This is a genomic window from Gardnerella swidsinskii (assembly GCF_003397705.1).
In the GTDB taxonomy this organism is placed as follows: Bacteria; Actinomycetota; Actinomycetes; order Actinomycetales; family Bifidobacteriaceae; genus Bifidobacterium; species Bifidobacterium swidsinskii.
Genome location: NZ_QJVB01000003.1, coordinates 115,344 through 230,686, shown reverse-complemented (window position 1 = coordinate 230,686; position 115,343 = coordinate 115,344). Strand labels below are relative to the sequence as shown.

The window sequence follows — 115,343 nt, the reverse complement described above, 5'->3', positions numbered from 1 at the left end:
ATACTTCAACGAAATTAGAGCAAGTTATTGCAACAACTCCAGAAATAGTTAGAACAAATAAAGATACAGTGCGCGGAGATATCGTTGCACGCTATAACGAATTATTGCAATCCACTTCTGCTCAAGCTTCTATTATTGTTTCTAGTGACGCAAACCCAGCATATGATCCAGAACTGTTTTCTTTCGACGCAACTGTTGCAGCTGACTTGGCATCACCTGTTTTTCTCACAGTTTCAGCTCAAGGCAGAAACTCACAACAAATTTTACAAACTATAGATTCTGCTAATGCTTGCGTTCTTAAATCATGCACACAGGTTTTAGGAGTATTTGTTACAAACTGCGATCCAGAACTTGGAGCTGAGTTGATGCGTGACTATAGCTCTAGGAATTATGCAAACTCAGACGACGAAGCATCCCGAGTAAGCCAAACTCCATTATGGGTTTTGCCACCAATAGATGAAGAAACTAAAAATTCTTCATTAGAAACATTCGTAAATTGCGTTCGAGAAAATGATGTTCTTAATGCTCTCCACCAACCATTTAAAGCTCCAACTACACCTTATGCTTTCCAATACAGTTTATTAGGAAAAGCAAAAGAAAATAAGAAAACTATAGTTCTTCCAGAAGGAGAAGAAGATCGCATTCTTAAAGCAGCAAACTATTTGCTAGAACGTGATATTGTAAATCTAATTATCATTGGAGAACGCGAATCTATTCTTGCTCGAGCAGAAGAACTAAACCTCAATTCTCTTTGCAAAGCTAGTTTCCAATCTATGCACGATGAAGCAATGCTAAGCCATATGATTACAAAACTTTGCGAATTAAGAGCAAAGAAAGGAATGACAGAAAAGCAAGCGCGTGAACAATTAACAGATGCAAGCTACTTCGGCACCATGCTAGTAGTACTAGGTCAAGCAGACGGTCTTGTTTCTGGTTCAGTTAATTCAACCGCTAACACTGTACGTCCTGCTCTTCAAGTTATCAAAACTAAGCCTGGTTCTAAGCTGGTTTCTGGAGCATTCCTTATGTGCTTCAAAGATCACGTATCTGTATTTGCAGATTGTGCAATCAACCCAAATCCTAGTGCAGAACAGCTTGCTGATATTGCTATTCAGTCTGCACACACTGCTGAGACTTTCGGGCTCAACCCTAAAGTTGGAATGCTATCCTACTCAACGCTTGGTTCCGGCAAAGGACCAGATGTTGATACTGTAGAAGAAGCAACACGCATTGCGAAAGAAAAGGCACCTGATTTAGCAATTGTTGGATCTATACAGTTTGATGCAGCATGGTCTCCTACAGTTGCTGCAGCAAAAGCAAAAAATAATAGTATTGCTGGTCATGTGAATGTATTTGTATTCCCTGATTTATGCGCAGGAAATATCGCTTATAAAGCCGTGCAACGCTCTAGCGGAGCACTGGCTGTTGGTCCAATTTTGCAAGGATTAAATAAGCCTGTAAATGATTTGTCTAGAGGAGCTTTAGTACAAGATATTATTAATACCGTTGCTTTAACCGCGTTAGAAGCACAATCAGAATAAACATAATAAAGCTCCTAAAACAGCACCACAGTGTATACATTATCTTTAGATATTACATTGCACTCAATATCTTTAAGTTTGTAGGAACTTAACGCTAAACTAGAGCGTGGCAATTTATAAGCCTTATCAATACTTATGGAGGATGCCCACATGGCAAAAACCGTTCTTGTTATCAATTCTGGTTCCAGTTCGATTAAGTATCAACTCGTTGACTTGGAAAGCGGTGAAGGTATCGCTTCCGGCATCGTTGAGAAGATTGGCGAGCCAGTTGACGGTCACTACAAGCACGTATTCAATGGCGAAAAGCATGAGTTCAATGAGCCAGTTCACGACCACGAGCAGGGCTTGAAGCGCGTACTTGGATTCTTCGAAGAATATGGTCCAAAGCTTTCAGAGTCTGGCATTGTTGCTGTCGGTCACCGCGTTGTTCAGGGTGGCTTAACATTCCCTAAGCCTGCATTAGTCAATGAAAAGACAATCAATAAGGTTAAGGATTTGGCAGTTTTGGCTCCACTTCACAACGGCCCAGAAGCTGTTGGCGCTGAAGTCATGACTGAACTTTTGCCAGATGTTCCACAAATTATGGTATTCGATTCTTCATTCTTCCATGCTTTGCCACAGGTTGCAGCAACTTATGCTTTGAACAAGGAAATCGCAGATCGCTATCATATTCGTCGTTATGGTGCTCACGGCACTTCTCACGAATACATTGGCTCTGTTGTTCCAAGCGTTGTCGGTAAGCCTGCAGAAGGTTTGAAGCAGATTGTTTTGCACATTGGTAACGGTGCTTCTGCTTCTGCTCAGATTTCTGGTAAGCCAGTTGAAACTTCTATGGGCTTAACCCCACTCGAAGGCTTAATGATGGGCGGTCGCACTGGCGATATTGACCCAGCTGTAGTGTTCCACCTTATTCGCAACGCTCACATGAACGTGGACGAACTTGATACTCTCTTCAACAAGCGTTCAGGCATGATGGGTATGACTGGTCATGGCGATTTGCGTGATATTCACAAGCTCATCGCAGAAGGCGATGAAAACGCTAAGCTCGCTCTCGGCGTATACGTGCACCGCATTGTTGGATACATTGGCAACTACACTGCTCAAATGGGCGGCGTTGACGTCATTACCTTCACAGCTGGTGTCGGCGAAAACGACGAAATCGTGCGCGCTCGCGTATGCGAAAAGCTTGAGCCATTCGGCGTTAAGCTCGATAAGGAAAAGAACTTGGTTCGCTCTAAGGAGCCACGCGTTATTTCCACTCCAGACAGCTCTGTGATTATTGCTGTAATTCCAACGAACGAAGAGTTGGCTATCGCACGCAAGGCTGCAGCTATTGCTGAAGCTGGCGAAGATAGCTACGGCAACAAGTTCAAGCACTAAATTGTTTGCGCTTAACTGCGTAGAACAAACAAATAAATAGATATAAATAATCCCGGGTCAAAAAGGCTCGGGATTATTTGTTATTCAAGCATTTTATGCCACATGCCTGGAAAATCAGGAATCGTTTTGCGAGTAGTAGAAATATTTTTGATTCTTATATTTTCTATGCGCAATCCAAGCATTGCAGCAAAAGTTGCCATTCTGTGATCCGCATAAGTTTCCATTACTTCCCCATGCATATGGTTACTTGGCTCAATACGAATTCCATCTTCGAGCTCTTTAGCGCCAATCCCAACTCGATTCAATTCATTAACTAACGCTTGCAAACGATTCGTTTCATGCCCTCTCAAATGCGCGATACCATGAAGTTCACTTGGACCGTCCGCAAAAGCAAGAATAGCTGCAATACTAGGAGCAATCTCCCCTGCTGCACTCAAATCAAGATATGGAATTGCTTTAATCGCACTATCGCTTTCCACATGCATTATTCCAGCATCATCACCTGTTTTTTCAAAATTAACTTTTGCACACATTTTTTCTAATATTCCAGGAAGCAATCCTCCAGGTTGAGTTGAAGAAAACGGCCAATTAGGTATACTGACACTTCCTCCAGCAATCAATGATGCTCCTAAAAATGGCGCAGCATTAGAAAGATCAGGCTCTATAGTAACAACGTTAGCTAGATTTATTTTACTCTCTTTAACATGCCACATTGCGTTGCTAGTCATATTTACAGACCCACCCGCTTTGCAAATATCGTCCATAGTCATGCGAATATGTGGCATACTTGGCAATGTGTCACCAATATGTTTAAGCTCTAATCCACCAGGAATACGTGAACCAATCAGAAGCAGCGCAGAAATAAATTGTGATGATGAAGAAGAATCAATTTGCACGATTTTTTCAGAAAAATTATTTATTTTAAATTCGACTGAAGGTGGCGTAATAGTAAAAGGTAAAAAACCCTCTTCTTCGTGATATTTTACGCGAGCACCAAGCTGCTCTAAACCGTCAAGAACTGGCTTCATAGGACGAGCATAAGCTTGCTTATCGCCATCAAATCGCACAGCTTTATTTGCAAATAAAGCTAAAGCTGCAACGAAACGCATTACAGTTCCAGCTAAACCGCAATACACTTCAGCATTATCTGGAACTCTAAAAACTCCGTCTTCTGGAGGAATTACACGAAGCTTAGTTCCATCTTCATTTAATGACTCACATCTAACGCCAAATGTAGATAAAGCGTTAATCATAAGATCCGTGTCGCGCGAGCGCAATAATCCTTGTAAAACTACTGATTTTGTGCCCAAAGCTGCCAAAATTAAATAACGATTCGACAAAGATTTACTGCCAGGAACCTCAATATAAGCTTTTAATTGATGATTAGCATACGGTGCTTTCCAAGGAGTAGTGCAATCTGCAATATCGTTAATATCACTCATACTATGAATACTATCGATTAACATGTACTGCTAAATAAGAATAAAAAAGCAAAAATACGCATATTTCATTAGATATAAAAAGTCGGGGTGACAGGATTCGAACCTGCGACATCCTGCTCCCAAAGCAGGCGCGCTACCAAACTGCGCTACACCCCGAGACTTTTGAACTGATTACCAGTTCCAAGCACAATCAATTACAATAGCGCACTTTGCAGACAAATGCAAATTACGACACACGTATTATGAAAATTTTTTCTTCATTACAAAATTCAACTAGCAAAACTCATTACTAGCTACCAAACGATACAATAGAATTAGTTTGAAGAAAAAGGGGCTAAGTATGGGACGCTTCCAGCGAACAGAGGCAATGGGCTTAATATCATTCATAGTTTGCGCAGCTTGTGGAATGATTATTATGAGAATGTATATGGTAACAATGCCAGCGTTTTGGCAAATTAGTCAGCGACTATTCCTTACAGCTTCAACTATTGTGTCTTTGTGCAGCGTAGGCGCTTTTATTGTTGGATACTTGCGTACAAATAAAAAAGTTATCAGCCATCACTTAATTCGAGTAGCTAAGCATGCGTTTGAAATAACAGCACTTTCTACGATTTACGGCGCGACAATGTTTCTTATGTCTTTTGCTTTGCTATCTATTATTAATAGTATTATTGGCAGAGCAGCAATGAACAATTATTTACCAGTATTATGCTCAGCATTATCTGGAATTGTTGGATACGCAACTCTTATTCAAGCTGAACTTCTCGAAGCTAAAACAGTGGCTTCTCTCCTGCCATTATTCGTTATTTCTGGAGCTGCAACTGCAGGTCTTACGACAGATGATCCGTACTGGTATAACAATAATTTCTCTCAACTTGGAGACCGCACAACATTTGCAGCTAGTATGTTTAATGCAACACTTGTTTTGTCAGGAATTTGCATTATCATAACGAGCTACTTTGCTATTACTGAATTCGTTGCAACGCAGCATGAAATGCTGCAACACAATAGCCAAAAACTAATTAAACACTTCAAGATGCGCACAACTGTTATGGCAGCTTTGCTGATTCTTGGAGGAATATCGTTTATTGGAATAGGAACTTTTAGATACACACCACATCCTTTCTTACATGATTTGTGTGCTCGAGGAGTAACAGGATTAATTTGCACAATGCTTGTATGTCTTCCATGGCTTGCGCCTAAGCTTTCTCGCACATTCTATATTGCTTCCGATTTAGCGGTTATTCTTACTGCGTGGGCAGGAAATCAGTGGATACATGGAAATAATACTCTTACAAATGTTGAAGCATTATCGTGTCTGCTATTTCTTGGATGGATTATTGTATTTTCACGACAAGTTGCGGCTATGCAAAGCGATCGTCTTCAATCAAAAATAAATCAAGCTTTAGTATTAAATAGAAGCTCAAAAGCACAAATAGAATAAGAACAAAAGATAAATTAAACTAACAAAAGCAGCGTAGAAACTTAAATTTCTGCGCTGCTTTTAGTTTTTACAAGTCACGAAATTCTTTACAAATAAAGCATAATATTTAATGTTCTGGTTTATGCTCACTCATAAGAAGCAAGAAACTACGAGATTGTGCAACAATATTAAATCCTGCCTCATATAACAATTCTGGACCCTTTGGATTATATGTGTCCACAATCAACTTCCACTTCTCACCATAACGTTTATCTGGCAAAGTAAAAGTAATAGGTTCATAATGCGCATTAAAAATAAGAATAAAGTCATTATCAACCATTCTCGTTCCATACCAGTCAGTTTCTGGAATATCCGAACCATTCAAATAAATCATCACAGATAAAGCATGAGTATTTGACCAGTCCTCCATATCCATAACAGTACCGTTATGATCAAGCCATTCAACTTGTGGAATATCGCTTACATCATCTCCAGCAGAACGACCCGTAAAGAAACGACGACGATGCAACACAGGGTGCTTTAATCGCAAGTGAATAAGCTTGGAAACGAAATCGAACATATCTCGTTGAGTTTCGTTATAATCCCAACTTATCCACGAAATAGCGTTATCTTGACAATAAGCATTGTTATTGCCCTTCTGCGTACGCATGACTTCATCACCAGCGCATATCATAGGAATACCCTGGCTCATCAAAAGAGTTGAGAACAAATTACGTATTTGACGTTCACGCAATTCATTAACATCGTGAATATTAGTAGGTCCTTCAACACCGCAATTCCACGAACGATTGTCGTTCGCACCATCGCAATTGCCTTCCTTATTAGCTTCATTATGTTTTTCGTTATAGCTAACTAAATCGTTCATAGTGAAGCCATCGTGAGCTGTAATAAAGTTCACGGAAGCTACAGGCTTTCGTCCATTTTGCTCATATAAATCTGAGCTACCCATAAGTCTACTGGCAAATTCAGGTAATGTAGATGGTTGTGAACGCCAAAAGTCGCGGACACAATCGCGATATCTTCCATTCCATTCGGACCAACTTGGAGGGAATCCACCAACTTGATATCCACCAACACCAATATCCCAAGGCTCAGCGATAAGTTTTACACTTGAAATAATAGGATCCTGCTCAATAATGTCAAAGAATGCAGAAAGTTTATCTACTTCTTGGAACTGACGCGCAAGAGTTGCTGCTAAATCGAAACGGAAGCCATCAACATGCATTTCAGTTACCCAATAACGCAAACTATCTGTGATTAACCGCAATGCTTTTGGAGAACGCATAAGTAAGGAATTACCAGTACCGGTAGTATCAAAATAATGACGCTGGTCATTATCTACAAGGCGATAATATGCGCGATTATCAATACCACGGAAACTCAAAGTAGGACCACGGTCATTGCCTTCAGCAGTGTGATTGTAAACCACGTCTAGAATAACTTCCATACCTGCAGCATGATATGCCTTAACCATTGATTTAAATTCGTTAACTTGCTCTCCGCGCTGACCAGAACTGGAGTAAGAATTTTGAGGAGCGAAGAAACCAATAGTGTTGTATCCCCAGTAGTTACTTAATCCTTTATTTTGCAAGAAAGAATCGTTTACAAACTGATGAATAGGCATCAATTCTATTGCCGTAACACCAAGCTTCCTTAAATAAGAAATAACGCTTGGATGTGCAAGTCCAGCATAAGTGCCTCTAATATCTGGAGGAACACGTTTATCAAGATTAGTCATTCCACGAACATGAGCTTCGTAAATAACGGAATCATGATACGGAATCATAGGGTGCTGATCATTACCCCAATCAAAATACGGATTAATAACTGCAGCCTTCATCGTATGATCCGCAGAATCTAAAGTATTCATTGCTGAAATATCATCTGGATTATCAAACCAATACGAGAAAAGACTCTCATCACCGTCTATATTTCCTTCAATCGCCTTGGCATATGGGTCAAGCAACAACTTATGAGGATTACACCATAAACCATGAGAAGGATCATAAGGTCCGTGAACACGATAACCATAACGCTGACCAGGCTGTATGCCTGAAACATAGTTATGCCACACGTATGAGTTCTGCTCAGTCATATCAATACGTGTTTCGTTATCATGCTCATCGAATAAACATAATTCAACGCGCTTTGCAACTTCGGAAAACAGCGCAAAATTCACGCCAGCGCCATCATAGTTTGCGCCAAGCGGATACATGGAACCTGGTCGTATATGCATAATATAAGTATCTCATATATTCGAGTAGTTTTCACGTCATGTTGACGTTATTTAAAAAAAGATTGAATCTAAATGAAAGCCTCAATTAATAACGTAATTCCATGGATCGCAAGCTTCACCTAACCAAGCAACTTCTGGACGCTCTCCATACATTTCTTCTATGCAATCAGCAATATCATTAATCGCATAAGTAAACCACAATGATTCAATAGCACTATGAGAAGTGTTAATAATCATAGGATATGTGTGTTGAATGTAATCTTCACCAGAAGAAAGACGCAGTTTCGATTCATATTTAGCTCGCTCAATTGCATCAAGTGCAGGATGATGACGCAAATCGCTTGTAACATATACGTCAACTTTTTCCTTGCGAACTTCATCTAACAAGCTTTCCCCAGAACCAGGCAAAACAGCTACTGTACTAACTTTCGCATCAAGATTTCCAGCAACTTGAACACCAACTTTTGTATGAGGAAGAACGTTAAAAACATTTTGCGCAAAATCACGCAATGATATTGGCACATCCAAAACACCAATTCTGCCTAAGCCAATGTTACGTCCAGCAGAATCAATCTGTTTAGAAACAACAATTGGACGCAAATTATGAAGACCAAAATACTCTGCCGCAGCATGAGCAACTCCGCGCCACGCGACATCCGCATTAGTGTGACCAACCCATAGCGCACAATTATTACTAATTAAGCGTTGCACAATTTCGCCACGAACAGTTTCGTTTGAAACTCCATGCACAGCTTTGAAAAATAGCGGATGATGAGTCACTAATAGGTTTGCACCCATTGATAACGCTCGATCAACTGCGCTAATCGTAGGATCACTAACACATACGATTCGCTGAATTTGGGAATTCAAGTCTCCAACAATAAGACCAGGCTCATCCCACTCTTCAGCAAAGCTTAATGGGTACAATGTTTCTATAGCTTCAATTACTTTGCTTAATCTAATCATTTCTTCTACCTTTAAGCAGTGCTAATGCGCTGCTAGTTGCCAATCTACACCAACTCCAGTAGAAACATTAAGAGGAACGTCTAAATGCACAGCATTTTCCATAGCTTTACGCACAATATTTTCTACCTGCGCTTGCTCACCATGTGAAATTTCCAGAATCAATTCATCATGTATTTGCAATATTACGCGGCTGCGCACTTTTGCTTCACGCAATCCCAAATCAACACGAAGCATAGCAAGTTTCATAATATCTGCGGCAGTACCTTGTATTGGAGCATTAAGAGCTCCGCGCTCAGCAGCTTCACGAGATGCACGATTATTGGAAGAAAGTTGCGGGAAATACCTACGTCGACCAAACATAGTTTCTGTGTACCCAAGTTCTTTTGCCTTCGACACAAGAGATTCCAAATAGTCATGAACATTGCCAAAAGTATCAAAATACTTATTTTTTAACATTTCAGCTTCAGCCGGACTAATAGAAAGCTGTTTTGCCAGCCCATAAGTACTCAATCCATATGCCAATCCATAGCTCATAGCTTTTACGTGAGAACGTTGATCCGGACTTACTTGTTCAACAGGAATCTTATAAACTAAGCTAGCAACATATTTATGAAAATCTACGCCGGAACGGAATGCTTCAATAAGAGTTTTATCATGAGATGCATGGGCCATAATACGAAGTTCAACTTGTGAATAATCACAACTCATTAAATATTCAAATTCTTCTCCTGGAACAAAAGCAGCACGAATTTCACGACCAGCAGCATTCCTATTAGGAATATTTTGAAGATTAGGATCAGCAGAACTTAAACGACCAGTTGCTGCAATAGTCTGCTCAAAAGTTGTATGGATGCGCCTATCGTCATAATGAGCCGCATCAATTAAACTTTGCACAATCTGTTTCAATTTATTAGTTTCGCGATGTTTAAGTAAAGCACCCAAGAATTGACTTGCAGGCTCTTCGGGATCGAGTTTAACGTACATAGCTTGCAAAGCTTCGGCATTAGTCGTGTACGAGCCATTCTTTGTGCGACGAGTAGGTTTAAGACCAAAATGCTCAAAAAGTATTTGTTGCAACTGCTTAGGGCTTTGTAAATTAACAGAACTACCTGCAACTTTCCAAGCCATATTTTGCGCAAACTCAGCATCTGCAGAAAATTGCTTAAGCATACTACTTAAACGTTGCATATCAACTGCAGCACCGACGTCTTCCATGCCACGCAAAACTCGCGAAATAGGCATTTCCAAATCAGTCATCAAACCAGTTTGTTTTCTATCATCAAGTGTTGAAGCAAAATGAAGAGCCAAAAGACGAATAAGAAGCGTAGTTCTTAAGAATTTAGCTTCACACGCTTGAGTTTGCTTTTCATTAGTTTCTTCTTCACTAGCTGGCATTCCATCGTCAATAAGAAGATCAAGCTCACCCTGCTTAGCTTCATTTTCACCCAAATTATCTTCATCTGACTGAATATCTAAATAATGTTCAGCCATATTTTCTAACGTTTCAGCTCGAAAATCAGGCTCCAATAAATATGATGCCAATCGAGTATCAAGAAGTGGAGTGCCAAATGAATTATTCAAATCGAATAATTTTAGCGATTTTAGCAATCCCAAATGCTTTTTATAATCATGCAATACTGTTATTGAGGAATTTTTTTGCAAGAACTTTCGTAACATCTCAAGCAAAGCTTGATCTGACGATTGCAAATCAGTCGTATATAATATTGCAGCTTTATTAGCAATAAGAATTATTAAACAATCTGCAATCAACTCAAAATGATGTTTTGAATTCTTATTGCACTCATGAGCGTATATTACAACTTCTTGATTTTTCAGTATAGGTTCGGCACATTTACGAGAATTATTTATAATTTTTTCGGAATTTAATTCTTCAAAAGTATCTTCAGTATTTTTTGAATCTTTCTTTATTTTTGTATAAAGCAAAGAAGAAACTGAATTCTCCCAATCAATAAAGTCCTCTACAGTTTTAACATGATGTAAGTCAATGCCTGCTAGCATTTCTTGAAAATTTTCTGCGTCAATATTTGATTGAGCACTTTGAGCTAGCTTATCGTTATTAGCGTCACCTTCATACGTAGACGAAAACATTATACGCATATTATTTTCGATAGATTGTTGCATACCGTTGCTAAAAGTTTTGAGAATCTTTCTCTTTTTTAATTCGCCAAATTCAAGTTGAGACAGCAAGATTCCTAATTTTACAGCATCAACATCACCAAAGCACAAATCATCTACAGTTACGCCTAGATCCAAATCGCAAACTAAAGCATTAACTTTACGGTTTAAACGAACTTGATCAATATTTTCTCTTAAAGCTTCTCCCTTTTTACCGCTAATCTCATTCGAATGTTCAATAATATTTTCTAGGCTGCCGAATTGATTAATCCATTTAGCAGCGTACCCATCTCCAACACCTGGAACTCCTGGAATATTATCTGCAGTTTCTCCTCTTAACGCTGCTAGATCAGGATATTGCTTAGGCGTAACATGATATTTTTCATAAACAGCATTCTTATCCATTTTTTTTAAGTCTTTAAAATGCTGTCCTGGATATAAAACAGTAATATTGTCATCTATAAGTTGGAATGCATCACGATCGCCAGAAAGTACTAAAGTTCTATAACCGGCATTCGAACCCATTACTGCAAGAGTGCCAATAACATCATCACCTTCATAACCGGGTTTCTCAATATAAGTGACACCAAGAGCTTTAAGCATCTGTTGAATGATAGGAAGCTGCGAAAGAAGCTCCTGTGGAGCAGCATCACGAGTACCTTTATATTGAGGCAGCATAGTATTTCTAAAAGTTCCACCTTTAACGTCAAAAGCAATAGCTAAGCGGTCAGGCTTCTCTTTTTTTACAACCTGTGAAAGCATAGTAATAAATCCCCAAATGGAATTTGTTGCTTGCCCAGAGCGAGTAGAAAAATTATCTGCAGATATTGCAAAAAAAGCACGGAACGCAAGAGAATGGCCATCGACAACCAACAACGTTCCTTTCTCATTCTTAAGTTCCGAAGAATGTTCTTCAACGATGTCGGTATTCACTGTTGACTACTCACCCACGTTCCGTAAATTACTAATAAATAACTATGCACTTATATAAAAATGAATAAATATAACCCTACTAATTTTCAGATGAAGATTCTACTTTATCATCGCTATACTTTGCAATAATAGCCATTGCAAGACGCTTCTTAGGGATACGCTGATCCATAGAAGTTTTTTGAATCCAGCGGAAAGCACCCTGCTCAGAGAATCCAGCCTTATCCATAAGAAGACCTTTAGCACGGTCTACAAGCTTACGTTCTTCTAAAGTATCTTCAGCTTTCTTCAACTTTTCTTCTGTTTTCTTCAACTGATCTTCAGCATCGTGTAACTTGTTTTCTGCACGCTCAACACTATCTAATAAATCGTTGATTTCACTAAAGCGACCCATAGCAACTTCCAAAGCAGGAAGAAGTTTAGATTCTTCATATGGCTTAGTAACGTACGCCATCGCTCCAGCACCAGTTGCTTGTTTTACTAAATCTGACTGTGAAAAAGCAGTGAGCATTACTACAGGAGCAATATTCTCATCACAGATTGTTGCAGCGGCAGTAATGCCATCCATAACAGGCATCTTAACATCCATGCATACAACATCTGGATGATTTTCACGAGTCAACTCAATAGCTTCTTGACCGTTAGCAGCCTGACCTATAACTTGATATCCGTTATCTTCAAGCATTGCAACTAAATCCATACGATTAACTGATTCATCTTCTGCAACTACTACAGTACGAATATGATTGACCTTTTTTTCTTTAGCTTCTCGCTGAACAGCTTCATCATCTGCAGCTTTGCGCAGCTCATCATCAGTAAGTACCTCAGGCATTGCTGGCTCTGTCCCTTCATTTTCATCCATACCTGGCATATCCAAAACCTCACTTCATTGCCACACATTCACAGGGCAACATCGCCATGCATCTTTAACATGGCGTTCGCGCAACGGCACACTCACAAACACTAGCGAAAATTGCGCATCATAACACAATCTGCAAGTCATTAAAATACCGCATGCGCACCATGTTCGTGTCAATTAATAATATCATAAGAATTGCAAGACGCGCGAACAAGCACATACAATTAGCACTATTTTGCTTATTTTATATAATCGCAGATAATAATACAGCCAACGCACCAAGTATTGCCTGAGCAACGCACATAGGAAAAGCATCCTTATAGTCACCCATAAGCACACATTTAGTAAATTTATAGGCTTTAATAATAATAACTAACAATAAAATCCACTGAAAAGTAGCAAAAAATAAATGCCACGAAGAATTGCATACAATTGCACTAAAACTGAGGAAAATTTCAACACTATAAAAGCGCCATATTGACGGCACTGCTGAAGGTAACGCAATAATCAAAACAGAATATGCAATCAAAAGAACAGCAGAAACAATGCTCATAGCAGCACATAAACGTCTGCCATTGCGCTCGCCAATTTTAACCATAGCAGTTATTTTTCCATGTTCTTTATCGCTTTTAATATCTCGAAGATTGTTTACCATCATTAAGCAAGCCGAATAAGCACCAGGAATGCAAGATATTAGCACACAAGCCAAAATCCTTTGCCTGTTATTGATAAATATGCTAGTTTCTGGAATACCAATTCCATATGTAATTGCGCATAACGAACCAATAAAAGGAACAGGGCCGAAAAATACAAACGCACTTACTTCTCCCCAACCCTTATAACCGTAAGGATGTTTACCTCCTGCATAAAACCATGCTGCAGCAAAGCACGCAATTCCAAGTAAAATAAACCAATATATTCCAGTTCGCAAAACAATAATCAAACCAAAAATACAAGAAATAAAAGCAGAAATTATTACGGCTTTAAGCACAGATTTCGCGGAAATTCCAGCATTTGCAAGGCGCCAAGATACATCGCACAAAGGTTTTGAATTATTGCTACTTAAAGCACGCAAACTACGATTCTCATCCAAGCCATTCAATCCGTCACAATAATCATTGGCATAATTGACGGCGATTTGTATAAACGCAGCAACCATGCAGCACAAGAAAAATTGTATAAAACATTGCTCTAGATGCATAACTGGTTCTTCAAAATACGAAAATCGTATCATTCTAAATGAAACCGCAAACGCCATAACAACAGGAACTAAGCCTATTGGAAGCGTGTAAATTCTTGCACCCTTAAGCCAAATTTTTACACTTTTCATCAAAAGCCTCATAAATTATTTATGATTTATTTATTTATGATTTACACAAATATTTTATACTAAATTTGGCAAAAAGATTGAAGTGCATATTGGTAAAGCAATAATAAGTGCAGAAATAACTAGAGACAAGAATCCACGCCATCCGAATGGGTATTTGTAATACGAAGACTTGCGTGTGCGCAAATAAAAACCGCGCTCTTCCGCTGCTAGTGCAGAACTATCTGCTTTACGCACTGAAGAAACCAAAAGAGGCACAATAAGAGGCATCATAAGTTTTAATTTTTTAAATGGATTTTTACTATCGTATTCAACTCCGCGAGCCATTTGAGCTTCTGTGATTTGAGACATTTCTTGCGCAAAAATAGGCACAAAACGAACCGCAGTAGTTATAGTAAAAGCGTAACAATATGGAATATGCAAATATTGGACTACAGCATTTGCAAGATCGTTTAATTTAGTTACTGTTAGTACGGTAACAAGAGGAAAAGCAAAGCAGAACAATCTCAAAGCAGCTTTTGCACCAATATCAATGCCGTGCAATGTGAACCACAAGAAAATATAGTTGCCACTTTGAGCAATAACAGTCTGCAGCAAAAACATTACGCAAGAAATTATTAACATAGCTTTAATAAGACCAGATAATGTTTTAACAACACGAGTAAAAGCCATGCCAATAAAAATAATAGCTGCAAGCGCAATAAGCGCGGAATACTGTTTAGCAATAAACACGCTTATTACAACACTCGTAGCAAGAATTAGTTTTGCAATAGGATTAGTGCGATGAAGAAAAGTGTTACCTGGCTGGTAAGTTAATAATCTCGTTTTCATAAATATCAGACGCCTTTACTTCTACTTTTATTTGCTACTTTTATTTGCTATTGCTTCTGTTAATTCTGCTGATTCTGTACAGTCTGTTTTGTGATTTTTTCGCCGCGCAACGCTTCTACTAATTCTTCGCGCACATACAAGCCATTGCACTTATTAAATCCATGCGCAACCAAGCCTTGAGAAACGGAACACAATAATGGTGGATACAATGCTGCAGCAGAGCACACTTCCGGTTTTTCAAACACATCGTACGCTGAACCATCAATAATAAGCTTTCCATCATTAATTGTTATAAGTCGAGTTGCATAATCAAGCACAACTTCCATATCGTGACAAACCATAATCACGCAACAACCGTTTTTTCTTAAACGCTCTACAACTTGCATAATTCTCATGCATTCCTTGTAATCAAGACCGCAAGTTGGCTCGTCAAGAAGAAGAATCTTAGGATTTGTTACAACTGTTGCAGCTAAAGCAACCATTTGACGCTGGCCACGAGAGAGCATAAACGGGCTAGCTTCAGAATCCAGCTCCAACTCATCAATAATTTCCATTGCGTGAGCTTTAGCTTCGTCCTCATTCTGACCAATCAAAATACAGCTTAAAGTAACTTCTTCAAGTACCGTTTCTTTGCATAATTGTCGGTCAGGATTTTGAAATAAGGTAGATACATATTTTGCTATTTGACTAATACGAAGAGACTTAGTGTCAACGCCATCAATTGTTACGTTGCCTTCTGTTGGTTTTAATAAACCATTAATAATTTTGGTAATAGTTGTTTTGCCAGCACCATTTCTACCAACAAGAGTTACGAGCTCTCCAGCGTAAGCTTCAAAAGACACGTTTTTTAGCGCACTAACGCCACTTTGATACAAAAAACTGACGTTTTTAAGCGAAAGACATGGTGAATCGTTTTTCGATTTATTTTGTGCGTAAGATTGTGTAGAGACTTGCGATTCGTGTGAAAAGTCGCAAGCAAGCGCCGATTTATTTGAATCGCATTCACGATTATCAAATTCACTATGTGAATCAACATGTGAAGTCAAAGATTTTTCACTGTTGATCGTATTAACAATAGTATTTACTGTATCTTCTACAGACACAGGCAAATCGCTTTTAGAGCAAATATTCTCACGCTGTAAATCATTAACCAAATGCGTAGTACGCGGATAATTTATTCCAATAGAATAAAGCAAATCCATATTTTTCAACGCTTGGCTAACAGGCAAATCAAGCGACAAAATGCCATTAGAAAGCACAACTAAACGCTTGCAATACTCGCTTAAAAGCGCAACTTTTTGCTCAATTACAACAACCGTTATTCCAAAATTCTTATTCAAATCTTTAAGAATCGAAAAAATCATTTTAGAAGAAACAGGATCTAAAGCGCACGTCGGCTCATCTAACACCATAACTTTAGGCTTTAGCGCAAGAATAGCAGCAATTGCAACCTTCTGCTTTTGACCTCCAGACAAAGTGTCTAAATCACGGTTACGCAAATCACTAATGCCAACAATTTGCAAAGCTTCATCTATTCGACTTGGTATTTCGCTATGCGCAACGCCAAAATTTTCTAAGCCAAAAAGAATCTCATCTTCAACATTTGCGGCAACCATTTGCGCATCAATATCTTGAATAACAGATCCAACCAAGCAAGCAATGTTAGTTAAAGCAAGATTGTTAGTGTCTTGACCCGCAATCTTAACGCTTCCTAAAAGTTCGCCAGAATAATGATGCGGAATCGCGCCAGAAAAAAGCGAAGCAAGAGTTGTTTTTCCAGAGCCAGAAGGACCAATAATTCCCACAAATTCGCCAGATTCTACGCTAAGACTTACATCTTTTAGTGCAAAAGTGGAATCTTGTGCCTCTGAAGAGTCTAAAGAATCATCTTTATTCCGATTCACATACTTAAAAGACACATCTTTTAGCTCAAGCAAAGGCACAATAATTCCTAACTCTTAGAAACCTAACAATTACAATTACTAATGATATCTTACGATTATATTTATTCTGCGATTATATTCTTTGATGATTATATGACTTGCTGCATATTATCCAGCACAAACTATTCAACAAAATCATCAAATACATATTATCCAAAATACATATCATCTAAAATAAATCATCCAAAACAAATTCAAACACTTACTTATGCAGAACGAGTCGAATTGGGGTGTAAAGCACTTCAACAACAACAGCATTAAACACAGCAGTTCCAAAAATGATTGGAAGCATAACAAAAATCGTCTTAGGAGAATGAAGAACAAAGAAAGATGCAGTAGAAGCAAATATTAAACCAGAAACAACTGTAGTTATAAAAGTTGCTATAAGTGGGAAAATACTGAACTTTCTAGCAGCATCCTTAGGGAAAACGCGAACATAAGCCATAATCATCAAAGTCATAACAATCGCTGCCGGAATATCGCAAACATAATTAAGACCAGGAATAGATGCGTTAAATTGCATCAAAGTTGCAGCCAAAGCACCAATAATCGCGCCCTGAATAACATTTGGACGAACAAGCAAGATTGCAAGACAGAATGATGCGATTAAAAAGTTTGGTTTAATGTTTCCAATTGAAAGTGCTTTTGCAGCAGTAAAGTCAAGAATACATCCTGCTGCAAAAAGAACTGCAACCAACACTAAAGACGTAATATCTAAAGCATGCTTTTTAATGCTTACAGCATTAATCATGCTATCTGCATGTTCGCTAATTTCCTGATTCATAATCTTCTCCTTCATAATGCGATAATCAAATTTTAATTATCGACTTTTGATATTTATTTATGCTTACTTACATTCATTTATGTTTGTTTATATTTGTTTGCGTTTATTCAAGTTAATTTATTTACTTATTCTTCAATGTTGTTTTACTTGTGCAAAACAAGTCGAATTGGAGCGTAAAGCACTTCAACAACAACTGCATTAAATACTGCAGTTCCCAAAATAATTGGCAACATAACCATTACCATATTTGGAGAGTGAAGAATAAAGAAAGCTGCAATAAGAGCAAAAATGCAACCGGAAATTACTGTAGTAATGAAAGTAGTAATAAATGGGAATACGCTTACTTTACGAGCTGCATCCTTTGGGAACACGCGAATATAACCAATTAATATTGCAGTCATAATGATTGCAGCTGGAATATCACAAGCATACTCAAGGAACGGAATCGAAGTATTAAATTGAATTAACGTTGCAGCCAAAGCACCAATAATAGCACCCTGGTAAATCTTCGGTCTAACAAGCAAAATCGACAAGCAGAATGAAGCAATAACGAACTCAGGCTGAATATTTCCAATAGAAAGAGACTTTGCAACAGTAAAGTCAAGAATGCATCCTGCAGCAAAAAGCACTGCAACTAACACCAGTGAAGTAATATCTAATGCGTGATTCTTAACTTTCACATTTTGCATCATTGCAGCTGCAGCATCTGTAGTTGCGTTTGCACCATTGTTGTAAGCTTCCTTAACGGTTTCGTTAATTTCTTGAGCCATGATTTCTCTCCTTGTTTAAGCTTCATATTATTTGAATACAAAGCTATCGAATATTTTGTTGTTATTTGTGATTTGTGATTTGGTTATTTTTTAAAATTTAAGCTTATATACAAAAAGACCTCCGGGCTTACCCCGGAGGTCTTTTATAAGCTTTTATACGCAGCTTCTAAAACTTCAGAGTAAACTCACACCAAAGAGAAGACTGCCACCACCACATACGAGCAGCGTTAAGAGCATTGTGAGATTCAGCATTCATGTTCATGTTACGCATGATAACTGCCTCCTTAAGCTCATTAGCTGACTGTGGCTCACACACAAACCTCAACCGAAGTATTCGATATTTATTTGTGTTGGAAATGATGCTAACACTGCAAAAGTACAAATGCAAATATTGATTCGTAAAATATAATCATATTTTCAAAAATATAAGCAAAACATTACTTTTTAAAAATCTCCTATAAACCATTCTTACATAAGGAAAACAGCTACTATAATTTTAAAAAACGCCCGAAATTATTCAAAGCAAAAAATTTCTAAAAATAAGCGCAACACGCAAGCAAAAATAAAAAATGAGGGTAATAGCTTAGCAATTGCTACTACCCTCATTTTTTATTAAAACCTCAGTACTTAATCACAAAACACAAAATTATGCGAAAAGCACTTTGGATTTTAATAATTGCAAGACAGATGCTTAGAACGCCTTACTTTAATCAAGAAAGCACCTGCAACAGGCAACAATATTGCAATAATAAATGCGATTTGCGCTACACTACTGCCTGTTGAACTTAACGCATGAACATTCTTCTTAACAGCATTATTTACTACTGTTATTTCAGTCCAAGCAACTTGATTACCTTTTTCGTCAACCAAAACAACCGTATGCTTTCCGGTATATCCAGCTGGGAACTGAGCATCAAATTGAGGCTTGCCATTAACCATGCGAACAGTCACAAACTTTGAACCATCAGCACCCTTAAGCAAGCGTGGAGATGAATAGATATACGCGTAAGCATAAACTACTCCATCACGCTGCAAACGCTCGGTGAACTCTTTGTTTACAACATTAATTCTCACACTGTTAACAACACCTGCAGTTGCAACGTTATTGTTACCAACGCTAAGAGTTCCCTTTAATTCTGGATTAAGCTGCTGAACTGTTTTCGGAGCAACAGGTACAGGAGTAGATTCTGCTGGCTTAGCTGGAGCTGGTTTAGCAGAATCAGCTGGAGCCGGCTTTTCTGTTTTTTCCGACGGAACTGGCTTTTCCGACGGAACAGAAGGCTTAGACGGCTTTGATTGTTCACTGGACTCAGACGGAGTCAGCTTCGGAGCAGGAGCAGGAACTTGCTGATGCTCACCAGGTTTTGGAGCTGGAGCTGGCTTTGTGCCAGGCTGATCAGGTTTTGGCTTCTCAGGCTTCTTACTAGGATCCTCACCAGGCTTTGGCTTTTCACCAGGCTTTTCACCAGGCTCAGACGGATTCTCAGGCTGTTTGCCAGGCTCATCACCAGGCTTTGCATCCGGAGGAATTGGCTTAGATTCCTTATCTTTACTAAGCAATACTGCTGTAGAAACAGGAGCAATCTTGTATGTGCCATCATCAGCAACAGTTGCGTCTTGAGCAGTATCATTCACTTTGCCATTAGCAACAAGTGCAGAATACTTTCCTGCTGGAATCTTTACTTGAGTTTCAGCATTATTAGCATTGAACACTACAACATATTGCTTATCTGCATCGTTAAGCGTGTATGCAATTACACCATCAGGAGTGCCATCAATCATCTTCATGTTCTTGTTAATTATTGCATAATCAAAATCACGAAGAGATTTAATGCTCTTACGTAGCTTCAACAATCCCTTGAAATAGTTCACGGAATCAGACTTGTCAGCAGCACGATTCCAATCAAGAGCATTGTCTTTATCGCCAGCATTGTAACTATTATCGTTACCATTCTTAGTTCGCAAGAATTCCTGACCAAGCTGAATAAACGGCATGCCGCGCGAAAGCAAAATCATTGAATTTGCAAGCTTTACTCTCTTCAATCGTACGTCTTCAGTGTCGTTAGGAGCAGAGACCTTTAGCTTATCATACAACGACAAGTTATCGTGAGCTTCAACATACTGAACAATTTGACCTGCATCAGCAAAGTGCGTTTCAGCATTACCATTCCAGCACTTAACAGTACTACTCGTGCCAAATTGGCAACCAAGCAAATTATGCTCAAGCAAAGCCTTAACACCTTTATCTGTATTGCCATTGACAAAACCAGTACCCTTAGCAGCAAACACAGAACCTTTTACAGAATCGCGGAATGAATCGTTAAAGAACGCTACTCCTGGAATCTTATAAGCATTTGGTTGAATAGTAGACTCGCTCTTAGGAAGCAGTTCATTCATATCCCAGCCTTCACCAAGCACAATAATTGAAGGATCAATCTTATTAAGCTCAGCACGCACTTCTTGCATAGTCTTCAGGTCAATTAAGCCCATCAAATCAAATCGGAAGCCGTCGAGGTTGTAATGCGTAGCCCAATACTTCACAGAATCCAAAATATACTTGCGCATCATTTGACGTTCAGACGCAGTATCGTTACCGCATCCAGAATTACCATTCAGAGCACCATCCTTATAGCGGAAGTAGTATCCAGGAACTGTCTTGTTAAACGAATGATTTTGTGCGTCGTAAACATGGTTGTAAACAACATCCATAATCACGCGCAAACCAGCCTTATGAAGGCCAGCAATCATTTGCTTAGCTTCCTGAACTCGCGTTGTTGGATTGGCAGGATTTGTAGAGTAAGATCCTTCAGGAACATTGTAGTTTTGCGGATCATAACCCCAGTTTTGAGCGCCTTGCTTTCCATAGCTCAAGTCACCAGTTTCATTCACAGAACCAAAATCATACATTGGCATGATTTGTACGTGAGTGACACCAAGCGACTTCAAATAATCAAAGCCAGAAACATTCTGCTTATCTTTAGTCTTAGTGCCTTCTTCTACTACGCCAAGATACTTGCCACGATGAGCATCGCTAATACCAGAGTTTGGATTGATCGAAAAGTCACGAACATCCATTTCTGCAATTGTTGCGTCACTTGGATTCGTAAACTTTGGCATACGATTTCCAGCACTGCCTGCGTCTTTATCTGCTAATACAACAGAACGCTCACCGTTTACTACTGCAGCTTTCGCATAAGGATCAGCAGAAACATTCACTGTGCCATCAGCAAAATGAACTTCATATGCGTAAGCTGTATTAGCTTTGTCACCTTCAAGCTTTACAGACCATACGCCACGATCTTCTGCTTTCATAGCTGTTTCTTTGTCTTTTTCAGCTTTTTCAGCAGTCGACTTATAAGTAATCAGCTTTACTTCAGTTGCTGTTGGAGCCCAAAGCTTGAAAGTAGTTGAAGAAGCAGAATACACAGCACCTAAATCATCACCATTGTACGCGTATTTCTTATCGAACTCATCGGTACGAATTACGCTAGCACCAGTTTTTGAGGAAGCAGAAAGCTTAATACCTGTAGCTAATCCTTTAATACTCAACTCATACTTATGCTTAATATTAAGGTCATTCTTGGTTTCGATAGTAATCTCTGAACCATTAGCTTTAGCAGAAGCAATTTCAACTTTCTTGCTAGGATTTTCACTAGTATCCAAAAGTGTTACGTCAGAATCTTTTACAGAAGACACGTCACCAGACACTTTTACAACTAACTTCTTTAAGCCAGCAATATCAGCAGACATCACGTGAGCTGTAAGTTGTGGCATAGTAGCGTTTAAGTACACTGTCATGTCATCTTGCATTAACCAGACTTCAGCACTACCCTTGTTTGGATTATTTGCATCTAGCTTAATCGCATTGTTTGGAATACTGCGATTGCTAGGATCTTGTTGATCCCAAGCGTTAATTGGCGTAGATTTTCTAACTTTGAAGCCAACACTGTCAATACCAGCATCATTCTTAGCAGTAAAGGTTGCAACTTTGCCATAATCGTCATGCGAAGTGAAGTAACGAGCAGTACCACCGATTCCGTCATTCCAAGTCCACATGTTCCAGCCTTCATAATCGCCAGCATTCCTGCGATAATGAACTGTTACCTTTAGCTCTTTTGGCTTCTTCTTAAGGTTGTCTGGAGCAGCAAACTGCGTAGTATCCGATCCGCCTGTTACCCAAGCTTCAGCAAGACCACTTGCGCAGTTTTCAATAGCACGATCGCCACCGTCTTTATTCCAATCTTTTGTAGTAGTAATAAAGGAAAGTGACTTGTTTTCAAAAGAACCATCAACCGTAGTTTCAAAAACTTTTCCGAATTTATCAGTGCCATTAAATTTATGCCAAGCTCCAGGTAAATCTTTACCATCCTTGTCTTTGCCCCACAAATAAACGCCAATATCGCGAGTATCACCAGCTTTTGGCTTGTAGTGGATACGAACAGTAGTCTTTGGATTATATGCTACTGGGCAAGGATTTACTCCAACGCTACCCTTGTGATCTTGAGCTACATACGAATCAGTGTGAGCTGGAATCTTAAAGTTATTATTATCTCCTTCGTGATACCAGTAACCTTTGCCATCGTTAAACACTGCTTCATAAACTTTGCCATTGGTTCTAATTGTCTTCTTATACCAACTATCGCAAGCCTTTTGCATCTCATCGCCAGGAGCTTGAGTCCAGCTTGAGCCTATACCGTAGTGAACATATACTTTTTTACCGTTAAACTTTTCATCTGGCTTAAAGTAAATGGTCGTTGTAGGATCTTCTGGCATACCTGCATCAGGCTTTTCTTCACCATATTGAGGATCAGATGTGTCTGCGGCAGAGCCTGCCGGAGGATTAGCCTTTGTGGCATTAACATGTAAAGCTACTGCTTCGCGAGCGCCAATCTTGGTTCTAACTTCACCTTTTTCAACTTTAACAGTCTTAGAGCAGTCTCCTGCAGCATACACATTGCAGTACTCACCATCAGGCAAATCAGTCTTATAAGAAACTTCTTTTTCGTCAAGAGAATTGTTGATCGCTAAGAAGCCCTTCTTTTCGCGGCTAAAAGCAATGTTGTTATCGCCATCATCCTGCCAATTTGTGACTTTCGCACCTTGAACAGCATTGTAGAATCCAATCATTCCACGAATCGAAGTCCAACGCTGAGTGCACTGCCACTTTGAATTAGCACCACAAGTTACTTCCGGAACAGACGTTTCAGTTGCACCAGGAGCACCATCATCATTCTTATCGAACTTGTATCCGGAATACACGTTTGGAGTGCCGTATGGCCACGCGAGCATGAAAGCGTTTGCTAAAGCGTAACGACGACCGTCCTTATACGTAAGCACGCTGTTACCGCGCTCTGTATCCCAATTCGTAACGAAAATAGCAGCTTTATCGCTCTTAACCATTCCGTCTTGAACTTTGTTCAAAGGCTTACTTGCCTTCATCAGCGAGCCTTTGAAACTTTGCATAAGCTGGTAAGAGTAGCCAAACTCGTTAACTTCGCCTTCATTCAAATGCGCAGCTGGCTGAATTTGTTGAGCTTCTGAAGGATTGCCAATAGTTTCCTGCATCCACCAGATGTCATGAATCTTTTTGCTATCTTCAACACTTTCGTTGTATTGCCTTATAGCAGAAGCTTTAATGCCCCTCATATCTTCTGGCGAAATATGCTTTACAGCATCAACACGGAAACCAGCAACACCAAGCTTCAACAAATCTGCAAAATACTTACCTAAAACTTGCTGAACATGCGGCTTAGAAGTATCCAAATCAAGCAAACCAACAAGTCTGTGAGTCCAAACTTCTTCAGCATTCGTGTAATCTTTAATATTTTCAGTGCTCTTATGGAAATCATCCTTAGTGTATCCAGCGTCTTCAAAAGTCTGCGAAGCAGCATCATACTTACTACCACCAACGCCAACAGTATCCTTATTATCAACGCCAGCCATGTGATTAATTACAGCATCTGCAATAATTCCAACCTTTGCTGCTTTGCAAGTTTTAATCATATCTTTAAACTCAGCTTCAGTGCCAAGTTTAGAATCAAGCTTATAGCTCACAGGCTGGTAAGAAGTCCACCAAGCTTTACCTTTAATATGATCCTGAGAAGGCGAAATTTGCACATACTTCACACCTTCAGGGCCATAAGTTTTAGTGCACTCTTGAGCAATACTCTTCCAATTCTGCTGGAATGCAGTAACAATAACACCTTTACCTTTAAGAGTTACATTCGAAGAAGTTTCTTTGCTATTGCTAGACTCCCCGCTAGTCACAGCGTTTGCGCTAATTGTAACAGCAAAACCAGTTACAAGCATTGCAACAGACGCAACAATAGCAACCATCTTCGATGCAAAGTGTCGACGATGACTCATCAGTATCCTTTCCTCCATTGGTATTAACGCGCTCCTTCCTTGGACGCATTAATAGCTCTAATACACAAGCGATGGCTAGCACAACTATGATGCTAACCATCGCCTAATAATATGTACAATCAGCGGAGAAAATTGTATCATTCAAACACTACAATACCAATTTATTTACAATCAGTATCTGCTTTCAGCTTATTTATTAAAATCAGCTTACTTGTTAGAATCTAATTTTTACTAGGATCTAACTTTTGTTAGAATCTAATTTTTACCAGAACCTAACTTTTTATTAGAATCAGCCTTGTTCTTGCACAGAATCAGCACTAATTCAATCAACAGAACAACGAAAACAACTACAATCATCAACACTGTAGTCAGCACAGAAGTACTTCCAAAATGCTCTACAGCCTTAACATGCAAAGCAATAGCAGAATAAGCTGGAATAGTTGTCTCTACTTTCCCACCATTTACAGTAACTGTGCTAAAGCATTTACGTGAAGCATATACGTTGCAATACTCACCATCAGGCAAATCAGTTTTATAACTCACATTTTTAGGCTTGTCAGTATTGTTAATCGCCAAGAATCCCTTGTTTTCGCGACTAAAAGCAATGTTATTATCGTTGTCATCTTGCCATCGAGTCACTTTCGTGCCCTTAACAGCATTATAGAATCCAATCATTCCACGAATCGAAGTCCAACGCTGAGCGCACTGCCACTTTGAATTCTTGCCGCACTTTACATCTGGAATGTGCGTATCAGTTGCACCAGGAGCACCATCATCGCGCTGCGTGAACTTATATCCAGAATAAATATTTGGTGTTCCATAAGGATAAGCAAGCATAAAAGCATTAGCTAACTCGTACTTTGCTCCATCCTTATAAGTGAGAACTCGAGTCGAATTGTCACGCTCAGTATCCCAGTTAGTCACAAAAATAGCGGCTTTCTTATTAGGAATAAGCTGATCTGTAATATGAGACAAATTCTCAATTGAACCATAGAAATAATTACGCAAGCGATACGAGTATTCAAACTCATCTACTTCGCCTGTACCAACATATTGATCCGGCTGAATTTTAGGATCTTGTTCAGGGAAACCAATTGTTTCTTGCATCCACCATATGTTTTCAGGCTTCGTTCCAGCAGCTTTAGCAGCAGCTTCTTTTATGCCTTTCACATCCTCAGGACACATATGTTTTGCGGCATCAACTCTAAAGCCTGCAACACCCATTTTTAGCAATTTTGCAAAATAGTTACCAAGAATTTTTTGCACATGCGGCTTAGAAGTATCCAAATCAAGCAAACCAACTAAACGATAATTCCAAACGACTTGCGCATTTTTATATGTGTAAATATCTTTATCTATTTGGTGAAAATCATCTTTTGTGTAACCAGCATCCGGATAGCTTTGATTTGCCGCATCATACTTACTACCGCCAACACCTACAGTATCTTTATTACCATCGCCGGTTGTGTGATTAATTACAGCATCAACAACAATTCCAACACCAGCAGCCTTGCAAGTAGTAATCATATTTTTAAACTCGTCTTCAGTGCCAAGCTTTGAATTTAGATTGTAACTAACTGGCTGGTAAGAAGTCCACCACGCTGTACCTTTAATATGATCCTGCGGCGGCGAAACCTGTACATAACTCACACCCTCAGGACCATAAGTTTGCTTACACTCTTTTGCAATACTTTTCCAATTTTGCTGAAAAGCAGTAACAATCACACCTTTTGGCGGAAGACCGTCTGTTGATTTAGTTGAAGCAAATGCCGAAGAGTTTGGGACAATAGCAAAAATACACATTAATACTGTTGCTACAGCAGCAATTGCAGTAAAAGAGCACATTACATTGCGCTTGTAATTATCGATTAATTCGCAAGCATAATTACTTTTTTTACGCTCACTTACTTGCAATTGTGCACTGTGGATCATCGTTGTTCCTTTCACATACGTACAGCACTTTTCATTATGCAGAATACTTTTATCATTATACGCTCATTGTTTATGTACAAAACATTAAAATACAAAATAAAAACGTCGCCTAGCAAGCTAAGCGACGTCGTGCACGTGCCCCCGGTGAGACTCGAACTCACACTGCACAGATTTTGAGGCTGTTTCCTCTACCAATTGGGATACAGGGGCATTTTTAATTTTCCGCATTTTTTTGCGACTTGTCGACTATAGCACACTTTAAGCCACATGCAAATAGTTAAAGCATTTTGCGCGTGTCGCAAATCAACAATATTGATCATACATAACATAATGCGCGCAAACTGCAAAACAGCTAGCGCGCATTATGCAAACTATACTACTGCGCAAATGCACTTAAACTAGAAGAACTAGCGTATTAGTACAAGAACGCAGAATCAAATAATTAGTCGCAAGCACCAACGGTGTGAACGTAGATGGAGTCAGTACGACCAGCCTGGCGTTCACCCTGAGCAGTGCTCAAGATAACAATCTGATCACCATCGGAAACCTTACCGGCTTCGCGAAGAACCTTGTCGGTGAAGATCATCAAATCGTGACGATTCATGTCATGGTAATCTTCATCAATCAAGAAGCCTTCAGTGCCCCAGCTCAAAGCCAACCAACGATAAGTGTGCTCATTGTTAGTCAAGCCAAAGATTGGAGCGGTTGGACGTTCACGAGAAATACGATGAACTGTGCGACCAGTCTGAGTGTAAGCAACAATAGCCTTAGCATTAAGCTTATCTGCCAAATCAACAGCTGCAGAAGAAACAGCACCGGTGCTAGACATATCAAGCTCAACAGCAGGAATGCGATCATAGCCGTGCTCAGTTGCGTACTGAGAAATACGGGACATGGTCTTTACGGTAACATCTGGGTACTTACCAACAGCAGTTTCGTTAGAAGTCATTGTTGCGTCAGCACCGTCGAGAACAGCGTTAGCGCAGTCAGAAGCTTCTGCACGAGTTGGAACTGGAGAGTTAACCATTGTGCCAAGAACTTCAGTAGCAACGATAACTGGCTTTGCATAGCGACGAGAAAGCTCGATGCAACGCTTGGTGACCAGTGGAACCTCTTCGAGAGGCATTTCAACAGCCATATCACCACGAGCAACCATAATGCCATCGAAGGTCTTAACAATCTCTTCCAAGTTTTCAACAGCCTGTGGCTTTTCAATCTTGGCGACGATTGGAATACGACGACCTTCTTCGTCCATGATTTCGTGAGCGCGATCAATATCGGTAGCGAAACGCACGAAGGACATAGCAATAATGTCAGCGCCGGTGCGAATAGCCCAACGAAGATCAGCCTCATCCTTTTCAGTCAAAGCTGGAAGAGAAACTGCAACACCTGGGAGGTTAATGCCCTTGTGGCTGGAAACTGGACCAGCAACAATAACCTTAGTGTGAACGTCGTTGCCTTCTACCTTGGTTACCTCAAGACGAACCTTACCGTCATCGATAAGGATTGGGTCGCCTGCGTGGCAATCTCCTGGCAAGCCCTTAAAAGTTGTAGAAGTGCGGTGCTCGTCACCTTCAACATCATCAGTAGTGATGATGAACTCCTGACCTTCTTCCAAATAAACCTTATCTTCGCCTTCAGCGTTCTTCTTGAACCAACCGCAGCGAATCTTTGGACCTTGCAAATCAACAAGAGCAGCAACATTGCGGCCAGTGGACTTGGAAGCTGCACGAACGTTGTTGTAAACGCGCAAATGATCTTCAGGAGTGCCGTGAGAACGGTTCAAACGAGCAACATCCATACCGGCTTCAACAAGCTTGGTAATACCTTCCAAGGATTCGGTAGCTGGACCAATAGTATCAACGATTTTGGCTTTACGCATAATGCCTACCTATTTTCTATTTCTGTTTATTTTTTATGAGCGATTTAATGATAGAAACCATAAAACGCCCAATTCCGCTTTCCAGTGTATCAACGTATTGTGACCGCTTATTGTATTTATTCGGCGTTTTGTGAACGCTCACAGAAAATAACATAAAATCGCAGATAATACTTGAATAACGCTCAGATAATGCTTGAACAATAGTTGAATAATAATTGAGAATAATAGTTATTTTCTAACTTTGAGCATCGCTTATTTGGCGCAACTCTTTCTTTAGATCGCGTATCTCGTCGCGCAAACGCGCTGCAAGCTCGAATTGCAACTGCTCTGCAGCAACATGCATCTGCTCACTCAAATTTTTAATCAGCGACATAATATCGTCTTGCGGAAGCTCAGAAACATTCGCCATACGCTTTTCTTTGCTTTGCTGCCCAAGATTCGGCTCTTTTGGCACGCCATAATGCGAGTTCCCAGCCTTATTAGCATTCCTGTAACCGCCTGCTAGCAAAGTTTGAGTATCAACATCCTCTTTAGCGAGCATATCGTTCACATCGCTAATCTTCTTTCGCAAAGGCTTAGGATCAATTCCATGAGCCTTGTTATACGCGATTTGCTTTTCGCGACGGCGCTCTGTCTCACTAATCGCCTTGCTCATAGCATCAGTAACAGTATCCGCATACATAAGAACAGTTCCAGAAACGTTACGAGCAGCACGGCCAATCGTTTGAATAAGCGAACGGTAGGATCTTAAGAAACCTTCCTTATCTGCATCCAAAATCGCAACAAGCGAGACTTCCGGCAAATCCAAACCCTCACGAAGCAAATTGATGCCAACAATCACATCAATTTTGCCTTCGCGAAGCTCACGCAAAAGCTCCACTCTGCGCAAAGTATCAACATCTGAATGCAAGTACTCAACTTTAATACCAAGCTCAAGGAAGTAATCAGTTAAGTCTTCCGCCATTTTCTTTGTAAGCGTAGTAACAAGCACGCGCTCATCTTTTGCTACTCGCTCCTTGATTTCCGCAAGCAAATCGTCAACCTGACCTTCTACAGGGCGAACCTCAATCTTAGGGTCAAGCAAGCCGGTAGGGCGAATAATTTGCTCAACTACACCATCTGAAAGCCCAAGCTCGTAATCTCCAGGCGTTGCAGAAAGATACACAGTTTGACCAACGTGCTCCAAAAATTCTTTCCACTTTAACGGTCGATTATCCATTGCCGATGGCAGTCTAAAGCCATGTTCTACAAGCGTTCTTTTGCGCGAAGCATCGCCTTCATACATAGCTCCAATTTGCGGCACTGTTACATGCGACTCGTCTAAAACTAGCAAAAAGTCATCCGGGAAAAAGTCAAGCAGAGTATGCGGAGGCGTGCCTGCATCGCGTCCGTCAAAATGCCTAGAATAATTCTCCACTCCTGGGCATACACCAACTTGGCGAAGCATCTCCAAATCGTACGTAGTTCGCATTTCCAAACGCTGAGCTTCCAGCAATTTGTTCTGCTTTTTAAGCTGAGCTACTCTCTCGTCGCGCTCTTTTTCAATCGCCTCTAACGCGCGCTCCATGCGCTCCGGTCCTGCAATGTAGTGAGATGCTGGGAAAATATGAACGCTACTCTCCTGGCGAATTACTTCTCCTGTAAGAGGATGTAACATAGTAATTCTGTCGATTTCGTCACCGAAGAACTCAATTCGCACAGCTAATTCTTCGTACACTGGAATAATCTCAACCGTGTCACCGCGCACTCTAAAAGTTCCGCGCGTAAAGGCAATGTCATTGCGTTTGTATTGCATACTCACAAATTGACGCAATAAATCATCTCTCTCAAGTTGCTCGCCAACGCTTAGCATAAGCATTCGCTCGGCATACTCCTCTGGAGTACCAAGTCCATAAATGCAAGAAACAGTAGCCACAACAACGCAATCGCGTCTAGTAAGCAAATTCGCTGTAGCAGCATGACGAAGCCGCTCAACATCGTCGTTAATATTCGAATCTTTTTCAATATACGTGTCTGTTTGCGGAATGTACGCTTCTGGCTGATAGTAATCGTAATAAGACACAAAATAGCTCACAGCATTATCTGGCATAAGCTCGCGAAATTCCGCGCAAAGCTGAGCTGCCAAAGTTTTATTTGGCTCAATAATAAGCGTCGGTCGTTGCAAACGCTCAATAAGCCAAGCGGTTGTAGCAGTTTTACCAGTTCCCGTAGCACCCATTAAAACAACGTCGTTTTCTCCGTTTTCAATGCGATTAGCCAGCTCGTCGATTGCTTGCGGTTGATCTCCTGAAGGCTTGTATGGTGCTTTTACTACAAAAGGCTTGTTCGTGCGCTGAATTTTATTCGACATGTATTTACTTCCCCAGTTTTTTACTTCCCCAGTTTCGTCATTTCAGCGCTTTTATTGTTTGCGTCACACAACCATGATTTTAGCGTATTGTCAACACTGTTAAGCATCGATTCCATTGGTTTAGTGGAATCAACTACAAAATCTGCGATATTTTTTCGCATTTTACTAGGAAGCTGACTATTTATGCGCGCCAAAGCCTGATCCTCAGTCATATTTCGCTCGCTTATCATTCGTTTAACGCGAATTTCTTGAGGCGCTTCAACAGTAATAATATGGTCAAAACTAAATGGAATGCTGTCGATTACTTGCGCAAAGAGCGGAATATCGTGCACAATAACTGAATTTATACTGTCCAACACGTTGCGATTTTCCTTAGAAATTTTACTAATATACTCGCTTTCATACTTGCTTTCTAAGAGCTTTGCGCAATCATAAATAGCAGGATGAATAAGCGACTCAAGCTTCTTACGATTTGCACAACTCTCATCGGAGTACCCAAAAACATGCTTTGCAATAAACTCGCGATTTAAAGAGCCATCATTCAAAACGACATTCTCCCCAAAAATGCTTACGATTTGCTGAAATACGTAACCTCCTGGCTTCACAACCTCGCGCGATAAAACATCGTAATCTATAACAAAAGCGCCAAGCGAACGCAAATGGTTTACTACAGTAGATTTTCCAGCTGCAATTCCGCCCGTTACAGCAATCCGCATCATTGTCATATATAAATTATAAATAATGCCCCGGCAAATAATTACCAGGGCATTATACGCTAAATAATAATTGTAAAATTAGTCTTGAAGTTCAGCTCCATCGGCATCCTTATGCCACTTAGAACCAGGCTGAGAGCAAAGAATGCAAATTCCTTCAATAAATGCCCAAATTCCAGAAACAAAAGCCAGCAAGCCGAAAGAAAGAATAGAAATAAGCAGCTGAGCAACAGCCTTGCCTTTAAAACCAAGATAGAAATTGTGCACACCCAAAGCACCCAAAAAAATGGCTAACAGGCCTGCAGCAATCTTGTTACGAGAGCTTCTGTATGTGTTTGATGAATAATTAGACCCATAGTTAGAGTATGAAGATGCTTGATTGTACTGAGGAGTAGACTGAGAGTACTGACCATATTGCGGCTGAGCATTGTATTGCGGCTGAGCATTGTATTGCGGCTGAGCATTGTATTGCGGCTGAGCATTGTATTGCGGCTGAGCATATGAATTCTGATCATACTGTGGCTGAGCATTGTACTGAGTATGAGCACCATACTGGGATTGGTTGTTATATTGTGGCTGAGCCTGGTTATACTGCTGGGACTGATCATTGTACTGTGGTTGTCCGTACTGAGTCTGTCCGTCAGAGCCGGAGTAATCTCCAGTTTGATTATCTAAATCACTCACAATAATCACACTTTCTCTCGTAAGAAATTTATTTTCTTAAAAACTGTATAATAAAAAATTAATAAATCAAAGCGTTATTACTAAAGATATTAAAAGATGCCCCGATGATTACTCACCGAGGGCATCTTATTTATAAGCTTTTAGTAGAAAAATACTTCTTTTCGCTCAAAAGCTGTTCACACAAAGCTGCGAGCTGATCGGAATCAGCTAAAGCACCTTCGATAGAAGTTTCATTCACGCGCTAAAACATCGTAATCTATAGCAAACGCGCCAAGCGAACGCAAATGATTTACTACTGTAGATTTTCCAGCTGCAATTCCGCCCTTTACCGCAATCCGCATCATTGTCATATATGAATTATAAATAATGCCCCAGCAAATAATTACCAGGGCATTGTTTATTAACAATAATTATAAAACACTAATCCTTTAACTCGGCACCATCAGCATCTTTGTGCCACTTACTTCCAGGCTTTGAGCAAAGAATCAAAATACCCTCAACCAATGCCCATATTCCCGTAATAATCGACAGGAACCCAAAGGAAAGAACAGAAATAAGCAGCTGTGCAATCGCCTTTCCTTTAAAACCAAGGTAAAAATTGTGAATACCCAATGTGCCTAAGAAAATCGCTAGCAAACCTGCAACAATTTTCTTGCGCGAGCTTACTAAAGTTGCTTTAGTGTTCTCCTCACTATTTCCATCGTACGAAGGGAACTGAGCATTTTGCTGGTTGTTTTCCAAAGTGTTCATATTTTAACCATCCTTTTAGTAAATACGATTAGTAAATACGATTGACGTTTTACATCATATAATCACGATTATTAAAAGAAAATTGATTGTACCTATATTTAATTACAAAACTTGAGTTATAAAATACTTGTCAAATATACTCAAGATACTCGTAAAACATTATGAACAACAATACGCAAGATGCCCCCGATGATTAGTCACCGAGGGCATCTTACTGTTTTATTTACAAGCTTCTAGTAGAAAGTAGAAACTACTTCTTTTCGTTCAAAAGCTGTTCACGCAAAGCTGCGAGCTGATCGGAATCAGCTAAAGCACCTTCACTAGTTGCTTCAGAAGAATAGTTGGAAGCAACTTCTTCCTTCTTTTCTTCCTTAGCTGGCTTCTTTTCAGCTTCTTCGCTCTGACCGTCAGCAGCAGCAGATTCAGCTGCAGCCGCAAGTTCCTTAGCAGCGAATGCCTTGTGCTCTTCCCAAAGCTGGTGTGCTGCAGCATACTGAGCTTCCCACTCTTCGCGCTGCTGCTCGTAACCGACCATCCATTCGTTAGTGTTTGGATCGAAGCCTTCTGGGTACTTGTAGTTGCCTTCAGCATCATATTCAGCTGGCATACCGTAGAGAGCTGGATCAAAATCTTCAGAATTTGGATCTACAGCTTCAGTAGCTTGCTTCAAGGAGAGGGAAATGCGACGACGATCGAGATCAACGTCGATAACCTTCACGAATACTTCTTCGCCACCCTTAACAACAGTTTCTGGGTTCTCTACGTGACGGTTCGCAAGCTCAGAAATGTGAACCAAGCCCTCAATGCCATCTTCAACGGAGATGAACACACCGAACTGAACAATCTTTGTGACCTTGCCCTTAACGACCTGTCCAGGAACATGAGTGCGAGCGAAGCGCTGCCATGGATCTTCCTGAGTTGCCTTAAGGGAAAGGGAAATACGTTCGCGATCGAGATCAACGTCGAGAACTTCAACGGTAACCTTATCGCCAACCTTAACAACCTCAGATGGATGATCAATGTGCTTCCAGGAAAGCTCAGAAACGTGAATGAGACCGTCAACTCCGCCGAGATCAACAAACGCACCGAAGTTTACGATAGAAGACACAACGCCTTCGCGAATCTGACCCTTCTTAAGCTGCGAGAGGAAGGTTTCGCGAACTTCGGACTGGGTTTCCTCAAGGAACTGGCGACGAGAAAGCACAACATTGTTGCGGTTCTTATCGAGCTCGAGAATCTTAGCCTTAATCTTCTGGCCAATGTATGGAGAAAGATCGCGCACGCGACGCATCTCAACCAAGGAAGCTGGCAAGAAGCCGCGAAGACCGATATCAACAATCAAGCCGCCCTTAACAGCTTCAATAACGGTACCTTCAACGATGCCGTCTGCATCCTTAATCTTCTCGATGTCACCCCAAGCACGCTCATACTGTGCACGCTTCTTGGAGAGAATAAGACGTCCTTCCTTGTCTTCCTTAGTTACAACAAGGGCTTCAATGGTGTCGCCAACCTCGACAACATCATCTGGATCAACGTCTTTTTTGATGGAAAGTTCACGGGAAGGAATTACACCTTCAGTTTTGTAGCCGATGTCCAGCAATACTTCGTCGTGATCAATCTTTACGACTGTACCTTCAACTAAATCACCATCATCAAAATTCTTGATGGTTGAATCGACTGCCTTGATGAAGTCTTCTTCGGTGCCAATATCATTAATCGCAACCTTGGCGACTTCGTTATTATTCTCTGCCATTAGTTATTAGTGGTTTCTTCTTGGGGTGGATATTACTCGATATTTAATTATGTATTTACGTTACGTGTGCATACTATGCACACGCTTTGTCGATTTTATATACAGGTATAGCCAAAATTTACGTTTTACTTCGGGCGTGTCGCATTTTATTTGCAATTAGCTGCTCGCTCAGCCATATCTACAACATTCGCCAGCAACATAGCTCGAGTCATCGGACCTACTCCACCAGGATTCGGAGAATACGCTCCAGCAATTTCTCGACAAGCTGAATCAACATCACCTTTTACACGGTATCTGCCAGCCTCTTCATCAAAAACACGAGATACACCAACATCAACAAGAACAACGCCAGGTTTAATATCTTCAGGCTTAACAAAACCAGCACAACCCATTGCTGCAATTATTACATCAGAACGGCGCATAATCTCCTGAACATTCCGAGTATGCGTATGGCACAACGTAACAGTTGCATCTACTCCCCTGCGTGTTAACAGAAGACCAATAGTACGCCCAACCGTAATGCCACGACCAAGCACACAAACTTCCTTACCAGAAAGTTCAATACCGTACTCATCAAGCAAAGCTAAAATTCCACGCGGCGTGCACGGCAAAGGTGTTGTAATATTACCGGAAATATGCGTAACAAGTTCACCCAAATTATATGGATGCATTCCATCACAATCTTTTGCAGGATCAATAGAAGAAATAACTTTTTGAGCATCAATACCTTTTGGCAATGGCAGTTGCACAATAAATCCAGTACAAAGAGGGTCATTATTTAATTTCTGTAAAGCAGCAAGAATCTCATCTTCACTAGCATCTTCTGGCAGATCGCAACGAATAGAATTAATCCCCACTTCTTCGCAATCACGATGCTTACCAGCAACATATTTCAACGAAGCAGGATCACTACCTACAAGCAACGTACCCAAACCTGGATTAATGCCTTTTTTATGTAAAATAGCAACGCGCGCTGCCAAATCTTTTTTAATTTTACTAGCTAAAGCCTTACCATCTAGCACAATAGTCATAAAAAATTCCTCCCAACTCGCACAATTCGTAAGGATAGGCTATCGTGAAGTATAGAAGATATGGGTCGACTAACAATTTTACGTGCGCCGACGCACCATTATCACGGGAGGAGTCACAGTGATGCGTACCGTTCTTTGTGCAGTAAAGAAGTTTGGAAAAACTGCCATAACATGCCTTATTGCTTCTGCAGTAATACTTGGATTTGCAGCTTGTGGAAAAACTGAGGAAAAACCAAAAGAAAAACCAAAAGCTGCAACAAATATTTCTGTTGTATCCACTGTTGACACCTGGGGTAGCTTAGCTCAAGAGATTGGTGGCTCTGACGTCAAAGTTGAATCAGTTATGACTGGTTCAGATACAGACATATCGTCGTTTAAACCTAGCTCAAAAGATTTAAAAAATATGCAGAATGCACAAGTATTAGTTACAAATGGTGCAGGCTACGATGATTGGGCAAACAAAGTACACCCAGCTAAAGCTGAAGTGCTTAGTGCAGCAGGTACTGTAGGAGCACTTAACGGAGACAATCCATATCTTTGGTTTTCTCACGATGCTAGGAATGCTATGGCATCTGCCATGGCTGACACCTTCTCCAAAGTTTTGCCATCAAAAAAGCAAGCTTTTTCTAAGCGACTAGCACAATGGCAGGAAAAGGAAAAGAAATTAACCACCTACTTAAGTGATTTCTCTAAAGAAAATGGTAACGCAAAGTATGCTTCTACATCTCCTATTCTTTTCTGGCTAATGTCTGATGCCAATTTGAAAGATAGCTCACCTAAAGAATATGTTGACTCAGTAAATAACAATAATGAACCAGAACATTCAAGCGTTGAGGAGTTTCAGAAGCTTATTGAAGGTCGCAAAATTGATGTGTTGATTAGCGATAGCCAGCAAGGAAACGATGTTCTGAACTTGCTAAGCGGAATCGCAGGACGCAGCTACACGTCTACAGTACGAGTAAGCGAACTTATGCCAAAATACGCAGATCAGCTTGATAAATGGATTATGAAGATTTGTGACGACCTACATAATGCTGTAAAAGCAACAAAGGATATGCGTAAAGACATTGATGATAAAGAGCCTCAAAAAAAGCCAATCACTGAGAAGCCACATGTAGCAAAGAATACTAATCCTAAAAATTCTAACCAAGGTCAGCAAGATCCAGGCAAGTAAATTTAGGTGAATCTATAAACATAAAAATCCTTGTATTTTACAAATGCAAGGATTTTTTATTATCTGTTTTAAGCAAGAACAAAAGCAAAACATACAATAAATACGTAAGCAAATATATAAGCAAAAGCCCTTCTAACTCGCCGATATACCGACATTTAGAAGGGCTTAAATAATATGAACAATTAATATTTATTTATTTTGCATATCGCAAATCATTTTTTCTTAGATTTCTTGCTACGCTCTTCTAACAGCGCTAAAGTTCGCGATGCAGGCTCTTCTGGAGCTACAGTATGGTGATTTTCATCGCCTTCTTGAGGCTCCTTGTATCCAAGATTCACATCTAAAAGTCGCTCCGCCTCAATCTCATCAATCTTTTCAGACAAAGCAATTTCGGAAATTAAAATACTGCGAGCGCGAGCAAGCATTCGCTTTTCTCCTGCAGATAAACCATGTTCATCAACATCTCGCTGAGATAAATCACGAACTACTTCAGCAATATTGTTAACATCGCCAGTAGCAATCTTCTCTACATTAAGCTTGTAGCGTCTAGACCAATTCATCTCTTTTTCAACTATTGGAGTACGCAAAATCTCAAAAACTTTTGCAACTTCTTGCGCTCCAACAATGTCTCGCACGCCAACTTTTTTAACATTATCGACAGGTACGTTAATTTCTAAACCATCAGATGATAACACTACCAATCGTAAATATTGACGAGTTACACCTTTTACGGTGCGCTCACTAATTTCTTCAACACGAGCCGCACCATGACGAGGATAGACGACCATATCGCCGACTTGATATTCCACAGAACCCTCCGTATGCACAGAAAAACTCATAACAGTTTCCCATAAGGTCACGACTTGAAAAAATTTTCATATTTTTTTCACAATAGCGCGAAACACACGCGACTTACAGCAATAAAGCATGTATGATAGTCAACATGAGTACAGTTACTAACATCAATGAAGATGCAGTCGCAGTTCCAGTCCGACAGGACGTATTAGCTGCGGTGAGCAATGCAGAATATTACAATCCACATGAGGTTCTTGGAGGTCACCTTGGAACTGGCAAAGGTGCCGACACTGTAACCGTCCGCGTATTGCGCCCTATGGCAAAGAAAGTTGTTATTCTTACTAAGAACGGTGAATACGAAGCTAAACACGAATATAACGGCATCTTTACAGCTGTTATTCCTGCAGTAAAGCATACAAAAACAAAGTCTTGGTCTGTTCCTAGTTATCGCGTTTACACTGTGGAAATAGACGGTTCTGAGTCCACAGATGATGATCCTTACCGTTATTTGCCTCAAGTTGGCGAACTTGACATGTACTTATTTGGAGAAGGTCGTCATGAGCGTCTTTGGGAAGCATTAGGCGCACACGTCAAAACGATAACAGATTCATGGGGACTTATATCTCCTGAAACTGGAAAGATGGTAAAGAAAGTTACTGGTACTGCTTTCTCAGTGTGGGCACCAAATGCTCGTGCAGTACGCGTAGTTGGTAACTTTAATTACTGGAATGGTCGTCGCCACGCTATGCGTTCACTCGGCTCTTCTGGCATTTGGGAACTTTTTATTCCAGGAGTTACAGCAGGAGAAGTATATAAGTACGAAATTCTTACACAATCTGGCAATTGGATTATGAAAGCCGATCCAATGGAGCGCTCTCATGAAGTTCCACCAAACACAGGATCTGTTGTTGTTGATTCTGAGTTTAAGTGGCACGATACTGATTGGATGGATGAGCGCGCAAAAACAGATGCTCACAATGGTCCAATAAGCATTTACGAAGTACAAGCTAACAGCTGGAATCGCGATTTGGGTAATTATCGCGAACTTGCTGATCATTTAGTTGATTATGTGCAAAGAGAAGGCTTTACTCACGTCGAGTTTATGCCGTTGACACAATATCCATTCTCTGGATCTTGGGGATATCAAGTAACGGGTTATTATGCAGTAGATTCTCGCCTTGGCTCCCCTGATGACTTTAAGTACTTGGTAGATAAACTCCACAAAGCAGGCATTGGCGTCATTATGGATTGGGTTCCAGCTCACTTCCCTAAGGATGACTTTGCACTCGGTCGTTTTGATGGCACAGCATTATATGAGGATCCTGATCCTATGCGAGGTGAGCATCCTGATTGGGGTACTTACATCTTCAACTTTGGTCGTCATGAAGTTCGTAACTTCTTGGTTGCTAATGCTTGCTTCTGGCTTGATGAATACCATGTTGACGCGTTACGCGTTGATGCAGTATCCTCAATGCTTTACTTGGATTACAGCCGTGAAGCAGGACAGTGGAGACCAAACATCTACGGCGGACGCGAAAATCTTGAAGCAATTGACTTCATTAAGGAAGCAAACGCAACTGCATATAAGAATAATCCTGGCATCATGATGATTGCTGAGGAATCCACTGCTTATCAAGGCGTAACTGCACCAACCGATATGGGCGGCTTAGGATTCGGCTTGAAGTGGAATATGGGCTGGATGCACGACACTTTGCAATATCTTAAAGAGGAACCAATTAATCGTCGTTGGCATCATAACGAAATTACATTCTCAATGGTTTATGCATACTCTGAGCATTATGTGTTGCCATTAAGCCACGATGAAGTTGTGTACGGTAAGGGTTCGTTACTTGGAAAGATGCCAGGAGACGAATGGCAACAGTTCGCAGGATTGCGAGCATTGCTTGCATACCAGTGGTCTCATCCAGGCAAGAACCTTCTGTTCATGGGTGGAGAAATTGGACAGTCCAGCGAATGGAACTTCAATACTTCGCTTAACTGGAATGAGCTGCAATGGCCGTTCCATCAAGGTGTGCAAAAGCTTGTTGCAGATTTGAATACTCTATATAAGAGCTCTCGTGCATTCTGGAGTCAAGACTTTACTCCTGATGGTTTCCAGTGGCTTACAAGCGACGATTCCGATCACAATACTTTAAGCTACATGCGTATTGGCGACGACGGAGAAGAAATCGTTGTAGTAGTAAACTTCTCAGGTCAAGCTTGGCAAGACTATCAGGTTGCGTTACCAAAAGGCGGACAGTGGGAAGAGATACTCACAACTGATGATGCAAAGTATTGCGGATCTAATATTCACAACGGCACATTCACTGCTACTGCTGAAGAGTATCATTCTCGACCATACTCTGCAAGAATCACTGTTCCAGCGTTAGGTGCGGTATTCTTGAAGCCAGTACAACACTGAAAGGTCTTTTTAAAATATGCTAAACGCTCCATCAGCTGGCGTAAATGCTCGTACAATTCTCGTTGTTGAGGATGAGCCAGATCTTGCTACAGCAATTGCACAACGCATTACTGCACAAGGCTGGAGAGCAAGAGTCGCTACAGATGGAGCGTCTGCTGTTAGAGCTGCCGAACAACTAAAACCTGATCTCATAATTATGGATATTATGCTTCCTATTATGGATGGGATTGAAGCAACTCGACGAATTATCTCCAAAATGCCTGTTCCTATCCTCATGTTAACAGCACGCGACGCAGAAGCCGATAAAATTGTTGGCTTAAGCGCAGGCGCAGATGATTACATGACTAAACCATTTTCGCCACGTGAGTTAATTGCTCGTTGCGCAGCATTGCTGAGACGCGTAGAACGCGCATCGCAAATAGCAAAGACAATGGAACATGAACGCACAATTAATTTTGGGTCACTTATTATTAGACCTCGTCAAAGACTTGTAACTTTAAACGACAAAGAGGTACATTTTACACCAACTGAGTTTGACTTGCTCGCTACTCTAGCTCGTCATCCTCATACTGTATTTAAGCGTGAAAAGTTACTTGAAGAGGTGTGGGATTGGCCGGATGCTTCTGGAACTCGCACAGTAGATTCACACATTAAGTCTTTGAGACATAAAATTGGATCGGAATGGATTCGTACTGTACACGGAATAGGATACGCATTCGAGCCACCTATTAGTGATTACGACAAAGTTCTGCAATCACAAGTTTCATAAATAATTACTACTTTCATAAATAGTAAATAATTACAACACTTTAGCTTCGGAAAATTCGTAAATGGTATTAGAAAATAAAATAGATAATGCTAATTCTGAGCAATATAAAAATACTAAACAACGTAATTTATTAAATAAAAACTCAAATGCTCAACTTAAAAATAAGTCAAAAATGCGATTTACGAATTCTTCTGTAAAGCATAATTATCCAAATCGACCTGTCGGATTTTTTTCATCTCTAAAAATTGAACTTTCGGCAATTATTGTTTTTGCAACAGCAATTGCTTTCGTAATGGCATGGTTTTTACTTAAAACTGGTCTAAATGGCTGGATTGCAATGCCATTAACACTTATTGTTGCTCTGGGAATTACATACATTTTTTCTAGAGGACTTACAGCACCACTTCGTCAAATGAAAAATGCTGCAGAAGCTATGGCTGACGGAGACTATTCTGTGCGAGTTGCTGTAGAAAATCGTCGTGACGAAGTAGGTAAATTAACTCTTGCATTTAATGAAATGGCAGAAGAACTTGAACATGCAGATCAAATGCGTAGAGAGCTTATAGCAAACGTAAGTCACGAACTGCGCACTCCTGTTTCTGCTTTACAAGCGATGCTTGAAAATCTTGCAGATGGAGTTGTTGATCCTACTCCATCTAATATGGAAGCTATATTAAACCAAACTCATAGACTTGCTGATCTTATTACTTTCCTTCTTGATTTATCTAGAGTTGAAGCAGGCGCGGAAAGCCTTAATATAACTTCATTTAATTTCACAGACTTTATTGACGAAATTATCGAACCACTAGAAATAGCTGATTCAGGTCATAATCATAATATTGAAGTTCAAATTAATGATGAGATTGAATTAACAGGAGATCAAGCTCGCCTTTCGCAACTTTTTACTAATATTATTTCTAACGCTCTAAAACATTCAGATGATGGAACTCGTGTTCTTATAAGTGCTCATATTAATCACAGCCAAAACTCTGTAATATGCAATGTTGTGAATTTTGGAGAACAAATTCCTCAAGAAGATCGCGCCGATATTTTCAGAAGATTTGTTAAAGGAAATCAGCGAATTGGCACAGAATCAGGAGGAACAGGATTAGGATTATCAATTGCTCGTTGGGCTGCACAATTGCACCATGGAACTGTAAAAGTAGTAGACGATAAACGCGGTCCGAACTTTGAAATTGCGCTTCCACTAAACTATAGCAATACAATAGCAAACTAACATTCGTAATCTGCTGTACGATCATCCTTATTGCATACACATGCTAAAGAAAAGCATGCCAAAACAGTAATTCCACTACTCTGTAAAGTTGAAACGCAGCTATTCATAGTTGAGCCAGTAGTTACAATATCATCCAATACAATAGCTTTGTACTCGCGTTGATTTTCAAACTTTTGCTTTCTCAATTCTTTAAAATCGATGCTAAACGCCTTAGAAATTCTGTTAGACCTTCCGCGAAAACCGGAAGTTTGCACTGATTTCGCAGTAATTCTAGCATCCATACTTACAATATCTAAAACGTATGCTCTAATGCCACTATTACACAATCGTTTAGCAACACAATTTGCAACAGGCAACATATGCTTACGTCCACGATGCCTTGATGAATGCTTAGACGACGGGACTGGTATAACAAATATAGGTTTTTCACTTATATAACAAGAATGCGAGCGCAAAAATTTAGATATAACTTCTACTACTAAATCGCCAATAAGTTCACCAAATATTTTGTCACATGCAATATCGAAATGATCCTTCCACAATAATATTGAGCGGCGAACAACCGTAGAATACGAACCACACGCGTAGCGATATCCACATACTGTTCTGGCAAATGGTGCACGTTTCCAGCATTGCAACGCTTTCTTGCAGTTTTCACACAATATATAATCTGGAGTATCACAGCCTGCACATGCGCGAGGCAAAAATAAATTAAATAAAGCAATCGCTACATTCTTCCAACTAGCAAAACGCCAATTTATAAAATCAACATCCTTGTTTTCACATACACCACAAGGTACAGATGCGTGACATGCTAATCCCCCATGAGATGTCACGCTTCTATACTTCTTTTTGTTTTGGTGGTTTATAACCTTGCGTCTCCCAACCATAATGACAGCATATGCGATAGCTTATTGGCTATGCAAATAAAAAATGTTATTGTGGATAAAAGGTATCTTAAAATGAAAAATTAATAAAATTCTATATTTCTAAAATATTAAGTACCTTATTACAAAGCTCTAAAGTATCCGAAGGATTACTTACTTTAATAATTAAAGCTCCTGTAAAGGCAGTAGGATAATCGTTTCCTCCAGGATACATACGATCGCCAATAAAAGTAATTTTTTCAATATTAACATCACAATATTGAGACAGCATTCGCAAAGCTTGAGCTTTATCGTCACCGCGCCTGTATATATCGATGCTAGTATCTCCTCCAGCGCGTACAGCAAAATTAGGTAAAGCTTGAGAAATGCTTTGTGCAAGTTGAGCTTTCAAACAACCGCTAGGATCCCAAGTTTTTTTATATTCAATAGGAGCTAGTTGTCCTAGTGCCGAAAAAGTAATTTGACTACCGCGGTTCTCTATCTGTTCTCCCCACAGCATTGGATCGCCGGGTTCTTTCCAAACGCCTATATTTTTTGCACACTTGTGTATTGCATCAATAACGCATTGCGCTTGCTTAAAATCGATAGTATGTTCATAAACACATTGCAATGACATGTCATTATTCACACGATAATAACTAGTTCCATTAGTGGGCATTATGTGAATATTTTTAAGATTAGTGCCAATAGTTAGCATATTTAAAATTTGCTTCTTAACTAACTCTAAGCAGCCACCTGTTATTACAGCAACAGGAATTATATCAATCAGCTTACTTAATGATTCAGCCATCGATTTAAGCATAGGTTTTTTAGAACATGCCAGTGTGTTATCTAAATCAAAAGCAATAAGAGACGATTTAGCAATGCTCAAGTCAAGATTAAACTCATTCCAATCATGCACTATTGGTTTGAGCATTACAAATCCTCCTGACTTTTAAAACCATATATACAGTATTCTATAGTGTGAGCGTATTTCACACACCGCATATTAATTATTTACATATTATTGCCCTAGCCTTCTCGTAAAGTGGAAGCATGACAGGTCTAATTTGGGAAGAACGTCACTATAGAAATAGGCATGGTAGAGGTCTTAGGGCACCAATATTTGGTACTCGACTTCCACAATATAGAACTGCTAGCGGAATGTTTGATGCCATGGTAGCAGCTCAAATTAGACGCCTTAACAGTGCTTGGCAAGCATTAACTAAAGACGTTCAATTCGCGGTAGAAGATGTGCCGCCTTCGCAACCACTGTTATGGGAGCAAAACCGCAGAATACTTTCGCAAGCTTTTCCAGCTAGCCGTGGTATGCAATCTAGAATTGTATTGTATAGGCTTCCGCTATGCACTCATGTAAGCAGCAGAAGTGAACTTCAATATGCTATCAGAGATGAGCTTGTGCAATGCTTAGCAGAACTATACGGTCGCAGACCAGAAGAAATTGATCCAGATTGGGGTTTGTAAACAATTTTTAAATTAATTAAAATTATTAAGTATTTTAATTAATTTATAGTCGCTTATAGCAATATTTTTATTCGTATTATTGCACAATATGATTGTCAGTTTTAACGTATACCTTCATTTCTTGCGGTTCCAAAGATTGCGCAGAAAGCCAAGAAATACCTGCTATACCAGCCTTATCGATTTCATCTTTATGAATACGGGCAGACAAAGCAACTTTGCTATGCGATTTCGCAATAAACATAACTGCATCGTGCGAAATTTCTGAAACAGGAATTCTTAAAGATGCATTCGCAGGAATCGTTACGTTTTTTGTAGCAGCTAATACACCATTTAAATCAAATCCTTGCAAACGCACAGCAGTATCTTTATCACTTGAAGAAGAAAGGTATAGAGCTGTTTCATTAGCAGAAACAGGCGATACAATTGCGCCACTACCTTGTACGTTAGATGGTGTAATAAAAGCTACATCTGATTGATTATCCTTGCCATCTTTAGTAATGGACATCATTACTTGAGTAGGAACATCTCCACTTACGCTCAAAGCATTAGCATGCTCCGGAACTTTTCCAAGATCGACAACTTGCAAATGGTGTGCTTTTAACGTCAAATTCTTTACTTCTTTAGAACCTGTATCATTCATCCATGAAAGCGTTACATTACCATCTTTATTTGGCCATACATATAACTTAGATTGATCGCCTTCACTAATACCTGAAAGAATATTTGTATTAGATTGAGTGCTTAATTCATGAACAATATCTACACCTTTTACAGATAAGCCACTCATATGAATGACTTTTACAAATGATGCTATAGGTGTCTGCTCGCTTTCAACTTGCACGTATAATCCAGAAGTCTTAGGAGAGGCAGCAGCAAGATCAAAATATGCATGAGAACGAGCAGGAACAGTAGAAGCACTTCCTGTAGAAAGATTTAACTGATTACTGCCATGCTCTGCAGACCAAGCTCTAACACGAACAACAGTGGATTTTGAAGCAGCATTAAACGCTTCTAAACGAATAGAAATTCCATCAGCAGATTCCGGAACTAGGAATGTCTGTTTCATAGACGGCATTGAACAGGTAGTTGCAGATAAACCTTTTACGTCACCTTTAGTAGCCCATGAAACCATGGAAGCAGATATTCCAGTGCCAGATCCAACTCGTGACAAATGTCCTTCTAGAACTTGAGCGTCATGATTTACATTATTGTTAGCAATAAAAGCTGACGTATCATCATCAGTTGATTTTGAATTCAACGTAATAGATTGATCATTGTTATCTCGTATGTTACGCAAGCTAGAACTATACACATCTCCAAAAGCACCATAACGAGCAGAAGATTGTAAATCGCCTTCTGATTCGTTATATTCGCTATCACCATATTGAGTCAAATCTGGAAGAGACAATCGAATAGGACAAATAGTTTGCAAACGAGTAGAACCAACACTACTTATAACGCCACTAGATGGAGTATTAGGATTGTCTACAAAGTGAGGCATTGGTAAGCATAATGCAACAACACATGCAGAAGCAATAAGTATTATTGCACTAAAAATAGCAAGTGAGACAATACTGACTATTTTGTTCTTGCGATTAATATCTACATCCGCATTTACTTCACCATGCTTAGAGCCCTCATGAGGATTTTTATGCCAGTTCATCTAATTCCTCCTCATGCCTGTCATCTGAACGTTCTATCATTGCATGTCTGCCAAATCGAGGCACGGCAACAATACAGTACAGCAGTAATACCATAGAAGAAACAATAATCCAAGGAACTCTCCACGCAAGAGGCCTAGATCGATAATACGGAGATGTAGAAGACAACGACTTAGAATCAGGCACACCATCAAATCTGCAATAAGTTCCTTGCGGTGATGAAACAACCAATTGTGTACCGTCAGAAGCGTTAACGTGTGCAATTAATTGTTCAGTAGCTTCTTTGTTAATATTACTCACAGTTTGCACAGAAGGATGTAACAATTGTTGTATTGACATAGAAGTTTTATGGGAAACCTGCTTATTTTCTGAACTATTAACAATATAAATACCACCAATTCCAAGTTGCTTTAACGTTGAAATTGCGCCATTATCTGCATGAGATAACAACTGTGCTGAGGCACGATATATTGCTTTATTGCTTGATGAATCACCAAACATTACTTGTCTAACACGAAGTGCTGGAGATTCGTCTATTGCATCTCCCTTAGATGTTCGCATAATAGAGATTGACAAATCATGGCTACTTTGAGCTCTTAAAGCAAGTATTCGCCGAGTATCGTCTTTTCGCAAATAATCAGAAACAACCATAGGGAGCTCATTGTTATTTGCGCAAATAGATGTAGCAGGTCCGCTCAATACAGCAAAAAGACCCAAAAGAACCGCCATAGTCAACATGCTACTTGCAAGAACAGCGCGTGCTATGCGAATTATGCGCTGCAACAATTGTGCCGCAGAACGACGCATTGCAGCACGTCTACTTGCACGAGTTTTATAGTTATCAAAAATTTGAGACTCAGATTCCTTCGAAGTACGTAGTGGCTCAAAGCGTCGAACAGCTTGACCGGCAACCATGCACATACAAGATAAAATGCCGACAGTAGATAATGCGACTCCAGGCAAAACGCTTGCAGCAACAGGTCCTGAAATATCGGATGCAACTACAACACGAGCGGCAATAAGAGATAACAGCATTCCGGAAATAATCACAACCCACATCATTCGAGAAACTCGCAAAGCAAAAGGCAAAGTTAATGACGTAACAGCCATAACAACAGCTAGAATTGCAAAAATTACCATTATTATTGTTCTTAAGCTCATCAATGGCATATTAATTTCAACATTAGGAGAAGCCATATTAAAAGCGTGCAACAAAACATCAGCGTAATCGCTTACGCGTGGAGCACCTTGCACACTTCTCAATGGCAAAGCCATACTAGAGAACAATTGACGCCACATTCCAGATTCGCCATATCTAATAGCACTTCCTATTGTAGGAAGCAAAACAATTATCGATGGTATAGGCATAAGCGCGAACATAATACGATGAGAGCGCACCATAATAAACGACGCAATAAAAATAACAATAAGAGGCAAAACAAGCTGCGGTTCTGCAGCTACTGGAACCATAAAGCATAATGCTGCGCATGCTGCACATTGAGTGGATTTAACAGGACGCACAGGATCTTCTGTTACGTACATTCCAACAGCATGGAACGCAAAAGCAAATGCTGCAGGCAAAAATGCCATAGTCATTAACATTGGCAAATCACCGCGTGCAAACAAACCAAAAGCAATAGCAATCATAGTCCAGCAAATACCAGCGCATACACGCACAGTATCCGAGCGCGTAAATACGCCAGCAAGAGCCCAAAAACTTAAACACATAGCTGGAGCAGCTAAGAAGAACATTAATGTGACAGCCAATAACGGGTTAGCACCAACCACAATTGATGCGATTGCCCAAATACTTAGCCATGGTGCTGGAGGAATTGCAGGTCCAAAACCATCATCAGGAACCCATGCACCAATAGCAGAATTCCATAGTTGATTGAAATCTGCACCCGTTGGTAACCATTGCTGTGCATTCCAAGAAGCGCCACTTAAAATTTCACGCCATGGAGAGCCATATAAATTCAATATGACTGCAAAAAGAAGAAGAGACGCAAGAATAACAGCACTCCACCTACGCAACACTCGAATATGCAAATGCCGCTTCGCTAGAGGACTCAACAGCACGAAATGCTGTTGAGCTTGGAAAGCAGAACTACGATCACGCCAACGTGCAACTTGATGACGATCTGCGATAAGAGGAACAAGTCGTTTTAATGGAACACGAGTATTCCTTGCAACCCTTCTGCGAGCAAAAACTGCTCTAGGTAATTGCATAATAGCAAGCCATGGCAAAAGCAGACGAATCCACGCTATATAAGGATGTTTAGCAAACAGCGAATGCAAAGCGCCAACGAAACAAGCAGGCAAACTAAGAATCCATATAAGAGGCCACAAAAAAATACTAATATCAGTGTATTTGTAACGCTGCTTAGCTACGAGAGAAGCTGCTACACCATACTTAGATCCTGAATTATTATGATTTCTAGCATCACCGTTACGAGTACGGATACCTTCTAACCTTGCACGCCTGTGTGCGATACGAGCTGAAGGAACTACAACAACACGACCTCCAGATAGACATACTCTACGACAAAAATCTCTTGATTCGCCAAAAGTTGTCATCCATGGTTGCGTACCGCGTAAAGTCTGCCATGCAGTTAATGTGACTAAAGCACCTGCTAGCGATACTGCATACACATCTCCACGCCCATCATACTGTTCTTGATCTGGCTCGCCGTCAACAGTAAGAGTATGAACACCGTGACGCCAAGCATACATTCCAACGTTGTGCAAGATATTTCCTTGCCAATCAACTTGTTTAGCTCCCAATACTGATGCAGTCGGAGTATTGCGCCAAGTTTCACGCAAATATTCTAAGCAATGGAAGTCTGCAGGACGAGAATCATCATGCAAAAGCCATAATGCAGAAACTCCTGCACAAGGCAAAATCTTGCGCAAAGATTTTTCTATTGCATCTCCAAAAGAATGAGCATAAGAAATGGGAATAATAATTATGTGTACAGATTTATTTTCACTATTGTTTACGCGAGTATTATTTACGCGATTAGTATTTGGTCTATATTTTGAATCGCTATCAATTGCATTATTGGAATCGATATTATTAGCATTCTGCAATAATGATTTCCTAGTATTAATTGCTCCCGCAAGCTTAGATGAATTAATTTTTATTTGTAAATTCGTTTGCATAGTCTGCTTTACTCGACTAGCACAATCGACTATTACTAAAGTTCCAGGAAGAATTGATTGACTTAGTACTGCATGTAACGTATCAGCATAAAAACGAGTATCTCGCTCCACACACATCATTGCCATAATGGACGAATCCACATCATGAGGATGCGCATCTTTCGCAGATGACAGCACCTGTAAAACTTCGTCTTCAAATGTAAGATTATGAGCGGTTATCGAATCCATACTTACCAGTTTACGCAGGGGGTATGTATCCGCCAAAACACAAGTCGTAATTCTAAATAAATTTATACATATTTTATTAATTATTTTTGCTCATATTAACCAGTATGCTTCATATAAATTTAATTAGAATATTTGCGTAAACTTATTAAAATTTTCTTTAAAATATCAAATAATATTCAACACAACCAGATGTCATAAATCTCACTGCAGCATGCTATAATTACACGCTATATGTGTCCATTGAATATTGATTTATTTGATGACAAAAGAAATGATATTGCCACAACCTAAAAGGTTACTCATTATTGAGAAAGAAGGTACGATGACAACTTCACGGTATCCTGAAGGCATGCGGTACCAACCAGGCGAAGATTGGAACTCAACTCCTCATCATAGTCTTGGTTATAGAATGATTAACCGCACGCGCAAGATACTGTGCATGTTTGTTATTTCAGTACTTACATTCTTTTCAACAATCATAGCTGCAGTGTGGTTAGATTTTTCTTCTGCTGTAAGTAACAGAGTCATAAACGTTATATCTAAAGATCCAGAAGCTAATCAAACACTTGATATTAACGCAGGCAAACCAGTAACTTTTCTTGTTTTAGGTCAAGATTCTCGAGATGGGAATAATCAGAGCTTTACACATGACGGCGAAACTGGTGATCATCAGTCAGATACTACTATGGTAGTTCAAATTAGCGCAGATAGATCATACATGAATATCGTTTCTATTCCACGAGATTCTATGGTAAACGCACCAGCATGCGACACTACAAAAGGACATATTCCTGCAAGAAAACATGTGATGTTTAATTCAATTTTCGCCTTAGGATATGCGCAAGGTGGAGATTTAGCTTCAGCAGCATCATGCTCGTTAAAAGCTGTTAATTCACTTACCGGTTTAAATATTCATCATTTTATAGTCGCTGATTTCAGTGGATTAAGCAATATGATTGATGCAGTTGGTGGAGTATCTGTGTGCATCCCAACAGCAACTCGCGATGCCTATACGGGCGTGAATTTCAAACAAGGAATGCAGCATCTTAATGGTCGACTTGCTACTCAATACGCTAGAATGCGCCACGATACAGCAAGCGATGGCTCTGACATAATGCGAACAACAAGACAGCAATACTTGATTAAACAGCTTTTACATCAAGCACTATCTAAAAACTTATTTACTCAGACAAGTGAGCTTTACCAGCTTGCAAAAGCATCGTTGGGAGCATTGAATATAAGTGAAGGTTTGGCCAATCCTACCACTTTGGTCGGTTTGGCATTAAGCATGCGTAAATTAGATTCTTCACATATTTATGCTCGTACTACTCCTGTTATTCCAGATCCTTATGATCCAAATCGTGTTGTGTGGTCTGATGAAGCAAACAATATTTGGGATTTGATGCGTGAAAATAAACCGCTATCGCTAAATCATAAAACTAACGGCACTAACAAAAAGAATGCCAATAATTCGTCTAAGAATACGAATAATCAAGACAATGAAGATACGGATGACGATAACAATATAAACGAAAACGACAAGCTTAATAAAACTACAGATCCAAAGAAGATGGGACGTGTTGATCCAAAAACAGGATTAATAAAAAATTCTCAAGGACAACTTATTGATCCAAATACTGGAGGAATTGTAAATCCTGAAAATGGAACTATTCACAATCCACAAACAGGACAATACGTTGGCTTTGCAGACAAGTATGCAAACAATGTACTTTGCGCTGTGCCTAGAAAAAAATAAACACTTAAGCAAGATGTAATCTATGAATATATAATGTACGAACATAAAATTTATATATTATGTATTCATAGTCATTGAAGATACATGCTTATTTTGGAGGATGAATGAATTCGAGATTGTATGAGGACCCTTCTGAAGATAATATAAACCCACCTATCTTCACTCCTTCTCATAATAACGATTCATCTAACTCAAACGTGCCTCCTAGTTTCACTCCAAAACGCGTAAAAAGAGGCAAAATAGAGTCTAATGCGCTTCCATCACAAGCGCCTTCTTTTGCGCCTACAACTCAAAGAACAAGAATCTTAAAAAGTCCAGAACAATGTTCTTCTAGACCTGTTTCTTACACATCGCAATTGCAACCAAGACCAGCACCGCGCACAAGTTCTATTTCACAAATGCGTATTCCAACAACTATAAATAAAGCAGTTGGAAGTACAGCAAAAATACTACCGCACAAACCGCACAGAATTTTACATGCATTTATTGCATTTTTTGTTGTTCTGGCAATAGGTGTAACTGGTTTTGGGGTATATTCATGGAACTGGGTTGACTCAAGAATTAACCGCACTACTTGGCTTACTAGTACTCCTAGCACTCAAGGCAAAGCATGGCTTATTCTTGGCTCTGATCAACGAGAAGGCGAAGAAGCTAAAGAGATAACAGGATTTAGAACAGATACTATTCTTGTATTGACAAAGCCGAGCAATGGTCACAGCTCTCTAATTTCTATTCCTCGAGATTCTCTTGTTTCTTTAAATGGCGAACAAGTAAAAATTAATAGCGTTGCGCAAGCAGCTGGGAATAAAGCATTAACAGCAGCAATAGAAAAAATTACAGGTCATCGCATTGACCATGTTGCAGAAATACGTTTTGGCGGTCTTACTAATGTTGTTAACGCTATAGATGGCATTGATTTATGCTACAACCGTACAGTAAGCGATAAGTTTAGCGGGTTAAATTGGACTTCTGGATGCCATCACGTTGATGGGAATACAGCGTTAGCATTTTCGCGAATGCGATACGCAGATCCAGAATCTGATTTTGGACGAGCTGCACGCCAACGAATGGTTATTGCAGCTATTATGAAAAAAGCTTTAGATCACAATACCTTATTGAATTTTGGAAAAGTAAAAAAGCTTGCTGAAACGGGACTTGCTTCAGTTATTTTTGATGAGAAAACCAATCCAGGAACATTATGGGAAATGGCTCAAGCATTCAAAGAAGCAACTGGACCGTCAGGCATATCTGGAACAGTATATTGGACGAATCCTGACTATCAAGTTCCAGGAGTTGGTTCATCTGTGCTTCTCGATGATGCTAAAAACTTAGATTTATTCAACCAACTTGCATCAGGAACTCATAAACCTGGATCAGTTGGAACTCTTGCAGAGCAACAATAATTTCGAAGTATTGTTGTGTAAACAACACTTCAATTAGATACCACAACTTAGAAAGCACTAAACTCGTATCTTTTAACCACAATCTTGCATAAGTATTGCACAAAAATCAAAAATATTGTCTCATACATTTATGGGCAACAAATCTAATACAGGAATGTCTACAACTAAAGTACTTATGCATGTACAGATGACAGCGAGTATAGTTCCCATATTCGCTCACGTAGCATTGGCTATAATGGCATGGATGCAAGATAATTGGATGATGCTAACCATGATTATTCCAAGCATTATGATGTACATAGCAAGTCTTATTCCACAAATTTTTCAATACATATCTGAGAAAAATTCTGTTCAAAATGTTCAACAAAATCAGCAAATTCAATTATTAAACACTACGCAATCGTCAAATAACGTAACTTATAATCAACAAACTGTAGAAAGTTTGCCAGATACTATTACACCAGTAAGTTTAGAAACATTACTTATGAGAAGAAATGCAATTTCTAATACGCAACATCACTGGAAAGAAGTATTGCAAACATGGCTAAAAAATGCAGGAACATACGACATAAAAAACAAATCCAATAGTATGAAGGAAAATCTAAATACAAATATTTATAACTACTTGCCTAATTCAAAAACTAAACACCTTATAACTCCACTTGGAATAAGTAATAATGGCTACTGCTATTTAGATTTAATTAACAATGGGCCACATGCTTTAGTTGCTGGAACAACTGGTTCTGGTAAATCAGTACTTCTTACGACTTGGTGTTTAGCTTTGGCTTTTCAATACGGTCCGCAGCAGCTACGGTTTGTTTTTATGGATTTTAAAGGAGGAGCAACTTTTGACATACTATCTAAACTCCCACATGCTATGGGAAATGTGGGAGATTTAAATCTTAAACACGCAATACGCGCTCTAAAAGGTCTCGAACTAGAACTAAATAGACGAGAAAGACTAGTAGCTCATCATGGATGTAATAATATTGCACAAGTAACCCCAGCTGAACCTTCATTGCTTATTGTTATTGACGAATTTCATGCTCTAAAAGATCAACTTCCCGACTACATGCCTCGTCTTATACGAATTGCATCAGTAGGCAGATCTTTGGGAATGCATATTATTGCTGGAACTCAAAATCCACTCGCACAAGTAAGCGCAGATATGAAAGCTAATATTTCTATTAATATTTGCTTGAGAGTTAGAGACGGAATGCAATCGCAAGAATTATTAGGAACAGCGCATGCAGCTAGAATAAGCCCAAATACGCCAGGAGCCGCATATTACAATATTGGAGAAGGAGTAGAAGCTTTGCGATGTGCTCAAAGCAGCAATCCCGCACATTTAGTACGAGCAATACAGTTAGCTGGTAGATTCTGCCATCATGATCATTCTCCAGAATTATTTAGCAAACCATTGCCGTCGATTCTTTCAGCAAAACAACTTGCAGAGTATTCAAATAATTACAAATACAAAAATTCGGAGCAAAAAATATCTCAAAGTTTACGTACTCAAGAATTTTATACGAAGCATATTATTATTGGGTTACAAGACGATACCATACACTTATATCCTGCTCTATTACCAATTCACCTTGGGAATATAGCTGTTATTGGTAGTAGGAAACAAGGCAAAACAACAATATTAAAAATAATTTCTAAAACTTTAAACCTGCCAATATATTCAGGAAAATCACTATATGAACAAAACATTAATAACATTTACAACGAAAATACGCCAATCATTATTGACGATGCAGATGAATTGCTTGATCCGCTAAATACGAGACAAACTGCTATTGCTTTTCAAAAAAGATTAAATAGTAAACAATGCCCAGTTATTATGAGCACTAGCACTTCTCGCTACTTACGTTTACCTGAGCAAGCACCAGTGAGGATAATATTTCCAACAGGAGATGTGGGCACAGATACAATGCTTGGAATACCTTCTGCTTTATCTAAAAGTTTTGATATTGAAGACTATCAACTTCCAGGACGATGTGTTTTAATCACTCCAGGATCAGCAAGTTTAACTCAAATAGTGCACCTAGAATAAAATTATCTATAGTGACGCATCTTGATTTTTACGTGCGCGCATTGCTCGACGCTTTAGAGTTCTACGCTCATCCTCGCTTAATCCTCCCCACACACCGTAATCTTGGTTAGTTTCTAATGCGCATTTTAAACACTCTGTTGCAACATCACATGAGCGACATACTGCTTTTGCTTCTTCAAGCTGTTGAACTGCTGTACCAGCACTTCCAAGAGGAAAGAACAGTTCAGGATCTTTGTCACTACATGCTGCTGTTGTGCGCCAATCAAACGAGTTGCTCATGAATTATTATCCTCATTTCTTACCTACAACGGTGAGCTTTAGAAGTTCCCCTGAATGTAAGGAAATCATGAAAAGAAAGTTTTTTCAAGGTATTTTGCATCTTTATTAGCAATTTTAATTGTTCCTGTACTTTTTACACTAAATGTATAACATTTAATGCACGTTGGAAAACAATTTTTACTAAAGCTACTCAATACCAGATACGCGCAATTTAATGTCTAACACTACCCTAGTTCCGCCCTCTCTTCGAGGAGACCAACGAACTGTACCACCAAAATCGTTAGTGACAAATGTGTTTATAATCTGCGTTCCAAGGCCAGAGCCAGATGGTTTAGCCATTCCATGAGAAGACTCACTATCTATACCATCTCCATCATCTTCAACGACAATATTAAGATTGTCTCCGCCCCTACCAACTGCAATACGAATATGACCTTTTTCACGACCTTCAAAACCATGTTCAACTGCATTCGTCACTAGCTCAGTTAAAACAAGAGATAATGGTGTAGCATCCTGAGCTGCTAATCTGCCAAATTTTCCAACAAAATCAATATCAATATTTTGATTCTGAGACGCCAACTCAATTGACATCTTCAACAAACTCGAAATAACTTTGTCAAAATCAACAATTTCGTCAGCAGTTTGGCTCAAGCCTTCATGAACTAGTGCTATAGTTTGCACACGACGTTGAGCTTCCTCAAGTTCTTTTCTAACTTCAATAGATTTTGTCTTACGAGCTTGCAAACGCAAAAGAGCAGAAACAGCCTGTAAATTGTTTTTTACGCGATGATGTATTTCAGAAATAGTGGCATTTTTAGTACGCAATTCTTGTTCGCGCCGCAAAACTTCAGTAACATCACGGCATAACACTACAGCTCCAACACGATTATTTGGACCCCACAGAGGCAAGGAGCGCATGGAAACTATAGAATGGTTCGCTTCAAGTTCACAATCTACATCAGCTTTTCCAGTTAATACAAGAGGTAAACTTTCGGGAACATTATCGTTCGTATGCAACAACCTAGTGCCAAATTCGCTTAAATATTCACCTTGCATAGTGTTTAATCCGCCAAGTCTGCGGAAACAACTAATGGCATTAGGGGAAGCATAACGAACTATTCCATCGTCTTCTAGCACAATAAAACCATCGGATACTCGAGCATTATGTCGTTGATTTAATACAGATTCACGATATGGGAATTGTTCACGAGGAATCATGTCAAATAAAGTCTTACCAGCATTAATACTTTCAGTTTCATAACGACCATTAGATTCACGCGTTGCCAAATTAGTTTCGCGCATAACCAATCCGAGAGTTTTACCCCTATGACGAACTGGAGCATAAACGTAGCATACAGTAGCTCTACCAATAGAACGTAAGGTCGAAGAGTGGAAACTTGTCTCAGATTTCATCGCCTCATTAAGCTCAGGTACTAAAGAATCATCTAATTTTTTACCTAACAAATCATCAGTACGCAAAGTAATAGCTGTTGAAGGACGACATTGTTCAGCAACAACATAATCACCGTCACCATTTTGAATAATCAGCAGCAAATCTGCGAAACTCAAATCTGCAATAACCTGCCAATCGACCACCAAATGGTGAAGCCACTCACGATCACTGTCATTAAAATCAGGACGAGTAGCAAGAATGTTAGAAAAATCAGCCATAATGTAATAATATATCGAACTCACAGAAAATTCTGTGAGGTATGTTGTTGTTTTAAATAAGAAAAGCCGCTCCTCCTCAATTAAAAGAAGAAGCGGTTTAATAATTTATAAATTACTCTTTAAAACTAGAAACCAAACTTAGCAGCAGTTTCGCGCAAAGTTTCAGCAGAACGCTTCAAAGCAGCCAACTCACGATCAGAAACTGGAGTGTTTAGACGAGAGTTTACACCATTGCGATTAAGCAATGTTGGCACAGACATGCACACATCAGAAATGCCGTGGAAGTCATCGAGCAAAGAAGACACTGGAAGAATGCGGTTAGTATCGCGAAGAACAGCCTCAACAATATCTACACCAGACATAGCAATAGCATAGTTTGTTGCACCCTTACCGTTGATAATCTTGTAAGCAGCGTTAACAACTTCCTGATGGATTTCTTCGCGCTTAGCAGCATCAAGTGGCTCATGACCTGGAAGAGCGTTCCAATCGCACATTGGAACACCACCAATGGTTGCAGAAGCCCACAGTGGAACTTCAGAGTCACCGTGTTCGCCAGCAATGTATGCGTGAACGTTCTTAACATTAACGCCAGTGTGCTGAGCAATCAAGAAACGAAGACGAGCGGAATCAAGGTTGGTACCAGAACCAAACATTTGATTTGCTGGAAGACCAGAAAGCTTCATAGAAACGTGCGTAACAACATCAACAGGATTAGTAATCAACATGTAAATTGCGTTAGGAGCAACCTTCACAACGTTCGGAATGATTGACTTCATGATGTTGATAGTGGCACCTGCAAGCTCCAAACGAGTCTGACCTGGCTTCTGGCGAGCGCCAGCAGTAATCACAACCATGTCAGCATCACGGCAAATTTCCACATCGTCAGAACCGGCAATAGAAACTGCAGGATAGAAGCTAGAACCATGCTGCATATCCAAAACTTCAGCTTCAACACGTTCCTTAGCAATATCTTCAAGCACAATCTCACGCGCAACACCACGCTGAGCAGCAGCGAAAGCGAGAGTAGATCCGACCGCGCCGGCACCAATAATTGCAAGCTTAGTTGGCTTAACCTGCGAACTCACCATGAGCAAAAACCTCTTTTCAACAACCTATCACACCCTTATAAGCACACAAAATACCACGATTTATGCATTACTAAGGGCTGCTCTCACATTAAGAGCTTTTGGTATGAACACCTTTACTCTAATCGCACCACCGGAATTTATTATTACAACGCTACTTTCATAAGTTTTGCAGCTAACGATGGTCCAACCCAAGCAATAAGTTCAACCCCCGAATCTACATATTCTGCTTTTTCAACTACACCATTTTCACGAACTTTTGATAATAATCCACCAAACTCGTACGGCAAAGTTACATCTACACGAACACGAGGAGACGGTAACAATTCTTCTAAACGATTGCGCAATATTTGCAAATTTTCGCCACTAAATGCAGAAACAATAACGGCATCAGGATAAAGAGAAGAAAAACGTTCTCGCGCAGCATCACTCATCATGTCTGATTTATTTAATGCCATAATTTGAGGTATATCTCCTACACCAGAAATATTGGCGAGAACTTCGTTTACTGCATTAATTTGCGAAATAGGATCTGGATGCGAACCGTCAACTACATGCAAAATAACATCTGCTTGTCCAACTTCTTCCAAAGTGGATTTAAATGCTTCAACTAGTTGAGTTGGAAGTCTGCGAACAAAACCAACAGTATCTACCAAAGTATAGCTTCTACCATCTTGAGTTTGAGAACGACGTACTGCAGTATCAAGAGTTGCAAACAGTGCATTTTCTACTAATTCTTGTGAACCAGTAAGGCGATTTATAATAGACGACTTGCCAGCATTCGTATATCCAACAACAGCTACAGTTGGAATATCTCGTCGTCTACGAGAACCACGTTTTACATCGCGCGCAGGTGCCATATTCGCAATATCGTGACGAAGTTTAGAAATACGATTGCGAATAGCTCGACGATCCATTTCGATTTTAGTTTCGCCAGGACCTCTAGAACCAATACCAGCATCTCCTGCAGCTCTACCACCAGCCTGCCTAGAAAGAGCAGCACCCCAGCCTCTTAACCTAGGTAGCATATATTGCAATTGAGCAAGCTCAACTTGAGCTTTACCTTCACGGCTTGTAGCGTGCTGAGCAAAAATATCCAAAATAACAGCAGTGCGATCGACAACCTTAACTTTGGTTGCATCTTCTAAAGCTCTACGCTGGCTAGGAGGTAAATCATCATCAACAATAATCGTATCCGCATCATGCTGAGCAACTACTGCTGCAAGCTCACGCGCTTTACCTGAACCAACATAAGTTGCAGCATCCGGCCTATATCTTTGTTGCAACATGCCATCGCAAACAACAGCACCAGCAGTCTGTGCCAACGCTGCAAGCTCACGCAACGATTCTTCAGCTTGAGCAAGAGTTCCTTTTGCGCTAGACCACACTCCTACCAGCACAACGCGCTCAAGACGAAGCTTTCTATACTCAACTTCGGTAACATCTTGTAATTCGCCAAGACCAGCTACTCGCTTTAAAGCATTACGAGATTCACGCTCCTGCCAAACTTCATCATGCTTTTCACTGTCAGAAGTAGTGTCTAGAAGCACATTCGAATGAGCATAAAGCACTGCATTATTGGTGAGATTATGCTCATTCATATTATTAGAATCATTTTCGAGGGAGGAAAAATCGTTTGAATTAAGCACATCATCTCGCCCGGATGCCACATTACTATCCGCCAACTGTCCCTCCTCTATTTCATTGTAAATAGCGTTTTACAACGTTTGTCTTATTATGGTAACTTGAGACGACAATATATGAACACAACATATATGTATGATATGTAAATAAAGATACAATAGAAAAAAGTATATTAATAAATCTAAATTTATAGGCGAAATACGGTATTTTTGAGCGAGATCATGGACAGTCATCAACAATTTAAACAATACGATAAAACCAAATCACCAAAATCAGAAAAAACGCAAAAAATCAGTGGCGAACAATACTTTTCTGCAACACCATCATCTTGCGATGAGCGAAGAACGTTACATGTAACTTTGAGAAATCATGAAACTGTTGTACAAGTTTCAAACGGAGTATTTAGTGCTTCTAAGCTTGATCTAGGCACGTCTGTGCTACTAAAACATGCTCCAAAACCACCGGAAAATGGCAAATTCCTTGATATTGGATGCGGATGGGGGCCTATCAGCATTGCAATGGGCTTAGAATCTCCAGAAGCTGAGATTGTAGCTGTAGATGTAAATGAGCGCGCGCTAGAGCTTACTGAGCTAAACGCAAAAAACGCTGGCTTAAAGCATATTCGCACTTCTTTAGTAGATGACGCTTTAAAAGAAAATAATACTTTGGAATTTAATAATTTTGATCTCATATGGTCCAATCCCCCAATTCGCGTTGGAAAAGAAATGCTGCACGACATTTTGATGACTTGGATTCCGCGTTTAAAAGTAGGAGGAGCAGCTTACTTAGTTGTGCAAAAAAATCTTGGCTCAGACTCACTTATTCCTTGGCTTGCTGAAAATCTTGGCGAAAACTACATAGTTGAAAAATATGCAAGTTCTAAAGGATACCGAATTATAGAAGTAATAAAAACGAAATAATAAAACGTACTAATACTAAAGAAGTACTAAAAAGCAAAAATCTACGAAAAGAAATATACACTATGAAATTCGACTACCCTGCTGAGCTTCCTATTTGCGCAGCACACGACGAAATAATAGAAGCAATTAAGTCTTCACAAGTCGTGATTGTTTCCGGACAGACTGGCTCCGGTAAAACTACGCAAATCCCAAAAATGGTGCTTGAGCTTGGAAGAGGCGGAAGAGGTAAGCAAATCGTGCACACTCAGCCTCGCCGTTTAGCTGCACGCACTGTTGCTGAGCGAATCGCAAACGAAATGGAAGTAAAACTAGGCGAAGAAATCGGCTATCAAGTGCGATTTACCGACGAAAGTTCACCTAAAACAAAGCTTCGAATTGTTACTGACGGTATTTTACTTGCGCAAATTCAGCGAGATCCTCTTCTTACTAAATACGACACGATTATTATTGACGAAGCTCACGAACGCAGTCTTAACATTGACTTTTTGCTAGGATATTTAACGACTTTACTTCCGCAAAGACGCGATTTGAAGCTGATTATTACTTCAGCAACAATAGATTCTGCAAAATTCCGTGAACATTTTGAGCAAGCTTTACACACAAAAGTTCCTGTTATTGAAGTTTCTGGACGCACTTACCCTGTGCGAGTTCTTTATGAACCACTTGGATCCGCTCCTTCACTTATGCAACACGTCCCCGGCTTTGCAGACATAACAATGGATGAGGAAACTGTTGCAGAAAGCCAATCTAACGAAAGCAATCGAGACGATATTACAGATGAAGATATGACATCTGCAGTAACTCGCGCATGTGCTCAATTAGTGATTCATTCAAACCACGAGCAAGGCGCGCGCGACATTATGGTTTTCGCTTCTGGCGAGCGCGATATTCGAGAGTTTGAAGCAGGATTACGCTCATATTTTGGCACTCGAGCAAGTGATATGAAGCGAGCTGATGCTATTGAAATAGTGCCGCTTTTTGCGCGTCTTTCTGCAAAAGATCAGCATCGAGTATTTGAACATCACTCTCATCAACGCATTGTTATTGCTACGAACGTTGCTGAAACTTCGCTTACTGTTCCTGGGATTCGATACGTTGTCGATCCTGGTTTTGCGAGAATTAGCAGATATTCTAAGTCTGCAAAAGTGCAAAGACTTCCTATAGAGCCAATTTCTCAAGCGAGCGCAAATCAGCGTTCTGGGCGATGCGGACGAATCGCGGACGGAATTGCTATTAGACTTTACTCGCGCGAAGATTACGAAACTCGCCCTCGTTTTACCGATCCTGAAATTTTGCGCACTTCTCTTGGTGCAGTAGTTTTGCATATGCTTTCGGTTGGTGTTGCTAAAACTGGCGAAGATATTACGAATTTCGGTTTTATTGACCCTCCTGATATGAAAGCTGTAAGCGATGGCTTTAATGAGCTTAACGAGCTTGGCGCAATAAGTAGAAAAACAGGTTTCATCACTTTAACTCATATTGGCCGCGAGCTTTCTAAATTGCCGATTGACATTCGTTTAGGACGCATGATTATTGAAGCGGCGCGTAAAACAACTCCGAATACTCTTGCAGCTGTGCTGGTAATTGTTGCGTTTTTGAGTTTGCAAGATCCTCGCGAGCGTCCTGAAGAACAGCGTGAAGAAGCGGATAGACTTCATAATCGTTATGCGGATGAAACAAGCGATTTCTTAACTGCTTTAAATATTTGGGATTATATTTTCCAAGCAGACGGAAATATGAGCAATAATGCTCTTCGCAAACTTTGTAAAGCGGAATTCTTCCACTTTTTGCGTTTAAAACAGTGGAAAGATTTAGTTAATCAACTTCAAGACTTGTGTAAAGAGTTGCATTATAAAGTTGGCGAGCCTATTCCATCTAAAAGAGTATCTTTGGAAATTCGTCAGCTTCCTAATAATCAACAGGCTGCTCACAGCTTGTGCTGCTCTTGGGATTCGCAAGGAATACACTCGTCGATGCTTGCAGGATTGCTTTCTATGTTGGGAATGCAAGTAGTGCGTGAACCAAAAGCTTCAGATTTTGCTAATTTGCATGGATCAGCAAAAATTCGAGCTATGAAACGCGCTCAAAAAATGGCTAAAAACGACTATCAAGGCGCACGCGGAGGAAGATTCGCAATATTCCCAGCTTCATCTATTTCGAAAACAACTCCTTCATGGGTTATGTGTACGCAATTAGTTGAAACATCTAGACTTTGGGCAAGATATTGCGCACAAGTCGATCCTGCGTGGGCTGAGCCTCTTGCTAAAAATCTTACTAGAATCACGTATTCTGACGCTCATTGGAGTGCTTCTAAAGGTGCTGCTGTAGCAAAATCTAAAGTATTACTATACGGATTGCCTATTGTTCAAGATCGCACAGTTCAATGGACTAGAGTTAATCCTTACGAAGCTCGAATGATTATGATTCGTCAAGGCTTAGTTGAAGCAGATGTGCAACAGCGTTTTGCACACGATGAGTTTATTTTAAATAATCACAATGTGCTTGAAGATGCAGATAATCAAGCAAATCGCACTCGTCAAATAAGCGAAACTGTAAACGACGAAGATTTATTTACTTTTTACGACACTCGCATTCCTCAAGAAGCAACTACTATTGCAGCTCTTGCAAAATGGTGGAAAGATAACCGCGAAGAAAATCCACACAAGTTAGACTTTAATCCCGATGAAGTTGAACGTTTACAAACTACGCAAAGTACTGATTTAGCTGACTATCCTGACCATTGGGATACAGTTGGTACAGATGGTCAGATTATAAGGTTGCGTTTAAGTTATGTGTATGATCCAGCTAATCCTTTGGACGGCGTAACTGTACATGTGCCGCTTTACGTACTTTCGCGCTTAACTCCTGAAGAATTTACTTGGAATGTTCCAGGTTTATTAGATGAGCTTATTATTGGCATGATTAAATCTTTGCCTAAAGCTCTACGAGTACAGTTTGTTCCAGCTCCTGATACTGCTCAAAAAATTCGCTCTTGGATTGACGAACATTACGACGAGCTTCCTGGGACTGGAGAAACAGAAAGCAATATAAAAAGCGAATGGCAAGATTTTAGAGAAGTTTTCACTAAAGCTGCAATTTGTGTAATTGGAGCGCAAATACATCCTGAAGTTTTCGACGAGGAGCAAATAAGCAGACTCTCACCATACTTGCGCATGACGTTTAGTGTTGAAGAGAGAAAAGCTAACGAAAGTCGCAATAAACCTGCAGGTCGTAACAAGTACTCTAATCGCGTAAAACCTACTATTCTTGGAACCGACAAATCATTAATTGCATTGCAACAGCGTTTTGCAAAAGAAGCACAAGAATCTGCACGAGAAGTTGTAAATTTCAAAGCAAATAAAGCTGCACAAGCTGGAAATGTAATTGAACGAGCAGATTTATTACACAAATCTGGTGCTACAAATCTTTCGCGCGCACAAATGGTTTGGCAAAGTGCATTGAATATGCTGCATTTAGACAATAAGCGTATTACTTCTCGCTGGCTTGGCGCTGAATCTTTAATGCTCGCAGCTGCACCTTATTCAACTTCTAACGCTTTAGCAGAAGACTTGCAAATGGCTGCAGTAAAACGACTAATTGCGGACACAGATAATATTACTGACGACAATTTATTACGCGAAACTGTTGCAAACGTATCTGAAATATACGAGGACACAGTATACGATATAGCGCACGATGTAATCGCAATATTGAAGCGTCAAGCAGAATCAAGTAAAGCTGTTTCTGGCAAGGCTGATTTGCCGTTGCTTTCAGTGTTGCAATCAATCCGCGAACACACTGCAAGTCTTGTATACGGAGGGTTTATTGCCAAAACTCCATCTGATTCTCTGCCTCGTATTGAACGCTACTTGCATGCAGACGTGATTCGTCTTACTAAAGCTAAGGCAGACAAAAACCGTGACGTACGTTGGGCTTGGCAGGCAGATGAAGCACATAAGCTTGTAGTAAAAGCTCAAGAAGACGCTCAGAAAATCCCATCAGGACCAGCACATGACGAGTCACAAATAATCGCTGAGAAATTACGTTGGATGTGCGAAGAATTCTATGTATCTCTTTGGGCGCAAGAATTGGGAACTGCATATCCGATTAGCATACAACGCATGCGAAAGATGATTGGCGGAAGGTGAAAGCTGTTTCGCATATATGCATATATTTTTTCTTAGCGCTTGCAATGTTGTAAACAATATTGCTCATAACGTTGCAAACAAACTTTATTTGCACAGTTGCTAAGCTATTGCCAATTATAATTCTATTGCTTTTGCTTTTACTATTATTTTGGTCTTATTCTTGATCTTCGTTTACTTCAATTGCATTGCTTTCTTTAGTAATAAAGTTTCTGAATGTAAATACGATAATTCCTAATAATGCAACAGCAGCACACATAAGAGATATGTTTGCAAATCCAGACGAAATACCAGAAGCACCCGTTATAGAATTTCCACTCAGCATGTTTTTATCTAATATTCCGTCAAAAATTACTACACCAACAGACGCAGAAACACTAATAGCTAAATCATTCATTCCGCACCCTCTTCCAGATTCTTCAACTGGAAGAGACGAAAGAATTGTTGAGGCCAGTGGAGAATACACCATTCCACAACCTGCATAATAAACGCATGCACATAAAGCTATGGCTAAGAATCCAGAATTTATTAATACTGCAATACCAATCCATCCGCAAAGTATAAACAATATTGCTAATAATAAACCTGTTTTTCTTCCTATACGACTAATTATTAAGCCTGAGCATGAACCGAATATTGCAGCAACAATAAAAGCCCAAACTAAATAAGAAGCTACTTGTGAAGTAGTCATGTTATACAAAGTTTTTCCAACTCTATTGAACAGTGGGCTTATGCAATAATTTGTGAAGTATATTATGCCCATCAAAATTATGCCAGAAAGCCAACGAATATTTTTAAAGAAAGCTGGTGTAACAAACGGCTCTTTAGCTTTACTAATGTAAATACCAAAAATTATAAACAATATAATTGCTGAAATAAGCATCAACAAGTTTCTGTATGAAATGAACAATGTAAGAGATGCAACAGCAAATCCAAAGACTGTAAAACCAACAACATCAATTTTTTTACCATTGCCGTTTTTTGTTGGTAAATAATGCAATAATGCCGGCAATATTAGAATAGTTAATGCTGGAATTAAGAATAAATATTGCCAAGCAATAGAGCTTAACAATCCCGCTGAAAACACTCCAATACATGCAGAAAGCTGGTACGATGCTGTAAATAATCCGAAGAAGATAACTTTCAAATCATTTCGCAAATATTTTGTTGCAATTACTAAGAATGATGAACCTGCTACTTGTTCACCAGTTGTTTGCATAATACGAGCAGCAATAACTGTCCACAAATTTGGCTCAAAACAAGAATTAGCTACAAATCCAAAAACTGAGCCTATAAACAAAGATGTTAATCCAATAGTTACTAGCTTTTTTAATGACACAAAGTCGCCTAAAGAACCGTAAATAAAGCATACAATTCCTAAAATAATGCCAGGTAAACCAGTTATAAGAGGCGCTTGATCAACAGCTTTCACATCTATACCAACTTGTTTATAAACAAGATTGAAACCTTGCAAGCACAACGTGCTGATAATATATGTAATAAGCAGTAGTATTAACGCACGAACAGCAACCTTATCGCGCTTTTCTGGGTCATCATAAGGATCCATAGAAGAACAATCAATTCGTTTAGTTCCAATCATCACCGTCCTACTTCCCTACAACAGCCTAATAATTCCAAATATTTATGCAGAAAACTACTGCAAATAAATCAATCTGCTCTAACAATCTAAAGTTAATCGCAACAAATTCTTCGCGCGTAGCTACTCAATCGGATAATTCTACAGTTTGATAGTTACAATCAACAATAAAAGTTAGGAACAATTTTAAAAAATAATCACAATAATAAAATGATTCGCATATCACTTATAATGTAACAAGCTAAGTAGGAGGAAACATGGTGCAGAGAAGAAAGAAACATGATTCTATTCATGTCAACCTAAATAGTGAACATAATAGTGGTGCTCATCACAATAAAAACAACAGTTCATTAAAGCATAAGTTTTACTCCAATAAAATTTTACGAAACATTATTATTGCTGTCATAGGCATTGCTATTATCATTCCTGTTGTTCAGTGGATACGTTGGGAACAGACTGTTTCTAATCTTCGCAACAAACAAGAACAACTTGTGTCACGCTTCGATTTTAATCCAGGCAATATTATTTCTGATTCTCAATTTTTTGACGATAACGCAATGAGTAAAGACGAAGTACGCAATTTTATACGCAAAAAAGGAGCAAAATGCACTGGTAAAAATTGCTTAAAAAATGCGTACTTTAATACTCACACTATTCCTGCCGATTCACTATGTTCAAAGTATCAAAGTGTAAGCAAAGAATCTTCTGCAGACATAATATACAAATCAGCAAAAGCATGTCATATCAGTCAACGAGTATTACTTACAATGCTGCAAAAAGAACAACATCTTGTAACAGACACTGATCCTAGCGATTTCCAATACGAATCAGCTATGGGATTAGATTGTCCAGATGATTCTCATTGCAACCCACGTTTTGCAGGATTCTTTAAACAAGTAATTGGTTCTGCAAGAAGATATAGATATTATCTTCTTCATAACGATCAATATAACTACCACCCTAACACGATTAACACAATTCAATATTCGCCAAATAAATCATGCGGATCTAGCAATGTTTATATCGAAAATAAGGCTACTGCATTACTTTATATCTATACTCCTTATCAGCCAAATATAGAATCGTTAAAAGCTGGATACGGCGAAGGAAATTCGTGCTCAGCATATGGAAATCGCAATTTTTCATTGATTTATTCTGCATGGTTCGGAGATCCTCGCAAATAATATTCGTTAGATCAATATAGGAATACAATCTCGGTGTATAAGCTTCGAGGTATACTTAAATGCCTAATTTTTGGCACAATTGGTTAAAGATTACAAATTAACTGCTTCTATATTTAACAAAAACAACAAAGACTCACTTATTACAGATTTAATTTTTAATGCGAAAGTTGATGATGATTTTGTTTTAGGCAGAGAATCATGGTGGAAAGAAGTATTAAAAAGTGAGGATTTTGGCTATAACGGTAATTAATTTAAATAATCATTAGAAATAAGCTTCACCAATACAATATCAAAAGATTAGTATTCAGCGCATGAAAAAACTATGTTAGCGTAAAAACTATATTAGTTTAAAAATGCGCGGCATAAGACTACAAAAAAGTGGTCACTATCCACGCAGCCAAAGATGACTGCAAGATAGTGACCACTAACATATTGAGTAAATAATAATTACTCTTTAACCATAAGGCTACGAGCAATGTAAACTACTAAGCCGATAAAGGCTACAATAGCGCCCATCATAAGCAAGTTAGAATAGCCTGCACTTAAGCCTTGGATTCCAGCAAAAGAGAATCCTTTTAGCAAGTTTCCACCAAAGAATCCGCTGAAAATGGAAATACCGATTGATGCTGTAACATTCATAACTAAATCGTTCATACCGCATCCACGACCCGATTCTTCAACAGGCAATGCGCTAAGAACCGTTGAAACGATTGGCGAATACATAAGTCCGCAACCAGCGTAGTAAACGCATGCGCACAAAGTTAGAACAAGGAATCCGCAATTGATGAATACAGCAGCTCCAACCCATCCAAGAATCATAAGAACAGCAGCTGTAATAATACCAGCTTTACGTCCAATGAAACCGATAATTGCTCCAGAGCATGTTCCAAACACTGCTGCCACAACAAATGCCCATACAAGGTAGGAAGAAACTGCCTCAGTGCTCATATGATACAAAACTCCACCAATAACATTGTAAATTGGAGGCATGCAATAGTTAGTAAAGTAGAAGATGAATATTAAGACAATGCCCGAAAGCCAACGCTTATTCTTAAAGAATGCAGGAGTTACAAACGGGTTCTTTGCCTTCATAATATAGCCAGCAAACACAACAAACAGCACGATGGATCCAAGCAACAATCCCCATGCCTTGTACGAGAAGAACAAAGTCAGCAATGCAACAGCAATACCAAACACTGTAAAGCCAAGCTTATCTATCTTCCCACCAATACCATTCTTTGTAGGCAAGCACTTAACAAGAACTGGCAAGAACAGAATAGTAATTGCAGGAATCAAGAACAAATACTGCCAAGCAATAGAGCTAAGAGCACCAGCAGCAAAAACGCCAATAGAAGCAGAAAGCTGATAAGCTGCAGTAAAGAGTCCAAAGAAAATTACCTTAAGATCGTTGCGCAAATACTTAGTTGCAATAACAAGGAAGGAAGAACCTGCTACCTGTTCGCCAGCTGTTTGTAAAATACGCGCAATAATAACAGTCCACAAGTTTGGAGTGAAGAAGAAGTTTGCAATAAAACCAAACAACGATCCAACAAACAGTGTTACAAGTCCGATTGTTATGAGTCTACGAAGCGACACAAAGTCACCCAAAGAACCGTAAATAAAGCACACAATGCCTAAAACAATAATTGGCAAACTCGTAATAAGAGAAGCTTGATTAGGAGCACCAACAGCTTTACCAATCTGATCGAATACCAGATTAAATCCTTGCAAACACAATGTTCCAAGGATAAAGGTTATAAGAAGTAAAATTAGCGAGTAAATCGCCACTTTGTCGCGGGTTTTTGGATCTTCGTATGGGTCTACCGCGCTAGATTTTGCAATCTCAGTCATAATAATCCAATCAATTAATATTTTTAGTTTTTACATTGGTAAATAGGGCACGTCGTATATTGCGGAAAATGTTGCGATTTGCGGCGTGTCGAACAACAAAAAGCGGAGTTAAAACGGAATTAAAAAACGCGTAAAATCCACACTCAGCCAGCGATTTTTGCCAAGCCAGAAATGCGCGTCATAAACTCGTTCAAGAATCGTGGAACATCAACACCAACAGCAACTTGCATTGTTTTAACAGGGTCATTCAAGCGCGTAACATCACCAATTGTGCGTCCACGAGTTGGGCCTTCAACATCTACCTGCATGTTGATTGGTAGAGTTGTAACAAGCGTTGGATCCACAGCTACCGCTACTGCCAAAGGATCATGCAAGCCGCATCCGCCAAGGTGCGGAGCCGTAGTCTCATATGCCTTAATGTAAAAATCGGTCATATCTGCAAGGAACTTGCCAGCCTTTGTGCCAAGGTCACGCCACTGCTTTGTCTCCTTGTAAGTAAGCAAAGTCTGTAATGTAACGTCCAAGCCAACCATTGTTACTGGAGCGCCAGAGCGGAAGAGTACATCTGCAGCATCTGAATCTTGAGATATATTCGCCTCAGTCCAAGCGTTTACGTTTCCATGAATGGTAAGCGCGCCGCCCATAAGAACAATCTTGCCAATCTCATCTTTGATTTCTGGAGCCTTATGCAATGCAGCAGCAATATTTGTCATAGGACCAGTTGGAACATAAATAAGATCCTTGCCATAAGTCTTAACTGCATCAATTATGAAATCAACAGCTGGCTCAGACTCAGCTTCACGCTTTGAATCTGGAATAACAACATCGCCAATACCATTGTCACCGTGAATGAATGCAGAAATAGGCAGAACTTCAAACGAATCTTTCTTGCTCGCATGCGGCAAACCACGATACACTTTAACTTCTGGATGTCCAAATAAATCTGTTATAGCAAGAGCATTACGAACGCCCTGTTCCATTAAAACGTTGCCATACGTACCAGTAATACCGATCAGCTCAACCTCAGGGCTACCAAGAGCATAAGAAATTGCTAAGGTATCATCAACACCAGTATCCAAATCAAGAATAAGCTTCTTCATGTGAACTACCTTTCTGATTACAAACTCGCTACATCAACAGTGATGCAGTAAGCCATTCTGTTTATTTCTAAGTTGCAACAAACTAGTAGGCGTCAACCTCATCGTTTTATGCTTCACAACTCAAGAATTCTATCTCTCTATAATTCAAAATCAACCCTTATAAACATATGTTTAGATTATATTTTTGCGGCAAAATAAAACGCAATTATTCGCTAAGCTTTTAGCTTGTTTTAATTTAGATTACAACACGAAATAAATCAGTGGTTTATGCCTCGAGATACACTTAAATGCCTAAAAATTGGCTTTGATTTGGCTGCAGATTCTACGAAGAATGGAAGCGTATGTCTACCTATTCCTCACAACTTAGCGAAGAACAACAAGCTGTTGACCGAGCTTATAGCCGTCTAGATGATTTGCGTAATACTATTCGCGCGCGCTTAGACGCTGTGCGCGCGTCAGGTTCGCACGGTTCACCAACACAGCGCACAGAGCGCGACTCATTCGCAATCATGTACGAAGATCGTCTTACACAATTACGAGCTGTTGAAGATCGTCTTGTTTTTGGAAGACTTGATAACACAGAAGGCATTAGGCGATACATTGGTCGCATTGGTTTGCTTAGCGAAAACCATGATCCTATTCTTACAGATTGGCGCGCTGAAGCTGCACGACCTTTTTATGAGGCAACCCCTTCGCATCATGGCGATATTGTTATGCGTCGTCATATTACACTCCGTTTCAGAGACGTTATTGGTGTTGAAGATGAAGTACTTGACATACATTCTGATGAAATAGGAAAAGCTTCACAACAAGGTACTCTTACTGGTGAAGGAGCACTGCTCGCATCTTTAGGTTCTCGCAGAACCGGCAAAATGACTGATATTGTTGCCACTATTCAAGCAGAACAAGATCGAATTATTCGCGCTCCTCTTGATCACACTATTGTTGTACAGGGAGGTCCTGGCACAGGAAAAACAGCTGTTGCTTTGCACAGAGCAGCCTATTTGTTATACACTCACAGGCGCAAACTTGAGCGTTCAGGAGTTCTTATTGTTGGTCCAAGTTCGGCATTCTTGCGTTATATTGATCAAGTACTCCCTTCTCTTGGTGAAACAGGTGTAGTAAGTAGAACTATTTCCGACTTAATTCCTGGAATTTGTGCTACAGATGAAGATTCTCCATACGCAGCAAAATTAAAAGGAATGTATCGTATGCGAACAGTTATTGCGAATGCAATTGCCGCTCGTATTCGTGTTCCTAAAAATCTTCCAACAATTCATGTTGGAGGATTTAGTATTCCTCTTCTAAAAGAAGATATTGAGATAGCTCAATCAGATGCTCAACGGACTCACCAGCCGCATAACCAGGCACGAAATACTTTTATAAAAACCGTGCTCAGCATATTGAAAAATCGTTATTTGGAAAAACTTGATTATGTTCCAGATCAAGCTGAATTAAACGATATAACTTCTCAACTTCGTCTTGACGATAAACTGCGCATTACTTTAAATCTTGCATGGTTACCTATGACTGGAGAATGGCTCATTGACCAACTTTTTGCTAAACCTGACAAATTACGCACATACGCACCCTGGTTGAGCGACGAAGACATTAACTCACTTACTAGACCAAAGGGCAGCCCGCTTACTCGTTCTGATATTCCATTACTTGATGAAGCTATGGAATTGCTCGGTCCTGATCCAAAACTTGACGCTCAAAGATCTGCAGCACAAGCAAAAAAACTTGAAGAACAACAATTTGCAGCTGACACTTTAGCACAAGCTGGTATTGGAAATGGCATAGTAACTGCTGATATGCTTCTTAATAATCTGCAAGGCGACGATGCAGGAATGCTTGCCCGTAAAGCAGCTTCTGACCGCGAGTGGACATATGGTCACGTAGTTGTCGATGAAGCTCAAGAGCTTACAGCAATGGATTGGAGAATGCTTATTCGTCGTTGTCCTTCACACTCCTTTACTATTGTTGGCGATGTTGCACAAACTTCTGCGCTCGGAGGAACTCACAGATGGCAGAAGAATATGAATTCTCTATTTGGAGAACCAAATTGGGATCTTTACGAGTTAACAATTAATTATCGAAATCCTAGTGAAGTTTCTGAAGCAGCAAGCAAAGTTGCAACAGATTCAGGATTATACATTTCTACTGTTCATGCAGTTCGCTCAGTACCTGATTCACTCGTATCACAAACGGTTGAATCACAAGATGAACTCGATACTGCACTTGCAGAATCTTGTACAAAACTATTCGAAAAATTTGTCTCTGATGATGGTAGTGGTCGTATTGCAATCATTACTCCTAACAGTATAGTTAGCCATGCTAAAAAGGTTGTAAATCAAGCATTAGAACATGCATTACCTGAAAAATTATGGAATCAGTTAAACAAACAAAATGCCGATGATTGCCAATGCAGCGTTTGCACAGCTGAGGAAGTAAAAGGTCTTGAATATGACGCTGTCATAGTGTTGCAACCTTCTCAAATTGAGCAGGAAGCAGCATCTAGACTAACTGCTGCAGCCAATCTATATGTTGCAATGACTAGACCAACTCAAAAATTGCATATAATACGCACTGCAGATGACGCAAATTTTGAGAAATAGAACTCAAAATAATGCAAAAGCGCAGGGAATAGATATTTCTGTAACAATAATCGATAAAATTATTATTTTTCTGTTTTACTGCGCTTTAAATCTTCAATGGCATGTTCAAAATCTTCAAGACCTGCGAAGTTTTGGTACACACTTGCAAAACGAAGATATGCAACTTCATCTAATTCACGCAATGGCTTAAGAATAGCTTTGCCAACTTCTTCAGATGTAACTTGCGCTAAACCTCGTGCTCGCAAATCAGCTTCTACTCGCATACCAATTGTTTTTAACGCTTCAGCATTAATGGGACGTCCTTGACATGCTTTGCTAACACCGGCAACAACTTTTGCCCGATCAAAAGGTTCAATAGAGCCTGAACGCTTCATTACAAGCAACTGAGTTGTTTCCACCGTAGTAAATCGATTACCACAAACTTGGCATTCACGTCTACGGCGAATAGAGTAACCATCTTCACTGATACGAGTATCTATAACTTTCGTATCAGAATTCTTACAAAAAGGACAATGCATATATTCAGCATACTAAAAAATAGCGAAAAACTACATAATATTATTCACTTTATTCAAATATTTCCGAATATTATACGATTTTATTGTCCATAATCCGAAATACTCCATAAAACACACTGAATATTACATCATCATTTTCAGTAAAACTTAGCTCATCAGTTTCAATCTCAAATATAGTAATATTTTCCCTTCTCATATTTCCCCCATTTTCATACTATTTGTACTCAATCAACTATTGAGCATCATTTAATGGAACATTAATAGACTGTCCGATAACCAAATCTTCAGAAGAAAGATGATTTAAAGCCATTAAACGCTCTACATTATCTGATATATCACCGTTTTTAGGAGTAATAGTAGCAGCATAATTCCATAACGTATCTCCAGGACGAACTGTATATGTAACAACTCTTTCAGGTATTGCAGAAACAGCAGTCTTTGGCATAAACAATGTACAGAATGTTATTGCTGTCATCAAAAGTACAGTTACACGAAAAACTCTAGTTTTGCGCGCATGCTTATTAGAAACGCAGCGTTTACGAATCAAATAAGTATTTTCTTGCATACCTACTCTAACTTCCCTGCCACTTCTAATTAATGACGTACTCATAATTATCCTTTCTCCTTCCTTAATCGACTGAACATTTGTTCTATCGAACAGATGTATTAATAATGACACATTTGTTCGATAGTTGCAACGGCGTGTCGAACAGATGTTTGATTTTTTTAAGAAAGTGCGTTAAAATAGTAAAAGCGAAAGGAGCACCATGAATAATGATGGCACAAATAACGATAACAATGGCATTAATGCTAGTGATATTAGCGCAATGTCACTTACTGACCGCCAACGCAATATTATCAATGCCATCCAAAACAATATAAAAATTCATGGATTCCCTCCTTCTTTCCGCGAAATCGGAGAAGCGGTTGGACTTAGAAGCCCATCTTCTGTGAAACATCAATTGCGAACACTTGAAGATAAAGGGATTTTGCGAATTAATGCAAATAAAGGTCGCGCTATTGAAATTCTTGATAATTCAATTGTTGAAAACAATTCAAATAACAAAATTAATAAAAATTCTTCAAGAGTTGCCAATATTAGCGCATACGAATCTGATTCTGTTATAAATTCTAGAGATGTTCCTCTAGTGGGAAGAATCGCAGCAGGAGCTCCAATAACAGCAGAACAGCATATTGAAGATGTAATGCGATTGCCAGAACGTCTTACAGGTACAGGAAATCTTTTTATGCTTGAAGTACACGGCGATTCGATGATTGACGCCGCTATTTGCGATGGCGATTATGTAGTAGTTAGAGAGCAGCATGAGGCTGTAAATGGAGACATTGTTGCAGCACTGTTAGATAACGAAGCGACTGTTAAAACTTTCAGAAATGACCACGGTCACGTATGGCTTATTCCACATAATCCGGCTTACTCTCCTATTGACGGATCACACGCAACTATTATGGGAAAAGTTGTTACAGTTTTGCGAAAAATATAATAGAACTTACCCACCAACCCCTCAAAAAATATTCTCCCCACTTATTTCAAAATATGGACTAAGTGGGGAGAATAATATTTATAAAATCAACTTATGCAGATTATGAAAATCATGTAACTTACGCAACTTACGCAAGTGGATGCGAATCCTTAATTGTCACTGAAATTTCACGTCCATTTGGAGCTGCATAGCTAACAGTATCACCAGCATGAGCACCCATAATAGCTGCCCCAATTGGAGATTCCGGGCTAATAACGTCATAATCCGTAGCTACAGCAATATCGCGAGAACCAAGAACATAAGTCATTTCTCGACCTGCAAGCTCAAGAGTAACCAAAGAACCATTGCCAACAGTGCCATCCTTCGGTGCTTCAAGAATCTTCGCATTACGAAGCTTTACAATAAGCTCATTAATGCGACCTTCATTCTTTCCTTGCTCTTCACGAGCAGCCTGATAACCACCATTTTCAGACAAATCACCTTCAGCACGAGCTGCAGCAATACGCTCAGTGATTTCTTCTCGATACTCACCTTCACGATGTGCTAACTCTTCTTTTAGTTTGTCATACGCTTCCTGCGTAAGTAAAATAGTTTTTTCTTCAGCCATTGCTACCTCCTTATACAACAATCTCTAAAAATAAAAACTATGCGCGCGTAAGTAAAATTCACGCTCTTCTATCAACGAGTTGAAATAATATCAACAACAAATACCAACGTGTCTCCGCCGCCAATACCGGCTTGCGGTATGCCACGAGAGCCATAACCATACTCTGGAGGAATAGAAATCAACAAACGAGATCCAACATTATGACCTGGAACAGTACGATCCCAGCCCTGAATCACTTGACCTACACCAATACCAAAACTAGCTGGAGTATGACGAGCAAAGCTTGAATCAAATGGCTTGTCGCTACCCCAAACCACACCATGATAATTCACAGTTACAGTGTCACCGGCACGAACTACAGGACCATTACCTTCAACTAATTCAACAACTTTAAGACCTGCTGGCGGTTCAGATTCAGGGAACGTCACCGTTGGCGTAGTGCCAAATTCTGCAATCACTTCTGGCATATCTTGTGCCATATTTCCTCCTTTACAAACTCCAAACAGTATAATCTGAACAGTATAACATCTACACAGACAGCTTTTAACCATCCTGCATTACTAAAGCAGCGCATTTTAAATAGTACATTTAAGTAAATGCACATTCGAATAAATGCAGTTTAGACTAACACTTCCTAGATTAACCTGTCCTAGATTAGCACTGAAACGTTACGTATGTACATGAAATATACGCATTGTGTATAACTTAGCAAAAATTAATCTCAAAACATCAACGAATTAATGCAAAAATATTAGCAAATTAGCACTCAACAACGTTTACAGCTAGCCCACCTTTTGAGGTTTCGCGATATTTAGACATCATGTCATGACCAGTTTCTTTCATAGTCTTAATCGCTTTGTCAAGGCTTACCATGTGCGAGCCATCTCCAAGCATTGCCATTCGAACAGCATTAATTGCTGTATTTGCAGCCATAGCATTGCGCTCAATACAAGGAATTTGTACCAAACCGCCTACAGGATCGCAAGTTAATCCCAAATGGTGTTCTATACCGATTTCTGCAGCATTTTCAACCTGTTCCGGGGTTCCTCCCAACACTTCGCACAATCCTGCAGCAGCCATCGAACAAGCAGAACCAACCTCTCCTTGACAACCAACTTCAGCTCCAGAAATTGAAGCATTTCGCTTAAATAAGTAACCAACAGCACCTGCAGCAAGCAAGAATCGCACAACTCCATCTTCATTAGCAGAATCAACAAATCGCCAATAATACTGCAATACTGCAGGAATAATTCCTGCAGAACCATTCGTTGGAGCAGTAACAATACGCCCACCACCAGCATTCTCTTCACTAACAGCGAGCGCAAAAAGATTAACCCACGCAGAGTCTGAACTTTCTAAAGCAGCATCCGAACGACGACGATTGTTGCGAAGCATGTCTGAATTTGCAGCTAAACGCTCATACATGTGAGGAGCTCTGCGAGGCACATCAAGACCTCCTGGCAAAATCGGTTGCTTTGAGTTGCATCCGTTTTCTACACATTTACTCATAACTTTCCAAACATGCAGCAAATAGTTGCGCACGTAGTCAGCAGCACCTTCATGCAATGCAAGCTCGTTTTGCCACACAACATCGCTTATTGACATATGCTTTTCTCGGCAAATATTTATAAGCTCGTCGCATGAAGTAAAAGGATAAGGTACAGTGGAATCTTTTGTTTGATTTGAGGAGCTTGCAGCATTATCACTACTATTTCCGTTATTACTTTCGCTATTATTCTCGCTTACACCATTCTTATTGGCATTATTTTCATCTTGCTCAGTAACACGCTCATGCAAGCCAACCATTGCATCATCTGCACACCCTTGACGAATAAATCCGCCGCCAATTGAATACCAAACTTGCTCATCGATTTTATTTCCGTCAGAATCAATTGCAACAAAACGCATTCCATTAGGATGAACAACCATTCGCATCCATTTTTCAAAAATTACATCCTTATCGTAATCAAAAGCAATAGTATGTTCACCTGCGAGCGTTAAAGTGCCAGTTTTTTTGCATTCCTGACGAATAGTAAGCATATGATCAGTGTCTACATTATCTGGAAGATTTCCTTCAAGACCTGCAACGCAAGCGCGATCAGTGCCATGACCAAGACCTGTTAAAGACAGTGATCCGTAAAGAGTCACACTTACGTGCGCAACGTTTGCAAGACTACCACTTTTTTTAAGCGATGAAACAAACGAACACGCAGCTCGCATAGGACCTACTGTATGTGATGAACTAGGACCAACGCCTACTGAAAACATCTCTAAAATACTAAACACGTATCTATTGTAAGCATCATTAAGCTCACGTCGACACACTAATTACATGAGAAATATGTTAGATTGTTCACTTCTTACTTTGTTTAGATAACAAGTTTGCTAAACTCACGCACACAAACCATAAGATTACAGCTAAAACAACAGCTATAAGCATTACAGTAAACGCGCTTCCTGCAGTCGGCACGTGAATTTCGAAGAATTTTGCAGTAAACGGTATAAAAGCTCCAGCAACTCCAGCTGCAGCAAATAGCGCAACCATAATTCCTCTCCACGAGCGCAACGGCTTGGCAACGCTTGCAAGCACGAGTATGCCGAGAACAAATACGATTACGGAACAAATACTGCGAGTAGTTGCCAAAGCTTGCACGTTTGAGACAATAAAACGAGATGCTATCAAATTATTTGCAACAACATCGTCAAGATTTAATCCCAAAACTCGCGGAGCTATAACAGCAGTAGCGAGCACAGAAGCAGCTATAGCAAATCCGCTAGGAACAGCAAAACGAACAACTCGCTTCAAGAAACCTGGAATGTATCGACAAGTATTAGGCGCAAGAGCGAGCAAAAATGCTGGAATACCAATAGTTAAAGAACCAATATAAGTAATGTGACGAGGCAAATACGGGAAGTGCAACGCTAGAAGCACAACTCCTGCAGAAATAAGCGCAGAATAAACAGTTTTTACAAGGAATAAGCCAGCCACACGTTCCATATTTGCCATCACTTGCCTACCGCGAGCCACAACATCCGGCAAATGCGAGAATCGCGAATCAACAAGAACCACTTGAGCTACAGCTTTTGCAGCAGGAGCAGCATTGCCCATAGCAACGCCCAAATCAGCTTCTTTAAGAGCCAAAGTATCGTTCACGCCATCACCAGTCATAGCAACAACATGACCTTGAGTATGAAGCGCCTGAACAATCGCTTTCTTTTGATGAGGAAGCACGCGCCCAAGCACATCCACATTTTCAAGCACTTTAGCCAATTCGTTAATATCTTCTGGCAATTTTCTAGCGTCCATTGCAACAGGCTTGCGATCTCCTGTTAAGCCAACTTTTGCAGCAACAGCCGCAACTGTTGTAGGGTTATCTCCCGAAATTACGCGGCAACGCACACCCTGCTCACGGAACCATTTAAGCGTTTTGCGAGCATCGTCACGAATACGCTCAGAGCAGCGAACTAAAGCAATAGGATGAGCATTTACGCAAATAGTTGGAGAATCGCCAAAAGTTTTATCTGTTTCTGTTACGCTACTTAAGCTGCTACTATCGACGCTACTTACAGTACTACTTTCGCTACTTACTTTTGCAAGCAGCAGCACGCGCTCACCTTGCTCCGCATAAGAATTAACTTTCGCTAAAAGTTCATTAGTATTTGCATAATCAATCGCGCTGAGCAATACTTCCGGAGCACCCATATACCAAGTTTCATGTTCTCCGCTGCTTTTCGCATATTGCACCGCACTCCACTTTCTAGCAGAAGAGAATGGAAGACGGTTAGATACATGCTGGCTAGCTGCAACTCCTTTAGAGCCAAGCCCTTCCATAATCGCAACACCTGTTGCGTTCGGATTTTCTTCATTTGATAAGTCGAATAAAGCTTGATTGGTTTGCAAGTTGGTCTGCAAAGATATTTCGGCACCACTATTATCTAGATTTTCCACGCCAACGAATGCAATACCACCGTCGGTTATAGTGCCAGTTTTGTCCAGATTCAAGCAGTCTACGCGCGCTAAAGTTTCTACAGATTCCAACTCCTGAACTAACGTTTGCTTACGAGCAAGCCGCATAGCAGCCACCGCAAAATTAAGCGAAGTAAGAAGAACCAATCCTTCTGGAATCATGCCAACAACGCCTGCAACAGCAGAAACAACAGCTCCCCTCCAAGCACCAGTCTGCCAAGCTTCAACAAATCCGCCAACCTTGTGCATTTGCGACCACACAAGCAGCATACACAAAGGCACCACAACCATCGTCATATACTTCAAAATCGTGTTAATTCCACGGCTTAAGTCGGAAATTGTTTTGGTATAAACTTTCGCTTGCGCCGCCAATTTTGCCGCATAACTGTGCTCTCCTACGGCAGTAACACGCGTTAAAGCCATTCCAGAAACTGCAGTAGATCCGGAATAAACGTTATCACCTTTTGCTTTTCGAACTGTAGCAGACTCGCCCGTGAGCATGGACTCGTCCATTTCTAAGCCCCACGATTCCAGCACTTCTACATCTGCAGGAACTTGCTCACCAGCCCTAAGCCACAAAATATCTCCAAGCACAATATCTTTGTGCGCAATCTCAATATTTTCTCCGCCTCTACGAACCATTGCGTAAGACGCCACAAGTATAGAAAGCCTATCCAAAGTGCGCTTTGCTTTTAATTCAGTCACAATGCCAATTCCAGTATTTACCAGAATTACCACACCAAAAACAGCATCCTTCCACGAACCAGTGGCAAGCACAACAACCATTGCTGTGAAAATAATCGCGTTAAACAATGTAAACACGTTCGCGCGCACAATATCCATTAAAGAGCGAGAAGTCTGCTTAGAAGTAATATTCACATCTCCGCGAGAGACTGCCTCTGCAACTTCTTCTGTGCTCAAACCAGAAACTTCTACTTTAGGAAGCACCGCAATAGCGTTATTTTTGCTAATTTCTGTAGATGCCATTGCGTTTTGTTCGTTATTTGTCATTTATAATCACTTCCCTACTATGCGGTGTATTGTCGATTATTGCTCGAACGATGCTTAGCAAAGACGAACGCTCAAATTTTGATTTATTGCTTTTATTGTTTAAAGATTCGCTATTTTTTGATAAATAAGATTCATGAATATTTTTTCCAATTCCACTTCCATCGCTATCAAAATACAAAGTAGCTGCGTATAAAGTTGCGTCTTTTGGTGCTTTTACAGGATTTATTAACGCAACTGGCACTCCAGCGTAACGCACGTATTGCAGCGCAGAAATCCATGCTTTGCTTTCGTTTTGTTTATTGCAAGTGCTGTTATTAAGCTTGTTATTCTCTTTTATATTAGGTTGATTATTATCATTATGCAGGTCGTCAACGCCTGTTACGTCGAGCGCGTCTATAAGTATTAATGAAACAGGTTGCTCGCTTGCAGCGCGAATAGCTTGCTGAGCAGCTTCGTTAGGATTAACAACATTTGATAGCGGCACATAAGAAGCACTCAATTTTGACGTTTTACAATGCTTCATAACTTCGTCATCAAGCGCAGCTAATTTTGAACCAATGACCAGCAAATGGATGTCATTAATATCTATGCCGTCGTGAATTATGTCTCCAGCGCGACCAGTGCTACCAACGGCTTTACCCTGCGGCTCGCAAGCACTCAACGTACCCAACGTTAAAGCAGTTACGACAGCAGCCGCAAAAATGGTAATAGCGCGTTTAGAAAACATAAGACTTTTATACCACACCTTCAACATAAGTGGTGGTTTGGCAAGTTTCAACATTATCGACCGATTATCCTACCCCTTTTCAAGTAGTTCTGCTACTTTTGCTGAGTCTCCTTGCTGTATTTAATCATAATGAAACTACACCTCCCAAATTGGTACTTTTAGTTCAAATTCAGAGATGCAGTTCAACGCATACGCAGGCTCTACAAACTAAATCCTCCCATTTTGTTATCTGTAGCTACATTTTGATTCTATAGTGCTAATTTCTATTCCCAATAATTTCTTAGTAATATTTCTAACATCACTCTTATTCAATAAACATTTTGGACCAATACATATTTTTTCTATAATATCTGGAGTAAAGTTTAGTTTAACAAACTCAGTAATGTTATCATTCCCAATAATTCTAAAATCATGTTCTAATGATTTTAAAGACAATCTTTCAGTAAAAGCATCATGATTGTTAACTATCTTTTCAAATTTCAAATCGTCACAATAAATAAGGCGTATTTCTTTTTCTTCAGCAAAAGCAGGATTTTTATATTTCACAAGTTCAGGAATTAATTCATGTAAAAACACCTCTATTTTTTCTTCTCTCTTTGTAATATTTTGCTCACTAATCACCGTATTTATTGTGTCTGCTACACATTCAACATCACTTTCTATATCATCATGAACCACACTATCCGTATAAATTACTTTTTTAAACAATAAATTATCGAATTTTGTCAATTTTTCTAAATTAAATCCTATTGAAACTCCTTTTCCATCATCGGCATATCCTTTCCACTGACTTAACATATCTGATTCTTCAGAAAAACAGCAAATATATACGCTGTTCTGTCCTTTAGATTCTAGTATTTGCATTAATTCTTCGCATGTAAAATCTAGACACGAACGATTTGTCATCCCATGGTAAAGCGATCCTGATGCTTTAAATCCGTCATTTGAATTGTTTCTTTCATCATTTAGTTTATCAATATACCATTTTATTTCTAAATTATCATTCATTTTTAGTGGATCTGAAAGATAAATAGATTTATTCTTAATAATATTCAAAAATGTGCTTAAAGAACAATAATAGTAACCTATCATATATACTATCCTCTAATAAAATTCATTTGTTTATTCATCTTGCCAAGCATATCTAATTCACATCTTACACTTTTAGAATTAGATTATCTCATTTTAATTTATTTTCGCACTATTACTCAATACACTGTTCTTATATCAACGAATTTTTCTTTTACTTTTATAGTATTATAAATAATCTATGATTTTATATTTTATCTATGTTGTATTATCAAATAAAAAGATTCTTCTTCTATAGGTTGATAAACAAATTAAATTTATAAAACTAATTTCTTCTGTTGCACGATTTTAGTTCCAAATACTTTAAAATTCACTACTGCATTTAGATGAATAAACTTATAAACTTCCCAATTAAATGTCTTAGTTGCTTCACCTGTTCATTTGCTCATATGTTGTTTAAATAGTTTATTCTCTGTAAGCTCATCTAGCATAAGATGATAATCTTCTACACTTTTGTTAATTAATTTTTTAATTCTTCTAGAGCTCTGAAGCATAAATATTTGTAAATCATTGATATAATTCACCAATTGACTTCCACTTAAATTCAGATATATAGACTCTTTGACTTATAAACTAAGATTCCACTAATTAAAATTAGAGTATAGAGAATTAAAGTATAGCAAAAATAACTCAACCATTGACACCACATGTAACACCACTTATACTCTTATAAAACTTTCAAAAAATCATCAGAATATAAAATCAAATATGACTAAAACAAATAAATCTAGCAAAAATATCTCTCACAAAAATAAGTCCAAAACACTAACAAATAAAACACTCAGCTACTACATGTCACTACCGTATAAGCTGGAAATTGTAAAAGATCCGGATGAAGGCGGATTCGTGTCTTACTACCCTGATTTGCCAGGATGCATAAGTTCAGGAGACTCCGAACAGGAAGCAGCAGCAAATGCGCAGGACGCTAAGCATGCTTGGTTTGAAGCAGCTCTTGAAAGCAAAATCAACATAAAAGAGCCGTCTTACCATGAGCTGAATGACTATTCTGGTCAATTCAAACTGCGTCTACCTAAAGAATTACACAGGCAATTGGCTGAGCAATCTCAAGCCGAAGGAATAAGCATGAACCAGTATTGCGTGTATCTTCTTTCGCAAAATAACGCTATTGAACGCGTGCTTGAGCGAGCATAGAAAATACAATTCGAGCTATTCCCCAAAATTTCACACTATTCATTAGTAATTACTCGTAATTATTAGCAATCATCCGCAATTACTTGCAATGCAACTTCAATACCTCGAAGCATATCAGCTAAACTCATGGAACTCGTACTCGGCTTATCAAGAACTTGCTCAGGCAAATACGGAACGTGAATAAAACCGCTCTTAATCGGCAATTTCCTAGTATGGCAATAATAACAAACACTGTAAAGCACGTCATTACACACGTACGCGCCCGCAGAAAAAGACACAGACGCCGGCAATTTCGCCTTATTCAAAGCCTCAACTATATTTACAACTGGCAAAGTCGCTTTATAAGCCACATCACCATCCTGCACAACAGGCTCATACCAAGGTTTATATCCACTATTATCTGGTATACGCGCAGCTCTACAGTTAATGCCAACATACTCAACGTTAAAACAAGCAGAACCACCAAATTGTCCTAACGAAAGCACGGCATTAGGGTGAACTTCCTCTATTTTTTCAATAACTTCTTGCGCACCCTTGTTAAATTCCGTAGGGATATGTAAACGAACAAGTTCCACACCCTCAGGCGCATGCACTGATTGCGCAATCTCCCACGACGGATTTATAGACTCATTATCAAATGGCGTAAAACCAGTAATCAAAATACGCATCACAATACCCCTTCACACGAATATCACTTTATTAAAACATTAAAACGCATCACAAAAAAACTGTACATATGTGAATGTCACTGTATATAAACTGTATACAAACTTCAGGATTCTACTACGTAATTCATGTTCGCAAAAAGATTAGTGATAGTCATATTGTGAAATAACCACACAACTCCCTCACAACACGCACAAAATCAAAATTGGTAAGACTCGCATTCGTGTAATAGTATTGTGCATTGGATGTGCATTCGCGCCGCAGCGTGAATTAAACAAAGCAGTTGAAGCACATACAATAATTTCAACAGAATTTAGCGGAATTAAATTAAACTAGATTAAATTAATTTCAGCAGAATTCAACAGAAATAAACAAAATTAAAACTAGATTCAACGACGAAAAGAGATTACCGATGACGAAGATCATTCAGATTGGCGCAAATCACGCCGGCACTGCCTGCGCTAACACCATTTTGAGCTACCCAGGAAACGAACTTACGATTTACGATCAGAATAGCAATATTTCCTTCCTTGGTTGCGGTATGGCTTTGTGGATTGGCAAGCAGATTCAAAGCAGTGACGGACTGTTCTACCAGAAGCCAGAAGATTTTGTTAAAAAAGGCGCTAAGGTAAATCTTGAAAGTAAAGTTTTAGACATTGATTACGCAAAGAAAGAAGTAACAGTCGAGCTTAAAGATGGCACTGTTATTCACGATTCTTACGACAAGCTGGTTCTTGCTACCGGCAGCCTTCCAAACAAGCCTCGCATTAAGGGCATTGACTTGGAAAACGTGCAAATGGTAAAGCTTTTCCAGAATGCTCAAACTGTTATTGCTAAGCTACAAGAGCGTGATTTCCGTAATGTTGTGGTTCTTGGCGGCGGCTACATTGGCGTGGAACTTGCGGAAGCTTTTAAGCGACTTGGCAAGAACGTAACTCTTATTGACATGGAAGACCATATTCTTAACGGCTACTTTGACCCAGAGTTTTCCGATAATTTGAAGCAAATTATGGAGAATAAAGGCATTAAGTTTGAACTTGGTCAAACTGTTGAAGAAATTGTTGGAGACACTGAAGTCAAGGCTGTTAAAACAAGCAAAGGCACTTACGAAGCCGACATGGTGATTTGCGCTATTGGCTTCCACCCAAACGTTGCGCTCGGCAAAGACCACTTAAAGCAGTATGCTAACGGCGCTTTCCTTGTTGACAAGAAGCAGCAAACTTCCGATCCAGACGTGTACGCAATCGGCGACTGCGCTACAATCTACGACAACGCTCGAGACCGCGTAAACTACATTGCGCTCGCTACTAACGCAGTTCGAAGCGGCTTGATTGCAGGTCACAACATTTGCGGAACTCCTGTAGAAACCGAGGGCGTGCAAGGCTCTAGCGCAATGATGATCTACGACTACAAGCTTGTTTGCACCGGCTTGAGTTTGACTGCCGCTCAAAAAGAGGGCATGGACGTTAACTACGTTGATTTTGAGGATACTCAAAAGCCTGCGTTTATGGAAGTTGAGAATCCAAAGGTGAAGATTCGCATCGTTTACAAGAAGGATACGAAGGTTATTGTTGGTTGCCAATTGGCTTCTAACTACGATATGTCTGCCGCAATTCACCTGTTCTCGCTAGCTATTCAAAAGAAAGTCACGATTAAAGAGCTTGCTTTGTGCGACATCTTCTTCATGCCTCACTTCAACCAGCCATACAACTACATTACGATGGCTGCTTACACGGCTTTGTTGAAGGGATGATTAGACTTTGCTGATTAGCTTAGGCTGAATCACTTTTTCCGATTAGCTTAAATCGCATTTATTAAACCAAGCAATCTGTTCTATAATGGAGCAGTTGCTTGGTTTTTTAATCATCCGCGCACAAAAGAGCGCACAAAACGCGCACTATTAGCATAAGACATGCAGATTAAAACAAAGGAGTCTAGGATGAAGCAGCTTTCTATTAAACCAACTATTCATAAGTTCGAGAACTCACGCGACTTCGCGCAAGAATTCAAGCTCAGCAAGGGCGATTTGGTTATTACAAACCAGTACATTTGGGAGCCTTATTTTGGCGATTTGAATCTTGATTGCGACGTGATTTTCCAAGAGAAATACGGCAAGGGTGAGCCGAGCGACGCAATGGTTGATGCAATCGTTAGTGACATTCACACAACTCCAAAGCGCGTGATTGGCATTGGCGGCGGCACTGTTTTGGATATTTCGAAGGTTTGTGCATTGAAGCAAACAAGCCCGCTTGAAGACTTGGTTGACGGCAAGATTCCTGCACAAAAAGGCGCGGATCTTATTCTTGTTCCAACTACTTGCGGCACTGGCTCCGAAGTTACGAACGTTGCGGTGTTCTCGCTTACTAAGCGCAATACCAAGAAGGGTTTGGCGAACGATGCTTGCTATGCTACGGACGCTGTTCTTATTCCAGAATTGTTAAAGAGCCTGCCTGATTACGTTTTTGCAACCAGCTCTATTGACGCTCTTACGCATTCGATTGAGTCCGCACTTTCTCCTATTGCAACCGAGCTTACAAAAATGTTTAGTTACAAGGCTTGCGGGCTTATTTTGCAAAGTTATATGCGAGTTGTTAAAGAAGGCAGCAGCACAAAAAGCCAAGTTGTAAGCGACTTGGTTTCGGCAAGTCTTTACGCTGGTATTGCGTTTGGTAACGCTGGCTGCGGTTGCGTTCACGCGATGGCTTATCCGCTTGGTGGAACTTTCCACGTGGCTCACGGCGAAACGAATGCAGCTCTTCTTACAAGCGTTTTGCGATACTATGCTAAGCACGACGAGAATAACGCAGAAAACACTGAGCTTTCTAAGCTTTTTGACTTTATGGCAAATATTCTTGAATGCCAGAAAACAGACGTATTAAATAAGCTTGACGAAGTTCTTAACACGATTCTTCCTAAGCACAAGCTTCACGAGTATGGCATGACCGAGGATATGATTCAAAGTTGGGCTGCAAGCGTTGTCAAAGAGCAGCAGCGACTTTTGAAGAACTCCTACATGCATATGGACGAAGCCGCCATTGCTGAAGTCTACGCGTCTACTTTCTAAAGTCAGATAACGTATTTATAAAGTAACTAAATTAAACAAAATTCACTAAAAAATCCCCGCAACCAACAAGAGCTGCGGGGATTTTAATTATCGTGACTATGTGAAACTTATGCTTCAAGCGTTATTACAGGATGCAAATCAAACATTGTTACAGTACGCTTCATGCGGAAGGCAATGCTTGTTATAGCAATCGCAATCACGCCGAAAAGCACAAGCATTCCAATGCCAGAGACTATTTCACCACTGTTCTTTCCAGACATTGCTTGACGCAACCCCATAATCGAGTACGTCATTGGCAAGTAAGGGTGAACAGCTTTAAAGAATGCCGGCGTCATTTGTACTGGGAACGTTCCTGCAGAGCTTGTGATTTGCAACATAAGTAGCACAATCGCAACTATTCGCCCTGGCATGCGGAACACCACCATAATCATTTGCATTATAGCCATAAAGACTATTGACGCTATAATCCCCAGCGCGTAGAATGCACCAACATTATCGATTTGCAACTTCAACGCTCCTTGAACAACGCCCATAAGAATAATCGCTTGCACAACGCCCATAAGCACAAAAGGCGTCAAGCTAATAAGCGCGCTTTTAAGCGGATTCATGCCGTTTAGTATCGCTCGCCTATCCATAACTCTCAAAACGAATGTTGCCATAAGAGCACCAACCCAAAGGGCGATGGAAATAAAGTAAGGAGCAAAACCAGTTCCATAGTTTTCAACGTGCGAATACTCGTGCTCCTCCAAGGAAACTGGTGCGCTCATCATCTTACTTTTTTGAACAATACCGTTTACTTTTCCAGACTTTTGAGCATCTTTAAGCCCGTCATGCAATTTCTTAGCACCATCAACAAGCTTTGGAGTGTTATCAGATAGTTTCTTAACACCGGAATTAAGCTGATTAGAACCGTTCACTATTTTCGCAGAACCTTGTGCAGCTTCATTCACGCCACTATTTAGCTTCTCACTACCGTTACTTACTTGAGCCAAACCGTCAGCAAGCTTGTTTGTGCCAGCAACTAACTTATTCGAACCAACATTAACTTTCTCCATGCCTTGCATAAGAGCGTCAGCACCGCCCTTTATTTGCAAGCTTCCTGCAGAAAGCTTGTCTGCTCCAGCGCTTAAAGCAGAAAGATTTGTTTCTAGAAGATTAGAATTTTCACCTAATCCTTCTGCCAAACTTTGCAAATTAGCAAGCACGTCTTCCTTTGTTACTGCTGGGTTTTGCGCTTGCATAAGAAGACCAGTAATTTGTGCTTTTGTTTCAGCGTTTCCAGCTTTAACATGTTCTTCTAATTCGTTGCTTGAAGCTGCAAGCTTTTGAGCTCCTTCATAGAATTCGCTTGTCGCTGCCGATAGCCTTTGCGTTCCTTCGCTTAACTGTTGGGCTCCGTTTGCTAAATCTTGCGTTTTTTGTGCAAGATATTGAGCTCCTTCTTTGCTGCGAGCATTGGCTTCAGTTAGCGTATTCGCGCCTTTTTGAAGCTCCCCTAATCCGCCTTGAAGTTTTTGCAAAGATTGCGAAAGTTTATTCGACCCATCTGCAAGCTTATTTATTCCGCCTTGCAAAGACTTTGAACCTTCATGCAATGCTCCAGCACCGTTTGCAGCAGCACCAAGAGAATCGGAAGCTGAATTAACTTTCGCAAACATGTGCTCCCAATACTCTTGAGCAATCGCCTCGCTAATCTCAGTACGCATAGTGCGGAAAGCAGTTTTACCAATTTGTGAAGCCAGCATATTGCTTGCTTGATCGTACTTTACGTGAAGTTTTGCTTTAGTAGGAGTATCGTATTGCGCGGAAGCAATGCACTTACTGAAAGAAGCTGGAATAGTTGCTACCATAAAATAGTTGCCATTTTTAAGACCCTTATTCGCTTCGGCACTATTTACAAAATTCCATTGGAAACCTTCACTACCGTCTTTTTGATTCTTTAAACGAGTTTTGATTTCGTTTCCAATGTTTCGCATTTTGCCGTTAATCATAGCGCCATTGTCTTCAACAACAACAGCCACAGGCACAGTATCCAAAGTCTTATAAGGATTTGTAAATGCCCATAAGTAAAGCGATCCGTATAAAAGTGGAATCAAAGCTACGGTTCCAATAACAAGCTTTCGAGCTTTTCCTTTCATCGTATTGTTAATCTCACGAAATGCAAGAGCAATAGTACTAACGTGCATTGTTTTCACCACCGTTTGCTTCACTTGTAGCAAGTTGAGAATCAGTATGAGAATTTTCTGTTTTCTCATTATTTGGCATAAGTCTTAAGACTTGATCCGCTTGCTTTTCTAACTCACTTTGCAAAACTCCAACAAGGCAGGAGCAGTAGTTTTTGCTAACATATTCGCGAATATCGGAAAGTAAGTATTCGCGTTGCTCACTAGTAAGCTCCGTCTCAATTCCATCAACAAATAGCAGCCACGGTTGCTTTAATAATGCCAACGCAATTGCCAAACGCATGCGCTCGCACGGAGTCAACTCTCCTATTGCTGTTTTGTGAGGAGAAAATACTTTCCATTGAGCAAGAAGATTGTACGCGTATTGGCGCAATGCTTCGCGATTTTTTACATCATTTTTATACTGTTCGCGAAATAGTGGCGAAGATGATGCGAGTTTTAGCTCACTCATCAAAGCTTCTTCTATTGTTTGCATTTTGTAGAATTCGTTAATTCCGTTGAATAATCCCAATCCCACATATTTACGTGATTTTTTAAAATCGTTAGGAAGAGTTGAGTCCGCAATAGTAAGAGTTCCGTTCGTAAATTTCATATAACCAGACAGTGCAAGCAGCAAAGCTGATTTTCCAGAGCCGTGTTCACCTGATATTGCAACGATTTGATGAGGCTCTACTTTTAACGATACGTCCCAAAATGGTGTTCTTCTAAATATTTGTAAGCCTAATTCTTTAGCTTCTAAAAGTGTTTTACTATCTTTCATAATTTGCATGTTTGACGCTTGTAATTAAGATATGTCGTAATATCCTTTTTACTTAGAGCGCCAGGCATTCCTCCTTACTCTAAATACTCTAAATAACTTATTTTCAGTTTTCAGTTTTTTAGTTTTTCAGTTTGTTGTTTATTGCTTATTTTTAGATCTTCACAATTAGCAAAACAATTTTTAATTTTCGCATTGCTTTATCGCCACTTTTCAGCGATAAACTCACGTTGCAATGCTGCAATAAAACGGTGTAAAACCGAACATTTGGTGATTTATCAATTCTTCACCACTAATCATTTAGAATACTCTTTTGTGCAAACAATTGTTGAGTTACACTAATTTTTTTATTTAATTGTTTATATTTTATATTCACTCAAGAAACAAGTTGTAAACACTTCCATGCTATATTGTCTTTAATTACTAAATGTAAGAAATACATATGTAAGAATACATATGCAAGAAATAAAAACGTAAGCAATACGAAATAAAACATATTGCTTCAAACAATATATTAAATTCAAGCATTTAAAGGGGTGAACGGCATGCTAAGTTTGCAAATTTTAAATATTATATTTAATCCGGTTATTGTGTCGGTTGTAGTGCTATGCGCACTTAGTCTTGCAAAACTTAATGTTTTGCTATCAATGATAGTAGCTTGCGTTGCAGGTGGCATTGCCGGTCATCTTCCGCTTTTTGGAGATGGAAATCACACGATTATGGCGTTGCTTTGCGATGGTTTCTCTACCAATGCGCAAACTGCGCTCGCCTACATTTTGCTTGGTACTTTTGCGGAAGCAATTACAGCAACCGGTTTGGCTCAAATTATTTCTAAAAAAATTAGCAAAATTATTGGCATGAAAAAGTACGCTCTACTTGCAGTACTAACTCTAATTGCGTGCATATCTCAAAATATTGTGCCAGTTCACATTGCTTACATTCCTATTCTTATTCCGCCGATTTTACGAATCATGAACGAACTTAAGATTGACCGACGAGCAGCTGCATGCTGTACTGCTTTTGGTCTTGAAGTTCCATACATTGCAATTCCGTTTGGATTCGGCTTAATTTTCCAAACTGTTATTGCTACGAATCTTTCTAAAAACGGCATGAAGGTTAGCGTTGCAGACGTTAGCGCTGTGAACTGGTATTTAGGTCTTGCAATGTTTGCATCACTACTTTTTGCTGTATTTGTGCTTTACAGAAAACCTCGCGAATACAAAACTACAGAAACTGACACTCGCGCAGCCGATGCCGTTGTCGGACCTCTTAATCTACGCCATTATGTAACTATTCTCGCAATTATTGTTGTTGTAGTAGTGCAAGTTATCAGTAAGGATCTTTCGCTTTCGTCTATTGCAGGTCTTGCAACCATGATTATTTTTGGAGCAATAAAGTGGAATGACATTGACAATCAGCTTACTGGCGGCGTAAAACTCATGGGTCTTATTGCATTTGTGATGCTCATTGCGGGCGGATATGCTAACGTGATCCAAGCGACAGGCGGAGTTGAGGAGCTTGTAAACTTTGGCGTAGCTTCTATGGGACAGAACAAACTTGTTGCCGCATTTGTTATTACGCTTATTGGTTTGCTTGTGACTATGGGCATTGGCACTTCGTTTGGCACGGTTCCTATTCTTGCTGTTTTGTTCGTGCCACTGTGCCAGAGCATTGGTTTCAGCACTCCCGCAACGATTCTTCTTATGTCTTCCGCTGCAGCTCTCGGAGACGCAGGCTCCCCTGCTTCCGATACTACACTTGGACCTACTTCCGGCTTAAACGCGGACGGTCAGCATAGTCATATTTGGGATACTTGCGTTCCAACGTTCCTTATTTTCAATATTCCGCTTATGGCTGCCGGCATTGTAATATCGCAGTTTATTTAGCAGATTATTTCCGAAAACACGGCAAGTAAAAAACGCAACTAGCGAATAACGCAAGTAACCAATAAACGCCAGTAGAGTTGAAATAAACTCCCTGGCGTTTATATTTAAATACCAATCAACCAATCACAAATCAGTCAATCCCAAAGTGGCCAATCACTGCAAATTCGCGGGCGATTGGCTACATTAGATATACCGTCTAGCTAAACATTTTCACTAGCTCAGTATGCTATCAATATTCTTCTTATTGATTAGATTATCTTCGTCAAGAAAAGCCATCTGCTTTATTCCGCTTAAGCTTGCAATAAGCGACACTGGGAAGGTAACGATATTTTGATTAAGAGTACTAATGTTACTATTTACGATTCTTTTTGCCGCCGCCAGCTGCTCATTTTCATCGTTTATTTCCTCTTGCAAGTTCAAAAACTGCTCAGAAGACTTTAATTCCGGATAAGCTTCCGCCAAAGCAAAAATCTTCCCTATTGCATGATTCTGATTTTTGATTACCGAACTAGAATCCGCTGATCCCAATCCTTCTCTTAAACTCACTAAATCCACTAAGGTTGTTTTTTCGTACTTTGCAAACGACTGCGCAACTTTAAGCATTTGGCAAATCGTATCATATCTTTTAGCGAGCGCAATATCAACGTTTTTCCGCGACTCTTCTATAATCACCCTATATTTTCTTAGCCTATTTAACATGCCAATAAACCAGACAATAAGCACTACAAGCACTATTGCAACACAAATTAGCACAGTGTTCTTATCCATAACGTCACCCATAATGTCTCCCATAACATCTCCTTTAGTTCTAGTATTTTCTAATTTTTTAGTTCGCTAGTATTGCAATTTACTAGTTTCTACTTTTGTAATTTTTACTTTTGTAATTTCTCTCTAATTACGTTAATTATTTCGTAATACTCAGCCAAAACATCTCTAAATCTTGCATATTCTCTTGTTAAAGATAGGTTTTCTACTCCAGATTTTCCTGGAGCGCCGAATAAATACCGACCAGAATCAAAGGCTGCAACAATACGCTCACTATCTAGATATATGCAAACTCTCATTCTTTTTTGCAAATTATTCATTAGTTCTATAAAACTTGGATCTAATACAAGCTTTGTATAAAAATCGTCTGTAGAAAAGATTGAATACGAGTCGTTAAATTCAATGGATTCTGTCTGAACTTCGCTCTCCTCTTTTGTTTTTTTACCATAGTATCCATTTAGTTTTTGTCCCATAAAGTTCTTTCCAGTAACAGGGACGATTCTAATGTGGCCATTTATGTTGGTTTTTGAGTTTATTAATAAGACTTGCCCAATAAAATCCGTTTTTTTAACACTTTTTCCACTTTCACTTCTAGAAAAGTGGATTGCTTGCATATTTGAAAATTCAGTTTTAAATTCATCGCCAAAAATTATGTGTTTACTTGAATAATACCTACTAGATATTGGCAGAAGATTATCAAAAATGCTGCTGTCAATTCCTTCAGAATTTTCTAATACCGTTCCTGGCAGAATCGCATTCAAAATCGGCGTTAGAATATTATCCGAATATAGGGCATCTACATCAACTTTATTATTTACAAAAAACTTACCTGCAAAGTAAACAACAAAAACACCTACTATTAGCAAATAATATTTGTAACGAGAGTAATCAATATTTGGAAAGTAGTTATACAAAACACCTAAAACCATTACTACCGGTATGAATGGAATTAAACGAATTGGATCAAAAGAATTATTTTTTATGCCTTCTTTTAACTCATTTAATTTCCCTTGTATTTGGGGAGATTGTTCTATTCGCGCTAGTTTGTCTAAAACTTCTGGATTTGTAAATACGCTACCATATTTTACATTCATGTCATCTCCCTTTTATAAATCACTCGTCATTTTTGACATATTTTGCGAATCACTATGCACAACGTTGTAGGATTTGAATTTACAGTATCATTGTTTAGATTTGTCTGATTCTGTTCATTCGATTCATAGTTATCTATATCATTCGAATCATGCTGATTAAACTGTTCCATATATGCCTTTTCTCTAACTCTATACAATCTAAATTACACAAGATCATTAAATAAAAACAGATTTTGACTAAAATTTATTTTGCAAAATTTTAAAGCAAAGAAAGCACTGCAAGTAACAGCGTAATTCCTTAAAATGTAACTCGAAAGCAGGTTGCATTGCTGAGAAAGTGGCCAATTGCTGCAAATTCGCACTTAATGGCTACTAACACGGGCTCAGAATCTATTGCGCTAAATTGCACAGCGCATTGAAAGCAAACCAGCTCCACAGCCTCACATAGACACAGTGTAAAGCGAGTAGAAGTAAGCCTTCTGATTCATAAGCTCCTCAAAGCTTCCGCGCTCAATAAGCTCGCCGCTTTTCATCACAAGAATCTCATCATATTGCTTAAGCGAATTAGCATCCAAGCGGTGAGTTACCACAAGTCGAAGAATTCCTTGCAAATCCAAAATAGACTGCGTTACGTTCGCGCTCGTCTCGTTATCTAACGCGCTCGTTGCCTCATCAACCAGCAGAATCTCGGACTTTTTAAGCAAGCTTCGCGCAACAGCAATACGCTGCTTTTCGCCGCCAGAAAGATGACTACCATTCTCGCCACACTGATAATCCTTGCCTTTAGCAGCAATCAAATCATCCAAACCAGCCAAGTGAATCACGCGATTAACTTCCGCATTCGGGAACGGCTTAAAAAGCGTAATATTATCTAAAATCGAAGCATCAAACATAAACACAGACTGCTGCATAAGAGTAGTCTTATCGTAAAGCGAACTCTTGCTCACATTGCTAAGCTCGTGATTATTCAGCTTCACACTACCTTCATAATCCTTGTAGTATCCCATAAGCAGATTAATCAAACTACTCTTACCAGCTCCAGAAGATCCTACTATTGCATAAGATTTTCCAGCTTGCAAAGTTAGATTTACATTTTTCAAGACTTTATGATCCAGGTCATAAGCGTACGAAACATCGCGCAAAACAACGCTTTTAATAGAATCGTCAATGATCTCGCCAGAATCTTCCTTAACATTACTCATATAATCAGCCATCTTGCTAATAAGCTTCTTAGCACCCTTCATCTCGCCAAGCATTTGCGGAAGACTTGCAATAGGCTGAAGCACGCCGTTCATCAAATTAGTGAAAGCTAACACCATTCCAGCAGTAATAACGCCAACATGAGCGTTAACCATCCAAGCGCCAACAAGCATCACGCCAAGCTGAGTCCCAAGACTTGAAATAGTACCAAGAGCAGAAACAGTAGTCATCGTTTTTTCGCGAAGATTCTTCGTATGCTCAAGCTCCATCGACTGATTCTGATAACGGTTAATAACCTCTTGCTCCGCCTTAAAACTCTTAATAACCGAAACGCCGTTCAAAACATCCTTCGTTAAGGCTGTATAAGACTCGTTCGACTTGGAAACCTGCTCCTCGCGAGTGGCAATTCCGTTAGCTGTAAGAATCGAGCACGCCATTGGAAGCACAGAAATAATAAGAGCAATAACAGTGAGCAATGGACTATAATAAATCATAAGAGCCAGAGAGCTTACAAGCATAAGAACGTCTTGAACAAAATCAAAAATCTTCTTCAAATACTTTTCTTGAATACGCTCACAATCATTAGTAAGTACAGAAAGATACGTGCCGGAATTCGCGAGCGAAAAATCACTATAACTCTTCTGTAAAAGCTTCTTGATAACAGACTCTTTATACTGATTCATTGCTTTTTCAAGAAAGCGAGGGTACGAGCTGCGCTTCAACGCGAAAATCAGGGAGATTGCCAGCATAAAGGAAACAACAAGCAGCAAAATAGTAGTTAAAGAGAAAGCTCCTTTACCTGCCATATAGTCGAAAATAATTTGCAAAATCCAAGAAATAGCAGTGTAAATCATAGACAAGGAAATAAAAACTATCATCGAAAGAAAAGCTACAAGCTTGTTTTCCTTGAAAAATAGTTTTACGTAATTTTTTACGTCGGGATGTAGTTTGGATGATTGCTGATTCGCGAGCGATTGCTGATTTGCTGTATTGTCAGTTTTGTTCATTCTCGCTACCTCTCACTTCCTTTATATCTATTTGCTATTCTTGCTATTTTTGCTATTTTTCGCTAATAGCATTTTCGCTTTCGAATTGCTAATCCACTCTCTACTAAGTATTGAAAGACACACTATAATACTTATCCTGATTGGTCAAGCTTATCTGCTTGATAACACCTATAAATGCTTAAACACACTTATACGTAATGCTTGCTAGAAATAATAAGCATAGAGTTAAAAAAAAAATCAAATCAAATACGCAACACCGCTTCAACACAAAGCTCAAGCGCATACGCTTTAGAATCCCCGCCCCAATTGCGCTCATCATAATTTTCAACATCGTGCAAAGTATCTGCAGTGTAAAGAATCTCACCCCAAACAATCTCACGCATTTGCGCACAAGCCGCTAAAGCAGAACACTCCATTTCAACAACCGCGCATCCCTCCTGCTTACGATTAGCAACTTTCGTCTTAGTCTCACGGAAGAACCCATCCGTAGTCCACGTTTTAACTTCATGATAAGGCAAATTATGCGCCTGCAAAGTTTGCAAAATAGCACGCCTCGAACGCTCTGAAACATCAACATAACGACTTGGAGGCAAATAATGATAAGAAGTCCCCTCATCCCTTAAAGCTTTATACGGAACCAGAAAAACGTTTTCCGCATAATCAACTAGCGACCCACAAGAACCAGCACTAACAACTTCCCTAACGCCGTAAGAAATCAACCAATCTAAGATCTGAACAGCAGCAGGAGCGCCAACTGGAGCTTGTACTAAGCAGATTTTTTGAGTTTCTTCTTCTACTTCGCTGTTTGCGTCTTCCTTTACTTTTTTCTCTACTTTTTCTTCCAAAACATATATTGGATATACTTTAGTTGCAGATTCAAAATTTGCTACAATCGTAGCTTTCCTACTTAAAGCATACTGATCGATTTCATCGCCTAAAAAAGCAAAAACCGCTTTAGATGGAAGCTGAACAGAAATATTATCGTGATTTGGCATAATAACCGCACTTTTATCGGAATCATACTCTAAAATCGGCAAATCATATTCTGCCATACAATCAGCTCCTTCATAAGATCAGCTCCATCCTACAAGCAACTCAATCCTATACACAAATACACGCATTAGCACACGAAAATCACAAAGTGGCCAATCTATGCAAATTCGCACTTAATGGCTACTAGAGAATCATATTTTCTGCATCATGTCCTGTCTTTTATAAAACCGCAGCAATCAATTTCTGAAAACTCAATAAAACCAACAGACTTATAAAAAGCAATAGTTTTTTCAGTGCAATCCGTGGTCAATTGAATTTGACGAACGTTAGGATAGCAATCCACAATCGCCTTTAACAAAGCAGACCCTATCCCCTGCCTTTGATACTCAGGCAAAACGAGAATATCTTGAATAAAAACAACCGTGTACCCGTCACCAACAGCCCTAATAATGCCAACTAGCTCATCATTTTTATAAGCAGCTAAAATCTTGAGCGAATTGTTAAAACCATTTTCCAAAGCAGCTAAATCATCTGTGTACGCAGACCAACCAACGGAATCATACAGCTTTGGAATATCTTCGCTATTATACTTTTTGTACTCTTTTATTTGCACGTCTGTTAAATTCATTTACAACAACGCCTCCAAACACTGTGAAATCAACGTTGAAACCCTAAATTTTCTAGCGTAATAACTCAGTATATCAAGTCGCCTATCTCTTTAACATAGGACTTTAATGCGCCAACTGCACCAGTGCCCAAAAACAGACAAAATCAGACACTCGCGCAGAAAAAGGAGTACGTATCAAGGTATGCCAAACACAAATCAAGTTTGACAAACGCAAATCCATTCGCTATAGTCATCACCTATCACCATTTCGACGAGTAAAGGAGTGCACATGTATCATACAAATATGATGACAAACTGTTGTTGTGACGTATGCTGTTGCGCATTTCTTAATCGAAATGATGTTTGCAAGCACTAAATATGCATAACATCTAGCCTGTGTTAAAAGCATTTACGTTAGAACGCAGCAAATTACGATTTAAGAAACAGCGCGCTGTTTCTTTTTTTATGCCAAAATTCGAATATAAAACGTTGAAAAGATAACAATTTAATACGGATTAGATATTAAACAGATAAATGGCATTTTTAGAAACAACTAATAAACAACAATCTCTTTATTAATAAAAAATTATTTTTTAAAAATTAAAAATAAACAAAATTAAACAAATTAAATTAAACAAAACAAACAAGTAAAACAAACAAGTAAGGGGAAATATTATGTCCAACATCTACAAGTCCGTGCAAGAACTCGTAGGCCACACTCCACTTCTGGAGCTTACTCACATTGAAAAAGAGTACAATCTTCAAGCAAAAATCCTCGTAAAACTCGAATACTTCAACCCAGCAGGCTCTGTAAAGGACCGCATTGCAAAGCAGATGATTGAAGAAGCAGAAGCCGCAGGCACGATTAAACCAGGCTCAGTAATTGTTGAGCCAACTTCTGGAAATACTGGCATTGGTCTTTCAATGATTGCGCAAACAAAAGGATACAAAAGCATTATTGTAATGCCAGAAAGCATGTCTATTGAACGTCGAAAACTCATGAAAGCATACGGCGCAGAACTCGTTCTCACACCTGCTAAAGATGGAATGAAAGCCGCAATCGCCAAAGCGAAGGAAATCGTTGAAAGCACGCCAAATGCGTGGACTCCTGGACAGTTTACCAATCAAGCAAATGTGCACGCACACTACAACACAACAGGTCCAGAAATTTGGCAAGACACTGACGGAAACGTAGATATGCTCATTGCTGGTGTTGGAACAGGCGGCACAATCACTGGTACAGGAACATACTTAAAAGAGCAAAATCCGCATCTTGAAGTAATCGCAGTAGAACCAGCCGACTCCCCTGTGCTCACAGGCGGAAAACCAGGAGCGCACAAGATTCAAGGAATCGGCGCAGGATTCGTGCCAGATGTGCTCAACAAAAACATTTATAATCGCATTGTTCACGTAACAAATGAAGACGCAATCGAAAACGGCAAGCTTATAAGCAAAAAAGAAGGCGTCCTCGTTGGTATTTCTTCCGGAGCTGCGATTTGGACAGCAACCCAAGAAGCAAAAAGGGAAGAAAACAGGGGCAAAACCATCGTTGCAATGCTGCCAGATTCAGGAGATCGATACTTGTCTACCGCATTATTTGAAGACTAACTACATTTAGGAGCTTACTTTAAATACGCAAGTTTTGATTAAATAATAAAAGAATAATAAATAACATTATTAGATAATGATCAAAACTATAGAATAAAGAAAATAGAAAATAAAGAAAATAGCAAAATAACGGGAGAAATGTATGAATGATCGCCTTGATCTTATAAATCAACTGAACTCAATTCACGATTCAGACATAAGGCAAGCTACATTCATACCTAATTACCGCAATATTATTGCACTCATACATGCGACTCAGGTGTTACTTTTGCCTGAGTTGCATGTGCGCAATGAAGGCAACGAGACTACGCAACTCAACGCTAGTTTGAATAATAACGCTAGTTTGAATACCGTTACTTCAAACGCATTAGACACTATAGAACGCATTATATTTCACGAACTTCAATCCTATACAAGCAACTCAATTAAAATTCGAGAAACTTGCAATCAATTTATAAATACTCTTCCTGCAATTAAAAAGTTACTTTTAACAGATATTCAAGCCATGTATGAAGGCGATCCTGCTTGCACAAGCAAAGTAGAAGTCACGCTCGCATACCCTGGTTTTTATGCAATGCTTATTCACCGCGCAGCTCACGCACTCTACGAGCTTAACGTGCCGCTAATTCCTAGACTTATGAGCGAATATGCTCACAGAAAAACCGGAATTGACATTCATCCAGGAGCAAAAATTGGTGCATATTTTTGCATTGATCACGGAACTGGCATTGTAATCGGCGAAACAACTATAATCGGCGAGCATGTTAAGCTTTACCAAGGAGTAACGCTTGGTGCGAAAAGCTTTGCGCTAGACGAGGATGGAAATCCTGTAAAAGGCGGAAAGCGACACCCGAATATTGGAGACAACGTAGTAATTTACGCAAATGCTACTATTCTTGGCGGCGAAACAACAATCGGAAGCGGAAGTATAATCGCAGCAAACGCGTGGATAAACCGCAGTATTCCTGCAAACACAACCTACCACTTCCCTAAAGCCTAATGCGCGCTAAAAATACCGATTCCACTTCTACTATTTTATTTGAACATCTGCTAGATTCATTTACAATAAACATCCAAATATAATAAAAGTGCGCGATCTAAAACGTAAAAACGGAAGAACGCGCACTAGCAAGAATACTTAGCAAAAACTAGCAACAGCAGAACATCTACTTTTTAAGTTGTACAGTCTCGTGATCCTTGCCCATTTTGAATTCAATACCTGCACGCTGCCACATGCGATATTCGCCAACCGCAGTAAAGAGAACATCCGTGGAAGAGTTAAGTGCGGTTTCGCAAGAATCCTGAATAACACCAATAATAAGACCAATAGCAACTACTTGCATAGCGATATCGTTTGAAATACCAAACGACGAGCATGCAAGAGGTATAAGCAAAAGCGAACCACCAGCTACACCAGATGCTCCTGCAGCAGAAACTGCAGAAAGCACAGAAAGAATCACAGCCGTTGGAATATCAACGCGAATACCAAGCGTGTGAGCAGCGCACAAAGACATGATAGAAATAGTTATAGCAGCTCCGCTCATATTAATAGTTGAGCCAAGCGGTATTGAAACAGAGTAATTATCTTTGTTAAAGCCAAGTTTTTCACACAAATTCATATTCACAGGAATATTTGCAGCAGAAGAACGCATGAAGAACGCTGTAACACCCGAATCGCGCAAAGTTCTAAAAACAAGAGGATACGGATTCTTACGCGTAAGCACGAAAACCAAAATAGGATTAAGAATCAAAGCAACAACAGTCATTGTGCCTACTAACAAAGCAATAACGAAACCATACTCACTAAAAATACGAAGACCGTTACTTGCAACTGTTGTATAAACAAGACCCATAATGCCAAAAGGTGCTGCGTTAATAATCCAGTGGACAATTTTTCCAATAGCAGACGAAACGTTATCGAAAAATGCTTTTGTAGAAGGCTCGGCTAATCGCAGAGCAACACCGAAAGCAATCGCCCAGAAGAGGATGCCAATAAAGTTACCTTTAACGAGAGCATCTACAGGATTAACAACAATATTTAGCACAAGTGAATTAAGCACCTCACCAATTCCTTGAGGAGACGGCGAAGACGCTGCTGCAACATGAGCAAAAGTAAAATCAACAGGGAAAATCATAGCCGCACATACAGCTACAAGGCTTGCAGTAAACGTAGATAGCGCGTACAGCCCTATTACCACTTTCATGTTGCCAACACTTTTTGCTTGCGCAAGCGCACCAATAACTAGGCAAAATACTAAAATTGGCGCAACAGATTTAAGCGCACTGACGAAAAGTTTTCCCATAAGATCGAGCACATAGACGTGAGCTGGCACAAAAATACCAAGTGCAGCACCGAGAAAAAGACCAATTACAATGCGTAAAATAAGGTCAATGTTATTCCATTTTTGAACAATCTTGTGCATGAGAGTCTCCTGTATAGTAATTTGTGCAGAATGTTTTATACTCTTTTACGTGTATTAGCACTTGCAAGATTTTATTTTTTAAAGATTATACATAAGGATGCATATATATGCAAATCGTTAAGGTTTAATGTTTCGATGTTTCAATAACTTAGCAACTCAGTGACTAAACGCTTCAATAAGTGCTTTGTAAGCAAGATAACTCTTAAAATATAGTAAGCAACAATAACTTCCCGTGTAATCGCAAATTAAAATAGCAAAATGCCTCACTTTGCGTAGTAAAGAAAGACGCAAAGTGAGGCACATTTTACATTAACTTCATTATGCTAATTAACCCAATACTCAGCAAACTTACTGAATACAATTAAGCAAACATTAAGCAGCTCTAAAACTAGCTGATCTGCAATAACCAGACCAGCTAGCAAATATTTTACTTACTACTATGACGAGAAGTACCACGACGCTTAGCTGAGAAAAGCGCAGCACCAGCAGCACTAAGAGTTGCAGCAAACAAGCCAAACACAGACACGTCACTACCAGTCTTACTAAGCTGAGCAACACTACCACTCTTCAACACCTGAGCGCGCACAGAAGCACGAACCTCAGCCGCATGAGCCTTAGCAGACGCCAAAGCTTTACGAGCAGCAGAAAGCTTCTGAGCCGCAGCATCAACCTGAGCCTGGGTAGCATTCGGATCAGCAAGCACACGTTTAGCTTCAGCCAATGCCTTCTTATACACATCCAAATCAGGAGCTTCACCAAGCAAGTAGGCAAACGACTTGCTAAAGTGAGAATCATCATCAACTTCAGCTTGCAATACCGTCTTATTAACACCATTCAAAGCATCTTTAGCATTCTTAAGACTCTTTAACGCAGTATTAACAAGAGCTTGACGATCTGCTTGAGACTTAGCAGCAACTTCCACACCCTGACCAGCAGGATCAGCTAGCTTAGATATAAGCTCCTTCGCATCTTGCAAAGCCTTATTATATGCTTGCTGCTTTTCAGCAGTATCATACACGTACTTTACAGATTCTTTCACACTATTCTCAAGAGCAATCTCAGCTTGCAAATCAGCAATATCAACACCATTTAGTGCAGCAGCTGCGGTTTGAAGTTGAAGCAGCGCACCATTGACAGCAATCTGCTTCTGCTCAGGAGTATTCGCTGATTGAGCATTCTTCGCATCAGCAAGAGCAGACTCAGCAGCCGTAAGAGCAGTATCATACGCAGATTTCTTATCCTGAACAGCATTCGTATACTGTACGGACTTCTTCAAAGAATCAGCTTTGTTAACTTCAACCTGCAACTTAGACGTATCTACAGTTCCATCAAGAGCGTTAGAAGCAGTTTCAAGCTGAGTCTTAGCATCGCTGATTTCTTGCTCAGTCTTGCCCTTAGGCGAATCAAGAATAGCTTGAGCAGCAGCCACAGCATTATCAAACGCAGTCTTCTTAGTATCAGAAGCATTCATGTAAGCAACAGTCTTCTTCTTCGACTCAGCAGCAGTCACAGCCGCCTGCAAAGCAGAGGTATCGTGACCATCCAAACCAGTAACAGCATTATTAAGCGCAGAAGTAGCATCAGAAATTTCTTTCTCTGTTGCACCAGCTTTCTTTACAATGCTTTCTGCAGAGGTTATAGCATTGTCAAGAGCAGCTTGCTTAGCAGCAGAAGCATTCTTATAAGAAGCATCATTCTTCTTACCTTTTGCTTCTGCGAGCTTTGCTACCAATTGAGACTTGTCGTTACCGTCAAGTTCATTAACAGCCTTAGTAAGCGCAGTCAACGCAGTATTAACAGCTTGCTGCTTCTGCTCAGGAGTCTTAGTAGACTTAGCATTCTTAGCTTCAGTAATAGCAGACTCAGCCTGTTGCAAAGCCTTATCAAACGCAGACTTCTTTGCTTCAGAAGCATTCTCATACTTATATGCGTCCTGAGACTTAGGAGTAGTAACACCGGTCAACTTCTTAGCATTATCAACAGCCGTCTGAAGCTCAGCTGTATTAACCATTCCATCAAGACCGCTTATTGCAGTATTCAAGTTATTCAAAGCTGTGCTGATTTCAGAATCAGTGTGACCGTGAGGAGTCTTAACAAGATCTTCGGCAGTCTTCAAAGCATCATCAAGAGCCTTTTTCTTCACAGCAGTACCATTCTTGTAAACAACTTCTTGCTGCTTAGCTTTTGCATTGGCGATAGCAGTCTGCAACTTACTCACGTCATTACCGTCAAGATTTTGAACAGCCTTAGTAAGCGCAGTCAACGCATCATTAACAGCTTGCTGCTTCTGCTCAGGAGTCTTAGTAGACTTAGCATTCTTAGCTTCAGTAATAGCAGACTCAGCCTGTTGCAAAGCCTTATCAAACGCAGACTTCTTTGCTTCAGAAGCATTCTCATACTTATATGCGTCCTGAGACTTAGGAGTAGTAACACCGGTCAACTTCTTAGCATTATCAACAGCCGTCTGAAGCTCAGCTGTATTAACCATTCCATCAAGACCGCTTATTGCAGTATTCAAGTTATTCAAAGCTGTGCTGATTTCAGAATCAGTGTGACCGTGAGGAGTCTTAACAAGATCTTCGGCAGTCTTCAAAGCATCATCAAGAGCCTTTTTCTTCACAGCAGTACCATTCTTGTAAACAACTTCTTGCTGCTTAGCTTTTGCATTGGCGATAGCAGTCTGCAACTTACTCACGTCATTACCGTCAAGATTTTGAACAGCCTTAGTAAGCGCAGTCAACGCATCATTAACAGCTTGCTGCTTCTGCTCAGGAGACTTCTGAGACTGATCGCTCTTAGCTTCAGTAAGAGCGGACTCAGCCTGTTGCAAAGCTGTATCAAACGCAGACTTCTTTGCTTCAGAAGCATTCTCATACTTAGCATCGCCAGCAGATTGAGGGTTAGTTGACTTCTTCAGCTTCTTAGCCTCAGAAACTTTCTGCTCAAGTTCAGTTGTATTAACTTTGCCATCAAGAGCAGCCTTAGCAGAATTGATAGCATTAACAGCTTGAGTCACTCGCTCAACAGTTGCATTAGCATCAGTAAGCACTGACTTACCATCAGTAATAGCTTTATCATAAGTAGTTTGCTTACTCTTATCTGCATTAATGTAAACAATAGTCTTCTTGAAGCCAGTGTCACCGTTAATAAGTTCTTGCAGCGCAGACTTATCAACAGTTTTGCCACCGAGATCCTTAACAGCTTTTTCTAATGCGTTCTTAATATTGTCAACTTCATCAGCAGTCTTGTTCTCAGCCGAATCAGTCTTAACAAGATCTTCCGCAGCCTTTAACGCACTGTCAAAAGCAGTCTTCTTATTATCCTTATAATCAGGCTTTGCTGTAAGAGTAGACTTCTGACCATTAACAAGAGTCACAAGATCCTTGAGCGACTTCATCTTGCCATCAAGCTCTTTAGCCTTAGTAACAACAGCAGTGATAGCGGTCTTGACCTTCTCAATAGTCTTCATATTCTCATTGGTCGGGTCAGTTTCAATATCATCAATCTCTGCTTTAAGCGCATCCTTCTGAGCTTTGTTAAGATTGGTGAGCTTATCTACTTCAGATTCAGCATCCTTCTTAGCTTTCTTTAGCTCAGCTTCCTCAAGAATACCCTCAACTTCTCGCAAATCCTTAGCATTCTCAATGCGACCGGTTAAACCATTGGCTTCTTGCTCAGTAATATCACCTTTCTGCTTCAGATCAGCAATCTTCTTCTTAGCATCAGCTTTAGCATCCTCAAACTCAGCATTGTTGAGAATCTCTGCAACTTTATCAAGATCTTTAGCGTTATCAATGTCACCCTGATACTTCTGCTTATCTTGTTCGCTGAGATTAGTCAACTCACCAATCTTCTTCTTAGCATCAGTCTTAGCGTTATTAAGACCATCATTATTACTGTTATCAGCAGCAGTCTGATTCTGAGTGCCCTTTAGTTTAGCAGCATCTTTGGCTTTATTTACACCATCAGTATCCTGAGCTTCATTAACTTGCTGAATAAACTGCTCTTTCCAATCAGGCTTGAGTTTATCATTCCCGTTAATTTCATTAATAGCAGCCTGTTTTTGCTTCTCAAGCTCAGCTTTCTTCTTAGCTTCTTCAGCCTTGCCTGTGTCTTGCTGCTCCTGTTGATTCTGCTTCGTTACCTCGCCATCAACCTTCGCATCATCTTTCTGCTGCTGCTGTTGCTTTTCCTGCTCAGCCTGCTGATCAGCTTGTTGCTGCTTTTGATCAGCTTCCTTTTGCTTCTTTTGATCCTGATCCTTTTGGAACTCGTTTATCTTCTCACGAATCTTTTCAGGATCAGTCTCATTACCAATCTTCTTTTCAAGCTCTTTCTTAGTTTTCTCAGCTAAGCCACTAGTAGCATTCTCAATCTGCTTCTGAGCATCTTTCTTTTTCTTCTCATCTTTACCATGCTCATCAGCAGACTTAATAATCTTGTCTACATCTTCTGGCTTAGTGATCTTGTTAATATCGTTCTGATGATCTTTCTTGAAGTTATCAATCTCATCCTTACTCAAGCCATGCTTCTGAAGAATCTTGTCAATAAGATCCTCAGCTTCCTTCTTAAGCGCTTCAGGATTAGGAGCGGCAGCATTAGATACAAAACAATCATCTGCAGAAAGAGTGATTATTGTTTTTGGACCATAATTATCATTCTTTTTTATTTCAAACCCAGAACCACCTTCATAAATAGAGACAATATTATAGTTATTCCAAGACCCATCAGATAAAGTTAAATTAGAATTGTTATTTTCCCATTTATTTGAGAAATTATAGAGTTTCATTCCTCCAGAAGATTTTGGATCAGAAGAATGGAACATACCCATAAGATCAGGATTACTATTAATGAATTGATCCGTTATTGGATTACTGACATCCTTAGACTTCCAGTTATCTCTAATAAACTGTCGGGCAAAACTATTCCAATCAGCAGTCACTGGTTTATTTTTATCCTTAATGACAATCTTAGTAATGTTGTACTTGTACCCATTACTATTTTTTGTTTCAGTTTTTGGCTTTTCTGGATTCCCCTTGGTGTATACCAACTCAGAATAGTCGAAGGTAGAAGTTGAATCATCATTAAACTTAACAGTCATAGTATGCTTAGCATCATCAAACGTAATCGCCGTATTTTCATTACTGCCTTTTAGTTTGCTTTGAAGACCACTATTGGCTGTTAAGATGGCTTGCCTAATAGTTGACTGTTCATTGGTTTGAATTGCCTTAGCATCTTTTACAGCTGTACGAGCTGGAAGCGTAATGTAAGTGGTCTCATTAAGCTTCTTCGCTTGATACACCAGCTTGTTGCCATCGAGCTTATCAGTAGATGGAAAATCAGCAGTATTATCTTTATAAGTGATAGTTACGTTGCCTTTATTATCTACTGTAATAGATTTCTTAGCTTCTTCTAGATTGTTAGGCTTACCAATTGCATCTATGAAGTCAGATTTATTTTTATTTGCTTCATAAACTTTCTTCACAAGTTCCGTCTGCTCATTCACAGTCAACCCTTGTGGATTTCCAACTGCCATTGGCACTGGATAGTACGGCGTAAACTTATCCGCAAGTAAACGCTGCTTCTTTACAAGATACTTGCCTTCAAGCTTTTTAGTTGAAGGAGCGCCAATCTTATCAGTGAAAGTAATAGTCGCATTGCCACTAGCATCAACAGTCAAATCTTTAATATGCTTACCAGTATTAGCTGCTAAAATAGCATTCTTTACAGCTTGTTTCTCTTCCTTGCTTAATTGAGAAATATTTTTAACAGGAGTTAAATTGGTAGGATAGTTAATTTTCACCTTATCAGCAAAAGGAATATAACGCTTAGTCAGATTCTCCTTAGAAATAGTATCCGTAGAGTTATCCTTGTATGTTACCGTTGCGCTACCATCGTTATTGACTTTTACAGCCTTTTTGAAAGCCTCTTCAGTTTGAGTCTGTTCCATACCTTTAAGCTTTTTCAGCACATCGGTATTACTCTTATTAGCATTCCACAGCTTTGTAAGAACAGCCTTTTTCTCATCTTCTGAAAGATTATTTCCATATGTCGAAGAATCAACTTCTACTTTATCTGTAGGATAAGTAAGTTCCAATTCTTGTGAGTATTTTGGCAACGTCGGCGCAAGCGCAACCTTACCAGCAGTGTAATGCCAGTTGCCCATCACCTGGTACACACCTGCAGCAAATTTCAAAGGCTTCGTTTTATCATTCAGTTTAATAACGAAGCTAATCTTAGACTTTCTATTGCCTCTACTCTCCCAGTTAATAATCAAGGCACTAGTAGCGTCCTTATATTCCCTAGAAGTACCGAGAGTATTACCAGATTCGTCATAACCACCGGCTTCACCGGTCATTCTTTCCCAGTTATTCTTAAATTCAGTGCCTTGCTCTTTATTATTATCAAACCAGAAACGGCTGGCAGACTGATTCCAAGACTCCTTTGTATATGTTGCACCTGTTTGTTGAGAAGACGAATCACCAGTCAACCGTTCATCTTTGTACAAAGTAATTTTATTATCTACAATGTCAACACCCTTAGGCACACTCGCCCACCAGAATGGTCGACCACCCCACCATTCACCCTGAGAATTAAACTGGTACTCAACCTTATAATATTGTCCGTAAGTTTTTCTGTCTGCTGTTTCCTTATTATCGTTTTGTTTTTCATCGCATGGCACTAGTTTAATATCCACATACCTCTGCGCCTTTGTAGAAGAATCGCGATTCGCATACCTATAGCTACCATCAGGAAGATTAAAACCATTAGCCCAAGCTTGATGAGTTGGCAAACCAGCACCACAAGCAAGCAAGCTTGCCAATGTTGCAGTCACAGCAATTTTCGGTAAACGTGAAACCGCATACGACTTACATGCTTCTAAACGAGTTCCACTTATCTCTTTCGCCATTGAACGAAGTGTACTCGGCTTCAAATACGCGTAATTCTTAGACACATGTAAAGCATTTTTAGCAGCTTGTGTTTTCTTAACCATTAACAGTCCTCACTTATATATTTTCTCTTCAACTCGCTCTGCAGACGTAAACTCACATCTTGTAAAAGAGCTTGTTAATAGAGCAAAGGATACCCCCCCCCCCGCGTAATAATTCAAGTAATATAGGCAAAAACTACCATGCGATTAAGGTAACAACTATATTCAATATTAAATATTACAAATAATCATGCGAGCGCCGCATAGCTAGTGTTTGGCAACTGTGGCAAAACAACAATCAAACCGGCAGTAAAAATCAGCGCGAGTATAGGCAAAAGCTGCCATTGGCACGTAGATGAGAATGCAAATCCAATCCAAGAACCAGTAGTAGCACCAATCGCAAACGCAAGGCGCGCCCAACCAGAAAACTTAGCGAGCGTACTCCCTTTAAACAGAATCTGACGCGCAACAATAATCGGCTCTACTAGTAACATTCCACCAATCGCTTGAAGGAAGAATGCGAAGCACATCATTGGCAAAAGATTAATAAACATAAGGCAATAAGCGAGCAAGCTCACAGCAATACCTAAAATCGCTACTTTTCTTAAACCGAGTTTTTGAGAAGAGTGCGCATATAAAACGGACGCGAGCACGCTTCCTACACCAGTGAAAATATACAGTATTGTTAAAGATTGAGAGCTATATTGTTTACCGATACCGAGAAGAATATAGGAAACAGAGCATGCAGGAATAAAAGCAACCAAAAGAGATCCTGCAAGAAGCATGATTTTACTCTTGAGTGACGGATTCGCAGATTGCTTAGCTGCAGATTTATTGGCAACGTCATTTTCTTGCGATACTTGCGATACTTGCGATACTTCTCCTTCTTCACTAATCGCTTGCGATTCATTCTCTACATCTTGCAACGCTTCCTCTTCTGCGCAAGACGCTTGCGCAATGTCTTGTTTCATAATAAATCGCGTAGCGCAAGCCGCAAAAGAAGTCACGGACGAGAAAATCAAAACCGCAGGAATTGACCAGCTCGCAATCCACGATCCTAATGGAGAGCCGAGTAATGTTCCTGTAATACTTGCCAAAATGCTCACAATGCCGCTGTAGTTTACAATCATGCTGTCGTCGCCGCCTGCAGCATCAACCTCGAAAACTTCGCTAGCAATATCAATCACTTGCCCTGTAATCAACAATGCGCAAGAAAGAGCTACAAGCGACCACTTCCACGCAGGAGATCCAAGCATAAGAAGCGGCAGCAAACTGAGCACGCCTTCTACGCCCTCAGTCATAGCAAGAGCGCGAAAACCGCCAAGCTTATCAACAATCCAACCAGAGCATGGCGAAAGAAAATCGGCAACCGTCATGAAAGTCTTACGAAAACCAATCACCCAAGCCGGCAAACCCACAATAATAATAGAAGGCAAAACCGATCCTTCATACGCTTGATTACCAAGCATAGAAAAACAGAAGCCAACCAAAGCCCATCGCAATGCTGGACTAATAGATCTCATACGAATAAAAATATTATTCCGCTTACCAATAGCCTTCATAATAAGCCCCTTATAAATTACATTAATTGTGTTGACGAATCGACATTATTGATTTACGTTTTCTTAGACGACCTATAAGTTCAGCAGGAAAACCATGACGAATAACATGAAAACGTTCCAATCCTGGTGCGACAATTTGCACAACACTAGGATTGCATTTCATCGATTTACGCTCATAGTGGAATGCGTCACGTTTCCATATATCTATTCCGTACTTATGAAGATCATTTACTATATTATTTATCTGAATTTCTATGTTAGGAATAGATAAAGTGTCACGTATATCATATGACACTAATTTTTGTGAAAATTTCCCACTATCCTGTCTAATTTTTTCTAAGAATAAAGCTTTCTTAATATTTGGATATGAATGTACAAGATGTTTTAGTCTTTTGGATCTATCACGTTCTTCAGGATTAGAATAATCTTTATCTGCACATAACTCTTGCCATAACTCAAGAAGCGAACGATATGTTGCGTATCCTAAAAATTGCGATGCGCCGCATCCAAAAGTAGGAATTTCTTCTCTATCTGTCTTATAACATATAGATAGCACCACTGAGCCAGACAAAGCTGGAATCGATACAATATACACCTTGTTACCAGTTGCGCTCTCAATAGCCTGTTTTATTTCTTTCAATAATTCACAATTAGGAATTAAAAACTCTACGCATACATCATCAAATATATTAGAAAGAAGAATATTAGATGTTGCATCTCGTTCAATAAGTTCATTAAGCGCATGCAAAGTCGCTTCTTGGATAGAAGCACCTGCGGCCCATCCATTATTTGTATAGTAGCAACGAATTAAATTTTCATCAATAGAAGAAAACTCACCAGTAGACTTTCCACCGCAGTATTCTGGTGGTAACGAAGCAATAGCATTATCACTCATACTATAAAAAGTATAATCAGTATTTTTGCTTGCTGAATTAGAAAGATTAAGAATCGCATCTCCTTTTATTCGAAGAGATGATGAACAAGAATACAAAACAGACTGATTCGAATATACTATATGTTCCAATAATTCATATAAACCGCTAGTTAGAGATTCAAGCCCAAGACCTTTACCTCTAGCGGATTCTAAAACAATATCTGCACAATCAGTCTCATCTAAATAAACACACGAATCCAAAATACAAGTAGTGTCTAATGCTGATACTTCAACACTCCATTGCGATACTTCAACACTCCATTGCCACTTCTTTAAGGCAAATACCTCAATAATTGATGACAAAGAATCCATCAATGTAAATTCTCGTTCAGGTGAAACAAAATTAACCATAACATATCTTTTCACAAAATAATGCTGGCAATTGTATTACAAAATAACAAAACCGCCAGCATGTTTATTTCAATTTTCATCATCGTCTGGTATTTCACCAACAAAGAAATCACTCATACTAGTAAAATGTGGAGTGCTGTGTTCAGTTCTAGTACGTCCCATAATATTCACCTTTCAATAAAAAATAATAACTCATTTAATTTCCTTTTAAGTTCATTTAAGAACTCATTTAAGAACTTTGGTAAAAGATACTATTACTTCTTACAAAAAAATACAATACAGTTATAAGTCATGAATACAAAACAGTAACAAATAATAAATTTTATTAATTATTTTAAGAAAGACTTATAGTAAATTATTGTATACTATTCTTGTAATACTGTATATCTTGCCTAATCGTTTCTAGCGAACTTTGTGTGCCCACATGTCTTGCGTAGGTTTTAAGTAGTCTTTTTTGCATGTTTTGACCGCTTAATTATGAATGGTTTTACCTAAGATCGTAAGGAGATAGTAGCCATATGTGTCTAATTTGCACTTTATTAGCTATGCTTGGAGTCCTGGAACACAGATTAATACCGTCGTTACAATTTTGACCGGTGCTGTGGTGACGCTTCTAGTGTTCTGGAAACAACACAAGACAAGGTAGCAGTAAAACTATACTTTTCATACACAGAAGTAGCAGCGGCAACAACCGCAAAAGCAGACAACACCATCATGCGCATTTAATGTCGCCAACAATATTCCCTCATAAACGAAGCAATTACCTGCAAATCTTTGCCTTCATAATATTCAACAAGCAACTTTTACTACGCACTCATAAATGCCACGAATCAACTGCCCACACTCAGTTTTTAAGGACACGAAAGACGCGAGAGCAAAAGAAACCCTTTTTGCAAGACATCTCATTCAATCATTTTTACCGAGAGAAACAAGTCCTGAAATGGCTCACCAGATTGGTATAAAGCTGTATAAGAATATACTTAAAGACGAGTACGAATTTGTCTTATCTACTTACGTAGATAAGGGCATATCCACAATCACATCATCTTCAACAATGTAAATATGATAACGGGTAGATGCCACCAGTCTAATAAGAAAAGCTGTCATCAAATCAGGTATCAAAGCGACAAGCTATGCAAAGAAAACAACCTACCTGTCATTGATGAGTTTTACGAAAGTTACAAGAAGAAATATAAGACTAACGGTAAATCTTGGTATGAGAATAAACAGACAAAGCGTGGTACTTCTTGGAAAAGCAGGCTGCAATTTGATATTGACAGAATGGTAAAACAGTTTAAGGATTGGGATGATTTTTTAAAGAAAATGGCTAATCTTGGCTATGAAATTAAGTATAGCAAACACATTGCTTTTAAACCGAAAGATAAGCCGAGATTTACAAGATCTAGAACAATCGGAGAAGATTATACTGAAGAAAGGTAAAAGGAAGCAAAGGCTATGAATATTGGGCAATGATATGTACCCCTTTTCTGGACTGCTAGTGAAAGGAGTACATATCATAAAATAAAGTCTCTGTCTGTAGTACTACAAACAGAGATTCTGCAATAGTATTTTTTATATTTAATCTATATCGTACGTGCCACGGTCTTCGGCAACCATAGAATCAGTAGGCTTACGCGCATAAGATACTGTTTTAGGAAGAGATGATTCCTTTGTAAATTTTATTTCCTTCCTCCACCGAACAGACTCTATAGATTCCGCAAGTGCAGCCTTTTCCTTTATCGGCTTACCTGAATAATGGTACATTAGGTACCTTGTATCAATCACAATTCCTTGGATTCGTTCATAGTATTTTTTGTTGCATCTCCAGTCGCCAATTGCCTCACCAATGTTTCCAACAAAAGACGTCAGACTAAAATAGTTCTTTGCCATATTGTACGGCATGATGAAAGCATTAAATAGAGATTTCGCATCTACATTCTTATTCTTTTCCAAATATTCGCCATATGTAATTTGCTTATTGATTGACGAACCGTTAGGCAGATGGTCAGGAATCCCAGTCAAACCGTATTTATAGTACTTAGCGTCAAGAACGTAATATTTATCGTTATATATCATGATTGTATCCGGAATCAAAGGCTTCTTTTCTTTGTATTTGCCGCAATCAAGCAACCATCTTGAACGAGGAAAATATTTATTTTTGTCCTTCTCTCCAAATGCTCGATCAATTAATTTTTCCCACACATGATCAAAGTCATCTGTACCAAAGTAGAATTGCTTATCTGAAGTCTTCTCATACATATACTCAAGCATGTCATTCATGCTACGAAATAAGGATTTCTTCCTATCGTCATTTGTAGTAGCAAGCTTGTTTTGGACAATTCTTATTGACGTCTTAATATCCGGATGTGACCCTGATTCCTCTGGCATATAGGGAACATACAGCCATCCAAGTCTCTTAAACGCTTCATACACACAGAATCTATTGATCTGCGTTATTTCTTTCGTGTCATTTGGAGTTGAAGATCGAACTTCAAACTGTGTAAACACAAAAGAACTCACACCATTTCTGCTTTGAACAAGAGGCATTTGCTTTCGTGCAGTTCTTGCCCAATCCTGCTTACCAGTTGAAGCAGTAGTATATACTTGCTCTTTCTCAACATAATAGGCGCCACCAATTGAAAAATAATATTCTATAACATTTTTATACGCATTGATAGGGAAGCCTACTAATTGTGGTGCTGTAAACTTATTAATTGCCAATAATCTGTCATCTTTTGTTGTAAATTCAGATAACACTTGTATTAAATGCTTTATGTCTGTTCTAATTTCAGCATCGGTTTTTGGCAACTCATATCCGATTGGAAAATAGACCATAGCATTATCAGAATCAGCTTTGATACCAACAAAACGATCACCATCTTCATTTGTGTTAACATGGCAGTGTTTTTTAATATCAAATTCCTTGATTGACTTTGATGCTGAGTCTAAATCCATATAAATCACCACCTTAATCTTCTTCTACATTAGCAAATGCATCCCTGACATTATCTTTAAACACCTTAAAGCGCTCAGTACCATTGGCATACATAAAAGCATGTATTACTTGTTCAAGACTTTGATATTTATCAACATCAAAGATAATTTCACGGTTGAATTTAAATGCATCATCCCAAAGATATTTTATTACCTTTTCAGGGAACTTCCTATTTTGTCGCATTGCATCACGAATCACTGCAATTCTGGACTTCTCATCATCTGTAAGGGAACCACTGGTTTCTTTCATACGAAGAGCATCGTATTCTTTCAGAGCTCCCATAGTGTCATCGTATTTAAGGTCATGAACATGAACAAAGTATGCTCCAAGCCTCTTATCCTCCGCAGAAGTCATCCTTGCACTATTCTCAACAACAATCTTATTGATTTCAACACAGAAATTTTTCCATGTTATTCCAGTGTCAAGGATTTCTGCATCAGCAAGCGAACTGTCAACACTGGCAAAATCGTTCTCGATAAGACGCATATCCCATCTGCGCTGAAAAGCTGTATCTAACGTGAAAACATTTTGATCTGATGTGTTCATCGTACCTATGATGGAAAGGTTTGAAGGAATACGAACC

76 protein-coding genes, 2 tRNA genes and 2 pseudogenes (2 of these 80 cut by a window edge) are annotated in these 115,343 nt (G+C 39.5%); 24 read left to right on the top strand and 56 right to left on the bottom strand.

What is annotated here, in order from left to right; translation table 11 throughout:
* Positions 1 to 1,541, top strand: the 3' portion of a protein-coding gene (gene pta, locus D0T18_RS04945; RefSeq protein WP_116440594.1) for a phosphate acetyltransferase. It extends 166 nt beyond the left edge of the window; 1,541 of the gene's 1,707 nt are visible here — the last part of the coding sequence; its start codon lies beyond the left edge, outside the window; its stop codon occupies positions 1,539 to 1,541.
* 150 nt (positions 1,542 to 1,691) lie between these two features.
* A complete protein-coding gene (locus tag D0T18_RS04940) occupies positions 1,692 to 2,921 on the top strand; it encodes an acetate/propionate family kinase (protein WP_162861144.1) in 1,230 nt (409 codons plus the stop codon).
* Between the two features lie 80 nt (positions 2,922 to 3,001).
* Here the strand turns inward: D0T18_RS04940 and aroA are convergent, their stop codons facing one another.
* Together aroA and D0T18_RS04930 are read right to left on the bottom strand one after the other, a co-directional pair.
* Positions 3,002 to 4,363 (bottom strand): 3-phosphoshikimate 1-carboxyvinyltransferase, encoded by a 1,362-nt coding sequence (gene aroA / locus D0T18_RS04935; protein ID WP_033888764.1) that lies wholly within the window; start codon positions 4,361 to 4,363, stop codon positions 3,002 to 3,004.
* A gap of 82 nt (positions 4,364 to 4,445) precedes the next feature.
* Positions 4,446 to 4,519: transfer RNA gene (locus D0T18_RS04930), tRNA-Pro, on the bottom strand.
* Positions 4,520 to 4,703: 184 nt separating this feature from the next.
* On the opposite strand from D0T18_RS04930, the gene D0T18_RS04925 reads away from it, so the two are divergent.
* Positions 4,704 to 5,807, top strand: a complete 1,104-nt coding sequence (locus D0T18_RS04925; RefSeq protein WP_116440592.1) for an ABC transporter permease — start codon at positions 4,704 to 4,706, stop codon at positions 5,805 to 5,807.
* A 106-nt stretch (positions 5,808 to 5,913) separates the two neighbouring features.
* Here the strand turns inward: D0T18_RS04925 and glgX are convergent, their stop codons facing one another.
* The 20 genes and pseudogenes from glgX to D0T18_RS04825 all read right to left on the bottom strand — a co-directional run bounded on the left by glgX (position 5,914) and on the right by D0T18_RS04825 (position 36,050).
* Positions 5,914 to 8,043 carry a glycogen debranching protein GlgX gene (gene glgX, locus D0T18_RS04920; protein ID WP_012914065.1) on the bottom strand — a complete coding sequence of 710 codons (2,130 nt, stop codon included), beginning with the start codon at positions 8,041 to 8,043 and terminating at the stop codon, positions 5,914 to 5,916.
* An 81-nt stretch (positions 8,044 to 8,124) separates the two neighbouring features.
* Entirely contained in the window at positions 8,125 to 9,009 is an 885-nt protein-coding gene (locus tag D0T18_RS04915) for a Nif3-like dinuclear metal center hexameric protein (RefSeq protein ID WP_004106979.1), read from the bottom strand.
* 21 nt (positions 9,010 to 9,030) lie between these two features.
* Positions 9,031 to 12,078: a DNA polymerase I gene (gene polA, locus D0T18_RS04910; RefSeq protein WP_116440591.1), complete on the bottom strand. Its 3,048-nt coding sequence runs from the start codon at positions 12,076 to 12,078 to the stop codon at positions 9,031 to 9,033.
* 79 nt (positions 12,079 to 12,157) lie between these two features.
* The gene (locus tag D0T18_RS04905; RefSeq protein WP_162861143.1) at positions 12,158 to 12,946 is read right to left on the bottom strand and encodes an ANTAR domain-containing response regulator; all 789 of its coding nucleotides are present in this window, start codon (positions 12,944 to 12,946) and stop codon (positions 12,158 to 12,160) included.
* A 232-nt stretch (positions 12,947 to 13,178) separates the two neighbouring features.
* Positions 13,179 to 14,264: a 1,4-dihydroxy-2-naphthoate octaprenyltransferase gene (gene menA, locus D0T18_RS04900; RefSeq protein WP_033888750.1), complete on the bottom strand. Its 1,086-nt coding sequence runs from the start codon at positions 14,262 to 14,264 to the stop codon at positions 13,179 to 13,181.
* A 54-nt stretch (positions 14,265 to 14,318) separates the two neighbouring features.
* On the bottom strand, positions 14,319 to 15,092 hold the full coding sequence (locus D0T18_RS04895; protein WP_004111322.1) for an energy-coupling factor transporter transmembrane component T family protein: 774 nt from the start codon (positions 15,090 to 15,092) through the stop codon (positions 14,319 to 14,321).
* A gap of 59 nt (positions 15,093 to 15,151) precedes the next feature.
* Positions 15,152 to 17,035: an ABC transporter ATP-binding protein gene (locus D0T18_RS04890; protein WP_103013977.1), complete on the bottom strand. Its 1,884-nt coding sequence runs from the start codon at positions 17,033 to 17,035 to the stop codon at positions 15,152 to 15,154.
* 202 nt (positions 17,036 to 17,237) lie between these two features.
* A complete protein-coding gene (locus D0T18_RS04885; protein WP_012914058.1) occupies positions 17,238 to 17,819 on the bottom strand; it encodes a tryptophan transporter in 582 nt (193 codons plus the stop codon).
* Between the two features lie 143 nt (positions 17,820 to 17,962).
* Positions 17,963 to 18,589 carry a hypothetical protein gene (locus D0T18_RS04880; protein ID WP_116440590.1) on the bottom strand — a complete coding sequence of 209 codons (627 nt, stop codon included), beginning with the start codon at positions 18,587 to 18,589 and terminating at the stop codon, positions 17,963 to 17,965.
* 669 nt (positions 18,590 to 19,258) lie between these two features.
* Positions 19,259 to 24,955, bottom strand: coding sequence for a type I pullulanase (gene pulA, locus D0T18_RS04875; RefSeq protein ID WP_420870296.1), 5,697 nt, complete (start codon positions 24,953 to 24,955; stop codon positions 19,259 to 19,261).
* Between the two features lie 255 nt (positions 24,956 to 25,210).
* A complete protein-coding gene (locus D0T18_RS04870) occupies positions 25,211 to 26,800 on the bottom strand; it encodes an alpha-amylase (RefSeq protein WP_420870295.1) in 1,590 nt (529 codons plus the stop codon).
* Between the two features lie 223 nt (positions 26,801 to 27,023).
* Positions 27,024 to 27,097, bottom strand: a tRNA-Leu gene (locus D0T18_RS04865).
* Positions 27,098 to 27,329: 232 nt separating this feature from the next.
* On the bottom strand, positions 27,330 to 28,769 hold the full coding sequence (gene pyk / locus D0T18_RS04860) for a pyruvate kinase (RefSeq protein WP_004111304.1): 1,440 nt from the start codon (positions 28,767 to 28,769) through the stop codon (positions 27,330 to 27,332).
* A 235-nt stretch (positions 28,770 to 29,004) separates the two neighbouring features.
* Positions 29,005 to 31,119, bottom strand: a complete 2,115-nt coding sequence (uvrB, locus tag D0T18_RS04855; RefSeq protein ID WP_012914055.1) for an excinuclease ABC subunit UvrB — start codon at positions 31,117 to 31,119, stop codon at positions 29,005 to 29,007.
* Positions 31,120 to 31,139: 20 nt separating this feature from the next.
* Entirely contained in the window at positions 31,140 to 31,844 is a 705-nt protein-coding gene (gene coaE / locus D0T18_RS04850) for a dephospho-CoA kinase (protein ID WP_116431779.1), read from the bottom strand.
* 69 nt (positions 31,845 to 31,913) lie between these two features.
* Entirely contained in the window at positions 31,914 to 32,525 is a 612-nt protein-coding gene (locus D0T18_RS04845) for a TM2 domain-containing protein (RefSeq protein ID WP_162861142.1), read from the bottom strand.
* A gap of 224 nt (positions 32,526 to 32,749) precedes the next feature.
* Positions 32,750 to 32,866: pseudogene (locus tag D0T18_RS04840) on the bottom strand (dephospho-CoA kinase); the annotation flags it as partial.
* A gap of 70 nt (positions 32,867 to 32,936) precedes the next feature.
* Positions 32,937 to 33,266 (bottom strand): TM2 domain-containing protein, encoded by a 330-nt coding sequence (locus tag D0T18_RS04835; protein ID WP_004111099.1) that lies wholly within the window; start codon positions 33,264 to 33,266, stop codon positions 32,937 to 32,939.
* A 250-nt stretch (positions 33,267 to 33,516) separates the two neighbouring features.
* The gene (gene rpsA, locus D0T18_RS04830; protein ID WP_012914051.1) at positions 33,517 to 35,019 is read right to left on the bottom strand and encodes a 30S ribosomal protein S1; all 1,503 of its coding nucleotides are present in this window, start codon (positions 35,017 to 35,019) and stop codon (positions 33,517 to 33,519) included.
* 146 nt (positions 35,020 to 35,165) lie between these two features.
* Positions 35,166 to 36,050, bottom strand: a complete 885-nt coding sequence (locus D0T18_RS04825; RefSeq protein ID WP_116440589.1) for a bifunctional methylenetetrahydrofolate dehydrogenase/methenyltetrahydrofolate cyclohydrolase — start codon at positions 36,048 to 36,050, stop codon at positions 35,166 to 35,168.
* A 121-nt stretch (positions 36,051 to 36,171) separates the two neighbouring features.
* Between D0T18_RS04825 and D0T18_RS04820 the strand changes: the two genes are divergently transcribed.
* Positions 36,172 to 37,224 (top strand): metal ABC transporter solute-binding protein, Zn/Mn family, encoded by a 1,053-nt coding sequence (locus D0T18_RS04820; protein ID WP_004110751.1) that lies wholly within the window; start codon positions 36,172 to 36,174, stop codon positions 37,222 to 37,224.
* A 212-nt stretch (positions 37,225 to 37,436) separates the two neighbouring features.
* On the opposite strand, the gene D0T18_RS04815 is transcribed toward D0T18_RS04820, so the two are convergent.
* The gene (locus tag D0T18_RS04815; protein WP_012914048.1) at positions 37,437 to 38,033 is read right to left on the bottom strand and encodes a CarD family transcriptional regulator; all 597 of its coding nucleotides are present in this window, start codon (positions 38,031 to 38,033) and stop codon (positions 37,437 to 37,439) included.
* 134 nt (positions 38,034 to 38,167) lie between these two features.
* On the opposite strand from D0T18_RS04815, the gene glgB reads away from it, so the two are divergent.
* The 3 genes from glgB to D0T18_RS04800 all read left to right on the top strand — a co-directional run bounded on the left by glgB (position 38,168) and on the right by D0T18_RS04800 (position 42,447).
* Complete coding sequence (glgB, locus tag D0T18_RS04810; RefSeq protein WP_033888684.1) at positions 38,168 to 40,441, top strand: 1,4-alpha-glucan branching protein GlgB; 2,274 nt, start codon at positions 38,168 to 38,170, stop codon at positions 40,439 to 40,441.
* 16 nt (positions 40,442 to 40,457) lie between these two features.
* Positions 40,458 to 41,210 carry a response regulator transcription factor gene (locus D0T18_RS04805; RefSeq protein WP_102155265.1) on the top strand — a complete coding sequence of 251 codons (753 nt, stop codon included), beginning with the start codon at positions 40,458 to 40,460 and terminating at the stop codon, positions 41,208 to 41,210.
* A 61-nt stretch (positions 41,211 to 41,271) separates the two neighbouring features.
* Positions 41,272 to 42,447, top strand: a complete 1,176-nt coding sequence (locus D0T18_RS04800) for a sensor histidine kinase (protein WP_004110763.1) — start codon at positions 41,272 to 41,274, stop codon at positions 42,445 to 42,447.
* Here the strand turns inward: D0T18_RS04800 and D0T18_RS04795 are convergent.
* Both D0T18_RS04795 and D0T18_RS04790 read right to left on the bottom strand, forming a co-directional pair.
* Complete coding sequence (locus D0T18_RS04795; RefSeq protein ID WP_004110765.1) at positions 42,444 to 43,337, bottom strand: ComF family protein; 894 nt, start codon at positions 43,335 to 43,337, stop codon at positions 42,444 to 42,446. The genes D0T18_RS04800 and D0T18_RS04795 overlap by 4 nt on opposite strands.
* Before the next feature lie 91 nt (positions 43,338 to 43,428).
* A complete protein-coding gene (locus D0T18_RS04790) occupies positions 43,429 to 44,250 on the bottom strand; it encodes an HAD-IIB family hydrolase (RefSeq protein ID WP_033888683.1) in 822 nt (273 codons plus the stop codon).
* Positions 44,251 to 44,369: 119 nt separating this feature from the next.
* Here D0T18_RS04790 and D0T18_RS04785 point away from each other — a divergent pair, with 119 nt between their 5' ends.
* A complete protein-coding gene (locus tag D0T18_RS04785; RefSeq protein ID WP_012914044.1) occupies positions 44,370 to 44,798 on the top strand; it encodes a metallopeptidase family protein in 429 nt (142 codons plus the stop codon).
* Between the two features lie 76 nt (positions 44,799 to 44,874).
* On the opposite strand, the gene D0T18_RS04780 is transcribed toward D0T18_RS04785, so the two are convergent.
* Together D0T18_RS04780 and D0T18_RS04775 are read right to left on the bottom strand one after the other, a co-directional pair.
* A complete protein-coding gene (locus tag D0T18_RS04780) occupies positions 44,875 to 46,461 on the bottom strand; it encodes a DUF5719 family protein (protein ID WP_004110770.1) in 1,587 nt (528 codons plus the stop codon).
* A complete protein-coding gene (locus D0T18_RS04775) occupies positions 46,448 to 49,849 on the bottom strand; it encodes a glycosyltransferase family 2 protein (RefSeq protein ID WP_102703017.1) in 3,402 nt (1,133 codons plus the stop codon). The genes D0T18_RS04780 and D0T18_RS04775 overlap by 14 nt, the downstream gene beginning before the upstream one ends.
* A 322-nt stretch (positions 49,850 to 50,171) precedes the next feature.
* On the opposite strand from D0T18_RS04775, the gene D0T18_RS04770 reads away from it, so the two are divergent.
* The 3 genes from D0T18_RS04770 to D0T18_RS04760 all read left to right on the top strand — a co-directional run bounded on the left by D0T18_RS04770 (position 50,172) and on the right by D0T18_RS04760 (position 55,067).
* The gene (locus D0T18_RS04770; RefSeq protein ID WP_041160486.1) at positions 50,172 to 51,605 is read left to right on the top strand and encodes an LCP family protein; all 1,434 of its coding nucleotides are present in this window, start codon (positions 50,172 to 50,174) and stop codon (positions 51,603 to 51,605) included.
* Positions 51,606 to 51,709: 104 nt separating this feature from the next.
* Positions 51,710 to 53,008: an LCP family protein gene (locus tag D0T18_RS04765; RefSeq protein ID WP_012914040.1), complete on the top strand. Its 1,299-nt coding sequence runs from the start codon at positions 51,710 to 51,712 to the stop codon at positions 53,006 to 53,008.
* Positions 53,009 to 53,243: 235 nt separating this feature from the next.
* The gene (locus D0T18_RS04760; RefSeq protein ID WP_076002780.1) at positions 53,244 to 55,067 is read left to right on the top strand and encodes an FtsK/SpoIIIE domain-containing protein; all 1,824 of its coding nucleotides are present in this window, start codon (positions 53,244 to 53,246) and stop codon (positions 55,065 to 55,067) included.
* A 6-nt stretch (positions 55,068 to 55,073) separates the two neighbouring features.
* Here D0T18_RS04760 and D0T18_RS04755 read toward each other — a convergent pair whose 3' ends face one another.
* From D0T18_RS04755 to hflX, 4 genes are all read right to left on the bottom strand, one after another.
* A complete protein-coding gene (locus tag D0T18_RS04755; RefSeq protein ID WP_004110789.1) occupies positions 55,074 to 55,346 on the bottom strand; it encodes a WhiB family transcriptional regulator in 273 nt (90 codons plus the stop codon).
* Positions 55,347 to 55,532: 186 nt separating this feature from the next.
* Positions 55,533 to 57,017 carry a sensor histidine kinase gene (locus D0T18_RS04750; RefSeq protein ID WP_004110792.1) on the bottom strand — a complete coding sequence of 495 codons (1,485 nt, stop codon included), beginning with the start codon at positions 57,015 to 57,017 and terminating at the stop codon, positions 55,533 to 55,535.
* 125 nt (positions 57,018 to 57,142) lie between these two features.
* Entirely contained in the window at positions 57,143 to 58,105 is a 963-nt protein-coding gene (locus D0T18_RS04745; protein WP_004107125.1) for an L-lactate dehydrogenase, read from the bottom strand.
* A gap of 143 nt (positions 58,106 to 58,248) precedes the next feature.
* The gene (hflX, locus tag D0T18_RS04740; RefSeq protein WP_116440638.1) at positions 58,249 to 59,703 is read right to left on the bottom strand and encodes a GTPase HflX; all 1,455 of its coding nucleotides are present in this window, start codon (positions 59,701 to 59,703) and stop codon (positions 58,249 to 58,251) included.
* A 264-nt stretch (positions 59,704 to 59,967) separates the two neighbouring features.
* On the opposite strand from hflX, the gene D0T18_RS04735 reads away from it, so the two are divergent.
* Together D0T18_RS04735 and hrpA are read left to right on the top strand one after the other, a co-directional pair.
* A complete protein-coding gene (locus tag D0T18_RS04735) occupies positions 59,968 to 60,666 on the top strand; it encodes a class I SAM-dependent methyltransferase (protein WP_004110795.1) in 699 nt (232 codons plus the stop codon).
* Between the two features lie 62 nt (positions 60,667 to 60,728).
* A complete protein-coding gene (gene hrpA, locus D0T18_RS04730; RefSeq protein WP_116440588.1) occupies positions 60,729 to 64,814 on the top strand; it encodes an ATP-dependent RNA helicase HrpA in 4,086 nt (1,361 codons plus the stop codon).
* A 154-nt stretch (positions 64,815 to 64,968) separates the two neighbouring features.
* On the opposite strand, the gene D0T18_RS04725 is transcribed toward hrpA, so the two are convergent.
* Entirely contained in the window at positions 64,969 to 66,411 is a 1,443-nt protein-coding gene (locus tag D0T18_RS04725; RefSeq protein ID WP_162861141.1) for an MFS transporter, read from the bottom strand.
* Positions 66,412 to 66,665: 254 nt separating this feature from the next.
* Here D0T18_RS04725 and D0T18_RS04720 point away from each other — a divergent pair, with 254 nt between their 5' ends.
* Both D0T18_RS04720 and D0T18_RS06965 read left to right on the top strand, forming a co-directional pair.
* A complete protein-coding gene (locus tag D0T18_RS04720; protein WP_004110800.1) occupies positions 66,666 to 67,592 on the top strand; it encodes a hypothetical protein in 927 nt (308 codons plus the stop codon).
* A gap of 70 nt (positions 67,593 to 67,662) precedes the next feature.
* The gene (locus tag D0T18_RS06965) at positions 67,663 to 67,842 is read left to right on the top strand and encodes a GIY-YIG nuclease family protein (RefSeq protein WP_041160484.1); all 180 of its coding nucleotides are present in this window, start codon (positions 67,663 to 67,665) and stop codon (positions 67,840 to 67,842) included.
* Positions 67,843 to 68,039: 197 nt separating this feature from the next.
* On the opposite strand, the gene D0T18_RS04710 is transcribed toward D0T18_RS06965, so the two are convergent.
* A complete protein-coding gene (locus tag D0T18_RS04710; protein WP_116440586.1) occupies positions 68,040 to 69,443 on the bottom strand; it encodes an MFS transporter in 1,404 nt (467 codons plus the stop codon).
* A gap of 143 nt (positions 69,444 to 69,586) precedes the next feature.
* On the bottom strand, positions 69,587 to 70,543 hold the full coding sequence (locus tag D0T18_RS04705) for a nucleoside hydrolase (protein WP_116440585.1): 957 nt from the start codon (positions 70,541 to 70,543) through the stop codon (positions 69,587 to 69,589).
* A 341-nt stretch (positions 70,544 to 70,884) separates the two neighbouring features.
* Between D0T18_RS04705 and D0T18_RS04700 the strand changes: the two genes are divergently transcribed.
* Positions 70,885 to 73,161 carry a HelD family protein gene (locus D0T18_RS04700; RefSeq protein ID WP_116440584.1) on the top strand — a complete coding sequence of 759 codons (2,277 nt, stop codon included), beginning with the start codon at positions 70,885 to 70,887 and terminating at the stop codon, positions 73,159 to 73,161.
* 62 nt (positions 73,162 to 73,223) lie between these two features.
* Here D0T18_RS04700 and nrdR read toward each other — a convergent pair whose 3' ends face one another.
* Together nrdR and D0T18_RS04690 are read right to left on the bottom strand one after the other, a co-directional pair.
* Positions 73,224 to 73,679 (bottom strand): transcriptional regulator NrdR, encoded by a 456-nt coding sequence (nrdR, locus tag D0T18_RS04695; protein ID WP_012914031.1) that lies wholly within the window; start codon positions 73,677 to 73,679, stop codon positions 73,224 to 73,226.
* 232 nt (positions 73,680 to 73,911) lie between these two features.
* On the bottom strand, positions 73,912 to 74,289 hold the full coding sequence (locus tag D0T18_RS04690; RefSeq protein WP_012914030.1) for a LysM peptidoglycan-binding domain-containing protein: 378 nt from the start codon (positions 74,287 to 74,289) through the stop codon (positions 73,912 to 73,914).
* A 217-nt stretch (positions 74,290 to 74,506) separates the two neighbouring features.
* Between D0T18_RS04690 and lexA the strand changes: the two genes are divergently transcribed.
* Entirely contained in the window at positions 74,507 to 75,181 is a 675-nt protein-coding gene (gene lexA / locus D0T18_RS04685; RefSeq protein ID WP_100066613.1) for a transcriptional repressor LexA, read from the top strand.
* A 127-nt stretch (positions 75,182 to 75,308) separates the two neighbouring features.
* Here lexA and D0T18_RS04680 read toward each other — a convergent pair whose 3' ends face one another.
* From D0T18_RS04680 to D0T18_RS04655, 6 genes are all read right to left on the bottom strand, one after another.
* Positions 75,309 to 75,788 (bottom strand): GreA/GreB family elongation factor, encoded by a 480-nt coding sequence (locus D0T18_RS04680; protein WP_004110818.1) that lies wholly within the window; start codon positions 75,786 to 75,788, stop codon positions 75,309 to 75,311.
* Positions 75,789 to 75,859: 71 nt separating this feature from the next.
* Positions 75,860 to 76,267, bottom strand: a complete 408-nt coding sequence (locus D0T18_RS04675) for an FKBP-type peptidyl-prolyl cis-trans isomerase (RefSeq protein ID WP_004107148.1) — start codon at positions 76,265 to 76,267, stop codon at positions 75,860 to 75,862.
* Positions 76,268 to 76,547: 280 nt separating this feature from the next.
* Positions 76,548 to 78,056, bottom strand: coding sequence for an L-serine ammonia-lyase (locus tag D0T18_RS04670; protein ID WP_116440637.1), 1,509 nt, complete (start codon positions 78,054 to 78,056; stop codon positions 76,548 to 76,550).
* Positions 78,057 to 78,141: 85 nt separating this feature from the next.
* A complete protein-coding gene (locus tag D0T18_RS04665; RefSeq protein WP_116440583.1) occupies positions 78,142 to 80,766 on the bottom strand; it encodes an HAD-IC family P-type ATPase in 2,625 nt (874 codons plus the stop codon).
* Complete coding sequence (locus tag D0T18_RS04660) at positions 80,756 to 81,493, bottom strand: hypothetical protein (RefSeq protein ID WP_116440636.1); 738 nt, start codon at positions 81,491 to 81,493, stop codon at positions 80,756 to 80,758. Before D0T18_RS04660 ends, D0T18_RS04665 begins: the two co-directional genes overlap by 11 nt.
* Before the next feature lie 225 nt (positions 81,494 to 81,718).
* Complete coding sequence (locus D0T18_RS04655) at positions 81,719 to 82,585, bottom strand: DUF2971 domain-containing protein (RefSeq protein ID WP_012914025.1); 867 nt, start codon at positions 82,583 to 82,585, stop codon at positions 81,719 to 81,721.
* 705 nt (positions 82,586 to 83,290) lie between these two features.
* Between D0T18_RS04655 and D0T18_RS04650 the strand changes: the two genes are divergently transcribed.
* On the top strand, positions 83,291 to 83,734 hold the full coding sequence (locus D0T18_RS04650) for a toxin-antitoxin system HicB family antitoxin (RefSeq protein WP_116440582.1): 444 nt from the start codon (positions 83,291 to 83,293) through the stop codon (positions 83,732 to 83,734).
* Between the two features lie 62 nt (positions 83,735 to 83,796).
* Here D0T18_RS04650 and D0T18_RS04645 read toward each other — a convergent pair whose 3' ends face one another.
* Positions 83,797 to 84,402, bottom strand: coding sequence for a pyroglutamyl-peptidase I (locus D0T18_RS04645; protein WP_116440581.1), 606 nt, complete (start codon positions 84,400 to 84,402; stop codon positions 83,797 to 83,799).
* 410 nt (positions 84,403 to 84,812) lie between these two features.
* Here D0T18_RS04645 and nox point away from each other — a divergent pair, with 410 nt between their 5' ends.
* Positions 84,813 to 86,153 (top strand): H2O-forming NADH oxidase, encoded by a 1,341-nt coding sequence (gene nox / locus D0T18_RS04640; RefSeq protein WP_116440580.1) that lies wholly within the window; start codon positions 84,813 to 84,815, stop codon positions 86,151 to 86,153.
* 186 nt (positions 86,154 to 86,339) lie between these two features.
* Positions 86,340 to 87,464: a 4-hydroxybutyrate dehydrogenase gene (locus tag D0T18_RS04635; protein WP_116440579.1), complete on the top strand. Its 1,125-nt coding sequence runs from the start codon at positions 86,340 to 86,342 to the stop codon at positions 87,462 to 87,464.
* Between the two features lie 107 nt (positions 87,465 to 87,571).
* Here the strand turns inward: D0T18_RS04635 and D0T18_RS04630 are convergent, their stop codons facing one another.
* Both D0T18_RS04630 and D0T18_RS04625 read right to left on the bottom strand, forming a co-directional pair.
* On the bottom strand, positions 87,572 to 89,650 hold the full coding sequence (locus D0T18_RS04630; protein WP_116440634.1) for a YhgE/Pip domain-containing protein: 2,079 nt from the start codon (positions 89,648 to 89,650) through the stop codon (positions 87,572 to 87,574).
* Positions 89,640 to 90,416 carry an ATP-binding cassette domain-containing protein gene (locus tag D0T18_RS04625; protein WP_420870293.1) on the bottom strand — a complete coding sequence of 259 codons (777 nt, stop codon included), beginning with the start codon at positions 90,414 to 90,416 and terminating at the stop codon, positions 89,640 to 89,642. Before D0T18_RS04625 ends, D0T18_RS04630 begins: the two co-directional genes overlap by 11 nt.
* A gap of 533 nt (positions 90,417 to 90,949) precedes the next feature.
* Here D0T18_RS04625 and D0T18_RS04620 point away from each other — a divergent pair.
* A complete protein-coding gene (locus D0T18_RS04620) occupies positions 90,950 to 92,290 on the top strand; it encodes a Na+/H+ antiporter family protein (protein ID WP_162861140.1) in 1,341 nt (446 codons plus the stop codon).
* A 213-nt stretch (positions 92,291 to 92,503) separates the two neighbouring features.
* Here D0T18_RS04620 and D0T18_RS04615 read toward each other — a convergent pair whose 3' ends face one another.
* From D0T18_RS04615 to D0T18_RS04595, 5 genes are all read right to left on the bottom strand, one after another.
* A complete protein-coding gene (locus D0T18_RS04615) occupies positions 92,504 to 93,082 on the bottom strand; it encodes a LemA family protein (RefSeq protein ID WP_012914016.1) in 579 nt (192 codons plus the stop codon).
* A gap of 80 nt (positions 93,083 to 93,162) precedes the next feature.
* Positions 93,163 to 94,149 (bottom strand): DUF3137 domain-containing protein, encoded by a 987-nt coding sequence (locus tag D0T18_RS04610; RefSeq protein WP_012914015.1) that lies wholly within the window; start codon positions 94,147 to 94,149, stop codon positions 93,163 to 93,165.
* A gap of 440 nt (positions 94,150 to 94,589) precedes the next feature.
* Positions 94,590 to 96,356, bottom strand: coding sequence for an ABC transporter ATP-binding protein (locus tag D0T18_RS04605; protein ID WP_012914013.1), 1,767 nt, complete (start codon positions 96,354 to 96,356; stop codon positions 94,590 to 94,592).
* A 242-nt stretch (positions 96,357 to 96,598) separates the two neighbouring features.
* On the bottom strand, positions 96,599 to 97,408 hold the full coding sequence (locus tag D0T18_RS04600) for a nucleoside phosphorylase (RefSeq protein ID WP_116440578.1): 810 nt from the start codon (positions 97,406 to 97,408) through the stop codon (positions 96,599 to 96,601).
* Between the two features lie 146 nt (positions 97,409 to 97,554).
* Positions 97,555 to 97,977 carry a GNAT family N-acetyltransferase gene (locus D0T18_RS04595; protein WP_004110858.1) on the bottom strand — a complete coding sequence of 141 codons (423 nt, stop codon included), beginning with the start codon at positions 97,975 to 97,977 and terminating at the stop codon, positions 97,555 to 97,557.
* A gap of 654 nt (positions 97,978 to 98,631) precedes the next feature.
* On the opposite strand from D0T18_RS04595, the gene cysK reads away from it, so the two are divergent.
* Positions 98,632 to 99,564, top strand: coding sequence for a cysteine synthase A (gene cysK / locus D0T18_RS04585; RefSeq protein WP_116440577.1), 933 nt, complete (start codon positions 98,632 to 98,634; stop codon positions 99,562 to 99,564).
* A gap of 142 nt (positions 99,565 to 99,706) precedes the next feature.
* Entirely contained in the window at positions 99,707 to 100,564 is an 858-nt protein-coding gene (gene epsC, locus D0T18_RS04580) for a serine O-acetyltransferase EpsC (RefSeq protein ID WP_116440576.1), read from the top strand.
* Positions 100,565 to 100,730: 166 nt separating this feature from the next.
* On the opposite strand, the gene sstT is transcribed toward epsC, so the two are convergent.
* The 4 genes from sstT to D0T18_RS04560 all read right to left on the bottom strand — a co-directional run bounded on the left by sstT (position 100,731) and on the right by D0T18_RS04560 (position 111,765).
* Entirely contained in the window at positions 100,731 to 101,987 is a 1,257-nt protein-coding gene (sstT, locus tag D0T18_RS04575; protein ID WP_116431799.1) for a serine/threonine transporter SstT, read from the bottom strand.
* Between the two features lie 427 nt (positions 101,988 to 102,414).
* Positions 102,415 to 108,981: a MiiA motif-containing surface protein gene (locus D0T18_RS04570; protein WP_116440575.1), complete on the bottom strand. Its 6,567-nt coding sequence runs from the start codon at positions 108,979 to 108,981 to the stop codon at positions 102,415 to 102,417.
* A 185-nt stretch (positions 108,982 to 109,166) separates the two neighbouring features.
* The gene (locus tag D0T18_RS04565) at positions 109,167 to 110,480 is read right to left on the bottom strand and encodes an MFS transporter (protein WP_116440574.1); all 1,314 of its coding nucleotides are present in this window, start codon (positions 110,478 to 110,480) and stop codon (positions 109,167 to 109,169) included.
* Positions 110,481 to 110,502: 22 nt separating this feature from the next.
* On the bottom strand, positions 110,503 to 111,765 hold the full coding sequence (locus D0T18_RS04560; protein WP_116440573.1) for a YcaO-like family protein: 1,263 nt from the start codon (positions 111,763 to 111,765) through the stop codon (positions 110,503 to 110,505).
* Between the two features lie 820 nt (positions 111,766 to 112,585).
* Here D0T18_RS04560 and D0T18_RS06960 point away from each other — a divergent pair.
* Positions 112,586 to 113,205, top strand: a pseudogene (locus tag D0T18_RS06960) (relaxase/mobilization nuclease domain-containing protein).
* A 138-nt stretch (positions 113,206 to 113,343) separates the two neighbouring features.
* Here D0T18_RS06960 and D0T18_RS04550 read toward each other — a convergent pair.
* Both D0T18_RS04550 and D0T18_RS04545 read right to left on the bottom strand, forming a co-directional pair.
* Positions 113,344 to 114,720, bottom strand: a complete 1,377-nt coding sequence (locus D0T18_RS04550; protein ID WP_012914003.1) for an LlaJI family restriction endonuclease — start codon at positions 114,718 to 114,720, stop codon at positions 113,344 to 113,346.
* 13 nt (positions 114,721 to 114,733) lie between these two features.
* Positions 114,734 to 115,343 carry the 3' portion of an McrB family protein gene (locus tag D0T18_RS04545; RefSeq protein ID WP_116440572.1) on the bottom strand. 1,352 nt of this gene lie beyond the right edge of the window, so only the last 610 of its 1,962 coding nucleotides appear in the window; its start codon lies beyond the right edge, outside the window — the gene reads right to left on this strand; its stop codon occupies positions 114,734 to 114,736.

Excerpts from the sequence above, each read along its gene's own strand:
- D0T18_RS04940 (WP_162861144.1), top strand. The coding sequence starts at position 1,692 with ATGGCAAAAACCGTTCTTGTTATCAATTCTGGTTCCAGTTCGATTAAG.
- aroA (WP_033888764.1), bottom strand. The coding sequence starts at position 4,363 with ATGAGTGATATTAACGATATTGCAGATTGCACTACTCCTTGGAAAGCA.
- D0T18_RS04925 (WP_116440592.1), top strand. The coding sequence starts at position 4,704 with ATGGGACGCTTCCAGCGAACAGAGGCAATGGGCTTAATATCATTCATA.
- glgX (WP_012914065.1), bottom strand. The coding sequence starts at position 8,043 with ATGCATATACGACCAGGTTCCATGTATCCGCTTGGCGCAAACTATGAT.
- D0T18_RS04915 (WP_004106979.1), bottom strand. The coding sequence starts at position 9,009 with ATGATTAGATTAAGCAAAGTAATTGAAGCTATAGAAACATTGTACCCA.
- D0T18_RS04905 (WP_162861143.1), bottom strand. The coding sequence starts at position 12,946 with ATGCCAGGTATGGATGAAAATGAAGGGACAGAGCCAGCAATGCCTGAG.
- menA (WP_033888750.1), bottom strand. The coding sequence starts at position 14,264 with ATGAAAAGTGTAAAAATTTGGCTTAAGGGTGCAAGAATTTACACGCTT.
- D0T18_RS04895 (WP_004111322.1), bottom strand. The coding sequence starts at position 15,092 with ATGAAAACGAGATTATTAACTTACCAGCCAGGTAACACTTTTCTTCAT.
- D0T18_RS04885 (WP_012914058.1), bottom strand. The coding sequence starts at position 17,819 with ATGAATCAGGAAATTAGCGAACATGCAGATAGCATGATTAATGCTGTA.
- D0T18_RS04880 (WP_116440590.1), bottom strand. The coding sequence starts at position 18,589 with ATGGCTCAAGAAATTAACGAAACCGTTAAGGAAGCTTACAACAATGGT.
- pulA (WP_420870296.1), bottom strand. The coding sequence starts at position 24,955 with ATGAGTCATCGTCGACACTTTGCATCGAAGATGGTTGCTATTGTTGCG.
- D0T18_RS04870 (WP_420870295.1), bottom strand. The coding sequence starts at position 26,800 with ATGTGCTCTTTTACTGCAATTGCTGCTGTAGCAACAGTATTAATGTGT.
- pyk (WP_004111304.1), bottom strand. The coding sequence starts at position 28,769 with ATGCGTAAAGCCAAAATCGTTGATACTATTGGTCCAGCTACCGAATCC.
- uvrB (WP_012914055.1), bottom strand. The coding sequence starts at position 31,119 with ATGTCGAATAAAATTCAGCGCACGAACAAGCCTTTTGTAGTAAAAGCA.
- coaE (WP_116431779.1), bottom strand. The coding sequence starts at position 31,844 with ATGACAATGATGCGGATTGCTGTAACGGGCGGAATTGCAGCTGGAAAA.
- D0T18_RS04835 (WP_004111099.1), bottom strand. The coding sequence starts at position 33,266 with ATGAACACTTTGGAAAACAACCAGCAAAATGCTCAGTTCCCTTCGTAC.
- rpsA (WP_012914051.1), bottom strand. The coding sequence starts at position 35,019 with ATGGCAGAGAATAATAACGAAGTCGCCAAGGTTGCGATTAATGATATT.
- D0T18_RS04825 (WP_116440589.1), bottom strand. The coding sequence starts at position 36,050 with ATGACTATTGTGCTAGATGGTAAGGCTTTAGCTAGTAAAATTAAAAAA.
- D0T18_RS04820 (WP_004110751.1), top strand. The coding sequence starts at position 36,172 with ATGCGTACCGTTCTTTGTGCAGTAAAGAAGTTTGGAAAAACTGCCATA.
- glgB (WP_033888684.1), top strand. The coding sequence starts at position 38,168 with ATGAGTACAGTTACTAACATCAATGAAGATGCAGTCGCAGTTCCAGTC.
- D0T18_RS04805 (WP_102155265.1), top strand. The coding sequence starts at position 40,458 with ATGCTAAACGCTCCATCAGCTGGCGTAAATGCTCGTACAATTCTCGTT.
- D0T18_RS04800 (WP_004110763.1), top strand. The coding sequence starts at position 41,272 with ATGGTATTAGAAAATAAAATAGATAATGCTAATTCTGAGCAATATAAA.
- D0T18_RS04795 (WP_004110765.1), bottom strand. The coding sequence starts at position 43,337 with ATGGTTGGGAGACGCAAGGTTATAAACCACCAAAACAAAAAGAAGTAT.
- D0T18_RS04790 (WP_033888683.1), bottom strand. The coding sequence starts at position 44,250 with ATGCTCAAACCAATAGTGCATGATTGGAATGAGTTTAATCTTGACTTG.
- D0T18_RS04785 (WP_012914044.1), top strand. The coding sequence starts at position 44,370 with ATGACAGGTCTAATTTGGGAAGAACGTCACTATAGAAATAGGCATGGT.
- D0T18_RS04780 (WP_004110770.1), bottom strand. The coding sequence starts at position 46,461 with ATGAACTGGCATAAAAATCCTCATGAGGGCTCTAAGCATGGTGAAGTA.
- D0T18_RS04775 (WP_102703017.1), bottom strand. The coding sequence starts at position 49,849 with ATGGATTCGATAACCGCTCATAATCTTACATTTGAAGACGAAGTTTTA.
- D0T18_RS04770 (WP_041160486.1), top strand. The coding sequence starts at position 50,172 with ATGACAACTTCACGGTATCCTGAAGGCATGCGGTACCAACCAGGCGAA.
- D0T18_RS04765 (WP_012914040.1), top strand. The coding sequence starts at position 51,710 with ATGAATTCGAGATTGTATGAGGACCCTTCTGAAGATAATATAAACCCA.
- D0T18_RS04760 (WP_076002780.1), top strand. The coding sequence starts at position 53,244 with ATGGCATGGATGCAAGATAATTGGATGATGCTAACCATGATTATTCCA.
- D0T18_RS04755 (WP_004110789.1), bottom strand. The coding sequence starts at position 55,346 with ATGAGCAACTCGTTTGATTGGCGCACAACAGCAGCATGTAGTGACAAA.
- D0T18_RS04750 (WP_004110792.1), bottom strand. The coding sequence starts at position 57,017 with ATGGCTGATTTTTCTAACATTCTTGCTACTCGTCCTGATTTTAATGAC.
- D0T18_RS04745 (WP_004107125.1), bottom strand. The coding sequence starts at position 58,105 with ATGGTGAGTTCGCAGGTTAAGCCAACTAAGCTTGCAATTATTGGTGCC.
- hflX (WP_116440638.1), bottom strand. The coding sequence starts at position 59,703 with ATGAATGAGCATAATCTCACCAATAATGCAGTGCTTTATGCTCATTCG.
- D0T18_RS04735 (WP_004110795.1), top strand. The coding sequence starts at position 59,968 with ATGGACAGTCATCAACAATTTAAACAATACGATAAAACCAAATCACCA.
- hrpA (WP_116440588.1), top strand. The coding sequence starts at position 60,729 with ATGAAATTCGACTACCCTGCTGAGCTTCCTATTTGCGCAGCACACGAC.
- D0T18_RS04725 (WP_162861141.1), bottom strand. The coding sequence starts at position 66,411 with ATGATTGGAACTAAACGAATTGATTGTTCTTCTATGGATCCTTATGAT.
- D0T18_RS04720 (WP_004110800.1), top strand. The coding sequence starts at position 66,666 with ATGGTGCAGAGAAGAAAGAAACATGATTCTATTCATGTCAACCTAAAT.
- D0T18_RS04710 (WP_116440586.1), bottom strand. The coding sequence starts at position 69,443 with ATGACTGAGATTGCAAAATCTAGCGCGGTAGACCCATACGAAGATCCA.
- D0T18_RS04705 (WP_116440585.1), bottom strand. The coding sequence starts at position 70,543 with ATGAAGAAGCTTATTCTTGATTTGGATACTGGTGTTGATGATACCTTA.
- D0T18_RS04700 (WP_116440584.1), top strand. The coding sequence starts at position 70,885 with ATGTCTACCTATTCCTCACAACTTAGCGAAGAACAACAAGCTGTTGAC.
- nrdR (WP_012914031.1), bottom strand. The coding sequence starts at position 73,679 with ATGCATTGTCCTTTTTGTAAGAATTCTGATACGAAAGTTATAGATACT.
- D0T18_RS04690 (WP_012914030.1), bottom strand. The coding sequence starts at position 74,289 with ATGAGTACGTCATTAATTAGAAGTGGCAGGGAAGTTAGAGTAGGTATG.
- lexA (WP_100066613.1), top strand. The coding sequence starts at position 74,507 with ATGTCACTTACTGACCGCCAACGCAATATTATCAATGCCATCCAAAAC.
- D0T18_RS04680 (WP_004110818.1), bottom strand. The coding sequence starts at position 75,788 with ATGGCTGAAGAAAAAACTATTTTACTTACGCAGGAAGCGTATGACAAA.
- D0T18_RS04675 (WP_004107148.1), bottom strand. The coding sequence starts at position 76,267 with ATGGCACAAGATATGCCAGAAGTGATTGCAGAATTTGGCACTACGCCA.
- D0T18_RS04670 (WP_116440637.1), bottom strand. The coding sequence starts at position 78,056 with ATGTTTTCAGTAGGCGTTGGTCCTAGTTCATCACATACAGTAGGTCCT.
- D0T18_RS04665 (WP_116440583.1), bottom strand. The coding sequence starts at position 80,766 with ATGACAAATAACGAACAAAACGCAATGGCATCTACAGAAATTAGCAAA.
- D0T18_RS04660 (WP_116440636.1), bottom strand. The coding sequence starts at position 81,493 with ATGTTTTCTAAACGCGCTATTACCATTTTTGCGGCTGCTGTCGTAACT.
- D0T18_RS04655 (WP_012914025.1), bottom strand. The coding sequence starts at position 82,585 with ATGATAGGTTACTATTATTGTTCTTTAAGCACATTTTTGAATATTATT.
- D0T18_RS04650 (WP_116440582.1), top strand. The coding sequence starts at position 83,291 with ATGACTAAAACAAATAAATCTAGCAAAAATATCTCTCACAAAAATAAG.
- D0T18_RS04645 (WP_116440581.1), bottom strand. The coding sequence starts at position 84,402 with ATGCGTATTTTGATTACTGGTTTTACGCCATTTGATAATGAGTCTATA.
- nox (WP_116440580.1), top strand. The coding sequence starts at position 84,813 with ATGACGAAGATCATTCAGATTGGCGCAAATCACGCCGGCACTGCCTGC.
- D0T18_RS04635 (WP_116440579.1), top strand. The coding sequence starts at position 86,340 with ATGAAGCAGCTTTCTATTAAACCAACTATTCATAAGTTCGAGAACTCA.
- D0T18_RS04630 (WP_116440634.1), bottom strand. The coding sequence starts at position 89,650 with ATGCACGTTAGTACTATTGCTCTTGCATTTCGTGAGATTAACAATACG.
- D0T18_RS04625 (WP_420870293.1), bottom strand. The coding sequence starts at position 90,416 with ATGCAAATTATGAAAGATAGTAAAACACTTTTAGAAGCTAAAGAATTA.
- D0T18_RS04620 (WP_162861140.1), top strand. The coding sequence starts at position 90,950 with ATGCTAAGTTTGCAAATTTTAAATATTATATTTAATCCGGTTATTGTG.
- D0T18_RS04615 (WP_012914016.1), bottom strand. The coding sequence starts at position 93,082 with ATGGGAGACATTATGGGTGACGTTATGGATAAGAACACTGTGCTAATT.
- D0T18_RS04610 (WP_012914015.1), bottom strand. The coding sequence starts at position 94,149 with ATGAATGTAAAATATGGTAGCGTATTTACAAATCCAGAAGTTTTAGAC.
- D0T18_RS04605 (WP_012914013.1), bottom strand. The coding sequence starts at position 96,356 with ATGAACAAAACTGACAATACAGCAAATCAGCAATCGCTCGCGAATCAG.
- D0T18_RS04600 (WP_116440578.1), bottom strand. The coding sequence starts at position 97,408 with ATGGCAGAATATGATTTGCCGATTTTAGAGTATGATTCCGATAAAAGT.
- D0T18_RS04595 (WP_004110858.1), bottom strand. The coding sequence starts at position 97,977 with ATGAATTTAACAGACGTGCAAATAAAAGAGTACAAAAAGTATAATAGC.
- cysK (WP_116440577.1), top strand. The coding sequence starts at position 98,632 with ATGTCCAACATCTACAAGTCCGTGCAAGAACTCGTAGGCCACACTCCA.
- epsC (WP_116440576.1), top strand. The coding sequence starts at position 99,707 with ATGAATGATCGCCTTGATCTTATAAATCAACTGAACTCAATTCACGAT.
- sstT (WP_116431799.1), bottom strand. The coding sequence starts at position 101,987 with ATGCACAAGATTGTTCAAAAATGGAATAACATTGACCTTATTTTACGC.
- D0T18_RS04570 (WP_116440575.1), bottom strand. The coding sequence starts at position 108,981 with ATGGTTAAGAAAACACAAGCTGCTAAAAATGCTTTACATGTGTCTAAG.
- D0T18_RS04565 (WP_116440574.1), bottom strand. The coding sequence starts at position 110,480 with ATGAAGGCTATTGGTAAGCGGAATAATATTTTTATTCGTATGAGATCT.
- D0T18_RS04560 (WP_116440573.1), bottom strand. The coding sequence starts at position 111,765 with ATGGTTAATTTTGTTTCACCTGAACGAGAATTTACATTGATGGATTCT.
- D0T18_RS04550 (WP_012914003.1), bottom strand. The coding sequence starts at position 114,720 with ATGGATTTAGACTCAGCATCAAAGTCAATCAAGGAATTTGATATTAAA.